The sequence below is a fragment of the Streptococcus infantis genome, from assembly GCF_000963255.1.
GTDB classification, from domain to species: Bacteria; Bacillota; Bacilli; order Lactobacillales; family Streptococcaceae; genus Streptococcus; species Streptococcus nidrosiense.
In genome coordinates, this window is the sequence record NZ_JYOV01000022.1 from 57,672 (window position 1) to 173,014 (window position 115,343).

101 protein-coding genes, 3 tRNA genes and 2 pseudogenes (2 of these 106 cut by a window edge) are annotated in these 115,343 nt (G+C 39.7%); 21 read left to right on the plus strand and 85 right to left on the minus strand.

What is annotated here, in order from left to right:
* From TZ96_RS08820 to TZ96_RS08925, 22 genes are all read right to left on the minus strand, one after another.
* On the minus strand, nucleotides 1–1,025 hold the 5' portion of the coding sequence (locus TZ96_RS08820; protein ID WP_045763758.1) for a restriction endonuclease subunit S. The gene continues 439 nt to the left of window position 1, outside the view; 1,025 of the gene's 1,464 nt are visible here — the first part of the coding sequence; it begins with the start codon at nucleotides 1,023–1,025; its stop codon lies off the left edge, out of view.
* Nucleotides 1,022–2,500: a type I restriction-modification system subunit M gene (locus TZ96_RS08825; protein WP_045763759.1), complete on the minus strand. Its 1,479-nt coding sequence runs from the start codon at nucleotides 2,498–2,500 to the stop codon at nucleotides 1,022–1,024. The genes TZ96_RS08820 and TZ96_RS08825 overlap by 4 nt, the downstream gene beginning before the upstream one ends.
* A gap of 14 nt (nucleotides 2,501–2,514) precedes the next feature.
* Nucleotides 2,515–4,845 carry an EcoAI/FtnUII family type I restriction enzme subunit R gene (gene hsdR, locus TZ96_RS08830; RefSeq protein ID WP_045763760.1) on the minus strand — a complete coding sequence of 777 codons (2,331 nt, stop codon included), beginning with the start codon at nucleotides 4,843–4,845 and terminating at the stop codon, nucleotides 2,515–2,517.
* Between the two features lie 342 nt (nucleotides 4,846–5,187).
* Nucleotides 5,188–6,522 carry a sensor histidine kinase gene (locus TZ96_RS08835; protein WP_045763761.1) on the minus strand — a complete coding sequence of 445 codons (1,335 nt, stop codon included), beginning with the start codon at nucleotides 6,520–6,522 and terminating at the stop codon, nucleotides 5,188–5,190.
* Nucleotides 6,515–7,186: a response regulator transcription factor gene (locus TZ96_RS08840; RefSeq protein ID WP_000590623.1), complete on the minus strand. Its 672-nt coding sequence runs from the start codon at nucleotides 7,184–7,186 to the stop codon at nucleotides 6,515–6,517. The genes TZ96_RS08835 and TZ96_RS08840 overlap by 8 nt, the downstream gene beginning before the upstream one ends.
* A 115-nt stretch (nucleotides 7,187–7,301) precedes the next feature.
* The gene (locus tag TZ96_RS08845; protein WP_045763762.1) at nucleotides 7,302–9,848 is read right to left on the minus strand and encodes a M1 family metallopeptidase; all 2,547 of its coding nucleotides are present in this window, start codon (nucleotides 9,846–9,848) and stop codon (nucleotides 7,302–7,304) included.
* Between the two features lie 122 nt (nucleotides 9,849–9,970).
* Nucleotides 9,971–10,411, minus strand: coding sequence for an ASCH domain-containing protein (locus TZ96_RS08850; protein ID WP_045763763.1), 441 nt, complete (start codon nucleotides 10,409–10,411; stop codon nucleotides 9,971–9,973).
* Nucleotides 10,408–11,256 (minus strand): putative PEP-binding protein, encoded by an 849-nt coding sequence (locus tag TZ96_RS08855; protein WP_075230483.1) that lies wholly within the window; start codon nucleotides 11,254–11,256, stop codon nucleotides 10,408–10,410. Before TZ96_RS08855 ends, TZ96_RS08850 begins: the two co-directional genes overlap by 4 nt.
* The gene (locus tag TZ96_RS08860; RefSeq protein ID WP_045763764.1) at nucleotides 11,234–11,734 is read right to left on the minus strand and encodes an NUDIX hydrolase; all 501 of its coding nucleotides are present in this window, start codon (nucleotides 11,732–11,734) and stop codon (nucleotides 11,234–11,236) included. The genes TZ96_RS08855 and TZ96_RS08860 overlap by 23 nt, the downstream gene beginning before the upstream one ends.
* A 39-nt stretch (nucleotides 11,735–11,773) precedes the next feature.
* Nucleotides 11,774–12,379, minus strand: a complete 606-nt coding sequence (locus tag TZ96_RS08865) for a DUF6707 family protein (RefSeq protein ID WP_045763765.1) — start codon at nucleotides 12,377–12,379, stop codon at nucleotides 11,774–11,776.
* A gap of 49 nt (nucleotides 12,380–12,428) precedes the next feature.
* Entirely contained in the window at nucleotides 12,429–12,800 is a 372-nt protein-coding gene (locus TZ96_RS08870) for an Imm51 family immunity protein (protein ID WP_052696578.1), read from the minus strand.
* A 57-nt stretch (nucleotides 12,801–12,857) separates the two neighbouring features.
* Nucleotides 12,858–13,199 (minus strand): DUF7716 domain-containing protein, encoded by a 342-nt coding sequence (locus TZ96_RS08875; protein ID WP_045763766.1) that lies wholly within the window; start codon nucleotides 13,197–13,199, stop codon nucleotides 12,858–12,860.
* Nucleotides 13,200–13,217: 18 nt separating this feature from the next.
* Entirely contained in the window at nucleotides 13,218–13,637 is a 420-nt protein-coding gene (locus tag TZ96_RS08880) for an SMI1/KNR4 family protein (RefSeq protein WP_045763767.1), read from the minus strand.
* A gap of 19 nt (nucleotides 13,638–13,656) precedes the next feature.
* Nucleotides 13,657–13,992: a hypothetical protein gene (locus tag TZ96_RS08885; RefSeq protein WP_045763768.1), complete on the minus strand. Its 336-nt coding sequence runs from the start codon at nucleotides 13,990–13,992 to the stop codon at nucleotides 13,657–13,659.
* 36 nt (nucleotides 13,993–14,028) lie between these two features.
* Entirely contained in the window at nucleotides 14,029–14,727 is a 699-nt protein-coding gene (locus TZ96_RS08890; RefSeq protein WP_045763769.1) for a 3-oxoacyl-ACP reductase, read from the minus strand.
* Complete coding sequence (locus TZ96_RS08895) at nucleotides 14,720–14,956, minus strand: DUF2829 domain-containing protein (RefSeq protein WP_033584053.1); 237 nt, start codon at nucleotides 14,954–14,956, stop codon at nucleotides 14,720–14,722. The genes TZ96_RS08890 and TZ96_RS08895 overlap by 8 nt, the downstream gene beginning before the upstream one ends.
* Nucleotides 14,957–15,063: 107 nt before the next feature.
* A complete protein-coding gene (locus TZ96_RS08900; protein ID WP_045763770.1) occupies nucleotides 15,064–16,098 on the minus strand; it encodes a DNA/RNA non-specific endonuclease in 1,035 nt (344 codons plus the stop codon).
* A 152-nt stretch (nucleotides 16,099–16,250) separates the two neighbouring features.
* Nucleotides 16,251–17,177 (minus strand): aldo/keto reductase, encoded by a 927-nt coding sequence (locus tag TZ96_RS08905; RefSeq protein ID WP_045763771.1) that lies wholly within the window; start codon nucleotides 17,175–17,177, stop codon nucleotides 16,251–16,253.
* A gap of 102 nt (nucleotides 17,178–17,279) precedes the next feature.
* A complete protein-coding gene (gene metG, locus TZ96_RS08910) occupies nucleotides 17,280–19,277 on the minus strand; it encodes a methionine--tRNA ligase (protein ID WP_045763772.1) in 1,998 nt (665 codons plus the stop codon).
* A 135-nt stretch (nucleotides 19,278–19,412) separates the two neighbouring features.
* Nucleotides 19,413–20,672: an ABC transporter permease gene (locus TZ96_RS08915; RefSeq protein ID WP_045763773.1), complete on the minus strand. Its 1,260-nt coding sequence runs from the start codon at nucleotides 20,670–20,672 to the stop codon at nucleotides 19,413–19,415.
* 1 nt (nucleotide 20,673) lies between these two features.
* The gene (locus TZ96_RS08920) at nucleotides 20,674–21,375 is read right to left on the minus strand and encodes an ABC transporter ATP-binding protein (RefSeq protein ID WP_045763774.1); all 702 of its coding nucleotides are present in this window, start codon (nucleotides 21,373–21,375) and stop codon (nucleotides 20,674–20,676) included.
* Nucleotides 21,359–22,546: an efflux RND transporter periplasmic adaptor subunit gene (locus TZ96_RS08925; RefSeq protein WP_045763775.1), complete on the minus strand. Its 1,188-nt coding sequence runs from the start codon at nucleotides 22,544–22,546 to the stop codon at nucleotides 21,359–21,361. Before TZ96_RS08925 ends, TZ96_RS08920 begins: the two co-directional genes overlap by 17 nt.
* Nucleotides 22,547–22,785: 239 nt before the next feature.
* Between TZ96_RS08925 and gor the strand changes: the two genes are divergently transcribed.
* Nucleotides 22,786–24,132 carry a glutathione-disulfide reductase gene (gor, locus tag TZ96_RS08930; RefSeq protein WP_045763776.1) on the plus strand — a complete coding sequence of 449 codons (1,347 nt, stop codon included), beginning with the start codon at nucleotides 22,786–22,788 and terminating at the stop codon, nucleotides 24,130–24,132.
* Nucleotides 24,133–24,472: 340 nt separating this feature from the next.
* Nucleotides 24,473–25,012, plus strand: coding sequence for a biotin transporter BioY (locus TZ96_RS08935; protein ID WP_045763777.1), 540 nt, complete (start codon nucleotides 24,473–24,475; stop codon nucleotides 25,010–25,012).
* Between the two features lie 51 nt (nucleotides 25,013–25,063).
* Here the strand turns inward: TZ96_RS08935 and TZ96_RS08940 are convergent, their stop codons facing one another.
* Nucleotides 25,064–25,279, minus strand: coding sequence for a YdbC family protein (locus tag TZ96_RS08940; RefSeq protein WP_000807425.1), 216 nt, complete (start codon nucleotides 25,277–25,279; stop codon nucleotides 25,064–25,066).
* A 98-nt stretch (nucleotides 25,280–25,377) separates the two neighbouring features.
* Between TZ96_RS08940 and TZ96_RS08945 the strand changes: the two genes are divergently transcribed.
* Complete coding sequence (locus tag TZ96_RS08945; RefSeq protein ID WP_045763778.1) at nucleotides 25,378–25,698, plus strand: hypothetical protein; 321 nt, start codon at nucleotides 25,378–25,380, stop codon at nucleotides 25,696–25,698.
* Between the two features lie 30 nt (nucleotides 25,699–25,728).
* Here the strand turns inward: TZ96_RS08945 and TZ96_RS08950 are convergent, their stop codons facing one another.
* The 7 genes from TZ96_RS08950 to rpsP all read right to left on the minus strand — a co-directional run bounded on the left by TZ96_RS08950 (nucleotide 25,729) and on the right by rpsP (nucleotide 29,132).
* Nucleotides 25,729–26,067 (minus strand): ATP cone domain-containing protein, encoded by a 339-nt coding sequence (locus tag TZ96_RS08950; protein WP_001196044.1) that lies wholly within the window; start codon nucleotides 26,065–26,067, stop codon nucleotides 25,729–25,731.
* A 12-nt stretch (nucleotides 26,068–26,079) separates the two neighbouring features.
* Nucleotides 26,080–26,799, minus strand: a complete 720-nt coding sequence (gene trmD, locus TZ96_RS08955; protein ID WP_045763779.1) for a tRNA (guanosine(37)-N1)-methyltransferase TrmD — start codon at nucleotides 26,797–26,799, stop codon at nucleotides 26,080–26,082.
* Nucleotides 26,789–27,307: a ribosome maturation factor RimM gene (gene rimM, locus TZ96_RS08960; protein ID WP_045763780.1), complete on the minus strand. Its 519-nt coding sequence runs from the start codon at nucleotides 27,305–27,307 to the stop codon at nucleotides 26,789–26,791. The genes trmD and rimM overlap by 11 nt, the downstream gene beginning before the upstream one ends.
* A 36-nt stretch (nucleotides 27,308–27,343) precedes the next feature.
* Complete coding sequence (locus TZ96_RS08965; protein ID WP_045763781.1) at nucleotides 27,344–28,126, minus strand: alpha/beta fold hydrolase; 783 nt, start codon at nucleotides 28,124–28,126, stop codon at nucleotides 27,344–27,346.
* A 95-nt stretch (nucleotides 28,127–28,221) separates the two neighbouring features.
* Nucleotides 28,222–28,557, minus strand: a complete 336-nt coding sequence (locus tag TZ96_RS08970; protein WP_045763782.1) for a MazG nucleotide pyrophosphohydrolase domain-containing protein — start codon at nucleotides 28,555–28,557, stop codon at nucleotides 28,222–28,224.
* Nucleotides 28,558–28,600: 43 nt separating this feature from the next.
* Entirely contained in the window at nucleotides 28,601–28,840 is a 240-nt protein-coding gene (kphA, locus tag TZ96_RS08975) for an RNA-binding protein KphA (protein WP_000379617.1), read from the minus strand.
* Nucleotides 28,841–28,859: 19 nt separating this feature from the next.
* The gene (gene rpsP / locus TZ96_RS08980; protein WP_000268760.1) at nucleotides 28,860–29,132 is read right to left on the minus strand and encodes a 30S ribosomal protein S16; all 273 of its coding nucleotides are present in this window, start codon (nucleotides 29,130–29,132) and stop codon (nucleotides 28,860–28,862) included.
* Nucleotides 29,133–29,310: 178 nt separating this feature from the next.
* On the opposite strand from rpsP, the gene TZ96_RS10790 reads away from it, so the two are divergent.
* The 5 genes from TZ96_RS10790 to TZ96_RS09005 all read left to right on the plus strand — a co-directional run bounded on the left by TZ96_RS10790 (nucleotide 29,311) and on the right by TZ96_RS09005 (nucleotide 32,673).
* On the plus strand, nucleotides 29,311–29,844 hold the full coding sequence (locus tag TZ96_RS10790) for a hypothetical protein (RefSeq protein ID WP_045763783.1): 534 nt from the start codon (nucleotides 29,311–29,313) through the stop codon (nucleotides 29,842–29,844).
* 113 nt (nucleotides 29,845–29,957) lie between these two features.
* Nucleotides 29,958–30,701, plus strand: a complete 744-nt coding sequence (locus tag TZ96_RS08990) for a DeoR/GlpR family DNA-binding transcription regulator (protein ID WP_045763784.1) — start codon at nucleotides 29,958–29,960, stop codon at nucleotides 30,699–30,701.
* A 13-nt stretch (nucleotides 30,702–30,714) separates the two neighbouring features.
* Nucleotides 30,715–31,527: a Cof-type HAD-IIB family hydrolase gene (locus tag TZ96_RS08995; RefSeq protein ID WP_045763785.1), complete on the plus strand. Its 813-nt coding sequence runs from the start codon at nucleotides 30,715–30,717 to the stop codon at nucleotides 31,525–31,527.
* 71 nt (nucleotides 31,528–31,598) lie between these two features.
* Nucleotides 31,599–32,405 carry a peptidylprolyl isomerase gene (locus TZ96_RS09000; RefSeq protein WP_000717397.1) on the plus strand — a complete coding sequence of 269 codons (807 nt, stop codon included), beginning with the start codon at nucleotides 31,599–31,601 and terminating at the stop codon, nucleotides 32,403–32,405.
* 28 nt (nucleotides 32,406–32,433) lie between these two features.
* Nucleotides 32,434–32,673 carry a zinc-ribbon domain-containing protein gene (locus tag TZ96_RS09005; RefSeq protein ID WP_000600220.1) on the plus strand — a complete coding sequence of 80 codons (240 nt, stop codon included), beginning with the start codon at nucleotides 32,434–32,436 and terminating at the stop codon, nucleotides 32,671–32,673.
* A gap of 61 nt (nucleotides 32,674–32,734) precedes the next feature.
* On the opposite strand, the gene abc-f is transcribed toward TZ96_RS09005, so the two are convergent.
* The 10 genes from abc-f to TZ96_RS09055 all read right to left on the minus strand — a co-directional run bounded on the left by abc-f (nucleotide 32,735) and on the right by TZ96_RS09055 (nucleotide 42,851).
* Nucleotides 32,735–34,276, minus strand: coding sequence for a ribosomal protection-like ABC-F family protein (gene abc-f / locus TZ96_RS09010; RefSeq protein ID WP_045763786.1), 1,542 nt, complete (start codon nucleotides 34,274–34,276; stop codon nucleotides 32,735–32,737).
* Nucleotides 34,273–34,755, minus strand: a complete 483-nt coding sequence (locus TZ96_RS09015) for a VanZ family protein (protein WP_045763787.1) — start codon at nucleotides 34,753–34,755, stop codon at nucleotides 34,273–34,275. The genes abc-f and TZ96_RS09015 overlap by 4 nt, the downstream gene beginning before the upstream one ends.
* Nucleotide 34,756: 1 nt before the next feature.
* A complete protein-coding gene (gene rlmN / locus TZ96_RS09020; protein WP_045763788.1) occupies nucleotides 34,757–35,842 on the minus strand; it encodes a 23S rRNA (adenine(2503)-C(2))-methyltransferase RlmN in 1,086 nt (361 codons plus the stop codon).
* A 16-nt stretch (nucleotides 35,843–35,858) separates the two neighbouring features.
* Nucleotides 35,859–36,392 carry a YutD family protein gene (locus TZ96_RS09025; RefSeq protein ID WP_045763789.1) on the minus strand — a complete coding sequence of 178 codons (534 nt, stop codon included), beginning with the start codon at nucleotides 36,390–36,392 and terminating at the stop codon, nucleotides 35,859–35,861.
* A gap of 165 nt (nucleotides 36,393–36,557) precedes the next feature.
* Complete coding sequence (gla, locus tag TZ96_RS09030) at nucleotides 36,558–37,427, minus strand: aquaglyceroporin Gla (RefSeq protein ID WP_045763790.1); 870 nt, start codon at nucleotides 37,425–37,427, stop codon at nucleotides 36,558–36,560.
* Nucleotides 37,428–37,585: 158 nt separating this feature from the next.
* The gene (locus TZ96_RS09035) at nucleotides 37,586–38,752 is read right to left on the minus strand and encodes an ATP-grasp domain-containing protein (RefSeq protein ID WP_045763791.1); all 1,167 of its coding nucleotides are present in this window, start codon (nucleotides 38,750–38,752) and stop codon (nucleotides 37,586–37,588) included.
* 12 nt (nucleotides 38,753–38,764) lie between these two features.
* Nucleotides 38,765–39,505 carry an esterase family protein gene (locus TZ96_RS09040; protein WP_001019250.1) on the minus strand — a complete coding sequence of 247 codons (741 nt, stop codon included), beginning with the start codon at nucleotides 39,503–39,505 and terminating at the stop codon, nucleotides 38,765–38,767.
* A 21-nt stretch (nucleotides 39,506–39,526) separates the two neighbouring features.
* Nucleotides 39,527–40,351: an alpha/beta hydrolase gene (locus TZ96_RS09045; RefSeq protein ID WP_045763792.1), complete on the minus strand. Its 825-nt coding sequence runs from the start codon at nucleotides 40,349–40,351 to the stop codon at nucleotides 39,527–39,529.
* A 134-nt stretch (nucleotides 40,352–40,485) separates the two neighbouring features.
* Nucleotides 40,486–41,700, minus strand: coding sequence for a tRNA uracil 4-sulfurtransferase ThiI (thiI, locus tag TZ96_RS09050; protein WP_045763793.1), 1,215 nt, complete (start codon nucleotides 41,698–41,700; stop codon nucleotides 40,486–40,488).
* Nucleotides 41,701–41,708: 8 nt separating this feature from the next.
* Complete coding sequence (locus TZ96_RS09055) at nucleotides 41,709–42,851, minus strand: cysteine desulfurase family protein (protein ID WP_045763794.1); 1,143 nt, start codon at nucleotides 42,849–42,851, stop codon at nucleotides 41,709–41,711.
* A gap of 136 nt (nucleotides 42,852–42,987) precedes the next feature.
* Between TZ96_RS09055 and TZ96_RS09060 the strand changes: the two genes are divergently transcribed.
* Nucleotides 42,988–43,404: a DUF6556 family protein gene (locus TZ96_RS09060; RefSeq protein WP_045763795.1), complete on the plus strand. Its 417-nt coding sequence runs from the start codon at nucleotides 42,988–42,990 to the stop codon at nucleotides 43,402–43,404.
* A 280-nt stretch (nucleotides 43,405–43,684) separates the two neighbouring features.
* On the opposite strand, the gene TZ96_RS09070 is transcribed toward TZ96_RS09060, so the two are convergent.
* The 9 genes from TZ96_RS09070 to TZ96_RS09110 form a co-directional block, all read right to left on the minus strand.
* Nucleotides 43,685–44,386: a CPBP family intramembrane glutamic endopeptidase gene (locus tag TZ96_RS09070; RefSeq protein WP_045763796.1), complete on the minus strand. Its 702-nt coding sequence runs from the start codon at nucleotides 44,384–44,386 to the stop codon at nucleotides 43,685–43,687.
* Nucleotides 44,387–44,437: 51 nt separating this feature from the next.
* Entirely contained in the window at nucleotides 44,438–44,602 is a 165-nt protein-coding gene (locus TZ96_RS10795; protein WP_158001793.1) for a hypothetical protein, read from the minus strand.
* A 600-nt stretch (nucleotides 44,603–45,202) separates the two neighbouring features.
* On the minus strand, nucleotides 45,203–53,539 hold the full coding sequence (locus TZ96_RS09075) for an SIALI-17 repeat-containing surface protein (RefSeq protein WP_045763797.1): 8,337 nt from the start codon (nucleotides 53,537–53,539) through the stop codon (nucleotides 45,203–45,205).
* Nucleotides 53,540–53,695: 156 nt separating this feature from the next.
* Complete coding sequence (locus tag TZ96_RS09080) at nucleotides 53,696–60,688, minus strand: SpGH101 family endo-alpha-N-acetylgalactosaminidase (protein WP_080936319.1); 6,993 nt, start codon at nucleotides 60,686–60,688, stop codon at nucleotides 53,696–53,698.
* A 330-nt stretch (nucleotides 60,689–61,018) separates the two neighbouring features.
* A complete protein-coding gene (locus TZ96_RS09085; RefSeq protein WP_075230484.1) occupies nucleotides 61,019–63,349 on the minus strand; it encodes a DNA translocase FtsK in 2,331 nt (776 codons plus the stop codon).
* Between the two features lie 131 nt (nucleotides 63,350–63,480).
* Nucleotides 63,481–64,269, minus strand: a complete 789-nt coding sequence (locus tag TZ96_RS09095; protein ID WP_045763800.1) for a HEAT repeat domain-containing protein — start codon at nucleotides 64,267–64,269, stop codon at nucleotides 63,481–63,483.
* 268 nt (nucleotides 64,270–64,537) lie between these two features.
* Nucleotides 64,538–66,493, minus strand: a complete 1,956-nt coding sequence (locus TZ96_RS09100) for a PTS fructose transporter subunit IIABC (RefSeq protein ID WP_045763801.1) — start codon at nucleotides 66,491–66,493, stop codon at nucleotides 64,538–64,540.
* Nucleotides 66,490–67,401 (minus strand): 1-phosphofructokinase, encoded by a 912-nt coding sequence (gene pfkB, locus TZ96_RS09105; RefSeq protein ID WP_045763802.1) that lies wholly within the window; start codon nucleotides 67,399–67,401, stop codon nucleotides 66,490–66,492. Before pfkB ends, TZ96_RS09100 begins: the two co-directional genes overlap by 4 nt.
* Nucleotides 67,398–68,138, minus strand: a complete 741-nt coding sequence (locus TZ96_RS09110; RefSeq protein WP_045763803.1) for a DeoR/GlpR family DNA-binding transcription regulator — start codon at nucleotides 68,136–68,138, stop codon at nucleotides 67,398–67,400. The genes pfkB and TZ96_RS09110 overlap by 4 nt, the downstream gene beginning before the upstream one ends.
* A gap of 161 nt (nucleotides 68,139–68,299) precedes the next feature.
* On the opposite strand from TZ96_RS09110, the gene TZ96_RS09115 reads away from it, so the two are divergent.
* Nucleotides 68,300–68,387: transfer RNA gene (locus tag TZ96_RS09115), tRNA-Ser, on the plus strand.
* 158 nt (nucleotides 68,388–68,545) lie between these two features.
* Here the strand turns inward: TZ96_RS09115 and TZ96_RS09120 are convergent.
* The 7 genes from TZ96_RS09120 to TZ96_RS09150 form a co-directional block, all read right to left on the minus strand.
* A complete protein-coding gene (locus TZ96_RS09120; RefSeq protein WP_045763804.1) occupies nucleotides 68,546–69,880 on the minus strand; it encodes an Nramp family divalent metal transporter in 1,335 nt (444 codons plus the stop codon).
* 448 nt (nucleotides 69,881–70,328) lie between these two features.
* A complete protein-coding gene (carB, locus tag TZ96_RS09125; RefSeq protein WP_045763805.1) occupies nucleotides 70,329–73,505 on the minus strand; it encodes a carbamoyl-phosphate synthase large subunit in 3,177 nt (1,058 codons plus the stop codon).
* 448 nt (nucleotides 73,506–73,953) lie between these two features.
* Complete coding sequence (locus tag TZ96_RS09130; protein ID WP_045763806.1) at nucleotides 73,954–75,033, minus strand: carbamoyl phosphate synthase small subunit; 1,080 nt, start codon at nucleotides 75,031–75,033, stop codon at nucleotides 73,954–73,956.
* Nucleotides 75,034–75,082: 49 nt separating this feature from the next.
* The gene (locus TZ96_RS09135) at nucleotides 75,083–76,006 is read right to left on the minus strand and encodes an aspartate carbamoyltransferase catalytic subunit (protein WP_045763807.1); all 924 of its coding nucleotides are present in this window, start codon (nucleotides 76,004–76,006) and stop codon (nucleotides 75,083–75,085) included.
* 20 nt (nucleotides 76,007–76,026) lie between these two features.
* Complete coding sequence (gene pyrR / locus TZ96_RS09140; RefSeq protein ID WP_045763808.1) at nucleotides 76,027–76,548, minus strand: bifunctional pyr operon transcriptional regulator/uracil phosphoribosyltransferase PyrR; 522 nt, start codon at nucleotides 76,546–76,548, stop codon at nucleotides 76,027–76,029.
* 208 nt (nucleotides 76,549–76,756) lie between these two features.
* Complete coding sequence (gene nth / locus TZ96_RS09145; protein WP_045763809.1) at nucleotides 76,757–77,386, minus strand: endonuclease III; 630 nt, start codon at nucleotides 77,384–77,386, stop codon at nucleotides 76,757–76,759.
* Nucleotides 77,387–77,929 (minus strand): YceD family protein, encoded by a 543-nt coding sequence (locus TZ96_RS09150; protein ID WP_045763810.1) that lies wholly within the window; start codon nucleotides 77,927–77,929, stop codon nucleotides 77,387–77,389.
* Between the two features lie 678 nt (nucleotides 77,930–78,607).
* Here TZ96_RS09150 and TZ96_RS09155 point away from each other — a divergent pair.
* Both TZ96_RS09155 and TZ96_RS09160 read left to right on the plus strand, forming a co-directional pair.
* A complete protein-coding gene (locus TZ96_RS09155) occupies nucleotides 78,608–78,937 on the plus strand; it encodes a helicase BlpT (protein ID WP_045763811.1) in 330 nt (109 codons plus the stop codon).
* 275 nt (nucleotides 78,938–79,212) lie between these two features.
* On the plus strand, nucleotides 79,213–80,739 hold the full coding sequence (locus TZ96_RS09160; protein ID WP_045763812.1) for an ATP-binding cassette domain-containing protein: 1,527 nt from the start codon (nucleotides 79,213–79,215) through the stop codon (nucleotides 80,737–80,739).
* 44 nt (nucleotides 80,740–80,783) lie between these two features.
* Here TZ96_RS09160 and htpX read toward each other — a convergent pair whose 3' ends face one another.
* Complete coding sequence (gene htpX / locus TZ96_RS09165; RefSeq protein ID WP_045763813.1) at nucleotides 80,784–81,683, minus strand: zinc metalloprotease HtpX; 900 nt, start codon at nucleotides 81,681–81,683, stop codon at nucleotides 80,784–80,786.
* A 1-nt stretch (nucleotide 81,684) separates the two neighbouring features.
* On the minus strand, nucleotides 81,685–82,245 hold the full coding sequence (locus TZ96_RS09170; RefSeq protein WP_045763814.1) for a LemA family protein: 561 nt from the start codon (nucleotides 82,243–82,245) through the stop codon (nucleotides 81,685–81,687).
* A gap of 94 nt (nucleotides 82,246–82,339) precedes the next feature.
* Between TZ96_RS09170 and rsmG the strand changes: the two genes are divergently transcribed.
* The gene (gene rsmG / locus TZ96_RS09175; RefSeq protein WP_045763815.1) at nucleotides 82,340–83,053 is read left to right on the plus strand and encodes a 16S rRNA (guanine(527)-N(7))-methyltransferase RsmG; all 714 of its coding nucleotides are present in this window, start codon (nucleotides 82,340–82,342) and stop codon (nucleotides 83,051–83,053) included.
* Nucleotides 83,054–83,513: 460 nt separating this feature from the next.
* Nucleotides 83,514–84,797, plus strand: a complete 1,284-nt coding sequence (locus tag TZ96_RS09180; protein ID WP_045763816.1) for a uracil-xanthine permease family protein — start codon at nucleotides 83,514–83,516, stop codon at nucleotides 84,795–84,797.
* 131 nt (nucleotides 84,798–84,928) lie between these two features.
* Here TZ96_RS09180 and TZ96_RS11025 read toward each other — a convergent pair.
* From TZ96_RS11025 to TZ96_RS09210, 6 genes and pseudogenes are all read right to left on the minus strand, one after another.
* Nucleotides 84,929–85,671, minus strand: a pseudogene (locus tag TZ96_RS11025) (CPBP family intramembrane glutamic endopeptidase).
* Between the two features lie 34 nt (nucleotides 85,672–85,705).
* A pseudogene (locus tag TZ96_RS09190) lies at nucleotides 85,706–86,618 on the minus strand (DMT family transporter).
* An 8-nt stretch (nucleotides 86,619–86,626) separates the two neighbouring features.
* Entirely contained in the window at nucleotides 86,627–87,559 is a 933-nt protein-coding gene (locus TZ96_RS09195) for a serine hydrolase domain-containing protein (protein WP_045763817.1), read from the minus strand.
* Nucleotides 87,556–88,281, minus strand: coding sequence for a CppA N-terminal domain-containing protein (locus tag TZ96_RS09200; protein WP_045763818.1), 726 nt, complete (start codon nucleotides 88,279–88,281; stop codon nucleotides 87,556–87,558). Before TZ96_RS09200 ends, TZ96_RS09195 begins: the two co-directional genes overlap by 4 nt.
* Before the next feature lie 148 nt (nucleotides 88,282–88,429).
* Nucleotides 88,430–89,248 carry an endonuclease/exonuclease/phosphatase family protein gene (locus TZ96_RS09205; protein ID WP_045763819.1) on the minus strand — a complete coding sequence of 273 codons (819 nt, stop codon included), beginning with the start codon at nucleotides 89,246–89,248 and terminating at the stop codon, nucleotides 88,430–88,432.
* A gap of 52 nt (nucleotides 89,249–89,300) precedes the next feature.
* The gene (locus tag TZ96_RS09210; protein ID WP_142322047.1) at nucleotides 89,301–91,487 is read right to left on the minus strand and encodes a PTS transporter subunit IIBC; all 2,187 of its coding nucleotides are present in this window, start codon (nucleotides 91,485–91,487) and stop codon (nucleotides 89,301–89,303) included.
* Between the two features lie 201 nt (nucleotides 91,488–91,688).
* On the opposite strand from TZ96_RS09210, the gene TZ96_RS09215 reads away from it, so the two are divergent.
* The 5 genes from TZ96_RS09215 (at nucleotide 91,689) to TZ96_RS09235 (ending at nucleotide 96,491) form a co-directional block, all read left to right on the plus strand.
* On the plus strand, nucleotides 91,689–92,636 hold the full coding sequence (locus TZ96_RS09215; RefSeq protein ID WP_045763820.1) for a TIGR01212 family radical SAM protein: 948 nt from the start codon (nucleotides 91,689–91,691) through the stop codon (nucleotides 92,634–92,636).
* Nucleotides 92,620–93,177: a tRNA (mnm(5)s(2)U34)-methyltransferase gene (locus TZ96_RS09220; protein WP_045763821.1), complete on the plus strand. Its 558-nt coding sequence runs from the start codon at nucleotides 92,620–92,622 to the stop codon at nucleotides 93,175–93,177. The genes TZ96_RS09215 and TZ96_RS09220 overlap by 17 nt, the downstream gene beginning before the upstream one ends.
* Nucleotides 93,170–93,424: a hypothetical protein gene (locus TZ96_RS09225; RefSeq protein WP_045763822.1), complete on the plus strand. Its 255-nt coding sequence runs from the start codon at nucleotides 93,170–93,172 to the stop codon at nucleotides 93,422–93,424. The genes TZ96_RS09220 and TZ96_RS09225 overlap by 8 nt, the downstream gene beginning before the upstream one ends.
* An 11-nt stretch (nucleotides 93,425–93,435) precedes the next feature.
* Complete coding sequence (locus TZ96_RS09230; RefSeq protein ID WP_045763823.1) at nucleotides 93,436–95,490, plus strand: cation:proton antiporter; 2,055 nt, start codon at nucleotides 93,436–93,438, stop codon at nucleotides 95,488–95,490.
* A gap of 137 nt (nucleotides 95,491–95,627) precedes the next feature.
* Complete coding sequence (locus TZ96_RS09235) at nucleotides 95,628–96,491, plus strand: YihY/virulence factor BrkB family protein (RefSeq protein WP_045763824.1); 864 nt, start codon at nucleotides 95,628–95,630, stop codon at nucleotides 96,489–96,491.
* A 227-nt stretch (nucleotides 96,492–96,718) separates the two neighbouring features.
* Here TZ96_RS09235 and TZ96_RS09240 read toward each other — a convergent pair whose 3' ends face one another.
* Both TZ96_RS09240 and TZ96_RS09245 read right to left on the minus strand, forming a co-directional pair.
* Nucleotides 96,719–97,660 carry an ATP-grasp domain-containing protein gene (locus TZ96_RS09240; RefSeq protein ID WP_045763825.1) on the minus strand — a complete coding sequence of 314 codons (942 nt, stop codon included), beginning with the start codon at nucleotides 97,658–97,660 and terminating at the stop codon, nucleotides 96,719–96,721.
* Nucleotides 97,661–97,674: 14 nt separating this feature from the next.
* Nucleotides 97,675–98,925 carry a dicarboxylate/amino acid:cation symporter gene (locus tag TZ96_RS09245; RefSeq protein ID WP_045763826.1) on the minus strand — a complete coding sequence of 417 codons (1,251 nt, stop codon included), beginning with the start codon at nucleotides 98,923–98,925 and terminating at the stop codon, nucleotides 97,675–97,677.
* 251 nt (nucleotides 98,926–99,176) lie between these two features.
* Here TZ96_RS09245 and TZ96_RS09250 point away from each other — a divergent pair, with 251 nt between their 5' ends.
* Both TZ96_RS09250 and TZ96_RS09255 read left to right on the plus strand, forming a co-directional pair.
* Nucleotides 99,177–99,530, plus strand: a complete 354-nt coding sequence (locus tag TZ96_RS09250) for a DUF3397 domain-containing protein (protein WP_080936320.1) — start codon at nucleotides 99,177–99,179, stop codon at nucleotides 99,528–99,530.
* A 121-nt stretch (nucleotides 99,531–99,651) separates the two neighbouring features.
* Nucleotides 99,652–101,313, plus strand: coding sequence for an N-acetylmuramoyl-L-alanine amidase (locus TZ96_RS09255; protein ID WP_045763828.1), 1,662 nt, complete (start codon nucleotides 99,652–99,654; stop codon nucleotides 101,311–101,313).
* A 45-nt stretch (nucleotides 101,314–101,358) separates the two neighbouring features.
* Here the strand turns inward: TZ96_RS09255 and TZ96_RS09260 are convergent, their stop codons facing one another.
* From TZ96_RS09260 to TZ96_RS09350, 19 genes are all read right to left on the minus strand, one after another.
* Nucleotides 101,359–101,664 carry a hypothetical protein gene (locus tag TZ96_RS09260; RefSeq protein ID WP_045763829.1) on the minus strand — a complete coding sequence of 102 codons (306 nt, stop codon included), beginning with the start codon at nucleotides 101,662–101,664 and terminating at the stop codon, nucleotides 101,359–101,361.
* A gap of 175 nt (nucleotides 101,665–101,839) precedes the next feature.
* The gene (locus TZ96_RS09265; RefSeq protein ID WP_045763830.1) at nucleotides 101,840–102,703 is read right to left on the minus strand and encodes a DUF6287 domain-containing protein; all 864 of its coding nucleotides are present in this window, start codon (nucleotides 102,701–102,703) and stop codon (nucleotides 101,840–101,842) included.
* A gap of 340 nt (nucleotides 102,704–103,043) precedes the next feature.
* A tRNA-Thr gene (locus TZ96_RS09270) sits at nucleotides 103,044–103,116 on the minus strand.
* A gap of 47 nt (nucleotides 103,117–103,163) precedes the next feature.
* On the minus strand, nucleotides 103,164–103,625 hold the full coding sequence (locus TZ96_RS09275) for a GNAT family N-acetyltransferase (protein WP_045763831.1): 462 nt from the start codon (nucleotides 103,623–103,625) through the stop codon (nucleotides 103,164–103,166).
* Nucleotides 103,626–103,663: 38 nt separating this feature from the next.
* The gene (locus tag TZ96_RS09280) at nucleotides 103,664–104,449 is read right to left on the minus strand and encodes an ABC transporter permease (protein WP_004252460.1); all 786 of its coding nucleotides are present in this window, start codon (nucleotides 104,447–104,449) and stop codon (nucleotides 103,664–103,666) included.
* 1 nt (nucleotide 104,450) lies between these two features.
* Entirely contained in the window at nucleotides 104,451–105,269 is an 819-nt protein-coding gene (locus TZ96_RS09285; RefSeq protein ID WP_045763832.1) for an ABC transporter permease, read from the minus strand.
* A gap of 1 nt (nucleotide 105,270) precedes the next feature.
* Nucleotides 105,271–106,263, minus strand: coding sequence for an ABC transporter ATP-binding protein (locus TZ96_RS09290; RefSeq protein WP_045763833.1), 993 nt, complete (start codon nucleotides 106,261–106,263; stop codon nucleotides 105,271–105,273).
* Nucleotides 106,264–106,644: 381 nt separating this feature from the next.
* Entirely contained in the window at nucleotides 106,645–107,052 is a 408-nt protein-coding gene (locus tag TZ96_RS09295; RefSeq protein ID WP_045763834.1) for a hypothetical protein, read from the minus strand.
* Nucleotides 107,053–107,105: 53 nt separating this feature from the next.
* Entirely contained in the window at nucleotides 107,106–107,504 is a 399-nt protein-coding gene (locus tag TZ96_RS09300) for a hypothetical protein (protein ID WP_045763835.1), read from the minus strand.
* A 37-nt stretch (nucleotides 107,505–107,541) separates the two neighbouring features.
* Nucleotides 107,542–107,889 (minus strand): hypothetical protein, encoded by a 348-nt coding sequence (locus tag TZ96_RS09305; protein WP_045763836.1) that lies wholly within the window; start codon nucleotides 107,887–107,889, stop codon nucleotides 107,542–107,544.
* Between the two features lie 219 nt (nucleotides 107,890–108,108).
* A complete protein-coding gene (locus tag TZ96_RS09310) occupies nucleotides 108,109–108,477 on the minus strand; it encodes an inorganic diphosphatase (RefSeq protein WP_045763869.1) in 369 nt (122 codons plus the stop codon).
* Between the two features lie 87 nt (nucleotides 108,478–108,564).
* Nucleotides 108,565–109,446 carry a class II fructose-bisphosphate aldolase gene (locus TZ96_RS09315; RefSeq protein ID WP_001019005.1) on the minus strand — a complete coding sequence of 294 codons (882 nt, stop codon included), beginning with the start codon at nucleotides 109,444–109,446 and terminating at the stop codon, nucleotides 108,565–108,567.
* Between the two features lie 144 nt (nucleotides 109,447–109,590).
* On the minus strand, nucleotides 109,591–110,913 hold the full coding sequence (gene vncS, locus TZ96_RS09320) for a sensor histidine kinase VncS (protein WP_045763837.1): 1,323 nt from the start codon (nucleotides 110,911–110,913) through the stop codon (nucleotides 109,591–109,593).
* Nucleotides 110,910–111,566, minus strand: coding sequence for a response regulator transcription factor VncR (gene vncR, locus TZ96_RS09325; protein ID WP_045763838.1), 657 nt, complete (start codon nucleotides 111,564–111,566; stop codon nucleotides 110,910–110,912). Before vncR ends, vncS begins: the two co-directional genes overlap by 4 nt.
* A gap of 70 nt (nucleotides 111,567–111,636) precedes the next feature.
* Nucleotides 111,637–113,016, minus strand: a complete 1,380-nt coding sequence (gene vex3, locus TZ96_RS09330; RefSeq protein WP_045763839.1) for an ABC transporter permease subunit Vex3 — start codon at nucleotides 113,014–113,016, stop codon at nucleotides 111,637–111,639.
* A 47-nt stretch (nucleotides 113,017–113,063) separates the two neighbouring features.
* The gene (gene vex2, locus TZ96_RS09335) at nucleotides 113,064–113,711 is read right to left on the minus strand and encodes an ABC transporter ATP-binding subunit Vex2 (RefSeq protein ID WP_004252438.1); all 648 of its coding nucleotides are present in this window, start codon (nucleotides 113,709–113,711) and stop codon (nucleotides 113,064–113,066) included.
* 13 nt (nucleotides 113,712–113,724) lie between these two features.
* A complete protein-coding gene (locus tag TZ96_RS09340) occupies nucleotides 113,725–115,002 on the minus strand; it encodes an ABC transporter permease (protein WP_045763840.1) in 1,278 nt (425 codons plus the stop codon).
* A 133-nt stretch (nucleotides 115,003–115,135) separates the two neighbouring features.
* Nucleotides 115,136–115,221, minus strand: a tRNA-Leu gene (locus tag TZ96_RS09345).
* Nucleotides 115,222–115,302: 81 nt separating this feature from the next.
* Nucleotides 115,303–115,343 carry the 3' end of a cysteine hydrolase family protein gene (locus tag TZ96_RS09350; protein ID WP_045763841.1) on the minus strand. It continues 535 nt past the right edge of the window, so only the last 41 of its 576 coding nucleotides appear in the window; its start codon lies off the right edge, out of view — the gene reads right to left on this strand; its stop codon occupies nucleotides 115,303–115,305.

Consider the following 115,343-nt stretch of genomic DNA (forward strand, 5'->3'; position numbering starts at 1 on the left):
TCAGTATATTTTGGGGTGGAATGTGCTCCATCAGTTAATTTATACAAGATCTCACCCAACCTCACCCATTTCCAGGTCTCAGGTATTTCAAAGGGGATTTCGTCCTCTGTGATTTCAGGAAGGGCCTTTTGTTTCTTGAGTTTCCCTTCCTCAATCAGCTTTTTCTTTTCGTCTTGGATGGCTTCAAAAAGCTCTTGACCTGTGCCTTCTTCTGCTCTTTGCTCGGCTAATTTTCCTTGGATAGCTTGTCCAAGGATAGCCTTTTGCATATCAAGAGGGAACTTCTTGTTGAGTTCTTCTAGTCTATTCCAAGCATTTTCATATCTTTCAACCAGTGGCAACAGCTCTTCGATTTTCTCAACAATCCTCTTTTGCTCATCGAGAGGGGGGAGGGGGATGAGTAAATTAATCATAGTATCAGTTCCTACCCTTGGCATTTTTACACCATAAGTAACAGAATTTATTAAAAAATCAACATACGCCGATTTAAGTACGTAAACTATAAATCTGCTGTCACAATAGCCAATCATATCAAATGGTACTAATTCTGACGAACAAACACCTTTATCTGGTGCTATTAAAATCTTTTTTAAATACGGACGAAGTTTACTATAAAGTATCTGTTCTTTTTTAAAAATGATTTTTTCACCGGAAATTTTCCTATCATTTGTCATAACTCGACGGATGATTTTCCCACTCTCTTTTTCAATATCTTCTAAATCCAAAGACCACGTAGGTGTATCAATCTCAGCCACATTTATTTTCTTTTTAGTTTGACTGTATGTAGAAATCTCTCCCAACCTCACCCACTTCCAAGTCTCAGGTATCTCAAAGGGGATTTCGTCTGCTGTGATTTCAGGGAGGGCTTTTTGTTTCTTGAGCTTGCCTTCTTGGATTAGCTTTTGCTTTTCGCTTTGGATAGCTTTATATAGTTCCTCGCCTGTGCCTTCTTCTGCTCTTTGCTCGACTAGTTTTCCTTGGATAGCCTGCTGCAAGATTGCATTTTTTAACTGTTGGGGCGTCATTGAATCTTACCTCCCAACAGTTTTTCTATCTCTTCTAGGACTCGGTCAATTTCTGCATTGAGGCTGGCTCTCTCTTCTTGGTACTCATGGATCAGGTCGTGTGGTGCTAGGATGACTTCTTCTTCATGTGGGTAGCCACATAGATCGAGATTGTAGCCGTACTTTTCCTCTAGCTCTTCTCTGGTAAATTTCTTAGCCTTGTCAAAACCGTCTACTAGGATTTCTTGTCGTTGATGCCACCAAGAGATAACTGGTTCAAAGTGCTCTAACTTCATGGGTTTTGTTTTCGAGAAGTTCTTGTAGCCTTCTGGTTTATCTAGTCGATAAATCCAAGTCTCCTTTGTAGGACCTGTCTTATCAAAGAAAAGAATATTGGTCGTAATTGAAGTATAGGGACTAAAGACACTAGATGGCAAACGGATAATAGTGTGTAGATTAAACTCATTTAATAGTTTCTTTTTGATATTGAGCTTAGCATTATCAGTACCAAATAAAAATCCATCTGGCAGGATGACAGCTGCTCGTCCTTTTTCTTTTAGACGATACATGATAACCGACATGAAAAGGTCTGCCGTTTCAGAGCTTGCTAAATCTGACGGAAAATGACTTTTGACATCCGCTTTCTCCGAACCACCATAAGGAGGGTTCATCAGGATAACATCAAATTTGTCATCATCTGTATAGTCGAGTACATCTCTCAGTAGCGTATTGTCATGATAGATTTGCGGAACATCCAAATCATGAAGGAGCATATTGGTAACCGCCAGCATATAAGGAAATTGTTTCTTTTCGATTCCATAGATAGAAGAAGAATAAGCTTCTTCATCAGCAACTGTCTCTACCTTTTGATGAAGCTCTTTGAGCCAACTTGTGATAAATCCACCTGTACCGCAAGCCAAGTCCGCCATGGTTTCACCGATCTTCGGCTCTATCATCTTAGCCATAAAGTCCGTTACTGCACGAGGTGTATAGAACTCACCACTAGATCCTGCACTTTGTAGTTCTTTTAGGATAGTTTCATAGATTTCTCCAAAGGCATGGCTTTCATTATAATCTCCAAAGTCAATTTCATCAATGACATTGATAACTTGTCTCAGAAGGACTCCGTCTTTCATGTAGTTATTGGCGTCTTGAAAAACTGTCTGAACAATCGCTTTTTTGATTGGGGTCTCACGAGTGACTGCTAAGTTTTTTAGTGTTGGAAAGAGCGTGTTATTGACAAAATTCAATAAATCATCTCCCGTTAGAGCAATTCCAGTCTTATCATCATGCGCCCAGTTAATCCATCGGCATTCATTGGGAATGATGGAGGTGTAATCGTCCTCGTTCATTTCCCAGTCACTTTCTTTTGCGTCGTATACTTTTAGAAAGAGCATCCACGTGATTTGCTCAATTCTTTGGGCATCTCCATTGATACCTGCATCGTTCCGCATAATATCTCGTAATCGTTTTATAAATCCTGATAGATTACTCATTATTAAATCCTTCCTTAGTTATAAATTGCATTTTGTAGTTCTTCTACAGCATGTTTATAGCCTTCTTTTCCTCCAAAGTAACTAGCAATTTTAGATGGCTTACCTAGTTTCATAAAAGGATCTAATCTCAAAACTTCCGTAGTCGTAATTTCTGTAATTCCTTTATTCATATACTTATCAAGCAGTGCTTCTAACACTTCTTTAGCAACTCCATTATAACGACTAAAGAAATCCCGTTTCTTTACATTTTCTGCTCGTTCTTTTCTAGTCAGTGGTTTTTGATTAAAGGCAATATGGCAGATAAAATCAAAATCATCGACTTCTTCCATAGCCTGTTCTTTTTTGAGCTGTTCGATGTCAATCCCACGCTCCAAAAGTATACTTTGTATCTTGTCTTTTTTGAGGTCTTTTCTCCATTCACGAATAAAGGCATCTAGTGTCGCGTATTCACCTCTAATATTTTCTTTGGTATAATCGACAATACTTTCCTGTCTCAGTAACTTACCATTTGTATCATAGACAGAGACTGTTTTGTGAATGATTTCAACTTTGCAACCATTTCTATCAACAATTGGTTTTATAGCAGGAGGATTCGGCGGTGTACCATCTCCACCTTTCTTTGTTTTACCACCTTTAGGATTGTTTTCAGGGTCAAAGTCATCGTCAATTTCGATTGGACCATCCCAGTCTGGATCAGCAAAAAGTCTTGAAACATTTCTAAAGTCCATCACAACAAAGTGAGTCTTTCCTTCTTTTTCACGAAGTCTGGTACCACGACCAATAATTTGCTTAAACTCTGTCATAGACCCAATCATTTCATCTAAAACAATCAGTTTTGTCATCTTACAGTCTGCACCCGTGGACAGAAGTTTAGATGTTGTGGCAATTACGGGATATTTTGCAGACACAGATATAAAGTAATCTAGCTTACTTTTTCCATAATCATCACTGCCTGTAATACGAACACAGTAGTCTGAGTTTTCTTTTACCATATCAGCATTATGGTTGACTAGGGCAATTCTCATTCTTTCAGCAGCTTCTTCTGTTGGGCAAAAAACAATCGTTTTTGCCATACGGTCTGTCGCCTTTAGATATTTTGTAATTTCACTAGCTACTTGATTGGTTCTATCTTCTATGATGATGTTGTAATCATAGTCTGTATTGTTATATAGTCTATCTTCAATGAGGTTTCCAAATTTATCTTTTTGTCCTTTGACTGGTCTCCAACCATCACCAATATCAGTTGTAATATTGATTACCTTAAATGGTGCTAAAAAGCCATCTTCAATCCCTTTTTTAAGAGAGTAGGTATAAATCGGATCGCCAAAATAATTGATATTCGAAACATATTTGGTTTCCTTTGGTGTTGCTGTCATTCCTATCTGTGTAGCAGAAGAAAAGTATTCTAAAATCTTTCTCCATCTAGATTCTTCCTTAGCAGAACCGCGATGACACTCATCTACGATAATGAGGTCAAAGAAATCTGGTCTAAAAAGCTCAGAAAAATGCTCCTTATCGTCCTCTCCAACTAATTGTTGGTATAGTGAAAAATAGACCTGATGAGAAGTAATCGTGCTAGGGTCATCCTTGGCTACGTTAATTCTATGAATGACTTTTTCAAGAGGAGAAAAATCTTGTTGAATAGACTGATCGACTAAGATATTTCTATCCGCCAAATATAAGATTTTTCTTTTCATCCCACTTTGAAGCAGTCTGTAGACGATTTGAAATGCAGTATAGGTTTTTCCTGTTCCAGTCGCCATCACAAGCAATAATCTATCTTTTCCTGATGCAATTTTCTCAACGGTTCTGTTTACTGCAACTCTTTGATAATATCTAGGAGGGTAAGAGTTCATACTTGAGAAGTAAGGTTGATCAATGATTTTTTCTTCTTGTGAACTTAACCCTTCTCCATTATTCGATTCCGCCTTATATCTATTTATGAGCTCTTCTTCAGTAGGAAACTCATCCAAAGAAAGTTCTCGTTCTTTTCCAGTTAAAAAATCATGCTCAAAAAAACCATCTCCATTGGAACTATATGCAAAAGGAACATCAAGCATTTCAGAATAGGTCATGGCTTGTTGTAAGCCGAACGACATACTATGCTTATTGTCTTTTGCTTCTACAATAGCAATTGGTTTATTAGGATTTAGATACAGTACATAATCTGCTTTCTTTGGTTTTTCTCTAGAAATTAAATTCCCACGGAGATTAATTTTACCATCTGTTATTTTTGTCTCCATGGTAATTTTATCTCTATCCCATTTAGAGACGATAGCAGGGCTAATATAATGAAATTTTATGTCTTCTTCTGTCATTTCTTTCTTTGTTAGAATTGTACTCATTTTATATTTGCTCCTTGCTATTATTTATAGCATCTATTCCGGTGATATCGATAACAGATTATTTGTTTAAGTCATGAATCTATTACCAAATACTTGCCATTATTCATCGCACGTAATTATAATGCTACCTCAAAATTTAAAAGTATCTCATAAACTATCCATCTTATTTTATCATAATTACAGGTTTTTCAAAATACCATATTGAAGTTCCCAATCTATAAAATTAAAAGAAAAGGTTAATCAGTAGACGATTCTACCAATTAACCTTTTTCCTCTTAAAGCATTTTAATTACATTTGATGTCTTTAGACCTTAACTGAACAGTCCTCTGGGACTGTCTTTTTTATTTATTTTTACGCTTGGATGGTGTTTGGATAGCGATTTTTACTTCAAAAATCGTACCATGTGGTTTGTTATCCTTAACACTGATTGTTCCTTTTAAGGCATCGACAATCTGTTTAGCTAAGGACAAACCTAACCCAAAGCCACCTTTTTGGCGAGTACGAGCTTTGTCAACTCGATAAAAGCGATCAAAAATTTTCTTTTTATCTGCTGCAGAAATACCAATTCCATCATCAGCTACTGACAAATAGAGATTACGCTCCGTCGTAGCAATGACAAAATGAATATCTCCTTCTTCTTCTGTGTACTTGACAGCATTGTCAAACAAGATAGTCATCAGCTGCTTAAGAAGCAGCTTATCTGTTATGATGGTCCGATGGATGCGATTTTCAAAATGAAAAGCACGGTTATTTTCAGACGCAATCATTTCGTAGTTGGTAAAGGTTGTGTTAAAGAAGTCTGGCTCTACCTCTCCTAACTCCGGTTTAATACCGTCATCACGACGAGCTAAATTGAGGAGATTCGTCGTTAAAAAGCGCATATTACGAACTTCTTCTAGACTGGAGGCAATACTCTCACTTGACTCCATAATGGTTGCCTCAGGTTTTCTGAAAAGAGTTTCTAGACGATTTTGAAGAACAGCCAGTGGAGTTCGTAACTCATGACTGGCATTTTCCACAAAGCTCTGTTGCTTTTGCATGCTCTCAAGTAAAGGTTTAACACTGACACGCGCAAGATAAAGGCTGGCAAGTATGGATAAAATCCAGAAGCTGGCCATGACTACCACGATTAATTGCTCATGGTTTTGACTGATTTGCTCTATCTGACTGGTATTTATCAAAACTGCTGCATACTTAATATTGGTCGAGACAGAATCGATATTTATTTCAGATAGAATCACTCGGTAAATCTCATCCTGACCGTAACTATTCTGAACATGAAGTTGTCGAATATGATTCAAATCCTTTTTATTAAAAGTAATCTTGTCAAGACCTAAAAAGCGGTTGCCAGTCACTAATTGATTCAAATTTGAATCCAACAAAATCACTTCTGTATTGGAACTGACCGTTGGTTTTTTATCCGTTGATGGAGGAACGGATTGACTATTGAAATCTTTGACTTCATCTGTTGCTCGATTAACAGCCAACTGGATGACATCTTGAGGATTGCCACTGAGAGACAGAAGCTTCTCATCAACCGATGTGTAGAGACTGGAGTGCATAACCTGCAAGATAATCAAGGTCATAGCAGAGAAAATCAGAGTAAATACTCCAAAGTTACGGATAAAGTAGCTAAAATCTTCTGCATACCAATTCTTTTTTAATTTATTAAACATGTTTTAAAATATACCCAACACTACGCAAGGTTTGGAGGTTTTCAGCAAAGACTGATCCCTTTAATTTCTTACGAACTTTTGATACGTAAACCTCTACGACAGAGATAGTTGTATCACTATCGAATCCCCATAAACGGTCAAAAATCTGGGTTTTGGGTAAGATAACATTTTGATTTTGGAGGAAATAAACCAAGAGATCAAATTCTTTACCCAATAATTCAACAGCAGTCTCATTGACTTTAACCTCATTAGTAGAGAGATTGACAGTCAAATCACCATAGGAAAGGGTATTTTCATTGAACTTACCAGAACGTTTAAGCAAGGCCTGGATACGCATCTTGAGTTCTTCTAGATAGAATGGTTTTGTCAGATAATCATCCGCCCCAAGTTCAAATCCATGTCCTTTGTCATCGAGACTTTCCTTGGCTGTCATGATCAGAACAGGAGTCGAAATACCTTTTTCACGCAATTCTTTCAAGACTTGGAATCCATTTTTTTCAGGCAACATCAAGTCCAATAGAATCAAATCATATACGCCACTTTCAGCCTCATAAAGACCTTCTTCTCCATCAAAAACTTGCATGACATCAGCAAAATCATCCAAGAAATCAAAGACTGAATTTGACAGGCCTAGGTCATCTTCCACTAATAGAATTTTGATCATCAAAAATTCCTCCTTATTATACCTATTATAGCAAAAATATCTTAAAAAAAACTCAACTTCCCTTGTTTTTCCAAGAGAAAGTTGAGTTTTTGTCATCTATTTAGACTAGAATCTTTTAAACTTTGCTATATTGAGCTACAACTGCTTCAACTGCTGCTTTTTCACGCTTAATCAATTCAACGCGAGCTGCGATATCCTTAATTCCCATGCGGATATTACGGCTAAGGGCAAGGTCAGAAAGTTGTGGTTCATAGAATGCCTTGTATTCTGCCAAGCGTTGCTCTGTTTTAAAGATATGTGATGGGAAGATGACAAAGCTGTCAAAACTCATATCACCACCAAGAGCTGCCTTAATCCAATCCCAGTTTTCACGTGCCCACACCCATACAGTTTCTTGAGTTGCTTGGTGTCCTAGGAATTGGAGATACCATGCTGAAAGATCCTGTGGTTTCACGACAAATTTGTCCTTCCAAGTTGCAAGCAGTGTTTGGATGTTCTCTGCATCTGTTGCATAAGCAAGGGCTGCTGCCAATTGGCGTTTAAAGGCGGCATCTGTCGCATGAGTATAAAGATCGAGATAAGTTGCGACCAATTCCTTAGTCTCATGGTGTTTCATTTCATTGATGAGAACTTGTGAACGAATAGCTGCTGGAAGTCCTGAAAGATTATCCTTGTGGGCTGCAAAAATTTGGCTAGCAACTTGACTGGCTTCCTCGTCATTTGAACGAATCATCATGGAAATTGTCAATTGACGAACCAATTCATCCTCATCAGATTCACCCTCTTTAGCTTCAAAACCAAGTCGGTCATAGTTGTAACGAGCCAGTTTAGCAATAAGGGCTTTAAAGGCTTTTTCTGCCTCTGTTCCTTCATCAATGAAGCGTTCAAGGGCTGTAATAACTTGAGAAACTGCAGCAACAACTAGGTAAGATTCTTCTTGTGCCAATTGATCCACTACTGGAAGCAAGTCTGCGTATGAAATGTGACCAGCTTCAGCTAGCAAACGACGTTCTTGAACAATTTGAAGTTTACTTGTGTTATCAAGTTCTACTAATTCTGAAAGAACAGCATCAAGCAAGTCGCCTTGATAATCTGTAATATAGTGGGCAGTATTTTCAGTGTTAAGACGAAGGGCTCCTTTGTTTTCAGCAAGAAGAGCTGCATAACCTGGAATTTCGATGCTTTCAGTTTCAAGTGTATCTGGTAATCCTTTCCAGTTGCTGTTAAGTGGCACTACCCAAAGACGGTTCTTGTCTTCATGTTCACCGATGAAGAATTGTTTTTGTGAAATCTTCAACACATCATTTTCAACTGTAGCAGTAAGGACTGGATAACCAGGCTGCTCCAACCAAGAATCCATGAAGGCTGCTACATCACGACCAGATGCCTGTCCGAGTGCATTCCAAAGGTCACGTCCAATAGTATTTCCGTATTGATGTTTTTCAAAGTAAGCATGCAAACCTTTAGCAAAATCAGCATCTCCTAACCAACGGCGAAGCATGTGCATGAGACGGCTTCCTTTGGCATAAACAATAGCACCATCGAAGAGCGTATTGATTTCATCGGGGTGGCTAACTTCAACGTGGACAGATTGAACGCCATCTGTCGCATCACGTTTAAGAGCAGCTGGCACTCCACTTGTTTGGAAATCTTCAAAGATATTCCAACTTGGCTCGATGGCATCCACACAGACGTATTCCATCATATTCGCGAAACTTTCATTGAGCCAGAGGTCATCCCACCACTTCATAGTCACAAGGTTACCAAACCATTGGTGAGCAAGCTCATGGGCAATAACTAGAGCAACTTGTTGACGGCTGGCAAAGGTAGAGTTTTCATCCACAACCAAGTAAACTTCACGGTAAGTTACCAGACCCCAGTTTTCCATAGCACCTGCTGAGAAGTCAGGAAGGGCGATGTGGAGAGATTGAGGAATTGGGTACTTGACTCCGTAGTAATCTTCGTAAAACTCGATTGAACGAACAGCGATATCCAGTGAGAAATCAAGGTTTGAAAGTGGATGCGCCTTAGTTGAGTATACACCTACCAAAGTACCATTTTTTGTCTTAGCAGTTACCCCTTGCAAATCACCAGCAACGAAAGCTAGCAAGTAAGAAGACATACGTGGAGTTGTCTCAAATTTCCAGATACCAGTTTCCTTGCGGTTTTCAACATCAATCTCTGGCATGTTAGACAAGGCCAATTCACCTTCTGCTTGGTCAAAGCGAAGAGCTAGGTCAAAGGTTGCTTTGGCTTCTGGCTCATCCACACATGGGAAGGCTTCACGAGCAAAGTGACTTTCAAACTGAGTTGACAAAACTTCTTTCTTAACACCATCAACTGTATAGTATGATGGATAGATTCCTGTCATGTTGTCTGTGATTTTACCTGAAAATGCTAGAACCAATTCAACTGAACCAGCTTCTGCAAGTTCGATATGAAGAGCTTCGTTTTCATTATCAACTGTAAATGGACGAGCTTGGCCTGCTACTTCAACAGAAGCAATCTCCAAGTCTTTTTGGTGAAGGGAAATACGGTCACTTTTAGCTTGACCAGTAATAGTTACATTTCCTGAAAAAGTCTTGGTCTCACGACTCAAGTCTAAAAACAAATCATAATGTTCAGGAACAAATTTTTCAATATAATGTTCTACTGCTTGCATCATTTTCTCCTATTCTAAATTTCTGAGCAAATGCTCTAGTTCAAACATACCTATTTTATCATATTTTAAGTCAGAAAAAAGCTTTGGACGGTGATTTCCAAAACTTTCTTCCTTCTAGTAGTCTACAGAGGGTAGACCTTGCGAAATTCTTCTAAAACAACCTTGCTGTCAGGTGTAAAAGTCAAACCTGCTTCTCCTAACCAGTCTTTGAAAAAGTCTTCATGAACCTGACGCCAGTAGGCTAAAGATTTGTCTCCCTCACCTTCCTTGTAGGCATGGTCGGCTGAAACCTGATGGAAAGGCTGAACGGAAACCTTTGTAATTTCGACGATGCAAACAGCTTGATCCTTACTGTCTAAAATAACATCAAAAGTTCCTTCTTGTGGAAGAGGTTCGTCCTCTACTGCGTAAAGATCGTAAGCTGAGGCAGTTGCTGTTTTTTCGCCTGTAAACACCAGATCCGCTAAAAGGTCTGGATCCACTCCAAAGGCCCAGGCGTCTATCTCATCTCCGATAGAGGGGTTGATTTGCTTGTAGGCATTCCACATTTCTTGAGGTGTCATAGGTTGCTCCTTTTTATTTTTTTACTTTCTTCTTTTACACGTTTGAGATGATATGGATGGTCAATCTCTAAATTAAAAATCTCTGGAATAGAACTGTAGTGGATCATGCATTTGATATCCATCTGATTCATTCTTTGCATGAAAGAAGCATTCAGATATCCTGCCACGGCGAAATCTATCTTTTTCATCCTTGCTTTATCCTGCATCTGTCTCAGCATTTCTAACATAATGGGACTTTCCATATCATGCCATTGACTGTTCCTCACAGTCGCAAAAACAAAAGAAGTCAAATCATTCATTCCCACTACAATCTTTGAAATACCAGTTTCCAGTATCCTGTCCAAGTCAAAATAAGCTGATGGTAATTCAATCATTGTTCCAACTTTTCCAGTAAAACCATGTTCACGCAATACTCTAATAGCTTGTTTTAACTGTTCAGCATCATTGACAAAAGGAAAAATAACAGACAGATTGAGATTGGTTTGATAAACTTCTGTAACAACATGTGCTTCAGCATGAAATTCATCCAAACACGCCAGTAAACGCCTAATTCCTCTATATCCAAATAAGGGGTGGCGTTCATCAAAATACTCTTTAGTCCCGTCTAGACTATTTGCTTCTGCATTTGTTAACTCTGAAAAGCGATACCAGACTTCTTCATCTGAGTATAAATGGCAAATAGTGTCTAGATAATCTTTTACAAATTGCTGACAACTTTTTAGCAGTATATTTTGACTGATCTCCCTCACCAAATATTCCCCACGAATCATGCCGACGTGGTGCAATAGTTGTGGGTAAACTTTTTCAACAATTCTTTCGCCACTAAGAGCCAGTTGATTTTGCATGTTTTACCTTCCAATTCTTATAGCTTGTCATGTCCAATTCTGGAAATCCTCGTAACTCTGCCTTCACCTTCAATACTAAGGGGGAGGCATTTTCTTCGGTAATCTGCTCAAGAGGAAGCCAAATTGCCTTTGCTGAATCATTGTTTCCGTCAAGAACTTCATGAGGAAGGGATTTTTGAGAGCGTTCTAAATCAAGTACTATATCATAAAAGGCCATGATATGATGTACTGCAAAGTCTTGCCCCTCTTCTTGAACCATTACATCATAAATCCTAGGATTTGAATAACTGCTAAGAGTATAGCCTGTCTCTTCCAAAACTTCTCTCTTGAGGGTTTCTGTCAACCCTTCACCTGCTTCCTGACTACCACCAGGTAAATCAAAACGATGCTGATAAGGCCCTCTCGTTTTCTCAATGCAGAGTAATTTTCCTTTCTCATAGCAAATGCCATAGACACCAAAGTGATTTTTGATTTCCATATTCCACTCTTTCTAAAAGTCAAAGATTTCTAGCTCACCTTATCCCTTAAAAGGAAAGAGGCTATAGATTTCATGTTCCTTGATATACTTCTTCAGTATCTCCATATTCTCTTCTATTTTTGCCTGGATATCTGTCTCTTCACACGTTGACTCAGCAATAAAGAGGTGAATCTTCAATAAATCTGTCAAGTATAGCAGACGACGTTCCATTTCTGATTCAGGACTTGAAGCTTGCTTAATTTTTGCAAGCTTTTGCTCCAAGCTATCACCATTCAAAAATCTCTGATGAACTCTCCTTCTTATTTTTTGAGTGGATTCCTCCCCTTGTTCTAACGGAGACAAAAGGAGTTTTTTATAGGCAGATAGCTTATTTTCTGTTTCTCTTTCCATATAGGCCAATAAAACCAGAGAACTATCAACAAAGGTCCAAGTGTTATAATTCCCTTCAAATGGGACTTGTATGACATTCTCCAATAATTTCTTAGCAATTTCTTCTTGACCATCTAGATAAAGTAGATAGGCCAGATGATTCAGCGATTCGAGATAGCTAGATTGAGTTTTCTTATTCTTTTTTAAAATTTTATCTAAATAGAGATGTAGGTCTGGATGTTTTTCCAGTTGTTCAACTACTTCTGGTAGCTTCATTTGAAATCCTTTCTATTCTTTTTTAAAAATTTAAAGAGATTTTAGTCAACTAATCCAACTCTGCTCGACTGAACAAGTCTTTCATAGTGTTGATATCATCACAAAACTCTTTAAAGCCAAGAGCAAATCTAGCCAAAGCGTCCACCTTGGAAGAATAGGCGCAAAACATACTTCCTTCAGGATCAAAGTCGATAGCTTCGCTTAATTCAGGCATTTTCTCCTCCAAAAATACCAAAGCTAAAGATGTCCAATCGTAGCCATTTCCTTCAAATCCCTCCTCTTCTCGAGTATCAAACACTTCCTGTCTGTATTCTCCATCAGGGTAATAAATGAGCGACCCTCGAACATTTTTAGGATCCTCATCATATACAAGCAGGTTAAAAGGGGCAATTATTTCATTTATGTTTTTGTAATCCATCATTTCTTAACTCCTTATGAAAACGTTTATTGGTAACGGAACTTCATAAATCTAGGAAAGCTAATCAGAATCAAAAAGCATAAAACTATCATGCTGATGGTAATATTTCAAAGCCTCGACCAAGTCTTGGGGACTTGCATCTGGCTTTTCCTCAAGTGCTACGGAAATAACGTCAATCAACTGCTCTCCATAGTAGACTAGCTGGAGATCTTGCTCCGCTACATCCGTCGGATAGACATCAGAGTCTTCCACGACATCCGGATAATTTGATACCCAATAGGACCTAGCTAGTGCTAGTTCTCCATTCTCCTTGCCATAGAGGCAAAAATCATCTGAAGAAGACTCGTTCACGCGCATCTGCTCAATTATCTGCTCTAGTGAAAGTTCTTGGTATTTCTGCATCTCTTCTTCTTTTTAGTCTTATTCTTCAACAAAAGAATTCAAAAATTCTTCAAAAGACGGCCATTGACCATACAACTCGGCTGTTTCTTCTAGAACATAGAAATACACCTTGCCAAAGTCCTCTTCCCTTAGTGAAAGAGCATAATTGCCAGATCCAGGATCATAGGCAAAATGGAGAAGATCTGCGCCCTTAAATCCCTCAGGCACAGCCTCATCGTCAAACCATGTAAGAGACTTCTTCATCTCCTCAAGTGAATTAAAGGAATTGAAAGGAAATAAATGACGGTCATCGTGAACACCCCTTACTTGGGGCTGACCACCGTTGTGCTTGAGATAAAAGCCCAACATAGTTTTTGGCAATTTCTTCCCAAGAATCTCCTCAAATTGTAAAAAATCTTCTTTTGAAATCGGTGAATCTTCATCAAGCATCCTAAACATGATTACTCCCTTCAGTTTTCTACAATTCTTCTTTTAGTACCTTGTCAATAAAGTCATAGACTGTAGTAGCAACTTTTTGCATTTCTAAGGAGCCTAAAGCACCCAGGTCATTTTCATAAATGCAATCATCAGAATTTTTCTTGATAAAGTAAGCCAAATCTCCTTCCTGTCCAATCATAAAGTAATCTGGCTCTACTTCCTCAATCTGATAAGTCTCATTTCGCTCTTGAAGATCCTCCTTAGCATACAAACAGATGCCTGAATCTCCAATTTCATATGGGTCAATCTCTTCCCACTCTGATAAAAACTGATAGTAGAGATTGGGCAAGACAAATCCAAACTCATCTCTTTTCATAGCTTACCTCCACATATTTATAGAATAGCAACTATGCTACTTCAAAGACCAACCACCATCAATAGTGAGAATTTGCCCCTGCATGGCGCTTGCTTTTCCACCTGCTAAAAAGAGGCTGACTTCTGCCACTTCCTCTGGCTCAATCCAGCGTTTGATGGGTGTTTCACTGGCTACCCAGTCTGCCAGACCACCTGGTTCAAAATCAGCTGCGGTCATACCAGTCTTAACTGCACCAGGAGCAATGCCAAAGACCTGAATCCCAGCTTCTGCATAGTCTAGAGCTAATTGTTTGGTAAAGCCTGCCAAGGCATGTTTGGACGAGGTATAGGCGTGACCACCCCCGCCTGCTAGACTTGAGGCAATGGAACACATATTGATAATGATTCCCTTCTTATTCTCTAGCATTTGCGTCAAATAATAACGAGTCAGCTCTACTGGAGTCACATAGTTGATTTCAAAAATCTCTTGGATTTCTTGGGCGGATTGTTCTAGTAAGGGCTTGTAGTCATCCAATACACCTGCCGTATTACATAAAATATCCACCTGAGGGCACCAGTCAAAAATTGGTTCCAAGTCAAGCGTTAAATCACGTTGTAGAAAGTGAAAGTCGCCTTGTAAGGCAGGCTTTTCACCCTGATCCACTCCGAAAACCTGATAACCTTTTTCTAAAAATAGGCGAGCTTGTGCCAGACCAATCCCTGAACTAACGCCCGTAACTAAGACACGTTTAGTCATGGACTTCAACCCAATCCGTCGCTAGGATATCACATGGTGTCGGACTCCACATGGAAAAACCTTCCCCTTCTCCAGATACGTTGATGAGGAAATAGGGTGTCACTTCAAGAGCGACCCCGTTTTGCTCGATAGTGTCAAAAAGTTGGACATAGTTTTCAGCCCCACCCCAGCCAGTACGTACATATTTTTTCTTAGCCTTTAGTCCAGGCAAAATTTCTTCAAATGTCATGTTTTTCTCCTTTGTTATCTATGAATCTTAATTTAATTATAACAAAAAACCGTTTTCCAACGGTTTTTTGACTGTGATTATTCTGATTTATATAGCTTGAAAAACTATCACCATTGCAACCCAGCTTCTATGATTTCCTTTCTAGAGGCATACTTCCCATTTGGTCGGTGCCATCTTCCTTTTCTATCTCTAAAGTAGCCACCTGTATTACTACTTTGTGCTTCTTCTTCTGCTGGTGCTGGTGCTTCAGTTTCCTGCTGTGTCTGTTCTTCTTTAGTCTTCTCTTCAGCTTCTTTTTTTGCTTTTTCTTGTGCTTCTTTTTCTTCAGCTTCTTTCTTGGCCTTTTCCTCGGCTGCCTTAAGCTCTGCAGCGCGTTCTTCAGCTGACTTGACCGTATTCTTTGCAGTACCATCTGCATAATTTATTTCAGCATTGACTGAAACGTTATCCAAGGCGACATGGGTTACGGAATACTTATCAATTTTTTCCTTGCTACTACCTAATTTAATTTCAAGCAAATTCCCATCCTTATCAATTCCTACATACTGTAAGATAATCTGTCTTGGAATCAATTCATTATCCTTATAGACAGCTGTCACCTTATAGTCAAGATAATAGTTTGGATGATTTGCAAGCCACGAATCTAGTCCATTTTCATAATAGAGCATGCTACTTTGATTTTTGTCATCCGTTCCAGTAAAAGCACCTGTATTTAACCAAGCTGTCATAGGAACTAGATTTCGGCCTTCATCGTTGAGTCCGCTAAATTGATAACCAACTAAATGACCGCGATTCATCAGCCAAGCCTCTTTAGAACCATCTCCGTAGTAAAATTTATAGTTATGCCATCCAACTGGATCAAAGGTTAATTTAGCTTCTCTCTTTTCTTGAGGCTCATCACTATCTTTTAGCTGAATGTGAGCATAAGTTGCACGGGATTTTGAATCGAGTTCCCCGAGTTCTAGCTGCTTTTCATTTTTAAAAGTAAGTAAGCCAGCTTCCTTGTATAACTTTGTATTATCCTGCGTAGTCTGTTTAGTCGTTACAGGTTCAGTTACTTTTGCATTTTCCTTATGTTTCGAGCAACCAACTGATGTCAGCAACGAGAGTAAAACAACAGAAGTCAAAACTATTCTTTTCATTCTATATTCTCCTAAATTATTAAAATATTTATTATATTGTTATTTTATGCCATTTTATCATTTATAGTTTGTATTTTCAAACAATTATATAAATTTTTAAAACAAAAAGAGCGAGATAGAATCTCGCTCTTGAATGGATTACATTTTAATTTCTACGGCAAATCATTCCCTGCTGATAGGTAAATCTCATACCATTCTTTTCGAGTTAGATTAACATTACTTGCTTGGCTTGCTTCTATCAAATGTTTAGGGTTAGTTGTTCCTACTACTGCCTGCATCTTAGCTGGATAACGTAACACCCAAGCAATAGCAATAGCTGATTGGCTTACACCGTATTTTAAGGCTAATCGATTTAGGACTTGGTTTAGTTGTTTGAACTTCTCATTGCCGACAAAATTCCCTTTGAAATATCCGAACTGCAAGACTGACCAGGCCTGAATAACCATGTCGTTTAATTTGCAGTATTCAAAGACGCTACCATCACGCAAAGCTGCCTTGTCACCTTCCATATTGACATGGAAACCTGATTCAAATCCTGGCGTGAAAGCTGCGCTTAGTTGTAATTGATTGATAGATAAAGGTTGTTTGACCTCTTTCTTCAGTAATTCCATCATCATAGGATTTTGGTTGGACACACCAAAGTCTCGAACTTTACCTGATTTGTGTAGAATATCAAAGGCTTGAGCTACTTGATCAGCTTCCATCAAGGCATCTGGGCGATGGAGAAGCAAGCTATCTAGGTAATCAACCTGCAATCGTTGTAGAATCCCATCAACTGACTCTAAAATATAATCTTTTGAAAAATCAAAATAGGTAAATTCTTCTATGCGAATGCCACACTTAGACTGAATCCACATCTTTTCTCGCAGGTCAGGACGATTGTTTAACACTTGACCTAGTAATTCTTCGCACCGACCACGACCATAGATATCTGCCAAGTCAAAGGCGTTGATTCCCACAGATAGGGCTGTTTCTACCAGCTCCTCCACTTCTTTGACCGACTTGTCACTGATTCGCATCATTCCTAGAACGATTTCTGATATTTCTTTTTTCTCTTGACCAAATGGAATGTATCTCATGGCAAATTCCTCCGTTTTTCTTCATTATAAAGCAGAATGACACTTTTATCAACTGATATCTCACAAAAGAAAAGAACCAGCTTAAACTGGTCCTTTTAGATCTTATCCAATCACACTTCCGTTTGGTACAGACGGATCTACTGTGAGAAGGGTTAATTTGCCATCATGTTCAGCTGAGAGGATCATACCTTGGCTGACATATTTTTTCATCATTTTACGTGGTTTAAGGTTGGCAACGATTTGGACTTTCTTGCCGACCAATTCTTGTTCGTTTGGATAGTACTTAGCAATACCAGAAAGGATTTGACGGTCTTCACCGTCACCAGCATCCAAGCGGAATTGAAGCAACTTGTCAGAACCTTCTACTTTAGAAACTTCTTTCACTTCAGCAACACGGATTTCAACCTTGTCAAAGTCCTCAAATTTGATTTCTTCCTTGTTGAGTTTGAGTTCAACTTCATCAGGATTCCATTCTTTTTCGACTGCTGGTTTGTTACCTTCCATTTGTTCCTTGATATAGGCGATTTCTTCTTCCATATCGAGACGTGGGAAGATTGGTGTTCCTTTGGCAATTACAGTTACACCTGCAGGTAAATCAGCCAAGCTCAAGTTTTCAAGGCTAGAAACTTCTGCGAGTCCAAGTTGAGTCAAGACTGCACGACTGGTTTCCATCATAAATGGTTCAATCATGTGAGCTACGACACGAAGGCTGGCTGCCAAATGGCTCATAACACTTGCCAATTGGTCACGAAGGGCTTCATCCTTAGCCAAGACCCATGGGGCTGTCTCATCGATGTATTTGTTGGTACGTGAGATAAGAGTCCAGACTGCTTCAAGCGCACGTGGGTAGTCAACTGCTTCCATGTAGGTATGGTAGTCGGCGATTGATTGTTCTGCTACTTGAGCAAGAGCATTGTCAAACTCTGTCACACCTTCTACGTAAGCAGGGATTTGCCCATCAAAGTACTTGTTGATCATAGAAACCGTACGGTTGAGGAGGTTTCCAAGGTCATTTGCCAATTCATAGTTGATACGACCTACATAGTCTTCTGGAGTGAAGGTTCCGTCTGAACCAACTGGAAGGCTACGCATGAGGTAGTAACGAAGTGGATCGAGACCAAAACGCTCTATCAACATTTCAGGATAGACAACGTTCCCTTTAGACTTAGACATCTTGCCGTCTTTCATGACAAACCAGCCATGCCCAATCAAACGTTCTGGCAATTTGATATCCAACATCATGAGAAGGATTGGCCAGTAAATTGAGTGGAAACGAAGGATGTCTTTCCCTACCATGTGGAAGACTGTTCCATTCCAGAACTTGTCAAAGTTAGCGTGTTCTTCTTGATCGTAGCCAAGAGCTGTCACATAATTTAGAAGGGCATCAAACCAAACGTAAACAACGTGTTTTGGATTTGATGGAACTGGCACACCCCATGTAAAGGTTGTACGTGATACTGCCAAGTCTTCCAATCCTGGCTCGATAAAGTTTTTCAACATTTCATTGAGACGACCATCTGGAGTGATGAAGTCAGGATGTGATTTGAAAAATTCAACCAAACGGTCTTGGTATTTGCTGAGACGAAGGAAGTAAGACTCTTCTGAAACCCATTCCACTTCGTGGCCTGATGGAGCGATACCACCAGTTACATTTCCAGATTCGTCACGGAAAACTTCCGCAAGTTGACTTTCTGTAAAGAATTCCTCATCTGAAACTGAATACCAACCAGAGTATTCACCCAAGTAAATATCATCTTGAGCAAGCAAGCGTTCAAAGACTTGAGCTACTACTTTTTCATGGTAGTCATCAGTTGTACGGATAAATTTATCGTATGAGATATCCAATAATTTCCAAAGTTCTTTAACTCCAACTGCCATACCATCAACATAAGCTTGAGGCGTGATGCCAGCTTCTTCTGCTTTTTGCTGAATCTTTTGACCATGCTCATCCAAACCTGTCAAATAAAAGACATCGTAGCCCATCAGGCGTTTGTAGCGAGCTAAGACATCACAAGCGATGGTTGTGTAGGCAGAACCGATATGAAGTTTACCAGATGGATAGTAAATCGGTGTTGTAATATAAAAATTCTTTTCAGACATAATATTTCCTTTCCAGGCAAATGAAACCTGTTTTTCTAACACTTCATTATACCATATTTTTGATGATTTTCGAAAAGGAAATCCATACAAAAACAAGACAGACAAATGTCCATCTTGTTTTTCCTGTTGATTATCTTATTCATAGCGAAGTGCTTCAATCGGATCCAGTTTAGAAGCTTTATTGGCTGGTAAAACACCGAAAATCATACCGATGCCAGCTGAGACCGCTAAACTAAAGAGAGCGATTGGGATGGATACCCCAACTTCGATTCCTGCGATCATATTTTGAAGAAGGACACCTGCAAGCATAGTCACCCCTGCAGCCAGCAGAAGACCGATGACCCCACCTAACATGGTCAAAATCATGGATTCAATCAAAAACTGAACCAGAATATTAGCCCGTGTTGCTCCTAGTGCTTTACGTAGACCAATCTCACGAGTACGCTCTGTCACTGAAACGAGCATGATATTCATAACACCAGTACCACCGACAAAAAGGGAAATCCCTGCAATGGCACTAATAATCGTTGTTATGAAGCCAAAGAGTTGTTGAACTTCTTGGAAGGCTGCAGACGCATCTGCAACTTGATATTCCCCTTGTTGAAGACCTGCAATCTCTGTCATTCTTCTTGCCAACTCTGGTCCCAAAGTCTGGGTTAAGCTAGTATCATTGACACGGAAGACAATATTTGAAATCTCATCTGTGTTAAAATTAGCTGCTAGGGAAATATTGGTCGTGATTGGTAGTCCTCCGACTCCAAAGGCTTTGACTGCCTTGGCTTCTTTACTTGCATAAACACCAATAACACGGTAACTAATTTCGTTTACTTCAATAATCTGATTAAGCGCATCTTTTGCTGAACCAAAAAGGCTATTGGCTAGTTCTTCATCTAGGATGATCACACTTGCGAAATCCTTATAATCTTGCGCTCTAAGGCCACGACCTGCAATGATTTTATTTTCAACCGCATCCATATAGGTGACATTCCCACCCGTCATGTTAGCGTGTTCGACCTTTTTATCCTTATAAGTCAAGGTCACATTGGCTGAGTTGGTCACATAGTAGCTATCCACTCCCTTGAGCTTAGCAGCTTCCTTGACCCATACTTCTTGAGGTTTTGGTGGTTCAACAAAATCTTCTTCTCGACCACCAGACAAGGTCAATGCAGATTGTCTTTGTGTAAAGGAACCGTCCTTACTCTTTGTAGGTGAGAAAAAGACATGGATATCTTTCTGGGACTTGGTCATATTTTTATTGACCTGACGAGACATGGAATCACCTAAGGCCATAATCACGACAACGGAGGATACACCGATGATAATCCCGATCATGGTCAAGAAGGACCGCATCTTGTGGGCCATAATGGATGAAAAGGCAAATTTCAGATTCTGCATCTTAGTTTTCCTCCTTTTCTACGAGACCACTATCAGATGAAATGACGCCATCACGAATGACAATCTGACGCTTAGCGTAAGCAGCGATTTCAGGCTCATGCGTAACCATAATGATGGTTTTTCCTTCTTTGTTTAATTCAACCAAGAGTTGCATGATTTGATTTCCTGTTTTGGTATCAAGTGCCCCAGTCGGTTCGTCTGCCAAGATAATCGAAGGATTATTAACCAATGCACGCGCAATGGCAACCCTTTGCTTCTGACCACCTGACAACTCCGAAGGTAAATGATGGCTACGCTCGGTCAGTTCAACCTTTTCCAGATACTCTTCTGCTAATTTGCGACGTTTTGAAGCTGAAACTCCAGCATAAATCAAGGGCAATTCTACGTTTTGAAGAGCATTGAGCTTGGACAAGAGAAAGAATTGTTGAAAGACGAAGCCGATTTCCTGATTTCGAACCTTGGCTAATTGTTTTTCACCCAAACCAGCTACTTCTTTTCCATCTAGAAAATACTGCCCACTTGTAGGTGTATCTAACATACCGATGGTATTCATGAGGGTGGACTTACCAGAACCTGATGGTCCCATGATTGCTACAAATTCTCCCTCATGAACTTCTAGGTTAATATTCTTGAGGACTAGTAGTTCTTGGTCACCATTACGATAGCTACGACAGATATTTTTGAGGCTAATTAGTTGCTTCATCAGTCTTCACCTCTTTTCCTTCTTGCAAGGAAGCTGTCGGATTACTGATGACTTTTGCTCCATCTGTCAGACCAGATGTGATTTCTTGATTTTCTGCATCTGCATTGCCCAAACCAACTTCAACTTTTTTGGCCTTTTGATTTTCATCAAGGATCCAAACATAGTTTTTCTCTTCTTCCATGACTACGCTGGTGATCGGAACAATCAATGCTTTGCTAGTGCTTTTCACTTCAACACTGACTGTAAAGCCCTGTTTCAAATCACCGATTTCACTAGTTACATCGACTGTATATGGATATTTAGAACCTGTGTTGGAAGCAGCTAAGCTACTACTTGCTTCACTGTTATTTTTTGGATAATTTGAAATATAGCTAATCTTACCATTCCAAGTTTTATCTGGATAAACCTTGGAAGTGAAAGTGACTTCTTGGCCTACAGATAGATTGGCAAGGTTGTACTCAGAAAGCTCTCCCTTGACCTGCAAGTTATCGTTACTTACGATATGAACCAAAACTTGACTATTTCCTGTTGGAGATTTTGAAACATTACGATTCACTTCAACAACTGTTCCCTCTACCGTACTCAATACCGTAGCAGCATTCAACTGGGCTTGAGCTTTTTCGAGTTGCGCTTCTGCATCTGCACGCACATCACGAGCATCGCTGATTTGAGAATCAATAGCAGCTGTGGCAGAACCGGATGACTGAGCTGGCGCTTGTCCAGTTGCTCCCTCTAGACCTGCTTGTGGAAGGCTAGGTGTTGCTGCAGCGGTATTTCGAGACTCATTCAATTCATTGATATGACGGTCAGCCTTAGCCACAGCACGACTGGCAGCATCATAGGCAGCCTGGGCTTCTGTACTACTATACTTGACGAGAGCCTGTCCTTCGCTGACCTGATCTCCAACAGAAACCAAGACCTCGTCTAAGTCACCCTTGCTTGCATCATAATAAATGTATTGTTCATTCTGAGCAGTAACACTCCCCGATAGGAGAACTGAAGATGCTACAGACCCCTCTTTAGCAAGGACAATCTTAGCAGTTTCATCTTTTGCTGCAGCTTGATTTGGTTGTCTTAACAGAAGAACAGCTGCTGCTCCCACTACAAGTACTGACGCCACTCCAATAGCAGTAAATAAAGGCCATTTCTTAGCTTTTGACTTTCTTTTCATAGCAATACCCCTTTTATAAATATATATGTTAAGATTATAGCACATATCCTAAAAATGGACAATTTATTTCTCATTATCCAAAAACATTTGCTGAATCTTTTATTGTTGTATTAGTTATATAATACACTTTCTTTTTTATTTTTGCAAGCATTTTCTTAAAAATTTTAAACGTAGCAGATTTTTGCATTGACCTTCAAAAAAAGATAGAATATGACTAGAAAACAACAAAGGAGCTTTCTATGAGAGAATACGATATTATCGCCATTGGAGGAGGTAGCGGGGGTATTGCTACCATGAATCGTGCTGGTGAACATGGTGCTAAAGCGGCAGTTATTGAGGAAAAGAAATTAGGTGGAACCTGTGTCAATATTGGCTGCGTTCCTAAGAAAATCATGTGGTATGGAGCTCAAATCGCAGAGAGCATCCACAAATATGGACCTGACTATGGTTTTACAAGTACTGGCAATGAATTTGATTATGCAACGCTTCGTAAAAATCGGGAAGCCTATATTGATCGTGCTCGCTCTTCTTATGGTGGAAGCTTTAAGCGTAACGGAGTTGATTTGATTGAAGGACGCGCCGAGTTCGTTGATGCTCATACTGTTAGTGTCAATGGAGAGTTGATCCGTGCTAAGCACATCGTGATTGCAACTGGGGCACATCCTCATATTCCTACCATTTCTGGTGCTGAACTAGGTGGTAGTTCTGATGATGTCTTTGCTTGGGATAAGTTGCCTGAATCTGTAGCCATTCTGGGTGCTGGTTACATTGCTGTCGAATTAGCTGGCGTGCTCCATACCCTTGGTGTGCAGACAGATTTATTCGTCCGTCGTGAGCGTCCACTTCGTGGATTTGACAGCTATATTGTTGAGAGTCTAGTTCAAGAAATGGAGAATACTGGACTAAACCTCCATACCCATAAGGTTCCTGCTAAACTTGAAGAAACTGAACAAGGCATTACCATTCATTTCGAAGATGGTAGTACTCATACTGCCAGTCAAGTTATCTGGGCAACTGGCCGCCGTCCAAACGTTGAAGGACTCCAGCTAGAAAAGGCAGGCGTTACTCTCAATGAACGTGGTTTCATCCAAGTTGACGAATACCAAAACACAGTCGTTGACGGTATCTATGCTCTTGGAGATGTGACAGGTGAAAAAGAACTGACTCCTGTTGCTATCAAAGCTGGACGTACACTCTCTGAAAGACTTTTCAACGGTAAGACCAATGCTAAAATGGACTACACTACTATTCCAACTGTAGTCTTTTCACACCCAGCTATCGGAACTGTCGGTCTGACTGAGGAAGAAGCTATCAAAGAGTATGGACAAGAAAACATTAAAGTTTATACTTCAAAATTTGCTTCTATGTATTCAGCAGTTACCAGCCACCGTCAAGAAGCTCGTTTCAAGCTCGTTACAGCAGGTGCAGATGAAAAGGTCGTTGGTCTTCATGGTATCGGCTACGGTGTTGATGAAATGATTCAAGGATTTGCAGTTGCTATCAAGATGGGAGCTACAAAAGCTGATTTTGACGCTACAGTTGCTATCCATCCAACTGGTTCAGAAGAGTTTGTTACTATGCGTTAATAATTTTAAATGAGATCATCTCGGTCATTCAGATTGAAGAAAAAGTCTATTTTGGACCATTTTCTTCAATCTTTTTCTTTTACTAGAGCAAATTATAAAACACTTAAAAATAGCATCCCATCAGGATTCCTAAGGTATATTCACCATATGGTATCCAAGCTCTATAAGGCTAATCTTTTTATTACGGATAAGATTTATCTGTGTTTTGAAAAATCTCTTGGCCTCCGGCTCTCTCTAAATCGGCCGTTACAATTTTGTAACCTTTGTTTTTAAAATAGGTTGACAATTATGTTTCTTAAAGTATAATAGTTACTATAAATTACAAAAGAGGTTAACTATTATGAAAAAAGCACACATTTATGCTATTCCAGCTATCGGGGCTGCTCTGATTGCAGTATTAGCCCAAATCAGTATCCCAATTGGACCAGTACCATTTACTCTACAAAACTTTGCTATCGGACTCATTGCTACTGTTTTTAGACCAAGGGAAGCCGTTCTTTCTGTTGGTCTCTATCTCTTGCTGGGTGCTATCGGTATTCCTGTCTTTGCCAGTGGGGGAGCTGGTTTTCATGTTTTGGTAGGTCCAAGCGCTGGCTATCTTTGGTTTGACCTTGTCTATGCTGGACTTACGTCCTATCTTATCCATAAGAAAAGTGGCTATATTCGTATCTTTCTTGCAAATCTCTTGGGAGATTCCCTTGTTTTTGTTGGTGGTATTCTCAGCCTCCACTTCCTTGCTGGTATGCCTTTTGATAAAGCACTAGCTGTCGGTGTCATTCCCTTTATCATTCCTGATCTTGCAAAAATCCTTGCCATCAGTTTTATCGGTCGACCACACCTTCAACGTCTCCGTACTCAATCCTATTTTTCAAGCAAATAAAAAGAGGCCGGGTTTTTCCCAGCTTCTTTTGGATTATTCTTACATGATTGCTTATTGATTCTTAAAGGCATCGACCATCACTTGAAACTCCTCGTTTGAGAGGGTGATTCCTTTCCCCATCTTAGTGTGGTCTGGACTCCAAGCACGAATGTCAAACTTTGCTGGTGCACCATTAAAGCTGACACGATTGATTTCCTTGGTCCAACCTTTTTCATTCTCTGAGAGCGTAAGTAAGTGTTCTTCGATTTCAAATGTAAATTCTGCCATTGTATTCTCCTTTTGATTGTCTTCACTTGATTATTCGTAAAATCTTGTAGATTTTTTTAAAATTGTATATAATAATGGTAAAAAGAAGGGAGGCTCCGATGAAAGATTTATTTAAACATATTCAACAAAAATTCCAAGGATTTCTCAACGGACGAGAAGAACCAGATCATTCCAAAGCTGACTCCCTGACAAGTGCCATTAAAGAGGCACTCCTGAAAAAAACTGCTGTCCACATTATTTTTTCAGATACAAGTTTTACAGGGGATATCATCAAATTTGATACGGACCGCCAGCAAATTATCGTTAAAAATTTTGCAAAAAATGTGACCCGCATTATTCGAATCCCAGATATTCAAAAAATAAGTTTTGTTCCCTCAACTGTCCAAACTGCCCAAAAAAATCGATTCAAGAAAGAGTGAGATGTGTTTTCTTCATCTCACTCTTTTCTATTAACGAATTTGTTCAAAATGAAGGTGAACAGCAATGTGTTCTCCGTAACCACTTCTCTCTAAATCCCGTTGCAAACGGTAAGAGATATAGTGTTCAGCGATGGTGATGTAACCTGCACCAAGCAAGCGATGCTCAACCATTGATTGAATCATGCTGATTGTCGCACGCTCCACTTTTGCCTCTTCTAGATCCAAGACAACTTTCTTAGTTACCTGAGCTAGATTTTGACGTAAATCATCTGTCAAAACATAAACCGTTTGAGCAGCTTTGAGAATGGCTTGATAGATTTTATCTGGATCAAAGTCAGCAACTTGTCCATCACGTTTAATGACTTGCATAGGCTTCTCCTTTTAATTTGTATTTTCTTTAATGTCCGCTAATATTTTAGCTTCTTCTGCTGTTAATTCATAATGTTCCAACAAATCTGGTCTACGCTCATAAGTTTTTTTGAGACTCTCATAGAGACGCCATTGGCGAATCTTCTCATGATGCCCACTCATAAGCACTTCTGGAACCACCATACCTCGATAATCATAGGGACGTGTGTACTGAGGATATTCAAGGAGCCCAGATGAAAAGCTATCATCTTGGTGACTGGTTTCTTTCCCAATCACTTCTGGTATCAAGCGAACCGTCGCATCAATCATGGTCATAGCCGCCAATTCTCCTCCAGTTAGCACATAATCACCCAGGGAAATCTCATCTGTTACCAAGGTCTTAATGCGCTCATCATAGCCCTCGTAGTGACCACAGATAAAGATGAGTTCCTCTTCTTGTGCTAAATCTTCAGCATAAGCCTGGTCAAACTGCTTACCAGCAGGATCCAAAAGGATCACGCGCGGATTTTTCTTTTGAATAGTATCAAAGGCATCAAAGATTGGCTGAGCACGCAGCAACATCCCTTGACCACCGCCATATGGTTCATCATCCACATGACGGGCCTTTTCAGCATAGTCACGAAAATTATGATACTGGATATCTAAAAGCCCCTTTTCACGGGCCTTTCCAACGATAGAATGTTCTAGCGGAGAGAACATCTCTGGAAAGAGGGTTAAAATATCAATCTTCATCGTCTAACCCTTCTAAGAGTTCTACATCCACGCGCTTATTAGGAATATCAACATTGAGCACGACCGGTGGGATATATGGTAAAAGCAGATCACGTTTTCCCTTACGCTTAACTACCCAAACATCATTGGCCCCTGGTTGCAAGATTTCCTTAATGGTTCCAATCAAGTTGTCACCCTCGTAGACCTCTAGTCCAATAATCTCGTGATAGTAAAATTCACCCTCATCCAGGTCATTAAGGTTTTCTTCCGCAACCTTCAAACTGTAGCCCTTGTATTTTTCGATATCATTGATGTGATACATATCCTTAAATTTGATGATATCAAAGTTTTTCTGTTTACGGTGGCTAGCGATGGTCACTGTTTTGACAAACTGATCTTTTTCATCAAACAAGGCCAGCTCTGCACCTTTTTTAAAGCGTTCTTCCGAAAAATCCGTCACAGATAAGACTCTCATCTCACCTTGCAAACCTTGTGTATTGACGATTTTTCCAACGTTAAAATAGTTCATTTGATCTCCTGTAATTTCCTTATCTCCATTTTCTTCTTACAATTTTTTAATAATATCTACAATTTTCTCTGATTCGGACCACTGTAAATAATGGTGATTCCCTCCTAAAATAAGTTTAGTATTGGAAGCCCAATATTCTGATTCTCTGTACTCTTTTTCTCTATAAGCCTGACAAAAAATAAATACAGGGATATGAGATTCTATCGACAAATTCTCAAAATCTTCCTCAGTAATTTCTCCAGATATCTGAAATTCTGGATCTTGATTTTCCAACTCTAATCCTTTTTCTTGCATTAATTTCCAGATTTCTTTGTTAGTTTCAGGGTTAAATGTGGATTGAGTTAAGTTCTTAAAATAAAGTTCAGGACCAAATTCTTCAATCAGTCTCATTTGCTCTTCCATTTCTGGATAAGAATTTTCTGAAAAATCAGCAAACATTACTTTTTTAGTGGTCGGTTCAAGCGCTACTAAAGCCTGACACTTAATTGGTTTGTTGAGCAATTTGCAAGCTAAAATTCCACTCAAACTATGTGCACAAAGTATATATTCAGAAATCGCCAATTCTTCAAGTACTTCATAAACTGCATCTGCAAGATTATCCAGATTTTTTCCAGCTTGGTCATGAATCGGACTCCTACCTGTGTTCGGAAAATCAATTGTCAAATAACCAATTGTAGGAGGAAGTTTTTCAAGTATAAGTGAAAAATTTTCATAACTTGGTAGCAAACCTGCGCCATTTAAACAAACAAGCACTTTCTTTTGCTTTTTATAAGTAACAGAGAGACCGCCAATTTTTGTAGTTACTTCAAACCTCTTCATAAAGAAATCCACTCATTCTATAACAATGATTTATTAAAAATCCTTATCCTTTATTTTATCACGTTCCAGGGATTTTCACAAGTTGGAGGAAAAAGCTAGTTCTGATCTTCGGCTTCTAAAAATCCTTCCAAATCTCGTTCATGCTGATATTTGATAGCTGCCTTTTTGTCTTTTTCAAAAATGGTCTTGGTTAGATCAATGTCGTTGATGGCTGCAATTGCAATGGTGTAGTGAATGATATCAGCAAGTTCTTTAGCAAGTTCCTCGTTCGAGTCTTGAACACCCTCTTTTCGACCAGAGCGTCCATTTAAAACTTCAGCTACTTCACCAACTTCTTCTACCAATTTGATAAAAAGACCTTCCTCAGTCCGAGACTGCTGGTAATGTTCGAGTAAGTAGTCTTGTAATTGTCTAAACGTTAAATCCTTCATATTCTGCTCCTTGCAAAAAAGCGAGACTTCCGTCCCGCTTTTCTTATTTTTCGTCAATAACGATTCTTACTTTTTTGTCTTCAGTTGGGACAGAGTAGACAATCGTTCTTATCGCAGAGATAGTGCGACCCTTACGACCAATCACACGACCCACATCGCTTTGGTCAAGATCCAAATGATACTCCAAAAATTCTGGTGTATCTTCAATCTTGATAGTTAAGGCATCTGGTTGTGAAATCAAAGGTTTCACAATTGCAATAATGAGATTTTCAATCGTATCCATCTGTCAACCTACTTTAGAATTATTTAGAGAATTTAGAATCGTGGAATTTTTTCAATACGCCTTCTTTTGAAAGGATGTTGCGTACTGTATCTGAAGGTTGAGCTCCATCAGCCAACCATGCAAGAACGCGGTCTTCTTTCAAAGTTACTTGGTTTTCAGCAACAAGTGGGTTGTAAGTTCCAACTGTTTCGATGAAACGTCCGTCACGTGGTGAACGTGAATCTGCTACGTTAATACGGTAGAAAGGTTTTTTCTTAGAACCCATACGAGTCAAACGGATTTTTACTGCCATTTTTAATATCTCTTTTCTTTTATTTTTTATTTCGGTGAAATAGCTGAGCTATTTAGCACATGTTCTATTATAACAGATTTCTAAGAGGTGTCAAGAAAAAAACTTGACAGACTTTAAAGTTTTTAAATTTTTTAGAAATTTGTTAGACTAGTAGGTATAAATTAGAAAGAGAAACTTTATGAATACTAGTTTAGAGAATATTTACAAAGATCATCAAGTCAAACCTTATATCTCTCCTGATCGTGATATAGAGGCTTGGCTACTAAATCCCAAGCCTGTTCCCAAGCGAAATATGAAATTACTAGAAGACAATCTCCTGGCAGGAGATATCATCCTCCTCTGGCGAATTCAGTTTGGTACCTTTACTACAGAAACTTGGTTTCCAAAATATTTTGAGTATTCTTATGGAATTGACGCACCAAAACATTTAGAAACGCTTGTTGAAAAAGGCTATGCTCTTGTTGAAACTGCTTTTGATTCGCTGGATCATATCAATGCTACAATGAAAAAGAATATCCTTAAAAAGAAGGGTGTTACTGGACTCTCTAAGATGAAGGCTGCAGATCTGGACCAAGCCCTTCATGACCATTTTTCAGAAGAGGAATTAGCTAGTCTCTTTTCGATTCGCGGTTATAAACTAACTCCAAAAGGAGAACAGGCTCTCAAGGACCATCAGGCAATCATTGACCGCCATCCAAAGAAGAATCTTTAATCAACCAAGTCAGGTTGATTTTTTTGTAAATCATTTAAAACACTTATAAAACATTACAATTATTGACAATCACTTACAAAAGAGGTATATTAGTATTAAAAGAGGGAATTCATATGTACCAAGAACAACGATTAGAAGAAATCATTAAACTTTTAGAGGATAGAGGAAGTCTATCAGCAAAAGAAATGGTTGACCATTTCCATGTTTCCAAAGATACCATCCGTAGAGATTTTGCTATTCTCGCAAAGGAAAAACGAGCAAAAAGAACTCATGGAGGTTTATTGCCAATCCAAAAGCAAAGGATTCTTGGTTATAAAGGTCGAGCAGGACAGTCTTCCAAAGAAAAAGAGAAAATTGCTCATTTAGCTACCCAACTTATTTCTGATTCACAATTAATTTTCTATGATGTTTCAACAACTGTACTTGAGTTAGCAAAAATAACAGATAAAAAAGTTACTATTTTCAGCCATTCATTGGATAATGCACTGGTCTTAGGAGAAAATGAAAATGTCGATTTTAACATTATCGGTGGACGATTTCATAAAAAGAATCGTTTCTATTACTCATTAGAAGAATCCGAATCTTTGAATAGAATTAAATTTGACTTAGCATTTTTTGGTGCAGCTAGTCTTTCAGACGGACAAGTTAGTTTTGAAGATCAAGAAGATGTTCTAATGAAAAAAAGAGCATTTAAAACCAGTAAAATTCGCGTCTTGTTAGCTGAAACCAGCAAGATAAACAAACACTCTCATTATATTCTTTCCGAACTTACAGATTTTGATTATTGGATTACAGACAAAGAACCCGACATAGAAATTCAACAATCTTTAGATGGTAAAACAACTATTCTATTTTAAAAAGGAGAAACATATGTCAGTGATAAAGTTAATCATAAGTGATATCGATGGTACCATTTTAGACCAAAATCACCAATTAGACTCTCATTTACTAGAGCTTATGCCACTTTTGAAACAAAGTGAAATTCCTTTTGTTCTAGCTTCTGCTCGCTCTCCTCTTGGTATAGCTCCAATTTCGAAAGAACTTGGAATCACAGATTTTCCAATTGCAAGTTATAATGGTGCTCTCATTAGTACAGGAGATAAAATTCTGAGTCAGCATTCTATTAATAAAAAGGAATTACTCTTACTACATGATTTTTTAACAAAAGAATTTCCGACAGTTTCAATTAATGTTTATTCTGGAAAAGATTGGTACGTAAATACTTTAGATAAATGGGTAGAAATTGAAGCACAGATTACTGGAGAGAGCCCCAAAGTTACTTCACTAGCAGATTTTCTTCAGGAAGAAAAGAATCTTATTCATAAACTTTTACTAATAGATAACGCAGCTACTATCCAGAAACTTAAAGAGACATTAGCAACCATGGATTTCCCTCAAACTGACTTTTACCTCTCGAAGGATAACTATCTTGAAGTCACACATAATCAAGTCTCAAAAAAACAAGCTCTGTTAGAATTAGCCAACTATTATCAACTATCACTTACTGAAATTATGAGTATTGGAGATAATTATAACGATATTCCAATGATTGAGACCGCTGGACTTGGTGTTGCAATGGGAAACGCTCCTACAGATGTTAAAGTCTGTGCAAATAAAGTAACAGATTCTAATGATCAAAATGGTGTAAGCAAGGCTATAAAATTGTATGTACTATCGGAATGATCACAATTGAATATTTGAAATCCACTTTCAATTAGGGTACAATGGTAGAAATGATTTTTGAAAGGATTACCATGAAAAAAATAGCAACACTTCTATTAATCTCAACTTTTGCCCTTGCTGGATGTAGCAGTATCCAACGTAGTCTCCGAGGGGATGACTATGTAGATTCTAGCTTAGCTGCCGAAGAAAGTTCCAAAGCAGCTGCCCAATCTGCCAAGGATCTCAAAGACGCCTTGACAAATGAAAATGCTAACTTCCCACAACTCTCTAAGGAAGTTGCTGAAGACGAAGCTGAAGTCATTCTCCACACCAGTCAAGGAGATATCCGCATCAAACTCTTTCCAAAGCTAGCTCCACTTGCGGTTGAAAATTTCCTAACTCACGCAAAAGAAGGCTACTATAATGGCGTTACCTTCCACCGAGTGATCGATGGCTTCATGGTCCAGACTGGTGATCCAAAAGGGGATGGTACTGGTGGGGAATCCATCTGGCATGATAAGGACAAGACTAAAGACCAGGGAACTGGTTTCAAGAGCGAAATCTCTCCTTACCTCTATAACATTCGTGGTTCTCTCTCTATGGCCAATACTGGTCAACCAAATTCAAATGGTAGCCAGTTCTTCATCAACCAAAATACGACAGATATTTCTGCCAAACTCCCTACAAGTAGCTATCCAAAGAAAATTATCGAAGCCTACAAAGAAGGTGGAAATCCTAGTCTAGACGGTAAACACCCTGTCTTTGGTCAAGTCATCGACGGTATGGATGTTGTTGACAAGATTGCCAAGGCTGAAAAAGACGAAAAAGACAAACCAACTACTGCTATCACTATTGACAGCATTGAAATTGTTAAGGACTACGATTTCAGTAAAAAATAGGATGACCCTAAAATAAGGAGATGTGAAAATGATTTTATTCTGGGGTTCAAAAGGTTACCAAAAGATCTTAGGACATACTCAAACCACTATCGAGTGTGGTCACTGTAACAATACCGACACTTGGGAAATTTCAGAAACTGGACGTAAGTTTACCCTTTACTGGATTCCACTCTTTCCTTACGGAAAAACTTATTTCGTTTCTTGCCCGATTTGTCACTACGGTAAAGAAATCCAAAAATCTGATATTGAAACCTATTTGAATTACTAGCTAAAAAGCCAAGTCACCCAGACTTGGCTTTTTCCTATTCTAGTTTTGCGGGATTCTCTTTTTATGTCAGCTGATTGAAGTCCCAGATTTGGTCCATCCAGCCTTCGTAAAAGTCTGGTTCGTGACAAACCATGAGGATAGAACCCTTGTATTCTTTCAGAGCACGTTTGAGCTCATCCTTAGCATCCACATCCAAGTGATTGGTTGGCTCGTCAAGAACGAGGACATTATTCTCGCGGTTCATCAAGAGACAGAAACGAACCTTGGCTTGTTCACCACCTGATAGAACTTGAATCTGACTTTCGATATGTTTAGTCGTCAGACCACAACGGGCAAGGGCAGCACGAACTTCGGCTTGGTTAAGTGCAGGAAAGGCATTCCACACTGCTTCTAATGGTGTTTGGCGGTTACCACCTTCCACTTCTTGTTCAAAGTATCCGAGTTCTAGATAATCACCACGTTCAACTTCCCCAGCAATAGGAGGAATAATTCCCAAAAGACTCTTCAAGAGGGTTGTTTTCCCGATACCATTGGCACCGATGATAGCAACCTTTTGATTGCGCTCAAAGGTAAGATTTAATGGTTTAGTAAGGGGACGATCGTAGCCAATCTGCAAGTCCTTGGCTTGGAAGATAAAGCGTCCAGGTGTACGAGCTGTTTTGAATTCAAAGGATGGCTTTGGTTTCTCACTTTGAAGTTCGATGATATCCATCTTGTCTAATTTCTTTTGACGAGACATAGCCATGTTACGAGTAGCAACACGCGCCTTATTACGGGCCACGAAATCCTTGAGGTCCGCAATTTCTTTCTGTTGACGTTCATATGCCGCTTCCAGTTGCGATTTCTTCATGGCATAGACTTCTTGGAACTGGTAGTAATCGCCTGAATAACGAGTCAACTGCTGATTTTCTACATGATAGACGATATTGATAACGTCGTTGAGGAAAGGAATATCGTGTGAAATAAGAACAAAGGCATTCTCATAGTTCTGGAGGTAGCGTTTGAGCCAGTCGATATGCTCAGCATCCAAGTAGTTAGTTGGCTCGTCCAGAAGCAAGATATCTGGCTTTTCAAGCAGGAGTTTTGCCAAAAGTACCTTGGTTCTTTGCCCACCTGACAAGGCTGTTACGTCTGTATCCATTCCAAAGTCCATGACACCAAGGGCACGCGCCACTTCATCGATCTTCGCATCCAAGGTATAGAAATCACGACTTTCCAAACGGTCCTGAAGTTCTCCAACTTCTTCCATCAATGCATCAATATCAGCGCCCTCTTCTGCCATTTCCATGTAGAGTTCATTGATACGTGCTTCAGCTTTGAATAATTCGTCAAAAGCTGTTCGGAGAACATCACGCACAGTTTGGCCTTCTTTAAGCACCGCATGCTGATCTAGGTAGCCAGCTGTCACATATTTAGACCATTCCACCTTACCTTCATCAGGTAACATTTTACCAGTCACGATGCTCATAAAGGTTGATTTTCCTTCACCATTGGCACCAACTAAGCCGATATGTTCACCTTTAAGGAGGCGGAAAGATACATCTTCAAAAATCGCACGGTCACCAAAACCGTGACTCAAATTTTTAACTTCTAAGATACTCATTTTAATTCCTTTGTAAGTTTGTTTACATTTAATTTTCTATAAAGAACCCAAGCTAGGTAACCACCTAGTGTGTTGGTCCATAAATCATCAATCTCAAAGACCCGATTAAAGTCAAAGAAAAAGTCTAAAACTAGCTGTATACACTCGATTCCCAAACTCAATAAAAAGCTAAACAAAATCACTTTCTTAGTATTTCTTAGACTAGGAATGAGAAAGAGAAGTTGGAAAATCAGCGGGAAAAGTAAAAGGATATTTAGAGCGTTTTGCAAAAATATCCAGAATAGCTGCAGAAGGCTAGTCACTTCACCCAGTTTCCAAAGGGAGTTAAACGGCGTCAAAAGAAAAACCAGGCGTCCAAAAGTTTGAATACCTGGAGTTTCCACTCCTGTAGGAAGTTGAGGCTGGGGAGTAAAACAAAAACAGACGATACAAAGACTGTATAAAAGCACTCCCAAGCTTAGTAATGTTTTTCGACTCATCTTATGGATTTACTTCAGCTACTGCTTTTTGGCGATCACGCTTCATGGTATTTGAACGCAATTGTCCACAAGCCGCATCGATATCTGTACCATGTTCCTGGCGAACGACACAGTTGACACCTTTTTTCTTGAGTGTATCATAGAAAGCCATGACACGTTCTTTAGGGCTTCGGCTATATTGGTCATGTTCACTAACTGGGTTGTAAGGAATCAAGTTGACATAAGACAATTTCTTGATATTCTTAAGCAATTCTGCCAACTCAAGTGCCTGCTCTACTCCATCGTTAACTTCATTGAGCATGATATACTCAAACGTCACACGGCGATTGGTAGTTTCGATGTAATACTCGATAGCTGCAAAGAGTTTTTCAATTGGGAAGGCACGGTTAATCTTCATGATGCTTGAACGAAGTTCATTGTTTGGGGCATGAAGAGAAACAGCAAGGTTGACCTGAACTCCTTCATTAGCAAATTCACGGATTTTGTGAGCCAAACCAGAAGTTGATACGGTGATATGACGAGCACCGATAGCCATCCCCTTATCATCATTGATGGTACGGATAAAGTTCAAGACATTATTGTAGTTATCAAATGGTTCTCCAATCCCCATTACAACGATATGACTAACACGTTCATCTTGTCCACGTTCGTCAAAATATTTTTGGACTAACATAATCTGCGCAACAATTTCACCGTTATTGAGGTCACGTTGCTTCTTGATCAAGCCTGATGCACAGAAGGTACAACCGATATTGCATCCTACCTGAGTCGTTACACAGACTGACAAACCGTAGTGTTGACGCATCAGCACTGTCTCAATCAACATCCCATCTGGCAACTCAAAAAGATATTTAACTGTCCCGTCAGCTGACTCTTGAACGATGCGTTGTTTCAAAGGGTTAACTACAAATTGATCATTGAGTTTGGCAATCAAATCCTTAGATAAGTTGGTCATTTCTTCAAATGATTGGACACGTTTACGGTAAAGCCACTCCCAGATTTGATCAGCACGGAATTTCTTTTCTCCTTGCTCCAAGACCCACTCTTGCATGCCTTGACGTGTTAAACTATAAATCGACGGTTTCATGTTTTCTCCTTATTCTCTAATCTTTCTTACGGATGACGAAATGACGTTGCCCCTTGTCTTCTTTCTGAGATTTCTGTTCTTTTGAACGGCGTCTATTTTTCTTATCCGTATGATTTTTTTTCTTACTTTGAGAAGTCTTTTTCCCTTTGCGAGAGTCCTTTTCTTCCTCTTTTTTGCGCATCTTTTGGTCAAATGGTGCTCGTTTAGGAGCTTCATTTTCTAGAACAAAATAGGCACAACCATAGCTACAATACTCTAGTAGGTAGTCTTGCAAGCGACTAATTTTTTCTAAAGACTCTTCAGCTCGTTCATTCTTATAAAATCCCCGTAAGCGTAACTGCTCATTACTCCAGTCTCCAACAATATAATCAAACTTGGTTAGTACTTCTGAAAAGCGTTGAGTAAAAGCTGTTGCATCAAAAGCATCCTTGCTATTTTCAACTAGAGTAAAAACAAAATCTTCAGCTTCCACTCTGTTTCCAGTCAGTTGAAATTCGGGACCAGGGAATTTATTGTAATTATATAATTCGGGTGCAATCTCTTTACGCATAATATTCCTTTTTAACGTTTACTTAGTACTCTATTTTACCATATTTTCGCCACATTTTCACCTTTAGTTTTAAAATGAAAAAAGTCTGACGATTTAAGGATTGATTCGTTAAAGATTCTTCCAATTATAAAAAGAAAAAAACTGGGTCTTCCCAGTTTTGAGTGATTATAGGTAAAGTAATTTGAAGAGTGCTACTGCTGCAATACCAGCTGCAATCGGTGCAACTACTGGTACCCAAGCATACCACCATTTTGAATCACCCTTGTGTTGACCAAGGATTGATTTTGGAAGGAAGGCATGAAGGAGACGTGGTCCAAAGTCACGAGCTGGGTTCAAACCAGGTCCTGTAGGTCCGCCAAGTGAAGTAACCAAGGCCATTACCAAGAAACCAAGAGCCAAGTGACCAACAGCAAGTCCTGAAGCTGTATGAGGCGCTACTTGAGCTTTAATTGCCAAATCAGAGAAGTCAACATTTTGACCTGCTTGAGTCGCCATTTGTTTCATGTATTGGAGAACTTCAGCACCAAAAAAGTTCTTTGTCATACCAAGTGCTGCAAAGAAGAGAACGAATGAACCAACAAACTCGTTGATAAAACCGTTAACTGTTGCTGCAAAGCGTGATTCTTTTGTACCGTTGTCAATACTTGAAATTGTTGAGAAAGTTCCCAAGATATTGTTTGCTTTTTCAGTTTGCAAGTAGTAAGGACGGTGAGTTGCAACAACCAAGGCTTGTCCGAAGATTGCTCCCAAGACTTGTGCAACGATGTATGGTGCTACTTGTGCCCAAGGGAAAAGTCCGCTAACTGCTAGACCAAGAGTGAAGGCTGGGTTGATGTGGTTACCAGAAACATTACCAAACATCAAGGCAGGGATCATAACCCCCATACCGTAACCAACAGCGATAACGAGCCAGCCACTTTGGTGACCTTTCGTACCTTTAAGTTCAACGTTGGCAACTGCACCATTTCCTAAGATAATCAAGATGGCTGTTCCCAAAAATTCAGTGGCATATTTGACTGCCCATGTGAAATCCATTGATAGATTCTCCTTAATATTTTTTAGACAATCCCTATTCTATCAATTTTTAAGCCTTTTAGCAACAGATTTTCTAAAAGAATCCTGTGGGAAAACGCTTTTATTTCAAGTCTACAAAAAAGACCTAACAAAGAGAGTTTGTTAAGTCAAAATTTTAATTATTCTTGACGCTGACCAAAGTCCTTAATCATCTGATCCATTTCTTCACGACTTGACGTCGTTAGCATATAGAGAAAGTCTCCTTGCAATTCAGCAAAGGCTGCAGGCATGATTTTCTTGACTTTGAACTGGTGACCATATTTAGCGAGCAAGTCTTCTTCTGAATAAACATAGTTGGCATTGGCACGACGAGATGTTGCCAAACAGTATAGAGGCTCGAATTGAGAAGCTGGGAATGGTTCACCCGCAACGATCGCTGCATAGCCCTTGTACAAATCAAAAGAATGGGCATAGTTATAGACATCAATGGTAAAGCCGCCAGCTGGACGGTTATTGTACTCGATAGCGATATAGTCATCACCCTCACGGAAGAACTCGATATGGAAGAAACGTTCCTTCATGCCAAATTCCTTGACAATAGCCTCACCATACTTGCGTAATTTTGGATCCATCTCCTTGAGAACATAATAAGAATTGTCCATCTTATAAATCATGAGATCGAGAGGTGTGTGTGCGTAGTCAAATGTCGTAGAAAAGACGATATTCCCATCTCTATCTACCAAACCATCGAAGGTACAGATCTCACTAGAGGTGACAAATTTTTCAAAGAAGTAAACAGTTGAATGGTCCCATTCAGTTTTAAAGTGATTGACATCATCTGCTGTTTCAAGTTTGAATGTTGCGGCTGCTCCAACTCCATTGTCAGGTTTAGCAATCATGGGAAGGCCGATCTCTTTAACAGCTTTATCAACATCTGCTTCTGTTTCAATCACCGCACCTGGCACAACTGGAACTCCAGCTTTCTTGAAGAGTTTCTTCATTTCAGACTTGAACTTAGTCTTCTTGAGGTCTTCTGTTTTAGCACCAAAAACATTAAATTGTTCACGAAGGGCAGCATCCAACTCTAGCCAGTATTCATTGTGTGATTCAATGCGGTCAATTGGACCATGTTTATAGAAAAGAAAGGCAACTGCACGTTTAACCTCATCGATATTTTCAAGATTATCAACTCGGAAATACTCAGTCAGGCTATTGCGCAATGGTTCATCTAGTTGTTCGTAGGGTTCTTGCCCAATCCCTAGAACGGTGATTCCTTTATTGGCTAGCTCAATACTAAACTGTTGGAAATTTTGTGGGTAATAGGGTGAAATTACAAGATAATTCATAAGCGACTCCTTTTATAGACTCATGTGACCGAGGAAATAAGGCATTTGTTTGCGCCACCATTCCCAGTCATGGGCGACATCATGTCCCCATTCTGCAAACCAGGCAGGAATTTGTTTTTGGTCGAAGGCTTCTTTGAGCTTGTAGTAAGAAGGAAGGCCATCATGTTCCCAAGCACCTAGTCCCGTACAAACCACAATTTCAGCTTGACGGTATCGGTCGATAAACCAACCATCATTTTGATTCCAGATATAGTCTACTGGTGAATTTTGATAGATGGCATCGTCATTGTAATAATCACCGACAAAGAAACGTGCATCGTAGACACCACTAAGAGCAATGACTTTGGTGAAGACATCCGGATGTTGCAAGAAGAAGTTGAGAGCATGGTAAGCTCCCATAGAGCAACCTGTCGTCATCATGCCATCGAACCAGCCTGTCTTATGCTTGATAAAAGGAATAGCTTCTTCAATAACGTATCGCTCATAAGCACGGTGCATTTCAGCTTGGTCATGACCGTTTTTCCATGTCGCAAGCCAGCTCTCGCTATCGACACTTGAAAGTGTAAAGAACTGAACACGGCCCTCCTCAATAAAAGATGCACATGCATCAATCATGCCAAAATCATAGTATTCATTGTGGCTACCACCTGAGGACGCAAAGACAACAACTGGGATACCTGCGTGTCCGTAACGATTGACGTACATTTCACGATTTAGATGACCACTCCAGTGGCTAAGATGTTCAATATTCATATCCTGTCTCCTTTATACTATTTACCAATTTTCTGCAAAAAAACGTAAACAAGCTGGAAGATTTTCTGACCATGGCACTTCATGGTGAATGGCTCCAGCCTGAACCTTGAGTGAGAGATTTTCCAACTGCACTCCTCCCGCTATCAAATCATGATAATAGCGAAGGGAAGAGTCGATATAGGCCTGCTTAATATTGCCAGCCATGAGGGTCTTGTCTGTATCATCAGCTTCTTCCGTTCCAACATATATAAAGATGCGTTGGTCAGGCAAGAGTTTTTTACGCTCGATATAGCGATCAAAGGATTCTTGGTGGAGCCAGTTAGCTGATGAGAAAACTCCCAAACATCCAATCTGATCTTGATACTCCAAGCCAATAAACTGGGTAATATTGCCACCAAGTGAAGATCCTATCATAGCAGTGTGTTTACGGTCTGATTTTGTCCGATAGTTTTCATCGATAAAGGGCTTAACCACTTCCATGACAAATTCTGCGTACTCGACTCCCTTACCACCAAATTGTTGGCCAGGAATATTAGACTCTTGGAATTTCCAAGCTGCATACTCATTCATCCGTCCAAGACCATCATTGTCAATAGCCACAACAATCATACGGCTGATATCTGGATTTCGCTTGATAGCAGGAATAATCTTCCAGGAATGTCCAACGTAAGATTCCTTACTATAAAAGACATTTTGTCCATCATGGAAATACACCACAGGATAGCTTCTATCCGTGTCTTTTTCATAGTTTTTTGGGAGGAGAACACGTACGCGGCGCTCCTTACCCGTGTAGGGAACCACTAATTTATGCTCTCGCATTTTCAGGTAAAAATATGATTGATTCATTGTCAGAAAACTCTCTATATTCAAAATTTTATCTAATTATATCATAAAAATAGAAAAAAAGTCAGTTTCCGTCCAAATTTAGGACAATAAACTAACTTTTTTACTTATTTCATCTTTTCCTCTGGTTTTTCTGATTAAAGGAGATCATCGATCAACTCATCGACTGCATCCTTCTCAGCTTGAGGCGTAATTTCAGTAATCATAATTCCTGCTACTGCACGTTCAACCAAACCTTCGACATCCATTCGCGCTTCATACTGCTCTGCATTCTTAATCTTTGGATTTGTCTTCGGACGATCAGGTGCAAAAATGGTACAGCAGTCTTCAAATGCCTGGATAGAAATTTCAAAAGTATCAATTTCTTGTGCAATGTCAATGATTTCTAGCTTGTCCATAGTTACAACTGGACGGATGATTGGTGTATTGGTCACCGCATTGATAGCCTGCATACTTTCAAGGGTTTGGCTGGCTACTTGACCAAGGCTTTCCCCATTGATAATGACCAAACCTTTTCTCACTTCACGGATACGGTCTGTAATCCGCATCATAAAGCGACGAGTCAGGGTCATAAGATAAGCTTCCGGAGCCTTAGCCTTGATTTCTTCTTGAATCTCCGTGAAGGGAACCTCGATAAATTGGATATTTCCTCCGAACTTAGTCAATTTACGGGTTAAGTCCTGGGCTTTCTTGAGGGCACCTGGACTTGTGTATGGAGGGCTAGCAAAGTGAACAGCCTCAATATCTACACCACGTTTTAGAGCAAGATAGCCTGCTACAGGAGAGTCAATCCCTCCTGACAACATAAGCATACCTTTACCAGAAGTTCCGACAGGCAAACCACCTGCTCCTCGAATGGTCTCATAAGAAAGATAAGCTGCCTCCTCACGAATTTCCACTTGCAGATTGATATCAGGATTTTTCATTTGTGCTTGCACATTTGGAATAGCTTCAAATACTGCTCCACCAAGTGTCTGATTGAGTTCCCGACTATCTAGCTCAAAGTTGTGGTCGCTACGCTTACTTGAGATTTTAAAGGTCATCCCTTCCTTGTAGATGTCCTTCATAATTTCTTGCACGGCAGACTTAAGAACTTCTACGGATTTTTCAACCTTATATACTGGAGAAAAGTTTTGAATCCCGAAAACTTGCTTGAGTGACTCTGCCACCGGTTCATAATCTGCCCCATTCAGATAAGCATGGGCACGATCGCGGTCTGCTGTCACTTTAACTTGAGGATAGATGGATAAAACGTCTGAGATATTATTACGTAGTTTATTGATGAAACGCATACGGTTTTTACCTTTGGTTGAAAGCTCACCATAGCGAATCATAATTTCTGAATACTGCATGAATGCTCCTATCTTACTTTTTTAGTTTGATTGTAGATTAATTTTAGTTTAGTCAAAAATTGCTCAACTTGACTCATGTCATTTTCTAGGTCTAGGCTTAGACGAACTGCTGACTGGGCCTTATCCTTTTCAATGCCCATGGCAATCAGGGTACCAGCAGGTTTTCCAGCCTTGGACGAGCAAGCTGATGTTGTAGAAATGAAAATATCATAGTCTTCAAATGCGTGCACGATAACTTCCCCACGAACTCCCTTAATCCCAAAGGTCAGAATATGAGGAGCAAAGTCTTCCTCACCTGAGAAGACAAAAATATCTGGATAGTCAAGAAGAGCCTGACGGATGACTTCCTTCATCTGACTTGTTTTACTAGCAAATAAGTCTAATCTCTCCATAGACAAACGTAGGGCCTTGGCTGTTGCTGCAATTCCTGCTACATTCTCAGTTGTGGAACGATAGTCACGCTCCTGGCCACCACCAGTTAAAAGCGGGGTAATCTTCTTACCAGACTTGATATAGACAAAACCAACACCACGAACTCCGTGGAATTTATGGCTAGAAAAGGTCGCAAAATCCACTCGGTCTGTCAAATACTTTTCTGTCGGAATCTTGGCCAAGGCCTGAACAGCATCTACATGGAAAGAAATGGTTGGTTTATCCGCTAAAAGTTCTGAAATAGCTTGGATGGTCTGGATGGAGCCGATTTCATTGTTGACTGCCATAACAGAGACTAGCGTTGTATCAGGACGAAGTAGATTTTCTAAAGCAGTTACATCTACAAATCCTTTTTCATCAACTGGTGCAAAATCCACTTCAAAACCTTGAGTCTTGAGCCAAAGAGCTGACTCCTTGACTGCTGGGTGCTCAATAGCTGACACAATAATGTGTTTACCAAATTGCGCTTTTTCAAATGCAACCCCTTTGATAACCCAGTTATCCCCTTCAGTACCACCAGATGTAAAGAAAATTTCCTCGCTTTTCTTGCCAATCAAATCTGCAATCTGTTGACGAGAAGCTTCTAAAATTCTGGTTGACTGGTCTCCCAAACGATGGAGACTTGAAGGATTTCCAATAATTTTTGCAGACACTTGCATATAGGTTTCAAGTGCTTCTGGATAAGGCTTAGTCGTTGCCGAATTATCAAAGTAAATCATGGTTTCTCACGCTTTCTAAAATCACTCCTTCTATTGTATCACGAAACAGTTCAGGCGACAAGAAAGGCAATTCAGGTTCATTTAAGTTTTTTTTAAAGATTTTCGGTATAATGAATTTTAGTAAAGGAGAGATATTATGTCTAATTATCGTAGAACATCAAAACCCAAAACAGAACACATCAAAAAAGGATTTACTGTTTTTCAAAAAACGATAGCTACTATCGGTAGTATTCTGGGGCTGATTACTGCAAGTATCACCATCATGAATGCTATGAATAATAATAATAACAATAACTCTAAAAAAGAAACTACGACAACCCAGACAACAGTCATAAAAGAGATTCAAAAGGAATCCCCTCAAGAGAATACTACTCCAAACAAGGACAATACTTCTACAAAAGAAAACACACAAGAAGAAACAACAACTCAATCTAGTAGCAGTGCAGAAAGTAAGAAAGAAGATACTAGCAGTAAACAAGAACAACCGACTGTTCCTTCATCTAGCACTCAAACAACAGATACAAAAACATCTACTACTAATGGAGCTTCCTAAAAGAACGATCTAACAGCCAGTGATTGAATCGCTGGTTTTTTATTGCTATCTTCAGCATTTATCAGCAAAAGTTGATCTTTGCAACAGAAAAATGATCAGCCTTTAAACCAATCATTTTTTGAATATATTTTATACTCAATGAAAATCAAAGAGCAAACTAGGAAGCTAGCCGCAGGTTGCTCAAAACACTGTTTTGAGGTTGTGGATAGAACTGACGAAGTCAGTAACAAATATACGGCAAGGCGACGCTGACGTGGTTTGAAGAGATTTTCGAAGAGTATTAGCTAAAAACTAAAAATAGATAGTTTAAAATAGATACCAGTACCAGCACTCCGTTATTTAGCAAATGAACAGCTATGGAATCAAGGATATTCCCTCTACGAGCATAGGCTAAGTAAAATATCACTCCCAGTAAAAAATAAGTTAGAAACTCTATCGGATAAAACATATGCAGGTAGCCAAAAATCGCAGAACTTATTAGCAATTTCAACCACTTTTGATCTTCTTTAAAAAAATAGTGGCTGAAGAATCCTCTAAATACTAATTCTTCCATGATTGGAGCAAATATACCAATTGCAAAATGAAAGGCGATGAAAAACAGAGGAAAAACACGAGTAACCTGCTCGCTTGTAGCCAGCAAGGCAGCATCGTTAGCGGATGTTGGATTTCCAGTAACTACTTGGATCAGGAGGGTACCTACAATCGCTACTAGTCGAGTAGCCACATAAAATAAAAGGGCTATTCCAAAATCCTTCCATGTAAACTTGAAAGCCTTCTGCTGATTCGGAATTTTCTTTTTGTATTGTCGCCAAACAGCAACTAGCAAGAAAGTAGCCAGTACCAAATACCCAATACTAGTCGTCCACTTTAAGGGCAGAGAACTAGAGTCTTCGAGAGCCAACATTCTCATGGGAAATGTATTTACATTTATAATCAGTAAGATCATTCCTACAAATTTTAAACTATTTTTTAACTTTTGCAAACCACTACCTCTTCTTTCCTTAACTCCAGCATCTCCACTTACTAACGATGCTCATCTGTGTTTTCTTTCCTCTTTATAGATTTCTACTCCCTTGATCAGGGATAATAACACAAGGATAACCCCAATATCTAAATTGATCAAACTACCTCCATCAGCGAATAAATACAAACCCAAGCAGGCTTGCGCTAAGGGATAGGCACATTTATTAAATTTCATAGATACTCCCAAAAGCTTTCTACAAATAAATGAATAGAATAACTTCTTAGTCTTGCTCACAAGAGAACATCAAATTTCAGATTTACTTTTTTCTACTAGCTATCTCTAAATCCAATCCAATAATACTCTTCTGATTAACTTGTAAGATCAGCTCTGTTCTTTTAGGGTTGAACCAAACCACCGATCTACTAAATCATGTTTAGGAACAACCATAGTTTAGCATTTATTTCTAGGAAAAGATTGCTCTTTCTTAAATTGTCATCAAAACATCCTAAATGGTAGAAATTGGCTTGTGACTTAACCCAATTGTAAGTTCTTCGTCCCAAGTTAAAAATATTCTGGTCAAAGAACTTCAGTGACCATCAGCTTCCTCATACTCAATGAAAATCAAAGAGCAAACTAGGAAACTAGCCGTAGGCTGTACTTGAGTACGGCAAGGCGACGTTGACGCGGTTTGAATTTGATTTTCGAAGAGTATCACTTTAAGAAAAAGCGAACAAGACCAGCTTCTGTTTATCAGAAAACTAGTTTTGTCCGCTTTTTATATTCGAGATTAGTCTCTTGATCCAATCTCTATGACTTAGATGCTTTTACATCATCTTATTCGTCGTCTTTTTTCTTTCCCATTGCAAAGAGACCAAGAAGTGCACCTACAACACCAACGGCTGCAAGGCCAGCATTTTCTTTAGTACCTGTTTCTGGGAGCTTGTATGGATGACTTGCAGGTGCTTGGTAGGTCTTATCTTGTGACATAGCAAGAGCTACAAGAGACTGCTCATCTGTGTATGCTGGAGTTTCACGTGTAGTTGGGGCTGAACCATTCACACTTCCAGTAAATTCTGGAACTTCGTGAGTAGTTCCTTCTGATCCATTTACGTGACCAGTGAACTCTGGGACTTCATGGACAGCCGCTTCGACACCATTCACCCCACCAGTATATTCTGGGACTTCATGGACAGCTGCTTCTGCTCCATTGACACCGCCTGTAAATTCTGGGACTTCTACTACTGGTGCTGGAATCTTGTCTGCTTCTACCGTAGCTTCAGTATACTCTGGAACTTCATGGATAGCCGCTTCGACACCATTTACGCCGCCTGTGAATTCTGGGACTTCTACTACTGGTGCTGCTTCATCACCTGCTGTGCCCATACCTTCAGTGTATTCTGGAACTTCATGAACAGCTGCTTCATCACCATTTACGCCACCAGTAAATTCTGGGACTTCTACTACTGGTGCTGGCTCATCACCCTTGCTTGTAGTTAAAGCTGGTTTCTCTGGTTCTTCTGGAAGCTCTTGGTGGAAGGTCGTCATTTCGTAAAACTCAGGTTTGCCACCTTCCCAAACAACTTTGACATCTAACAATGGCGCTTTTTCTCTCACTGCAAATGTTTGGAAGCTTGAGGTAATTGCTCCTAGATCTGTCCAAGCTCCGTCTCTATCTGCTTTCAAAGTGCGAGCAAACACACGTGCAGTAACTCCTTGAGGAATACTTGAAACAAGTCGGATATGGTTAGCATCTGTTGGTTCTGACAAGTGGTAAACAAGCTCACCTTGTTCTTTCTCAGCCTTGTAGCTTGTCAAGACTTTACCATCTACAAGATTAGTGTAAAGGTTGCCTTGGCTTTCACCGCTGTTTCCTTCTACAGTTGGGTCATTGATTGGTTTCACGAATTCGCCATCATTGATCACCAACTCAGTGAAGCCTACAAAACGAGCATCATAGTCTGCTGTAAATAGAACACGGAGATAGTTGGCTTTAACTGGGCTTGAAAGTTCACCCTCGATATAGCGATTTCCTGGCATCTTAGAATCATGTGTCCAGCCATCTGTCAAGGAGTCATCACGTGTTTCATTAGCAACACCGTCACCAACTGTCACAACATCTGTCCAAGTCTTGCCATCTTGACTGACTTGAATCTTACCATCACGGAGATAGTTTTGAGTGCCGTCTTGGATGTAAGCTCTAATCTTCTTAATATCACGTTCGCTACCAAGTTTCAAGGTAATATGACCGTCTTTACGAGCATAGTCTGAGAACTCTACAAAGTTATTGTAGACACCGTCAAACAATTGATCCAAGTTCTTGATCTTACGAACGTCGTTTCTACCGTATGTTGGGTGGATTCCCATTGATGTAGAATCAAGTGTGGTTGGCTGAACTTCTTTTGTCTGAACAAGTAGAGAAGTTGCTGTCACTGCTTGTTCTTGGTCAGTCTTATTAACCAGACGAACATAACGTACCAAGGACTTATCAGTCACTTGATTAGCTGGATACCATTCTTGGGCATTTGGAGAGTATTCCAAGTTGAGAGATGGATTTTCTGTACCAAGTGCTTGAATGCTTTCAGCTTGGTGTAGACGATCAAGCTTCATACCCAAGTAGCTATTAGCTGGAAGCTTAGTTCCGCTTGGAATTTGAAGGTCATAACGGCCTAGGCTGTCATAAACTGGAGTTGACTTCAAGCTCTCAACGTTTGTATCAGTCAATTCGCTATTGCCTGCACGTGTTTCAACTGAGAAGTCAGCGATACGCCACCATAGGTTGATGTTCTTAGTATTGCGAACACGAACGTAGCGAGCTGAAATTGGAGTTTCGATTTCTTTTGTTTGTTCACCAGTCAAGCGATCCAACTCTTGCCATGAGCTACCATCTGCAGAGTATTCAAGAACACCTTCTGCCAATTTATCTCCTGATCCTTGAACCAAACGAACCTTGGTCACAGGTTTAACTTCACCCAAGTCAAGTTGTACCCAACCATTTACTGGAGTTGTGTCTGTTCTATCAGCATTTGCAAGCATGGCTTCAGTATTATCACGTCCGTCTGTAATCTGACCAACTGTTGTGTTGTACTTGTACATAAGATTTGGACTGATAGTCACAGTGGCTGACTGTTTAGCACGAGTAACTTCTACAGGGCGGTTAACAGCAATTTCTCGTACAGCAAACCAAGTATTTCCACGATCTGAAGTCGCAATCATACGAACAGCTTTGGCGTTGATGTTGAGGTTTTCAAATTTAAGCAGAGGCTCATTACCAGTGTAGCTTGGTTCTGAAAGGGTTACCCACTCATCATTTTCATTGAGGTATTCAACCTTAGCGTTGTTGAAGGTATCGCGAGGATTTGCTTGAGTTCCCATTGCAAATGTCAAGTTTTGAACTGGAACAGCCTTGTTAAATTTCAAACCAATGTAGTCACCAGTTTGAATGCTGTTTGGTGATTTGATCAAAGCATGTGTTCCTAAATCACCATCAGTCACCTCAGCCAATCCACCTTCGACACCAGTACGGTTCGTGATAAAGGTACTAAGGACTTGGTCAGGATGCAAGGCTTTTTGAACTTCTGTTGCGAGGATTTCACGAAGTCCAAGCAAGAATGGACGGATATGTTGAACACCCAACTCAGCTCTCTCATCATGGTCTACATAATGGAAGGTATAAGTTTGTGATTGTTCGTAGAGTTTCAAGCCCTTATAGTAGCTATCCCAAAGTTTTGCAGAATCGTTCTTTTCGATAGCTTCTGTACCATCAAGAAGAGCACTCAAGGCGTCCATTTGGTCGATGGTATTATCCAACCAGTAGTGGATTTGAGCACGCATCTTTTCATCACCAGATGCTTTATAAAGTTGAGCTGCTGCTTTTAGTTTAGCAAATTCTGCACGCAATCCTTCACGCTCTGCACCGACATCTTGACCAGCTTTTAGCTTAGTCATAAAGGCATCTAATTTCGGTGCTAGTTCAACAGACTCTTCCAATTTCACAACACGACCATCCATGTTTTGGTTGATCATATGTTTACCAAGCTCACGGAAGGCAACTGATGCTTCGCTATCTGTAAACTTACCGTTTTCAACAAAGTTGAAGGCGATGTCATTTACTTTCTTAGCTTCTTCTTCTGATTTCCATTGTTTCCATGCGTATTGAGCTGCAGAGAAGAGGGCAATCTTCGATGGCTCAGATTGTTGCATTGGGTTCAACATGATACCTGAAAGGAGACTAGGGTCTACATTCGGATGAAGGAATTTCTCACCGCCACCCAAAATCAAGTGTTGTTTAGAGTTATCTGTAACAGGCCAGTTTACCCATAGAGAAACTGGACGGTAGGTCTTACCACCTGCAGTCAGGTTGTTCTTAAGGTTAGAAAGGAAGTTTTCTGATACTTCACCCCAAATCTTACCACCAGTAAGGGTCATAGAAGTTGAAGTTGGAAGGTTTTCATTTAGAGATTTCAACTCATCTTCACGTCCATTACCCCAATATTGACCTGGAACGAAAATCATTTCCTTACGAAGACCAACATAAGTTGCTTGTTTTTCAGTCAACCAGTCTGTCATGTCCTTCATCAAGCGGTTGTAGCTATTGTAGCCACCAACTGGACTTGGAGCGTCATCGGCCAAAATACCGAACTCACGAACACCGACATCCATCAATTGAGTGAATTTAGCTTTAATAGTTTCAAGGTCTTTTTGGTAGTCAGCATCGTTACCAAAACGGATACGGTTGTTCATGAATGGGTGGATGGTCCAAACATAACGAGTCTTGTTTTGGTTTCCGACACGTGCCAATTCACGGATTTCAGCTAATTTTTCTTCTGGATAAAGTTCACGCCATTTCTTGTTGTGATATGGATCGTCTTTTGGTGCAAAGAAGTATTGGGTCAACTTCAAGTCACCACCATAACGCATCAACTCAGCACGATCAGCATTGCTCCAAGGGTTACCATAGTATCCTTCGATAAAGCCACGGTTCTTAATTTCAGCAAAGTCTTCAACTGTTACGTTACGCAAGACTGGAGCTTCACTTTCATTAAGCATGTGTTTGAGAGTTGTCAAACCGTAGAAGACAGCATCTGTATCCTTACCGACGATAGAGATTGTATTATTCTTGATAGACAAGGCATAGGCATCAATCTTATCAAAGAGTCCTTGAGAAATACCAGATACTTCTTTTTCAGCCTGTGAATTTTGGCCATGAACACCAAGGTAGATGTTGGTAGCACCTGCCACTGCTGTTTGACTACTTGTGTAAGAGATTTGATGATCTTGTAGGACACTCTTCAAGCGGTTACGAGTATAGATATCTAATTGATCGCCCATGACAAGATTGACTTGTTTATGGAGTTTCGTAACACCTTCATCATAAGTTACTTTTTGTGGTGTTGGGAAGACCTTGTACTCTTTCTTGAGATAATCCTGACTTTGAGCTGCTGCGGCAACTGCTTCGTCACTTGTAGGTTTCGTAGCTACAAAGCTATCAGCAAGTTCAGTTGTACCATCGCCCATTTCCTCAACTTTAGGTTTTTCTGGAGTTTCAGGTTTTTCTGGTGTCACAGGTTTCTCTGGACTAACTGGCTCTTCCATCTTGTTAGAAGAAACTGGTTTAAGAAGTTGAATTTCTGCAGCACTACCAAATCCTGCAGCACCAGCTAGAACTTTAAATTCTACCTTATCGGTTTCAATGGCATCAAAGTTAACTGTTTTCTCTTTGGCATTGTTTTCCCAAGTTCCTGAAGCAACTTTAACCATTTGACCATCTTTTTGAGCATAGATTTCATAAGATGTCACAACACCGTTGCCTCCACCTGGACGTGGAAGATAAGTCAAGCCATTCACTGTTTCAGCTGCTTTCAAGTTCATTGCCACTGTAAATGGAGCCTGATGACCAGACCATTTTGAATGCCAGAAAGTATTTGGATCATTGTCAAAGGCTTTTTCGACTGGACCTTCTGCATTGGTTCCTGGTAATTCTTGACTTGTTGCAGAAACTGTAAAATGGTCATTTGGAATCAAACGTGGGTTTACAAATGCTTCATTTGACAACTCAGCACTATGCAAGATTCCTTTAAAGCCACCGATTGTTTCAAGTGGAAGTACCAAGCTATTATGGGCCAAACGTGGATTAGCTGGATTTGCAATTCGTTCAACCTTTTCACCGTCCACATAAACTTCAGTCACTTGAGGTTTGGTTACAACAGAAATTTGATAACGTTTGTTCTTTTCAAGTTTCTTGTTAAATTGAATATGAAATTGTTCAAAAGTATAGGCAAGGTAGCCATCTTTGTCCGCAAGATAGAGTTGATTGTTTCCACTTGTTGAGAAGGTTTGCTCGCCATCACCAGTCACTGTCACATCCAATTTCAAGACATGACTTGGTCCAGCATCACCAACTAGGCCTTCGATAGTGCTATCTTTTTCGAAATTCAAACCTGCTTCAGTCTTCTGTACTTTCTTAGCAAGATAATCTTTGACAGTATCAGGATTGATCTTGAACAAGTCTTCTTCAGCTACGGTCTTATCTGGGTTAGATTGTGGTGCATAAACACTTGCTGGTTGAACACGTTCTGCATAGGTCTTGGCTGCACGGTCTGAACCCCAAGTGCGTTCTGCAGTTGATTGCATACTCTTGAAGAAGCGTTTAAAGATATCGTAAGAAGTGAGTCCAGTTTCATGGAGGTCAATGTTATCATTCCAGACCGCATGACCACCACCAAGGATATTTGGATTAGAGGCTTCTAGACGTGGTCCTCCACCTGTTGAGAAATCATTTGGTGTCCAGCGATTGTATTGAGTTTCATAGTTTGCATAATCTCCATATCCACCTTGACTATTGCTACCACTTGGAACACTATAGGTTGGAATATCTGTGATATTGATAATCTTAGCACCTTGAGCAATTGCGGCAGCTGGACGTTGCCATCCAATGCTCCAAATATCGACTTCTACATCTTTCCAATCGACCGGCGTAGTTCCTTGTTTGGCACTGAGGGAACCCCAAATACGTGGTGTTAAGCCTTTGCCTTTGATGTACTGGATCATATCATTGACATAGCGACGATAGCTTTCTGGATTTCCATAATATTCATCTGTACCGATATGAACTGTAGATACGCCATGGAGAGGTGCGTCTTCTCCATCTAACAATTTATCATAGACTGATTTGACAAAAGCAAGTGTCTCTTCGTACTTGTTATCCAAATCTAGCATAGCCACGCGCTCTACATTATGCTTGTTAGTGCTTAGTCGTCCCTTATACATAAGGTCAGGTCTAACTTTAACAAATGAAAGGGCGTGACCTGGAGTGTCAATTTCAGGAACAAGGTTGATATGCAAAGCTTTTGCCCACTTGATAATATCTTGCATTTCTTCCTTGGTGTAGTGCTCTTTTGATGTTAATTTTTCACCATTTTTACCTACAACATCAGTCTCTACACGGAAGCCTGTCTTAGCTTTTTTGAGGACATAGTCTAGTTCTTCATCTTGAGAAAGATTTTTACCAGCCAAGTGATCTTTTAAGAAGATATAGTTATCATTCAAGTGCAACTGAAGATCGTTCATCTTGTAGTAAGCCATGTTGAGCATGATATCTACAAGTGTATCATAAGGGATAAACTTACGACCTGTATCTAGCATAAAGCCACGGTGGCTGAAGCTTGGAAAGTCACGGATTTCTCCATTTTGCAAATCATTTTCGCCCATTTGTAGAAGAGTACGAGTTGCGTAAAAGGCTCCTGCGTTGGTTGCAGCTTCTACAGTGATAACACCATCTTTTACAGTGATACCATAGCCTTCTTTACCATAACCCTTATCTTCAACCTTTTTAAATTCAATTCGTTTTTGAGCTGTTTGATCACCTGTAGCGATTTCTAGCCCACGACTTTCAAGGTCAGTCTGATAGAATTTAGCTTCTTGACCAAATCCAGAATCGCCAACTGAAATCACGGTATCAGCTGTAATAGAAGTTTTGCCTTCAGTTCCATACCATTGTTGAACTGCTGGAGCAACTGCTGGCTTAGTGCCAACGCCTTCGTCTGCATGTAAGCCTTTAATAAGGACTTCAAATTCTTTTGTGAAGGTATGAGTATCCTTGACTTGTTGGACCATGACCTTAACAGTTTGATCTGTTAAGGGTTTATAGATTTTGTTATTTAGGTCAACAACACCCTGTTTGTTGCTACCAATCAAGCTGACTTGACCTGGTAATTTAGGTAAAACAAGTGATTTCCCATCTTCAGCAACCGCTAATTCTGTGACTTGGCGAATATCTGTTGGTTTGCTAGCGTCTGGAATGTTTGAGTAGGCACGAATTTCTTGAATCCCAACATTTTTCCAATTCATTGTACCAGCTTGATAGTCTGTAATTTCAAGTTTGAGGTATTTAGCTTGGATAGCTTCTTTCAAGTCAATTTTTTCATCAAGAAGAGGATTCCCTGTTCTTTGATAAGCCAACTTCCATTCTTTAACTCCTGAACCATTCACATCATCCTGGCCAGCGTAATAGAGATTCCATGATTTGATATTTGGATCATTTTGTTCACCACGAACGCGGCGGTCCCAATCAATCTCAACATGCTTAATCACTGTTGTCTTTTCAAGAGTAAATTCGATTGTTGGTTTCTCAACGTTTTGGTCAGTTGCCCAACGAGTATCAGGTTTTCCGTCAATCGCCTTTTCTGCTGTGTATTGTGTGTTGGCTTCATGGTTTGATGCTGTAGCAGAAGCTTTTTCTAAATGATTGACATCTGGCGTATCTACTACGTCTTTAGTCGCAGGAGTTCCAGCTGGTTTCGCCTCAGAAGCTGCTTCCTCTTTAGGATTTGTAGCTGGTTTTGAAGCCACTTCTTCCTTAGGAGCAGGAGTTTCAGTTGGTTTTGGAGTAGTTGTTTCAGCTGCAGTTGCTTCAGTTTCTGACGCTGCAGGTTGTTCATCTACAGTTCCAGCACTTGCTTCTGCTTTTTCAATAGCTGCTGCTATATCTGCTGGCAGTTTATCCAGAGGCTGAGCTTGTGTTACCGTACCTTCTGTCTCTGCAGGTCCTTCTGTTTCAGCAGCCTGAACCGCACCAGCACCAAAAATGCTAGCACCAATCATAACAGAAGCTGCGCCGATTGTAAATTTACGTATACTGTAATGACACCGTTTCTCAAAAAAATGTTTTCCCATTTTTTCCTATTTCCTTTCATACGCTCACAAGTAGTAAGCGCTCTCATTCCCCTTTAGAAAAAGAGAGGACCTAGAGGGTCCTCTCTGGGTTTTCTTTTTCTCCACGACAGTGATTGTGGAGTTTTAAGCTCTCTTTTATTGAAAACTTTTTATTTTTTAATCTTCTTTTCTTTTTGCAAGAAATAGAGCAGACATTGCTAGACTGAGGTTGGCAAGGAAGAAGAGATGATCTGACTTGCTAGTACCAGTTTCTGGAAGTTTATCCTTCGCTTCTTGTTTAGCTGCTACTTCCTTCATTTCTGGTTTAGCAGTATCATCTGATTTCTGATCGAGTTTTTGTACTGCTGCATTTTGTGGTTTATGATCCAGTTTCTCTGTTGATGGAGTCTGTACTTGACCTCTAGGTTCGTCAGTTAATGGAGTTTGTGGTTTATGACCTGGTTCTCCTACTGATGGCGTTTGTGGTTTAGAAACTTGTTTATAAACTACTGCAAAATGTCCTAGCTGACTAGTTGTAAACTCAACTGTACCTTGACCATTTGTAAAGCTTACTGCCTCACCTGATGCAGTGTAGTATACTCCAGCTACTTCACTAGAAACTGGAAGTCGAACAAGCACTACACCCTTCGCTTGAACCTCATGCTGATCTTTATCAACTAAATGAAGAGCATAAGCATCAAATTTCACACCTTGTAGACTTTGGTCTGTTACTTTTTGAACTTTAAGATTAAGATCTGTAGCCAAATCTCTTGCTAGTCCTGCAACTACAACTCCTGTAGTCTTATCTGACAAGACACGAACACCTTCAGTTGGTTTTTCTACAGTAGGTGCGGCTTGATCACCTGCTGTTCCAATCACACCTGTATACTCTGGTACTTCATGGACAGCGGCTTCAGCTCCATTTACACCTCCAGTAAATTCTGGAACTTCGTGGATAGCTACTTCATTTCCTGCGGTTCCCTCAACTTCATTGTATTCTGGAACTTCATGAACAGCGGCTTCAGCTGCATTCACACCTCCAGTAAACTCTGGTACTTCATGGATTGCGGCTTCAACACCATTTACACCACCTGTGAATTCTGGAAGGTCAACAACTGGCGCAGCTTCGTCACCCTTGCTTGAAGTTGGAGTTTCAGGTTTAGGTTCTGGAGTTGGTTCTGGATCTGGAGTTGGAGTAGGTGTTTGGTCTTTCAATTGGTCGAGATAATCTGCAAAGTACTCAAGCATTCTATTTGTCAAGAGATGATTATCTGTTGCAAATTTCATGCTGGCAACAACACTTGCTACTTCCTCTTGATTACTCTTATCAGTCAATTTTTGAGCTTTTGCCAAGGCTGCTTCATAGGCTGTAGTATCAAGACCAGTTTCAGCAACTTGTGGACGAGCAAAGATCAATTCTGCAGCTGATTGATATTGGTTTTCAGTATCACCGTAGGTTCTTGTTCCAGTTAGAACAATCTTTTTAGCCTTGATAGTCTTACCAAAGTCAATATCTTTTGGTTTATTATTGTTAGCCCAATTTGTTGCATTGAAGGTATGTTCCTTACCTGTTTCATCAGTAACCACAAGAGTGACATCTCTCAAGTTACCATTTGATCCTGAACCACGTGGAACGTAACGGAAGCCAGTAATTTCAGTTGGTTCCTTCAAGACCATAGTTGCAGGTTTACCAACATCTCCTCCGCTCCATGATGTATGCCATAGACTTGACACGTTGCTATCAAAGGCATTTTCAAGACCTTCACCAGCCTGAGCAGGAGCTGTAAGACTTGCAAAGTCATCTGCTACAAGAGCTGTTTTCTTCATCACTAAAGCGTCTTTAAGAGCATTGACCTTAGCAATTTCAGACTTAGCTTCTTCTACACTGATATCATCGTCTGCTTGGCTGAGGTTGAAGACAGCTTCTTTCAAAGCATCCATTGTTTCTTTAGTGTAGTTGGTCATAGCAACAGTTGGAAGATAGTTCTTGACAGCATTTTCTGTCATCATCTTACCAGTCAAGACAATTTCTTCGATTTGCAGTCTGTCCATGATGAAGTCATTGTAGCCACGGAAGTTAGCATTACCACCTGAGTCTCCGCGAGTGTTGCTTGCATTGCCTGTAGAGTAGATACCTACCCATGTATCGCCTGTTTCTGCACCTGTTACGAGGAAGGTTGCACGTTTCGCTTTCTTAGAATCTGTCCAAGTATTTGGCAATTCATGCACTTCCATATTACCTGCTTGTCCAGATTGGAATTCTCCCTTACCGACTACAAAGGCGTAAGTATTGTCAGATCCAGCTTCATAGTCAAATGTAATACGGTAGGTCTTGCCTGCTTCAAAGCGGAAGTTTTGTGGAATTGTTTGGTAAACCAAGTTTCGACGACTTACGAGACCATTTGTCTTGAGTGACCAATTTCCTTCGATAACGTCATCAACTTTCTTGCCATTCCAATCACGTTGTGTGTATGGTCCATGTTTTTCAGACAAGTGAGTACGGTTGTCTTCAACACCTTCGATACCACCGATAACAAATGGGAAGATACCTTGACCAACATTTTCAAAGTCTTGTTTGAAGACGCCTGTTGCAGTATCGTGACCGTCACCGTACATATTTGATTCATTTTCAAAGGTACGAATTTCATCGAAGTAAGTTGCTTCATCGCCTGCTTCACGACTCAAGGTCAAGGTTACGTTTGATACATCTGAACCTGTTGTGAAGAAAGCATACATATTTTGGAAGTAACTTGTGTTATCAACTGTTGCATTGCTTCGACGAGTATTGTGAGCATAGGCTTTTACATAGTTAAGTGCTAGTGACTTGTTAGTGTAGTTGGTTACTTCTTTTTCACCAGTATTAACAGTAATACTTGCTTTAGCATTACTACGGTTGTCGACACCGACATAAACTGCGTATTTAGTATTTGGTTTCAAGCCAGTCAATTTTTGAGTGAGACTAACTTTTTCTTTATTGCCTTGGATGCGGAGCATTTGGTTTGCACCTTGAGACTTCACGATTTCAGCCTTAGAAGCATCTCCTGAAATCTTCCAATGATCCAAAGATTCACTGTTAAATCCTTGGTCATAGATGTGCATTCCTTCACTCCATGACATTTCTGGATTTGTTTGTTTAGAACGATAGAGAACATATGGCTGATTTGCAGTGAGATCAAGGGTAATCTTACCGTCTTTCACGGCAACTTCTTTTTCCTCAGTCTTACCTTGGTCAGTTAGTTTATAAAGGTAAACCTTACCATTTGCCCAGTCGCTAGGAAGTGTCCAAGTTGTTGCACCTGCTTCAGTATTGAAGTAGTACATTTTTTCCTTGTCACTTTCAAGCTTGTTACCATTTGCATCCCAGTTCCAAGGTGTCAAATAGGCTGAACCATCTTGAATCACACGATCGTTAAGTGTAACAATTCGTTCACGATATTGTGGACTGTTGACATCATTAGATTTACGAGTTACCACAACCTTGTTATTTGCAGCATCGACCAACTCGACTTTCATTTCTGGAGTCCATTTATAGGTACTACCATTGTCAGTCATGGTTACTGGTTTGCCATCTTCCCATTTGCTGACTGTGAAGTGTTGGAAGTACTTAGTCATAACGTCATGAGCAAACAAGTTTGTTACATAACCGTTATAATCACTACGTCCTTGCCATCCTTCAAAGTCCTTCATGCTATAACCGCCTAGAAGTGGGTAGTCAGCTGCACCACCGTAACTTCTGTAGTCCCCAACCCAAGAATCTTTTTGGTGGTTACGGATAAAGCGAGTAATGGCACTGTTAATACCTTTATTTGTATAGCCACCATAGGTCAAGTCAGCTGCCCAGTGTTGGAAGGTAGAATCATATTCACCACCATGGCCCCACTCAATAGCAAATCGCCAACCTTGTTTGTTAATTTCTTTAGCAATAACATGAGTTGCCCAGGCACCGTTGTCACCTGATTGACCGTTACCCCAAACGTCGACGTAGATGAAGTCTAGACCTTCACCCAACTCTTTCTTCAACTCTTCCCAACGAGCTAGACGCCCATGAGCGAGGTCATAACCAGCATCAATGTTGATACCTTGGTCAAGCCAGTTCCAACCGTAACTGTAGCTACCATCCGCATTTTTACGAAGAATATCTTCATTAAAGTATTTAGACTCTGGATATGTTTCTGAAGCATTAACGTGGATACCGAGGTGGGCACCGTATTTCTTAGCTTTCTCAATAAGAGTCTTAAAGTCTTCAACACCACCGATACGTTTACCGATGTCCGCATAGTTCAAATGTCCAGAGTCATGTCCTTCACTTCCGTATCCCTTAAGCAGTACACCTTGACCAAGACCATCGGTATGGAGGTTAATCTTCTTGATGCCATCCAAGGTCATGAGGAATGGGTTTTGCGCTTGTGAACCAAAGTTCATAGCGATACGGTAAGCTGTGATGTCTTTAACTTTTTCCCAACCTTGAGGGTTGTTCATGATACTACGGTAAGCAATCGCACCATCTTGCCAGTCAACCTTATGGTCAGCATTGGCATCTTCCGTGATGACAACTTTTGCACTTGGAAGTTCTTGAGTGTAGGCTGGGAAGACAACTCCATTGTGGGCTTTTTCCCATTGCCATTCAGAGCTATGAATTTCCACGTAGTTAGCATTGCCAATCGTATTCTTGTAAGCTGTCAAACGTGTCCAGTCGTAAGAACCACCACCATAGCTATTTTGTGAATTACTCCATACACCAGCAGCGAGTTTATCTGTTGAAACAAATCCATACATATAGCCTTTGGCTAATTCTTTCATTGGATTTGTTACTTCTATATGGTCATCACCACTGACGTGAGTATTGTTTGACATGGTTGCCCCATCAAACTTAGCTCCCGCTTGATCGCTTGAAACAGATACCAAGGCATTTCCTAGGAAGCTGATTGAAGAAAGTAATTTACGTTCGTCATCAATCTTTTGTCCTGGTGTAACTTGGTTATGGTTGACAATCTTAGTCACATCAAAGTGAAGTTGATTATCCACCACTTGCAAACGAACGGTCATATCTGCATTGATGAGGTTTTCCTCATCACGGAGTTTCATTTCATACTCGGCAGTCGTTGCATTGACCTTCTTATAGGTAACTTCAGGAGTCACAGCGTGCTTATTAATCACAACTTGATTAATCGGTTGCACTTGACCTGGAAGCTTGTTGCCATTGAGGACGTACTCTTTAATACGTGGGAAGGCTTGGTCGATGACTGCTTTCAATACTGTAGATTCGATAGTGTCGTATTTGACATTGCTATCATCTACTGTATCACCTTTTTCTTTTTCAGCGGCTTCTTGATCGTTTTTCACACCTTCTTGGTTATCAGTTTTGACATTGACAATGGTTCTCTCACTGCTATAGCTTCCAGCCTTAAGAACGATTTTCTTCTCATCTTTGAGCTTGTCATTTACAGCAGATGGTAAGGTAAGTGTGTCAAAAAGTTTGACATCATTGTTTGTTGCGTTAAGTTGTCCATCTGATTTGAGGCTGATCGTCAAGTGGTTGACAGAACCATTTACTGGTGCTGCAACACGTCCACCTTGGTACCAAAGTCCACTTCCATTTGACTTGTATTCCCAGAACCATCCACCTTGGTCATAACCTACAAAAACGTTGTTATCGGTATCTTTGAATTTCATGAAGACACCAAAGCGAGATTTACCAGTTTCAGATTCTTCTTTAAAAGTCAAATCAACTGTGGCATTTCCATTAGCATCGACTGTCAAACCATCTTTTTCAAACAAGGCTGGTTTCTTACCATTGTCATTTTGAGCAGTTGAAGCTAATTGGTTGTAACGAACTCCATTTTCTTCACGGATTGTTACTGTTCCCTGTTGGTCTTTATTTTCAACTGTTTTCCATTCTGGAGAAACTTCTTTTGATTCAGCTGGCTTGTTTTCAGTAGGTTTATTTTCTGCTGGCTTGTTCTCAGCTGGCTTGTTTTCAGCAGGTTTATTTTCTGCTGGTGTTTCTGCTTTTGGCTTATCTTCCTTAGGTTTATCCTCTTTTGGTTTTTCTTCCTTGTCCTCAACTTGTTTATCGAGAGCATCTAGACCAGCTGGTTTCGTTGTTTCAATACCCTTGATGTAGTTTTGAATCCACTCTAGCTGAGCAGGTGAGAAGAGAATACCTCCACTACGTTTACCAGATACACCATTTTGGTGAATACCAATCAGTTTCCCATTTTCATCGAAAATGCCGCCACCACTAGCACCTGGTTCACTTCCTTGATAGCTAATGCCACGAACACCTTCTCCGTGATTGTTAATATCCTCAACAGTTGTATTCAAAATCGGATCAAGTTCGCCTTTTGGATAGCCAAATACATGGACCTTATCTCCTACCTTAGTTGTAGCAGGCTTGTCAGTCACTTCAACAGGTGCATTTGCAAGAGGTGTACGAAGCTTAACGATTGCCAAGTCATTTTTATATCCTTTGAGAAATCCTTCACGATCCCAGTGTTTCACATCATTTTTACTGAATTTGACGTCTGGAGCGCCTTGGTAAGAAATTGTATAAACATCGTCATCACTTTCAACATTATCAGCTACCTTACGATTATTGCCATCTGGAACATCTTTGATAAAGTTATGAGAAACAGACAAAACGAGATTTTCCCCAATAACGATACCACTACCGAGCCCAGCAGAGCTTTTAATTTCGACAGTCGCACCGTAGTTTAATACCCCATTTTTTGTTTTAGCTACTTCTTCTGGAACTAAGCTTTTATCTTCTTTTTCTAGTTCTTCTTTTGAGGCAGTGCGGCCATTTTCTTCAGCCTTATCAAGTTTTCCACGTAGTTCTTCAGGAATAGTATCTGAAGCTGCTGAGCTTGTTGCAGTTGCAGTTTCTTTTGCCAGCAATTCTTCTTCAGTCTTTGGTCCTTCAGTTACTTCAGGAGAACCCTGATCTTCACCAGGTTTTGGTGCTTCAAAGTCATGCCCATCATTCTCTTTAGCATTGGCAAGAGCTGCCGCCAAATCAGCTGGCATATTCGCTGTTGAACCTGTTTGTGCAGAATCTGCGAGAACAGTGCTAGTTCCAAAGAAAGCTGCACCAATCATAACAGAAGCAACCCCCAATGAAAATTTCCGAATACTATATTTGCAACGTTTTTCAAATAATCCTTTATCCATCGATTTTTTTGTTCCTTTCAGTTTACCAAGTAAGCGTTTGCATTTTGTTTTAAAAAAATATCCTCCTCAATTTTTAAACACTTCTAGATAAACATATAATTTTTTCTATACCAACTTAATATATCAAAAACAGTTTAAAAAATCAATACTTTAATAGGTAAAACTAGTAAAAGTAAAATCCAATTAGTTGGCAAGTCTGAAACGATTTTCAGATGGCCTTATTTCTAAAGAAATCGCTATAAAAAAGGAAACTCTATCTAAAAAGTTAGACCATTTTTGACTAACTTTTCAATAAAGTTTCCATGCATTTTTATACTATTTTTTCGTTTTTTATTGTTGTAAAACCTTTCGCGGCTTCGTTCCTTCTGCAGGTCCGATAACTCCAGCCATCTCTAATTCTTCCATCAAGCGAGTTGCTCGGTTAAAACCAACTGACAATCTACGTTGAATCATGGATGCGCTCGCTTTTTGGGTTTCAATAACCAAAGCCTTGGCTTCTTCAAATAGCGGATCTCCTCCCTCATCTCCTGTGCCAGACTCACCTTCTGTCTCAGAAACCTCTCCGGGATCAAAGCTTTCATCATAGTCAGCATCTGCTTGAGCCTTAATAAAGCTAACAATACGCTCAACATCATCATCCGAGATAAAGGAACCTTGCAGACGAACAGGATGGTTTTCATCGATTGGCTTAAAGAGCATGTCCCCTCGACCTAGGAGTTTCTCAGCACCATTTTCATCTAATATAGTTCGAGAATCCGTTCCAGAAGATACAGCAAAGGCCACACGAGACGGTACATTGGCCTTAATCAGACCAGAGATAACATCCACTGAAGGACGCTGCGTCGCAAGAATCATATGAATACCAGCCGCACGCGCCTTCTGTCCAAGACGAATAATAGCATCTTCTACTTCCTTGCTGGCTACCATCATGAGGTCAGCTAACTCATCGACAATCACGACAATCAAAGGAAGAGGTACTTGTTTATACTCAGATTGAGCGTTGAATTCCTCAACCTTGGCATTGAAACCAGCGATATTACGAACCCCAATTTTGGCAAAGAGTTCATAGCGGTTTTCCATCTCATCAACAACCTTTTGCAATGCCTTACTGGCCTTACGAGGATTCGTCACAACTGGAATCAAGAGGTGAGGAATATCATTATAGACTGATAACTCAACCATCTTCGGATCCACCATCATAAACTTGACTTGATCTGGACGTGCCTTCATGAGAATACTTGCAATGATACCATTAACTGCAACAGATTTACCTGAACCAGTAGAACCAGCTACAAGTAAGTGAGGCATTTTAGCAAGGTCGAAACTGCGAGCTGTACCATTGACAGCTTTCCCAAGGGGAATTTCTAGCAGATTTTCAGGTTTAGTTTGCGATTGTTCCCAGAGTTCTCGGAAAGATACGGTCGCAATTTCAGAGTTAGGCACTTCAATCCCCACTAAGGATTTCCCAGGAATTGGAGCTTCGATACGGACATCTTTCGCAGCCAAGGCCAGAGCCAAATCATCTGCTAGATTGGAAATACGATTGACCCGCACACCAACGGCTGGCTTGACTTCGTACTTGGTAACGGATGGACCAATTTCAGCACGTTCAACCGTTACCTTAATACCGAAACTTGCAAAGGTTTCTTCCAAAATCTTGATATTCTCGCGAACGATTTTCTTTTCCTTGGACTGGTCTTTTGGCTTATCGGGTGCAAAGTGTTGCAAGCTTGGAAGTTTGTATTCCAAAGCTTTTTTAGCAGAAAAATCTACCTCAACATCATCTTCCTCTAAGAACTCATCTTCCTCTGGACTGTCAACTTCGCTAGGAACTTCATAGTCTGCTTGAGGGAGAATAATTTCAGGTTCTACCCATTCTTCCTCAGGAAGAGGTGGTAAATCATCAAAGTGAACAGGGGGAGCTTCTAAAATCTCGCCAGTTTCCATATCAACAGGAGGTATGTCCAACAAGGCTTGTTCTGCTTGTTCTTTTTCTAGTCTTTCCTGTTCCTCTGCTTCCTTACGAGCTTTTTCTTCTTCTCGTTTGACGAAGCGTTCTTGTTTCTTCTGCTCACGTCGCTCCATCCAAAGGGCAAAACGTGCTCCAAGAAAATCAGCGACATCATAGACAGACCAGGGACTAACTAGAAGAGCTCCGATCAAGATTAAGATAGCTCCGATAAAGTAAGTACCAATATTTGAAAAGAGAAAGGCGACTGGAATATAAAGGGCAACACCTAGAAGCCCTCCTCCAGCAAAGCTAGTCACACGAAAACCTGTCAAATCTGTCAAAACTTGAGCTAAAGTTCCCTTTAAGACAGCCTGCTCTAAGCCATATTTCCATACTAGATAAGCTTCAAAAATCAACAATAAGCCTGAAAAAATGCAAAGAAAACCTGAGATCAGACCTTCTTGCTTCCGAATCCATTTGAAGAAAAAAAGATAGACTAGAACGACAAAGATAACCAGATAGGCCAGACTTCCTACTAGTAATCGAATAAGATTATAGAGGGTGAGTCCAACTGCTCCTAATCTCAAAGCAGCGAACATTAAGCAAAAAGCTATGACTAAGGAAATTAACATCCGTTGGATAGCTTGCTTTCTTTCTAATTCAGCTTTTGACGGTCTCCGTCTTGTTTTACTTGTATTCTTGTTTGCCATGCTTCTATTATACCATATTTCAGAAACATCTAGAGAAATCAAAAAAATGACTGAATCTACTAGATACAATCATTTTTCGTTGATATTTCTGCACTTTCTTTTCTATATGATTTTTCAACAACCTTGTCTCACTATTTCTTTAAAAATCTAATTGCTGATTTTCTTGCTTTCTCAATCTTTTCGATTTCCAGATTCTCCACAGCAGATGTAGGGATCCATTTTTTCCCAAACAATACCTGGGCTGCTTCTATCATCAGAGCGCAAGCTTGCAAGTCCTTTTCTTCTGTAATTGCTTCACAAAACAAATCCTTCGTTTTTTCCATTAAGATTTCTTTTTTTACTTGATGAAAAGATAATTGCATTAGACTACTGGCAGACCAGGCACGACAAAGAGCATCTTGGTCAGTCAAGAGATGTTGTCCTAAGATTTCTATCTCACCTATTGAACCAATCCAACCTAGGGCAATGATTAGCTTTCTACGATTCGAAGCTTCTGAACTAGGTAAAAGAGATATTAGAACAGGAAGTACTTGCTTGCAAGAAAACGCATAAAAATCTCTATGTCTTGCTTTGGAGAGGATTTTCGCTAGAAGATATACAATCAAAACGCGTTGACTCTCCACTTCCTCTTGATTGAGAGTTTCTAAAAGATAATCGATTCCCGCCTGCCCATGCTGGTCAAAACTCGCTTCAAAATTCAGGTCAGTTCCTTCCTCCCAATCGTTGCAAATGAGCTCAAAATGAAAGGCAATTTCTGCACTCCTACCTAAATCAGCTATAAAATGAATTCGTTTAGAATCAGGAAAATTCTTCTCCACCAAGCTGGCATAGGTCTCTTGCAACTCTTCTTTTGTAAGATTTTGGTGAGAAATCTTTTCTTTCACTAGTTTGTCGATTTCTTCTTTTCTAGAATCATTCATGACACTTATCTCCTCAAAGGTATTTGTAGAACTTTAGCATTCTGTCATTTATACTCTTCGAAAATCTCTTCAAACCACGTCAGCGTCGCCTTACCGTACTCAAGTACAGCTTGCGGCTAGCTTCCTAGTTTGCTCTTTGATTTTCATTGAGTATTAAATTCTCTACGATTTACCTCTATTATATCACTTTAAAGACCGGTCTCCCTAACTCCATTATCAAAAAAATGACTGCCCACTTTCGTGTTCAGTCATTTGAATGTATTTGTAATTATTTTTCTAAAGGTTTACGAAGGTAACCATAAACTACACCACTAACAAGTGCTCCAATCAAGACAAAGACAAGGTAAAGAAGGGCATTTGTTGTAAGGGCGATAACGAAGATTCCTCCGTGAGGTGCCATCAGTTTGATACCTGCAAGACCAACAAGTCCACCTGCCACTGCTGAACCAAGGATAAAGCTTGGGATAGCACGAGCTGGGTCAGCCGCACCAAATGGAATCGCTCCTTCAGTGATGAATGACAAGCCCATAACGATGTTAGTCAAACCTGAGTTGCGTTCTTCTTTTGTGAATTTATCTTTAAAGAGAAGAGTTGCGACGAAGATCGCAAGTGGTGGAACCATTCCTCCAGCCATAACTGCTGCCATGGCTACTGAACCACCTGTTGACACTGTTGCTGCAAGAGTACCAGTACCAAAGACATAAGCTGCTTTATTGACAGGTCCACCCATATCGACAGCCATCATACCTCCAAGAACGATACCAAGAAGGACAGCTGAACCGCCTCCAAGACCGCCAAGGAAGTCGTTCATAGCAGTGTTGATTGCTGCCATTGGGATGTTAACAGCAAGCATGACAAATCCTGTCAAGACTGTTCCAAGAAGTGGCAAGAGAAGGATTGATTTAGCACCTTCAAGTGAACGTGGAACCTTCACGTATTTCTTAACCAAGAGTACCAAAGCACCAGCGATAAATCCACCAACAAGGGCTCCTAGGAAACCTGATGATACACCTGCAAGGGCTGAAGTTGCTTCACCACCTTGAGCGTATGGGATTTTACCAAAGGCAAAACCTTCTTTGGCAATAGCTCCAGCTACGAAACCTGCTACCAAACCTGGTTTTTCAGCGATTGAGTAAGCAACATATCCTGCAAATACCGGCAACATCAAACCAAAGGCTGCACCACCGATTTTCATGAACATAGAAGCGAGTTCATGGTAAGATCCAAGATTCCCGAGGCTATCATTTGGCACACCCATAGCACCATCAATCAAGAAGGCAAGGGCAATCATGATACCACCACCGATAACGAATGGCAACATTTGAGATACACCACTCATCAAGTGTTTGTAGAAGGCACCACCGATACTTTGTTTTTCATTAGATGCTGTTGTTGCTTTTGCTCCATTAGCAGCATGGTAAACTTCAGCATTCCCAGAAAGAGCCAAATTAATTAACTCTTCTGTCTTACGAATACCGTCTGCAACTGGACGATTCACCAATGGTTTACCATCGAAACGATCCATTTCAACCGCTTTATCTGCAGCAATGATGACTGCTTTAGCCTTACGAATATCCTCTGCTGTCAATCGGTTACCAACACCGCTGGCACCATTTGTTTCAACCTTGATACCAACACCCATTTCAGCAGCCACTTTTTGAAGGGCTTCTTGAGCCATGTAAGTGTGAGCAATCCCTGTTGTACAAGCTGTAACTGCTACGATGAAGTCATCAGAGTCGTTTGCAGGAGCTTGAGCTGGTTCCTCAGCTCTTTCTGAAGCTTGATCAAAGAGTTCGATGACTTGATCAGCTGATGTCGCTTGACGAAGTTTGTCAGCAAAACCATCTTTCATCAAGTATTGAGACAATTCTGCCAAGGCAGCCAGGTGAGTATCATTTGCACCTTCTGGAGCAGCAATCATAAAGAAGAGGTCAGTTGGTTGTCCATCTAAACTTTCGTAGTCAACACCCTTGTTTGACTTAGCAAAGAGAACAGTTGCTTCTTTAACAGCAGCATTTTTGCTGTGTGGCATAGCGATACCATCACCCAAACCTGTAGAAGTCAAAGCTTCACGCGCCAAGATTCCTTCTTTAAAAGTTTCAAAATCTGTCACGTATCCGTGTTCTACCAAGCTATGAATCATTTCTTCGATAGCTGCTATTTTTTCAGTTGCTTGCAAATCAAGCAACATGACATCTTTTCTCAATAAATCCTGAATTTTCATCTTTTTTCTACCTCAACTTTTTCATAAATTTCTTTAATAAATACTGCAGTCGCCAAGTCATCAGAGAAGGTAGTTGCTGTTCCACAAGCCACACCCCATTTAAAGGCTTCTACTGCGTCTTTTGATTTGACAAACTCACCAGTAAATCCAGCAACCATAGAGTCACCAGCACCAACTGAGTTTTTCACTGTTCCCTTGATTGGTTTAGCAAAGTAGGCTCCTTCTGATGTTACCAGAAGGGCACCGTCACCAGCCATAGAGATGATAACGTTTTGAGCACCTTTAGCCAGCAATTCTCGAGCGTATTTTTCAATCTCATCTAAGCTTTCGAGCTTGATTCCAAAGATAGCTCCCAGTTCATGATTGTTTGGTTTGACCAAAAGCGGTTGATAATCCAAACTATCGATTAAGGTCTGACCTTCAAAGTCACAGACTACTTGAGCACCCGTTTGACGAGTCAAGGCAATCAAATCCTTATAGATGACATTGCCTAAGTTTTTAGCACTTGAACCAGCAAATACCACTGTATCTTCTGCTGTTAGACTTGAAAGAATAGCTTTTAGCTCTTCCAATTGCTCAGGCTCAACTGTAGGACCAGTTCCGTTGATTTCGGTTTCTTGATCTGCTTTAATCTTAACGTTGATACGCGTATCTTCTGCCACTTGGACAAATCGTGTTTCAATTTGCTCTTCAGCTAAAGTATCTGTGATAAATTTACCAGTAAAACCTCCGATAAATCCAGTCGCTGTATTTGGAATATCCAAGCGTTTCAAGACACGGCTAACATTGATTCCCTTACCACCAGCAAACTTATCATCACTATCCATACGATTAACACTACCAACTTCCACTTTATCCAGACGGACAATGTAGTCAATAGATGGATTGAGTGTGACTGTATAAATCATACTTCGATAACCTCCGTTTTTTCTTTGATAGCTGGCAAGAGTTCGTGACCCTTGCTTGTAATAACAATTGCTCGTTTTATAGGCGCAACCTTAGTGAAACAAGACTGACCTATCTTGGATGAATCCGCCAAAATATAGGTTTGTTTGGCATTTTCTAAAATAGCTCGCTTAACCGCTCCCTCCTCCATATCTGGAGTTGTATAATAACCATCATCCACACCGTTCATTCCTATAAAGGCACGGTCAAAGTGTAGTTGGTTAATCTGGTTAAGAGCCACTCCTCCGATACTGGCATCCGTTGTCATCTTGACTCCACCACCGATAATCACAGTTGGGATTTGCTTATCCACTAATTGGACCGCATGGTGAATGGAGTTGGTTACAACAGTAATGTCTTTTCGCTCCAATTCCTTAATGAGAAAGGCTGTTGTACTTCCTGCATCCACAAAGATAACATCTTTTTCTTTGATGAGGGAAGCTGCTTTCTGCGCAATCAATTTTTTCTCTTGAAGGTTTTTGACAGATTTTTCTTGAATGGTTTCTTCTTCTTGCAAGGAGTGAGGCAACTCTGCTCCTCCATGAACTCGGCGAAGTTTATTTTCCGATTCCAATTCATCTAAATCTCGTCTAACTGTTGATTCTGACGTGTCTAACAAACCTACTAATTTCTCTAGAGAAACGACTTTATGTTTGCCCAGCTCCTCTAAAATCAATTTTTTTCTCTCGGTTTTTAGCACTTACTCACCTCCTGTTAACGATTACAATAATCATTCTACCACAAAAAAAATCAAAGTCAAGCACTTTTTGTCACTTTCTTTCATTTTCTATCATTTTGCCAATTGTTTGAATTTTATTTGCAAGATAATTCCCTTTATGATAAACTATTTTAGTAAGTATTGGAAGATTACTCAAGAGGCTTAAGAGGCCGTGTTGGAAACGCGGTAGGCGTGTGAAAGCGTGCGTGGGTTCGAATCCCATGTCTTCCGTTGCTATAGTGTAGCTGCATCTTCATGCAGCTTTTTATAATGGATTTTCGTCTAAGATTAGGATTGAAAAAAATCACCCAGACTTTAACTCTTGGGTGATTTTTTTCTTCAATTTTAATCATCAAAATGATATTTTTTCTACTTCATGTTAAAAGGTCTTAAAAAATATCAAACAGCAATTTCACATTGAGAACAGTTAAGATAATGGAAACAATATAACCAAGGATAGTATTCCACTTGGCATTGGTAAATTCGCCCATCAGTGATTTCTTAGAAGTTAGATAAATCAAAGGGAAGATTGAAAATGGAAGAGCGATTGAAAGAAAGACCTGCGAATAAACCAATAACTGATCCAAGGTTTTTTCCTGATGACCAAAAACAACCGCTACAATCATGACAGGCAACAAGGCAAAGAGACGAGTTGCCAAACGAATGAACCATTGAGGCAATCTCATATGCAAGAAACCTTCCATAACGATTTGTCCTGTCAAGGTACCTGTGATAGTCGAATTCTGACCACTGGCTAATAGGGCCAAGGCAAACAAGGTTGATAAGGTTGAGCTAGCTATAGCTCCCGCAATGGTAGAATCCTGCAGGGCGTTATACATTTGAGAAAAGGCAGAAATCTCAGATGCATGTCCGAAAAAGAGAGCCGCCCCTAAGATTAAAAGAAGGGAGTTAACCACAAAGGCCAAGGATAATTGGAGATTAGAATCCCAGGTCATAAAGCGCACGGCTTTTCGAACATCATTCTTGTCCTTGTGATTGATTTTCCGAGTCTGAGACAAGGAAGAATGCAAATAGAGGTTGTGGGGCATCACTGTCGCACCCACGATCCCTAACGCCAAGGTTAATTGACTTTCATGCCCTGGCAAGGGACTTTCAAATAAGGTTGCATTCGGTAGATAACCCTCAACGATTCCTTGGAAGCTTGGATGTGACAGAGCTACCAGATAGGTAAAAATTGCTAGAATGGTTAAAATCAGTGTTGTCACAATAGCTTCAATCTTCTTAAAGCCAAATTTCATCAGAAGCAATAAGAGAAAAACATCCAACACGGTCAAGAGAATTGCTATCATAATCGGAATCTTAAAGAGAAGATTGAGAGCAATCGCTGAACCTAGAACTTCTGCCAGATCTGTCGCCATCAAGGCTAATTCTAAAATCACCCATAGACTATAACGAAGCCATTTAGGTGAATGATGAGCCGTTGCTTGAGCCAGGTCCATCTGGGTTACAATACCAAGCTTTCCTGCCATCTGCTGAAGTTGCATGGCAATGAGAGATGAAATCAAGATAACAAACAAGAGACTATACTTATAGGAAGCACCACCGACTACACTGGTAATCCAGTTTCCTGGATCCATATAACCAACTGCGACAAGAGCACCCGGACCTAAAAAGGCCTTTAAATTTTGCCAGAAATGATTGTTATTTGGAGTATCGATAGATTGATTAATCTCAGAGAGTGACACTTTTTTATGAGAAGACATAGATACTTACCTCTTTCTAAACCTACTTTTTCATTATTTTCTATTAGAGAAAAATAAGATTGACTTTAAACTATTAAAACAATGAAAACTATATGAAAAACATTTAGTTTTTTCATTATTTTTCTTAAGGCACCTTAATATTTTTCTTAAGGCACCTTAATTATAACACAAAAAATGAAAACTATATGAAAAACATTTAGTTTTTTCATTATTTTTCTTAAGGCACCTTAATTATAAAAAATATGATAAAAACTTAAGAAAATTCAACAAAATTTTAGGGAAAGTCAGAATAAGTCTACTCATTAACGATAATGATAAATCTATTGATAAACTTTGACATTTAATGGTGAACTGTAACTATTTTTTCTAACTCGATTTCTCTATAAAAGAGGAAAAACCAGCGTCTTTTGACGCTGGATAAAAGCTACTTAGATCATTTAACAAGAAACTAAATTGCTTCTGTAACGAAGCTACGGCTTTCAAGTACCTTAAGCATAGCATCCGCTGTATCTAGGGCTGTAAAGAGTGGTACACCATGTTCGATAGCTGAACGGCGGATTTGTTCACCATCTTCATCAGCAGTTCGCTTAGTACCAACTGTGTTGATGATAGCTTGGATTTTCCCTTTACGAACATAGCTTGGGATATCATGTTCATCATCACCAATCTTACCAACGAGTTGAGCCTTCAAGCCATGACTTTCAAAGAAAGCTGCTGTTCCTTGAGTCGCAAGGATACCATAACCAATATTTTGGAAACGACGAGCCAAATCCAAAGCTTCTTCCTTGGCATCATCAGCGATAGTAAAGACAACATTTCCAAAGGTTGGCAAGTGAAGATAAGAAGCTTCAAAGGCCTTGTAGAGAGCTTTTTCAAGAGTCGTATCAGAACCCATAACCTCCCCTGTTGACTTCATTTCAGGACCAAGCAAGCTATCTACTTTCGCTAGCTTGGTAAATGAGAAGACTGGTGCTTTAATATGAACACGACTACTTTCTGGGTAAAGTCCATCTTGGTAACCAAGTTCTTCAAGACTTTGACCAAGAATTAACTTAGTTGCAACCTGAGCCATCGGGATATTGGTTACTTTTGATAGGAATGGAACAGTACGGCTGGCACGTGGATTGACCTCAATAACGTAGACTTTCTCATCCTTGATGACAAACTGAATGTTCATCATACCAAGACAGTTAAGGCCGATTGCTAGGCGTTTTGTGTAGTCTGCGATTGTTTCTTGAACCTTTTGAGACAAGGTTTGTGGAGGATAAACAGCCATGGAGTCACCTGAGTGGACGCCTGCGCGTTCGATATGCTCCATGATACCTGGGATGAGGACATTTTGTCCGTCTGAGATGGCATCAACTTCACACTCTTGCCCAACGATATAAGAGTCAACAAGAACTGGGTGGTCTGGACTAGCCTTAACAGCAGTTCGCATGTAAGAACGGAGATCTTCTTCGTTTTCAACGATTTCCATAGCACGACCACCCAAGACATAAGAAGGGCGAACGAGAACTGGGAAACCGATTTTGCGTGCAGCAAGTACTGCTTCTTCTTCATTTGTTGCTGTTTGTCCAGGAGGTTGTGGAATCTCCAAGTCTTTGAGGGCTTGTTCGAAGAGGTCACGGTCTTCGGCACGGTCTAGGTCAGCAACCTGCGTACCAAGGATAGTCACACCTGCTTTTGCTAAGGGCTCCGCAAGGTTGATAGCTGTTTGACCACCAAACTGAACGATAACACCTTTTGGTTTCTCCAAATCGATGACATTCATAACATCTTCGAACGTTAATGGTTCAAAGTAGAGTTTATCAGATACAGAGAAGTCGGTTGAAACTGTCTCTGGGTTTGAATTCATAATGATGGCTTCGTAGCCAGCAGCTTGAATTGCCTTAACAGAGTGGACTGTCGCGTAGTCAAACTCAACTCCTTGACCGATACGGATTGGACCAGAACCTAGGACCAGTACAGATTCCTTGTCAGACTTAATAGATTCATTTTCCCAACCATAGGTTGAATAAAAATATGGAGTTTCTGACTCAAACTCTGCCGCACAAGTATCTACCATCTTGTAAACTGGGACAATCTTGTTTTCTAAACGAAGTTGGCGAACTTGATCAGCTGTCGTTTCCCAAAGTTCTGCGATTTTACGATCTGAGAAACCATTCAATTTTGCAGTTTTCAAAACTTCAAGATCTTGTGGATGTGAGCCCAATTCTTGCTCAATTTCAAAGATATGCAAGAGTTTATCAAGATAGAAGATATCGATTTTTGTAAGCTCAGCAATTTCTTCTGGTGTATAACCACGACGAATGGCTTCTGATACGTAGAAGAGACGGTCATCTTGAGCCTTAACAACCTTTTCAATCAAGGCATCATCTGAAACATCTGCAAGCTCAGGCATTTCATTGTGGTGAACCCCAATTTCAAGTGAGCGACAAGCTTTAAGAAGTGACTCCTCGATGTTACGACCGATGGCCATAACTTCTCCAGTCGCCTTCATCTGAGTACCAAGACGGCGTTCTCCCTTTTCAAACTTGTCAAATGGGAAACGTGGAATCTTAGCTACCACATAGTCAAGGGCTGGTTCAAACATGGCATAAGTTGAACCTGTAACTGGGTTGATGACCTCATCCAAGGTCAAACCGACTGCAATCTTAGCAGCCAATTTAGCAATTGGGTAACCTGTCGCCTTAGAAGCAAGAGCTGACGAACGAGATACACGAGGGTTTACTTCGATGACATAGTACTTAAAGCTATGTGGATCAAGAGCCAACTGAACGTTACATCCACCTTCAATCTTTAGAGCGCGGATAATGCTCAAACTTGCATCACGAAGCATTTGGTTTTCATAATCTGACATAGTTTGCGCTGGGGCAAATACGATGGAATCCCCTGTATGAATCCCGACTGGGTCAAAGTTTTCCATGTTACATACAACAAGAGCATTGTCAGCTGAGTCACGCATCACTTCGTACTCGATTTCCTTGAAACCTGCAATAGAACGCTCAATCAAACATTGGGTAACAGGTGACAACTTCAAACCATTTTCAGCAATTTCACGCAATTCTTCCTCGTTGGCACACATACCACCGCCAGTACCACCAAGTGTGAAGGCTGGACGGACGATCACTGGGTAACCAATTGTTGCTGCGAAAGCTACGGCTTCTTCCACTGTATTAACAATTTCTGATTCAGGAATTGGTTGGTTCAGCTCTTCCATCAATTGTTTAAAAAGATCGCGGTCCTCCGCTTGGTCGATGGCAGACAATTTAGTCCCGAGAAGTTCTACTCCCAATTCATCAAGAATGCCATTTTTAGACAATTCCATGGCCATGTTAAGCCCTGTTTGCCCACCAAGAGTTGGAAGCAAGGCATCTGGACGTTCTTTACGGAGAATACGAGTTACAAACTCAAGTGTGATTGGCTCAATGTAAACCTTGTCTGCAATTTCCTTATCAGTCATGATAGTTGCAGGGTTTGAGTTCACCAAAACAACCTCATAACCTTCCTCTTTCAAAGACAAGCAAGCCTGAGTCCCAGCATAGTCAAACTCAGCAGCTTGACCAATAATAATCGGACCAGAACCAATCACCATAATTTTTTGAATATCAGTACGTTTAGGCATTTATAAGATATTAAGGGCGTCAAGCGGACAAAGCTAAAATAGGAGTTATGACGAAGAACTGTCAGTTTTAGGAATAACTATCTTTTTAGCACCGTCCGTAGCCCGTATTCAGTTCATCAAATACGGCTCACCCTTCTCCTTTCTATTCGTCGCCTCACTGAGCGACATTAAATAAATTCTCCGACGATTTTTTAACGAAACGATACTTTTCGGTAAAAAATCTAGTGCAGGGAGTTTTTAGTTCGCCTGATAGCGACTAAAAGAAACGACCTGTCTTTCTATTCGGCAACTCTCAGGTTGCCATTAAATAAGATACAAAGGACGAATAGAAAGCGATTGAATTTTAGGAAACCAAGGAAGGATTGACAATCCGAGTTGGGTTCTCTAAATTCCGAGCTTTCCGTCCGTGTTCAGTTGCATAAATTCTCCGACGATTTCTCACTCGTCTTTAATTTGTTTGTTTAAAGGCTTCCATCATCTCGATGAACTCGTCAAATAGATAACTTGCATCGTGCGGACCTGGTGCAGCATCTGGGTGGAATTGCACAGAGAAACCTGGTTGGTATCTGTGACGTACACCTTCAACTGACTTGTCATTGATTTCTTCATGAGTAATCATCAAATGGTCTGGAAAATCTTCACGACTCACTGCATATCCATGGTTTTGACTCGTGAAGTCCACGCGCCCTGTTGCAATTTCACGTACAGCGTGGTTAAATCCACGGTGACCAAATTTCATCTTATAGGTCTTGGCACCATTTGCCATCGCAAAGAGCTGATGCCCCATACAAATACCAAAGATTGGAATTTTCCCGAGAATACCACGAATCATATCGAGTGCTTCTGGTACATCTTCTGGATTTCCCGGTCCATTTGACAACATAACTCCGTCTGGATTTAAGTGAAGGATTTCCTCTGCTGTTGTAGTATAAGGAACGACCGTTACATTACAATCTCTCTTAGACAATTCTCTTAAGATTGAATGCTTGAGACCAAAGTCTACAAGTACCACACTTAAGCCTACTCCTGGAGCTGGGTAAGCAGTTTTTGTAGAAACCTGTTTGATATTATCTATTGGTAGAACAGTTGCTTGAAGCTGATCTGTGATGTGGTCGATACTATCTCCCACATGTGTCAGAGTCGCTCTCATAGTCCCATGTTTGCGAATGATTTTTGTCAAAGCACGTGTATCAATACCTGAAATACCAGGGATTTTCTTAGATTTCAAAAATTCATCCAGCGTCATCTGGTTACGCCAGTTACTGGCTCTACGAGCTTCTTCAAATACCACTACACCTTTACAGGTTGGACTGATAGACTCGTAGTCATCACGGTTAATTCCATAATTTCCAACCAAGGGATAGGTAAAAGTTAGGATTTGCCCATTGTAAGACTGATCCGTAATTGATTCTTGATAACCAGTCATCCCGGTATTAAAGACAATTTCACCAGTTACATCGATGTCAGCCCCAAAGGCTTTTCCTTCAAAAATTGTTCCATCTTCTAAAACTAGAAGTCGTTTAGTCATAAATTCACCTCTCGTGGATGCTCTCAGGCATCTTTTAACGTTTTGTGTCTTATTTTGCGTTTCTGTAAGTCAATACAGATTCTAAAATTGCCATTCTGACAAAGACACCATTGGTCATTTGTTGAACAATACGTGATTTTGGTGCTTCGACCAAGTGATCAGCAATTTCAACATCGCGATTTACAGGAGCAGGATGCATCAGAATAGCTTTATCTTTCAAGCGATCATAACGTTCTTGAGTCAAACCATGCTGTGCATGATAACCCTCTTTTGAAAAGACTGTTCCACTTTCATGACGCTCATGCTGAACACGGAGAAACATCATCACATCAACTTGGTCAATAATTTCATCAATGCTTACAAACTGTCCATAGTCTGCAAACTCTTGACTTCTCCATTCCTCAGGGCCAGCAAAGTAGAGTTCTGCTCCTAAGCGTTTTAAGATTTGCATATTGGATTTAGCCACACGCGAATGGTCAAGGTCACCAGCAATGGCTACCTTGAGTCCTTCGAAGTGTCCAAATTCTTCATAAATCGTCATCAAATCAAGCAAGCTTTGGCTTGGGTGTTGGCCCGAACCATCCCCACCATTGATAATCGAAGTCGTAATCGTCGGACTATCGATCAACTCTCTGTAGTAATCCACCTCTGGGTGTCGGATGACACAGGCATCTACTCCCAAGGCTGACAAGGTTAAAATTGTATCGTAGAGTGTTTCACCCTTATTGACTGAACTTGTCTTCACATCGAAGTCCAGTAGGTGAAGTCCCAGTTTAATCTCTGCTACTTCAAAAGATTTGTGGGTACGAGTCGAACTCTCAAAGAAGAGATTAGAGACAATGTGTTGGTCCTCGTAAGACGCTTTTGCTCCATTTTTAAACTCAATTCCTCGTTTAATCAATTTCATGACTTGTTCTACAGTAAGGTCTTCCATTGAGACTACATGTTGAATGGCTTGTTGATTTTCTGACATGGCTAACTCCTTTTAGCTATCTAGGCTTCTTCGGTAATAAGAACACGATCTTGTCCATCTAGTTCAGTCATCTCTACGATGATTTCTTCTGAACGACTGGTTGGGATATTTTTCCCTACATAGTCTGGACGAATTGGCAATTCTCTATGTCCACGGTCAACTAAAACAGCTAAACTCACACGAGAAGGACGGCCATGGGTAACGATGTTATCAATAGCTGCTCGGATGGTCCGACCTGTGTAAAGCACATCGTCCACCAAGATTACCTCACGTTCTGTCACATCAACAGAGATTATAGAAGTATCTTCACCGCTTTTGACATCGTCGCGGAAAGGTTTGGTATCTAATTCTACAACGGGGACAGAGATATTTTCTAATTGTTCCAAACGCTCTTGGATACGGTGAGCAATGAAGACACCTCGTGTTTTTATCCCAGCCAATACAATCTTGTTTAAATCTTTATTTCGCTCGATAATCTCGTAGGTAATCCGAGTAATCGCTCGCTTGACGGTCAATTCGTCTACAACTTCTTTTGTCTTCATGACAAACCTCCAAAAAGAAAAGTCTCCTTTTTCAAGGAGACTTGAGAATGTATAACTAAGCGAGCCTTACTGTAAACAGTATAGACTTACCCTTCTACTTAATCGAGCTCCTTGCCTGCCTCACGGGACAGGATTAAAGGAATATTTGATTGCTACTACTATATCACAAAGTAGTAATCGATGCAAGAAAAAACACAAGAAATCAATTTTATAATGAACTAAAATCGTATAACTGTGGATAGTGATTGCATTCTGGATTTTTCGGATGACAGATAGCACGACCAAAGTAAATCATAGCCTGATGGGCTGCCAACCATTCTTCTGGTGGCAAGACATCCATAACACGTTTTTCGACCTCAAGGGGTGTAGCTGATTTTTTTACAATATCGTGGTGTTTACAGATTCGCTCTACGTGAGTATCAACTGCAAAGGCCGGAATACCGAATCCCACGCTCAAAACTACGTTAGCTGTTTTACGACCAACTCCTGCTAAACTCTCTAATTCTTCTCTAGTCTGAGGGACTTGACCATCAAAATCATCCAGTAGTTGCTGGGCACATTTTTTGAGAAATTTAGCCTTATTGCGATAAAGGCCTAGGCGAGAAATATACGAGGCAATCTCACTCTCACTTGCATCTGCCATGGTTTGTGGGGTTGGAAAAGCTGCAAAAAGGCCAGGAGTAGCCTTGTTGACTGCCGCATCTGTCGTCTGAGCAGACAGCATAACAGCAACCAGAAGTTCAAAATGATTACGAAAATCTAGACTTGGTTTTGCATTTGGAAAAAGAGCAATGATTTCCTCAATGACATGACGGGCACGTTTCTTGGATAAAACCATCTATTCGTCTCCATCAAACAGTCCTTGCAAACCTGCAAAAGGACTATTTTCTTCTTTCTTGACTGCCTGTTGGGCTTGATACTCTTCCTCAGACATGATTTGCCAGTCATTTCCAGAAACAAATCCCTGACCAGCTTCTTCCTCAGCTGTTAGGACTTTGATAGGAATATTGAGCAAGATATTATCTGAGACACTTTCAGCCAGGTCGATTTCCCCATTTTCAATCGGTAAAACCAAGTCATCATCTAGAACTTCTTGATCCAGTTGATTGGTAGCACCTTCCATAAAGACTTCCGTTACTGGATAAGACTCTTTTAATTCTACAGGTTCCATGCTACGGCTAGAGGCTAAAACGATTGTATAAGACAATTGATAGTCTAGGAAAAACATAAGGTCTTCGTACTGAACTTTTCCAATAACGACAATATCTTTTACATCTAAAATTTCTTGATTACGGGCACGCAAGTCAGCTGCTAAGTCTAAAGTTTGCTCAAAGTGCAAGCCTTCCGGCAACTTACGAATTTCTTGAATATTTAATTTCATACTTCCTCCATAAAGATTTACTATCTTGATTATACCATGAAAATGCTAGAAGTAAGCCTTCCAAACTTTGAATTTAAAAGTCAGAGTTTTCCATTCCGAATGTCGGTGTTCTTATATAATAGAAACTATAATAGAAACAAAATTGGCAGACAGAAAATTTAAAAATGATTCGGAGAACTAGTAGGAATATGAACTTCCTAACTCTACTTTTAGCTATAAATAATTGAATTCCGATATTCAAAAGACAATAATGAAGACAGGAAAGATAAAGTAGAAAGGAGTATACTGTAGCCAGCTCTGCAGTATGATTAACAGTCATTAAATAGAAAACAGTCACCCTTATACAGTGTATCTTATCCCCCCTAGTTCCCTATCTAGCGAAAGGATTGTGTGGCATGAATAATAGTTTGGTCGATGGCACCACTTTCCTTATTTTCCTAATACTCCTTACCATTTCATTTTGGTTCAGCATCTGGAAATTAGAAAAACTGATTGCTGATTAACAATCGAAGTTCAAAACCTTAAAAATCTATTGCTTCTAAGGGTTTAGTTCTGTTATTGATAGAGCTAAATCCTTTTTGTTTTATATGATTGATTTTTTGATATATTTACTATGACATTTTTTGTTTTTGGTGCTATACTATAGACATCAATACATGAGCAAAGGAGGACGCTCATATGGAAGACAAAGAACTAATCTTAAAAGCACATCAACTCATTTCCGAGTTAAATAAAGCTTACCAAACTTGCAAACAAGGATTTCCTGATGATATACGCTTGCAACAAAATATTGACGAGCTACTCAAACAACTTAAAAAGACAGAGAAACTAGATAACTCTATCTTAGTTGATCTTGAGAAATTTTACCAACATACCAGTCTCTTGATTGGACTTGGCACCCTTAAACTCAATGAAGAAGCTCGCACAGCTTGGCGAAACTATGACAAGTTCCACTACGATCAAGTCAAACACGTACTGACTCTCTATGGACCTGTTTTTGGTTTCTAGAAAGATTTGAATTTCTCATTTCTTTTGACAAAGTGTTCTAAAAGGTATAAAATAAACATAATAATTTTCGGAGGTAAGGGAGACATGAACAACTAAGTCTATCAAATAAAGAACCTTTATTTAGTAGATCTTGTTTCTGTCTCTTTTTGTGTGCTCTTTTTTCTGCTGCTTTTTGCAGCCCTTTTAAAAGAGGATTTTTTGACATAGACAATTGGCTCTACTAGGTAAAGTAGAGCTTTTATTATGTATTATCCAAATTTAGAAAGGGAAACATGATGATAAAAATCAACCAGCTAACCATCACTCAAAACAAAGACCTACGAGACCTTATTTTCGATTTAAATATTACTATCCAAGACGGAGACAAGGTCGCTATTATCGGCGAAGAAGGAAATGGAAAATCAACCTTACTTAAAACTTTAATGGGAGAAAGATTAGAGGATTTCACTATCAGGGGCGACATTCAATCTGACCTTCAGTCCTTGGCCTACATTCCCCAACATCTCCCTGAAGAATTGAAGAAAAAATCTCTACAGGACTACTTCTTTTTAGAGTCTGCTGATTTGGACTTCAGCATTCTCTACCGTTTAGCTGAGGAATTGCACTTTGATAGCAGTCGTTTTGCTAGTGACCAAGAGATTGGTAGCCTCTCGGGTGGCGAAGCTTTGAAAATTCAGCTTATCCATGAATTATCCAAACCCTTTGAGATTCTATTTTTAGATGAACCTTCAAATGACCTGGACCTTGAGACAGTTGATTGGCTAAAAAGTAAGATTCAGAAGATCAGGCAGACCGTTATTTTCATTTCTCATGATGAAGACTTCCTCTCTCAAACTGCAGACACCATTATCCACTTGCGACTAGTCAAGCATCGAAAGGAAGCTGAAACCCTAGTCGAGCACTTAGACTATGATTGCTATAGTGAACAGAGAAAGGCTAACTTTGCCAGACAAAGCCATCAAGCTGCTAACGATCAGAGAGCCTATGACAAAACCATGGAAAAACATCGCCGAGCTAAGCAAAATGTAGAAAATGCACTTCGAGCTACCAAAGACAGTACTGCAGGTCGCCTATTGGCTAAAAAGATGAAAAATGTTCTCTCTCAAGAAAAACGCTACGAAAAAGCAGCTCAGTCCATGACCCAAAAGCCACTTGAAGAGGAACAAATCCAACTCTTCTTTTCAGATATAGAGCCATTAGCTGCTTCAAAAGTCTTGGTTCGACTGGAAAAGGAAAATTTGTCCATTGGTGAGCGTGTTTTGGCTCAGGAGTTACAACTAACTGTCCGTGGTCAAGAAAAAATCGGCATTATCGGTCCCAATGGCGTTGGCAAATCCACTCTGTTAGCCAAGTTGCAGCAAGTACTAAGCGACAAAAGAGAGATTTCGCTTGGATTTATGCCACAAGATTACCAAGAAACATTGAATTTGGATCTATCTCCAGTAGAATTTCTTAGCCAAACTGGACACAAAGAGGAATTACAGAAAATCCAATCTCACTTAGCTAGTCTCAACTTCAGCTATCCAGAGATGCATCACCATATCCGCTCCTTATCTGGTGGTCAACAAGGTAAACTCCTTCTTTTGAATTTAGTTCTGCGAAAACCAAACTTTCTCCTTCTGGATGAACCCACACGAAATTTTTCTCCAACTTCTCAACCAGAAATCAGAAAACTCTTTGCCAATTATCCCGGTGGTCTGGTTACTGTTTCGCATGATCGACGTTTCTTAAAAGAAGTCTGTACGAATATCTATCGTTTGACAGAACATGGTTTGGAAGTCGTTGATTTACAAGATTTATAAATGTAGAAAATCTCAAAAATCCAGAGGAAAATCTCTGGATTCTTTTACATATGTTGTAAACGCTCAATCCGTTCTGAGATTGGCGGATGAGTATAGAAGAGTTTTTGCAAACCACCTCGCTTTTGAGGATCATTGATGTAAAGTGCACTGCTAGCATCATCTACATGACGGTTCATTGGTTTACTATTGTCCAACTTACGCAGAGCATTAATCATCCCTTGAGGATTACGAGTCAACTCCACACTTGAAGCATCTGCTAAAAATTCTCGTTGACGAGAGATGGCTAGTTGTACCAAAGTTGCTGCTAGGGGAGCCAAAACAATTGCTAGGAGGGAAACAACTAGCATAATAATTTCAAGTCCACCACTATCACGGTCATCACTTCTACGACCACGGCCTGCACCACCCCACCACATCATGCGTCCAGCCATACTTGATAAAAGTGTAATGGCACTGGCAAGGGCAACCGCAATAGTAGAAATCCGAATATCATAGTTACGAATGTGACTGACTTCATGGCCTATAACCGCTTCTAACTCTTCACGATTCATAACCGCTAAGAGTCCCGAAGTTGCGGCTACAGCTGCATTTTGAGGATTTGAGCCTGTTGCAAAGGCATTTAAGCTGGCATCATCGATGATGAAGACACGTGGCATAGGAATTTGCGCCACCATAGCCATATCTTCAACAACATGATAAAGAGTTGGTGCGGTCTGCTCATTCACCTCACGCGCACCATTCATGCTCATGACTATCTCTGTTGATTGAAAAATCATGGACAAGGCATAGATAAAGCCGATAATCAGAGCGATAACTAAGCCACCAAGACCAGACCGCATAAAGAGGTAACCAACTGCATATCCAACCAAAGCCAAAAGTAAAAAGAATACTAGTAGTAAAATCCAAGTTCTTCGCTTATTACTCGCGATTTGATCATACAACATCCTAGTCACCTAAACCACTAAAATCGACTTTAGGTACTGCCTTTTCCTCTTCAGGAGTTTGAAGGAAATCAGCCACTTTAAAACCAAAAAGTCCTGCAACTAGGTTGCTTGGGAAAGTCTCCAATTTAACATTATAGTTGCTAACAACACTATTGTAGAGTTGGCGAGAGTAAGAAATTTTATTTTCAGTATTGGTCAGCTCTTCTTGCAATTGTGCAAAGTTGCCACTCGCTTTTAGATCTGGATAATTTTCTGCAACGGCAAAAATTCCTGAAACCTGGCGTGAAAGGGCATCACTAGCCTTCATAGCTTCTGCTGGTGAAGTTGCAGCAGCTACTTGATTACGAAGTTCTGCAACTTTTTCAAGCGTTGAACCTTCATACTTTGCATATCCCTTCACGGTCTCAATCAAGTTTGGCAAGAGATCGTTACGACGTTTCAACTGAACATCAATCTGACTCCATGCCTCCTTAGTTTGCATACGATTTTTAACTAAACCGTTATAACTAACAATTACGAAAATAACAATAAGAGCAAGAACTCCAAGAATAATCCAAGTCATCATATAATACCTTTCTTCTTTTAGATTAGTACCAGTATATCAAATTTCCATCTTTTTGTGGTAAAATAAGATGATACTAAAGAAGGAAACTACTATGAAACCAGAAACATTTTATCAACTGCTAGCTGAACAAAATATCCATCTTTCTGACCAGCAAAAAGTTCAATTTGAGCGTTATTTTGAACTCTTAGTCGAGTGGAACGAAAAAATCAACCTGACTGCTATTACAGAAAAAGAAGAAGTCTATCTCAAACACTTCTATGATTCCATCGCTCCTATTTTACAGGGATTGATTGAAAACCAGCCCATTAAACTCTTAGATATCGGTGCTGGAGCAGGTTTTCCTAGCCTTCCCATGAAAATTCTCTATCCTCAACTAGAGGTTACTATTATTGATTCTCTAAATAAACGTATCAACTTTTTGAATCTATTAGCCCAAGAACTAGGTTTAGAAAATGTTCACTTCTATCATGGACGTGCCGAAGACTTCGCCCAAGATAAGAACTTCCGTGCTCAGTTTGATATCGTTACAGCTCGTGCAGTTGCCCGTATGCAGGTCTTGTCCGAGTTGACTATCCCCTACTTAAAAGTTGGTGGAAAATTGCTTGCACTAAAGGCTAGCAATGCACCTGAGGAGTTAACTGAAGCTAAAAATGCCCTCAATCTTCTCTTTAGTAAGGTTGAAGAAAACCTCAGTTACACTCTTCCTAACGGAGACCCTCGCTACATTACTATTGTTGAGAAGAAAAAGGAAACTCCAAACAAATATCCACGTAAGGCTGGCATGCCTAACAAACGTCCGCTTTAGAAAGATTAAAAAATCTGCAAACTCATACCTCGCTCTCTCATTTCAAGGCTCGGGAAAAAATGATTTACAAAATCATACCTCGCTTTCCCATTTCAAGGCTCAGGAAAAAATGATTTACAAAATCATACCTCGCTTTCCCATTTCAAGGCTCAGGAAAAAATGATTTACAAAATCATACCTCGCTTTCCCATTTCAAGGTTCAGGAAAAAATGATTTACAAAATCATACCTCGCTATCTCATTTCAAGGCTCAGGAAAAAATGATTTACAAAATCATTTTTTTCTGCTATACTATCCTAAGCAAAGGTTTTTAATGTCATCCCGTGAGGTGACGAAGGCGCAGATCTATATAAAACTCTTTAAAACTTGATGAAGGAGTCTTGTTTTAGAGAGGTCTTACTCTGGGAGCCTATTGCTATAAAATAATGGGCTCTTTTTTGATGCCCAAAAGTGAGGTTAATATGAAACAGGAATCAACTGTTGATTTGCTTTTAGACGTTGACCAACGTCCTTCAGCTGGAAAGGGAATTCTTCTTAGCTTCCAGCACGTATTCGCCATGTTTGGTGCTACTATCTTGGTACCTTTAATCTTGGGAATGCCTGTATCTGTTGCACTTTTTGCATCAGGTGTAGGAACACTCATTTACATGGTTTGTACTGGCTTTAAAGTTCCAGTTTATCTGGGTTCTTCTTTCGCCTTTATCACAGCCATGTCACTTGCTATGAAAGAAATGGGTGGCGATGTATCTGCCGCTCAAACTGGGGTTATTCTTACAGGTTTTGTCTATGTCCTTGTTGCTGCAAGTGTTCGCTTTGCAGGTACAAAGTGGATCGACAAACTCTTACCTCCAATCATTATCGGTCCTATGATTATCGTTATCGGTCTTGGACTTGCTAGTTCAGCTGTTACCAACGCTGGTCTTGTAGCGGACGGAAATTGGAAAAACGCTCTTGTAGCCGTTGTTACTTTCTTGATTGCTGCCTTTATCAATACAAAAGGAAAAGGCTTCCTACGAATCATCCCATTCCTATTTGCCATTATCGGTGGTTACCTCTTTGCCCTAGCTCTCGGATTGGTTGATTTCACTCCTGTTCTTGAAGCAAACTGGTTTGAAATCCCTGGTTTCTATCTACCGTTCAATACAGGTGGTGCCTTCAAACAATACGACCTTTACTTCGGTCCTGAAACAATTGCCATCTTACCAATCGCAATCGTAACCATTTCAGAACATATCGGAGACCACACTGTTCTAGGTCAAATCTGTGGACGCCAATTCTTGAAAGAACCAGGTCTTCACCGTACTCTTCTTGGTGACGGTATCGCAACTTCTGTTTCTGCCTTCCTTGGTGGACCAGCCAATACAACTTACGGAGAAAATACAGGGGTTATCGGTATGACTCGTATCGCTTCTGTCTCAGTTATCCGTAATGCTGCCTTTATTGCAATTGCCCTTAGCTTCCTTGGTAAATTTACTGCTTTGATTTCAACAATTCCAAATGCTGTACTCGGTGGTATGTCTATCCTTCTTTACGGGGTTATCGCAAGTAACGGTTTGAAAGTCTTGATCAAAGAGCGTGTTGACTTCGGACAAATGCGTAACCTTATCATCGCTAGTGCTATGTTGGTGCTTGGACTTGGTGGAGCAATCCTTAAACTTGGTCCAGTTACCCTTTCAGGTACTGCCCTATCAGCTATGACAGGTATCATCCTAAACTTGATCTTGCCATACGAAAACAAAGACTAATCCATATAGAATCAACAAGAGGTCGGGACCAAAATCCCGACCTCAATTTTTATTCACAAGAAGACTTTGATACAGTGACTCATTGGACTGTTGTCAAAAAATTTGATTTCTCAATTTCCTGTCCTAAATTCCTAATTTCCCCAAGCAATTAAGAAATACAAGAGACTTGAACCAAACATATCTGCAAGAGCATGCATGATAAAGAATGGGAGTAAATTCTTGACCACATACTTGTACAAGAAATAATAAAAGAGACCATAAACAAGCTCAATAACCAAGGCCCAGAGTAAGCCTTGATAGGTATGGAAAGAAATTCGTATAATTACAGAATATACTAGAACCAGCTACTGATGCTTTTCTTTTACTGAAGTCAGCAATCCCAAGAAGAAAAATTCTTCATAAAAACCATTTAGAAGAGCATAACCAATGGCCATTGGCGTCAAAACCATAAATTTTCGAATGATTTCATGGGATCAATAAAAGGGATCAACTGAGGTTTAAATCATTGTACTCACCACTAAGGGTTGTTGCAATATCACCAAATATCCCAACTACAGCAAAGATAAGGGGTACCCAAATTAAAACAGACCAGCTCCAGCGTATAGGTCTTGTTTAAAATCATAATTTCGAATCAAGAGATAAAGGAAAGTAATCCCTAACATCATCAATTGAAAAGTAAAATTACTAGAATAAGCTGCCCTATCACTACTACATTTGTCCTAGTTTCAGCAAAGTTAGTAAGAGTTGAAGATGATAAACTTGCCATAAATTGTTGGGTAGAACGAATGATAAACTCTCCAAACATTAAAACAGTCACGATAAAAATATCAAACCATTTTAAGGGGCTTAAAGACTTAGAGCGATGTAAACACAAAAAACAGTCCTTGTAAAAAGACTGTTCTAGTAAATTACACTGAGTGCTGTTTCTTTTCTAGCATTAAATCCTTTAATGAAATAATGGTTACAGCTAATAAAATCATAGCCATTCCAATAAAGTCTATAGGATAGAAAATATCTCCCATAATCATGAAGGCAAAAAAAACTGCTGAAATAGGCTCAATAGAGGCCAAGAGGCTAGACTTGACTGGGCCAATCATACTAGCTCCCTTAAGAAAGGCTGTATAGGCAAAGACCGTTCCGATAAGGATGATTCCTGCAAATGCAAGAAAGATATCAAAAGAAAAGGGAATACTAGCTCCAATAATCCCCGTAAAAGGTACTGCTAGTATACCTGAGATGGTCATTCCAACACCAATAACCAACATGCTCCCCCATTTTTGAATCAATTTTATGGGTAAAATGATATAAAGAGCATAGGTCAGGGCTGAGAACAAGCCACAGAAGAGACCCGCTGGTGTCATAGAAAGCTGATCCAACTGTCCATGAGTCGCGATGAGAAAGGTACCACCTATAGCTAAAAACATAGAGATGATTTCCGAAAGCGTCGGAGTAACCTTATCCTTGATACAAGTGTAAGCAAGAATTCCAACTGGACAGACATACTGGAGGACTGTCGCTGTCCCAGCATTTGTCTCCTGAATAGCCGATAGATAAGCTAATTGATTCAGAAAAAGACCAAATAAAGAAAATAACAAGAGAGAAAACAGACTTGATTTATCCTTCAGAAAGGCCATAAATTTATCCCTCGATTTAGTATAGTCCAGAAGAAGCAAGAGTAATCCAGCAATTATCAAACGGATATTTGGTCAGGACAAGAGCAGAAATCCCATGAGCCATCAAGTACTGACCACTGGTGCCAGACAAGCCCCAGGCAATACCTGCAATCACTGTAAAAAGAGTTCCTTTTAAAGCTTTTGACATACTTCCCCCTAGTCTCTATCTCGAATCAAGTCCATGACCTGATTACGATCTAATATCCACTGAGCACGCTCATCTTTTTCATAGGTTCGGTTAGATAGAAAAATTGCCGCCTCTTGCTTCTTACGATTCCACATGATAAAGGTCCCAGTATAGCCTGTATGGTCCAGCCAGTCACCTTCAAGATTCCAGGCCAATGAGCGTTCTCTATCATCTAGGTCTGAAAAATTCTGTGTTAACTCTTCTGCAAATGAATCTTTTAAATAGTGCTCCAAAAAGATCTTCAAATCATGAACTGTTGAAAACAAACCTGCACTACCTGCATGTTTCCCAAGCAAACGAGCCTTGGGATCATGAACGACTCCTGCTTTCTGTCCACGAATCGTTGGAACAGCACTGGGAACTGGTCCAAATCGAGTTTCTCCCATCTTCCATGGATCCAAAACTTGCTCCTGTAAAATCTGATCCAAGTCCTTTTCAAAATAAGATTCTAAAAGAAAACCTAGTAAGAGAAAGTGCACATCTGAGTATAGAAAGGCTCTCTTCTCTCGGCGATTCAGATGAAACATAGCTTCTCTTAACTGATCTGCTGAAAGCTGATCTCTATTAGGAATAAAAGGATCTAAATCCGTTGCATGCGTTAGGAGTTGTCGAATGGTGATGTCTGGGTAATCCACTTCTGGAAGATAGTCTCTTATGGAGTTATCAAGCTCAATCTTACCTTCCTTCCACAAAAAGGTTAAGACCGTTCCTACTCCAACGACCTTGCTCACACTTGCCAAATCATAGACCAAGCCCTCACGAGTCTGCTCACCAGTTTCTGGATTTGCTTCTCCTAGATACCAGTCAGACCAAACGCCATCCTGATAATACGCAAAAGAGGCACCAGGATAAATCCCTGCCTCAATTTGTTGCTCTATTTTTTGAATGATTTTTTGTTTCATACTGCTTCAAACCACAATTCAATATTGTTGGTATCCTTAGTTAGGAAAAACTTCTCAGATTTTGGAATAAAGTAACCAACTTCTTCAAATCTCTGACGCAATACAGGCAAATCCAAATTCTCTACTTGAAATTTTAACATGGACAAGTCCCATGTTATATTATTTTCAACCAGTAAATCGCTCCCTTGAGCTTGATTAAAAGCTAGTCGATTTTCGATTTCTTTTTTATCAAGTAGGCTTGATGTCTCATCTGGTAAGTTAATTTCCACCGAGATTTCAAAGGCTGTCAAATATCTCAGTTTCTCATCTTTTGAAAAAGTGACTTCTTCCTCAACTTTTTTCAAATCCTTGATATCATCTTCGGCATGAATAAGAATACAATCCCCTTCTGGAGAAAGAACCTCAAAAGCATATCCCTTAGCTCCCTTATAGAGTTGAGGGATTTTTTCCATTCTAGCTAGTAGCGCTTCAATCTCAGATGGCTTCTCTACCTTTACAAGTAACCTAGCTAATTTTTTAATCCCTTCAACCTTACGGCTCCTCATACTTGGTGACTCTTCTAAAACTAACTTTTCAATGCCTGACTGGTCTCCAAGTGATAGGAATGCAGACTCTTCAAGCAAGGGTTTCATCCCCAAAGTCTCAATATAAAACAACTCATTTAAATTTCTATTATTTACCTTTAGCGTCGGGATCATACGCTTTATTTGATTTACAATCATAAATTCCTCCAACACTTTTTATTTTAAAGGATTTTATCTTTTTTTACAAGTTATTCAATAAAAAACTTTAACTATATTAACTCTTTAAATTAAATTCCCCCTTCTGTTTGTAGAAGGGGGCTTGATTGTTTTTACTAAAATACCTGATTTAGTCTTTCCAAGATAGTGTTGCTTGTAGACCGTAATGATCACTAACTTGTGGACTGTTTTTACCATCAAAGACTACGTGAAGTTTTTCTACCTGCACATCCTCTGTTGTAAAGATATAATCAATTCGAAGAGGTTCGCTGTTCCCCTTCCAACCATCAATTTCAGGCGGAACAGTGTAACTACCACTTCTTTCTTTTGCAACTTCAAATGCATCTTGTAAGTTTAGTGGACTAGCTAAAATAGCTTGGTAACCCTCTTGGCCTGCAGGATTATTAAAATCACCTGCTAGCAAGAGTGGCTTGTTCAATTCTTTCAGAACTGCTTCAAAGCGCGCCCATTCCTCTTGGAAGCCTTTATCCCACCAAGAGAGATGGACACTCGCAACTGCAAGTTCTTTACCTTCAACTACTGTCTCTGCTAGAGCAACTCGACGAGTGTGGTAATCTGTCGGATCATCTACATCTGAAACCAAAATTTCACGCGCTTCAATTGGTGTTTTAGATAGAATTGCAACACCTTCATGGTAACGATCATAACCGATATGGTTATAGGCCCAAGTCCAATAATAGTTTTGACCTTGCTCAGCCAACTTCTCTACCAAAAGTCGCACATAGTGGTCTTGATGAATCGGCTCAGCAGATGGTAATGGCTGATAAAGTACACCAGCTTCTACTTGCGCTGAAGTAATTTCCTGGTTAATTTCTTGAAAACAAATCAAATCATAACCATTTTCAAGTATATCTTGAAGTAAAAGTTGAAACTTTTGTTCAGGATCTTTTTCCATCCAACTATGGGTATTGAGTGTTAAAAACTTCATGCTTTTCTCCTATTAAACAAGAGGTTGGAAACAGCTTCCAACCTCCTAAATATTACAATTCTACTTTTGCAACTGCTGTTTTAGCAGCAAGAGAACCTGTTTGTTCTAATTTAACTGATTTGATCGCATCACCATTTGTGAAGACAACTACAGTTGTGGTTTCACGACCAGCTTCACGGATAGCACCCAAGTCAGCTGTGACAAGAAGATCACCAGCTGCAACCTGTTGTCCTTCAGTAACACGAACTGTAAATGGTTTACCTTCAAGACTGACTGTGTCTAAACCAATGTGAACAAGTACTTCAAGGCCTGCTTCAGTCACAAGACCAAGAGCGTGTTTAGTTGGGAAGATGCTTGATACAGTACCTGATACTGGAGATACAATGTTTCCGTTTGCTGGTTCCACTGCAAATCCATCACCCATCATTTTTTGTGCGAATACAGGATCCTTAACTTGATCCAATTCAATCACTTGACCGTCAGCAACTGAGTATACTTCTTCAGTCACACCTTTGTATACAACAGCATCTTGTTGAGCTGCTGCCATTTGACTTGGAAGAGTTTCAGGAATCACTTCACCTGAGTCAAGAAGGTCTTGGATATCTGATTTCAAAACGTCAGCTTTAGGTCCGTAGATAGCTTGGACACCTTGTCCTTTCATGACAAGTCCCATAGCTCCTTCAGCTTTCCATTGTTCCTCTGTTCCAACTTTTTCAGCGTCTTTTACAGTAACACGAAGGCGAGTCATACATGCGTCCACATCAACGATGTTAGCACGTCCACCAAGAAGGTTAATGATGTTAACAGCTTGAGAAGCTTCTGCAACTTTTGACTCACCAGAAGCAGCAGATTCTGATGAACCTTCAGCAGTTTCGTAGTTTCCGTTACGTCCTGGAGTAGCATAGTTGAATTTTTGAATCATGAAGTTGGCGATAAAGTACATGATAACTGCAAATAGTGCTGTTACCCAGATAAAGTTAATGATATCCATACCAAGACCAGCATTGATAGCTAGTGGAGTACGAGTCAAGAACTCAATTGAACCGAATGAGTGCACACGAAGGTGAACAATATCAGCCATAGCAAAGGCAGCACCTTGAACAACAGAGTAGACAAGGTAAAGAGGTGTTGCAACGAACATGAACATATATTCAATTGGCTCAGTAACACCAGTCAAGAAAGTTGCAAGAGCTGTCGCAATCATCATACCTTTGTATTGGTGTTTCTTGTCTGCTTCAACATTACGGTAAATAGCAGCAGCCACACCCATCAAAATACCGAATGAACCAATCATTTGTCCAACTTTGAAACGAGCTGGATGAACTGTATCTAGCAATGTTTGGTATTGACTAGCATCAGTACCTTTAAGGTTTACAAGGTCTGTTACCCATGCAAGCCAAAGTGGATCTTGTCCAAATACTTGAGTGCCTTTTGCTGCACCAGTTAAAATATCGTAAGTACCACCAAGAGCTGTATAGTTCATTGGGATAGTCAACATATGGTGAAGACCAAATGGCAAGAGCAAGCGTTCCAAAGTACCATACAAGAATGGTGCAAGAACTGGTGCTGTTTCTTGTGAATTAGCAATCCAGATACCGAAGTTGTTGATACCTGTTTGAACAACTGGCCAGAAAGCTGAAAGAAGAATTGCAGCGATTGCTGAGCGAAGAATAACTACAAATGGTACAAAACGTTTCCCGTTAAAGAATGAAAGGGCATCAGGAAGTTTACGGAAATTATAGTATTTGTTAAATGCAGTCGCTCCAACAAAACCGGAGATAATCCCTACAAATACCCCCATGTTAAGGGCTGGTGACTCAAGTACACTAATGAAGTAATCAGCAACCTTGATAGATCCACCAAAGATTGTTGAAACCATAGCGTTAGGATCTTTCAACATATCCCCTGATACACCGAAGATTGTACCAGTGATACGGTTAATAAGGATAAATGCAAGACCTGCCGCAAAAGCACCACCAGCACGTTCTTTAGCCCAACTTCCTCCAATAGCGAGGGCAAACAAAATATGAAGGTTACCGATAACTCCCCAACCAATTTGCTCTAGTACGCCACCAGTAATAACTAGGGGAGCAAGGTTTGGGTCAATCATTGCAAGTGACTTACCGATTGAAATCATCAATCCAGCCGCTGGCATAACAGCGATAACCACCATTAGAGCCTTACCGAATTTCTGCCAAAATTCGAAAGACAAGACATTTTTGAATGTATCTTTCATCATTCAAATCTCCTTTATATTTATTCGGCAAACGTTTTACGAAAACGTTTGCGCTTGTTTATGATTTAATTCTACCACTTTTTATTTTTTTGTAAAGGCTTTTATAAAAAAATTTTGACTTTTTCTTTCGTTTCACTTTCTAGGCACGCTCTCTCTTACTGACCTTTTTTGAGTTTGTAGGGCTTTTCTGATATAATATTAGCTATGAAATCCTATAATACCTTGAATGATTACTATCGAAATTTATTCGGAGAAAAAACTTTTAAAGTTCCTATTGATGCTGGCTTTGACTGTCCAAACCGTGATGGAACTGTAGCACATGGGGGCTGTACTTTTTGTACGGTTTCTGGTTCTGGAGATGCAATCGTTGCACCTGATGCTCCTATCCGTGAGCAATTCTATAAAGAAATTGACTTTATGCATCGTAAATGGCCTGAAGTTAAAAAATATTTGGTTTACTTCCAAAATTTTACCAATACCCATGAAAAACTTGAAGTGATTCGCGAACGCTATGAACAAGCTATCAACGAACCTGGGGTTGTCGGTATCAATATCGGTACTCGACCAGATTGCCTTCCTGATGAAACAATTGAATACTTGGCAGAATTATCAGAGCGAATGCATGTTACCGTAGAGTTAGGCTTACAAACAACATATGAAGCCACTTCTGAATTGATTAACCGTGCTCACTCCTATGAACTCTATGTGGAGACAGTTAAACGCTTGAGGAAATATCCCAAGATTGAAATTGTTGCCCATTTGATTAATGGCTTGCCAGGGGAAACTCATGACATGATGGTGGAAAATGTTCGTCGCTGTGTGACGGATAATGATATTCAAGGGATTAAACTTCACCTACTTCACCTCATGACCAATACTCGGATGCAACGTGATTATCATGAAGGTCGTTTGCAGCTTATGAGTCAGGATGAATATGTCAAGGTCATCTGTGATCAGCTAGAAATCATTCCCAAACATATCGTTATCCATCGGATTACGGGTGATGCACCTAGAGATATGCTGATTGGTCCTATGTGGAGTCTCAATAAATGGGAAGTTCTAAATAGCATTGAGGCTGAAATGAGACGTCGAGGTAGTGTTCAAGGATGCAAGGCTGTAAAACAGGAGTTTATGAATGAAAAAACCACTTGAAATGGCACATGATTTTCTTGCCCAAGTCATCACAAAAGATGATGTTGTTGTAGATGCAACAATGGGAAATGGACATGATACACTTTTCCTTGCCAAATTAGCTAAAAAAGTCTACGCTTTTGATATACAAGAACAAGCTCTTGAAAAAACAAGTCAACGTCTACAAGAAGTCGGTTTGACCAATGTCGAGTTACTTCTACAAGGTCATGAAACCGTAGATCAGTTTGTAACAGAGGTGAAAGCAGCTATCTTTAACCTAGGTTATCTTCCTTCTGCTGATAAGTCTATCATTACGAAGCCTCAAACAACCATCGAGGCACTTGAAAAGCTCTGTCAGATGCTCGTTAAAGGTGGGCGAATAGCCATTATGATTTATTACGGGCATGAAGGCGGAGATATCGAACGGGATGCAGTCATGGATTTTGTCAGTCACTTACCACAACAAGAATATACTGCTACGATCTATCGCACTCTCAACCAGATCAACAATCCACCATTTTTAGTCATGATTGAAAAATTAGAAAGGTATCGACATGGATAAACAATACCTACGAGACAAAATAGAAGCTCTTCGCCACAACTTTGTCGAATCAACCCAACATGAACGGGCAGTTGGTATGTTAGATGAAGTTCATATGAGTAAGAAGATGTTGAAAATCAAGAAAAAAATGATTTCACTTGAAATGGAGCGTTGTCAGAAGAAAATCGAGCATAAGGACTGCTCGAAGATTGATCAAAAAATCCAAGAACAAAAGGAACTTTTTGAAGCTTGTCGCAAACAAAAATAAGGAGGTAGAAGATGGATTTACTTTTTTATCTCTTAGTATTTTTACTAGTTCTTATTGTTTCTAGCACGACCAATAAACTTCTTCCCTTTTTACCCATGCCCCTGATTCAAATTTTGTTAGGGATTGGAATTGGACTTTGTTTACCCAACAACCAATATCATTTAGATACTGAGTTATTCCTAGCTTTAGTCATTGGCCCGCTACTATTCCGAGAGGCTCAAGAAGCAGACATTACTTCTATCCTAAAACACTGGCGGATTGTCCTCTTTTTGATTTTTCCAGTTATCTTTATCTCAGCTCTGAGCATGGGAGGAGTCGCCCATGTCCTTTGGGCTAGCCTTCCATTGGCCGCCTGCGTAGCAGTTGGTGCTGCTTTAGGTCCTACTGACCTAGTCGCCTTCGCATCTCTTTCTCAACGTTTTTCCTTTCCGAAACGGGTTTCTAATATCCTAAAGGGGGAAGGTCTTCTGAATGATGCTTCTGGACTAGTAGCCTTTCGTATGGCTCTCATCGCTTGGACAACAGGAACATTTTCGCTCACCCAAGCCGGAACCTCATTAGCCATTTCCATCGTTGGAGGATTTGCAGTCGGCTTTATAACAGCCCTAATCAATCGCTTCCTCCATACTTTTCTACTCAGTGTCCGTGCAACAGATATCGCAAGTGAGCTCTTATTGGAACTTAGTTTACCTCTCTTGACTTTTTTCATAGCTGAAGAGATTCATGTTTCTGGAATTATTGCGGTCGTTGTCGCTGGTATTTTAAAAGCTAGTCGTTTCAAGAAAATAAATCTGCTTGAAGCCCAAGTTGATACTGTTACAGAGACTGTATGGCACACAGTAACCTTTATGCTTAATGGTTCTGTCTTTGTTATTTTGGGAATGGAACTGGAAATGATTGCGGAGCCAATTCTGAAGAGTGCTTTTTATAACAATGTGCTCCTTCTCATCACTATCTTCCTCTTAACCTTCCTACTCTTTGTCATCCGCTTTCTCATGATTTACGGCTTTTACGCGTTTCGAATAAAGAAACTTAAAAAAAGCCTCCATAAATATGTCAAAGATATGCTTCTCTTGACATTTTCTGGAGTTAAAGGAACTGTTTCTATTGCTACCATCCTCTTGATACCTTCTAATCTGGAGCAGGAATATCCGCTCCTTCTCTTCCTCGTAGCCGGTGTAACCTTGGTCAGTTTCCTTACTGGATTATTGGTCTTGCCACACCTTTCTGAAGAGCAAGAACCATCTAAGGATCATCTCATGCACATCGCTATCCTAAACGATGTTGCCATGGAATTAGAGAAAGATTTGGAACATACTAAAAACAAGGTTCCCCTCTATGCTGCTATCGATAATTATCACGGACGGATTGAAAATCTCATCCTCAGCCAAGAAAACAAAGAAATCCAAGAAGACTGGGAAGCTCTTAAACTTTTGATTCTCAGTATCGAGAACGATGGTTTGGAACAGGCCTATGAAGAAGGCAAAATCGGTGAAAGAGGTTATCGTGTTTATCAACGGTACTTGAAAAGCATGGAGAAAAATATTAAGCGAAACTTTGCTTCTCGCCTAACCTACTACTTCCTTGTTTCTATACGGATTGTGCGTTTTCTCCTTCATGAGTTGCTCACATTTGGAAAAAGCTTTCGTTCTTGGAGAGACAAGGAAAATCAAAGACTTCTTGCCATCGATTATGACCAGATTGCAGAGCTCTATCTAGCCAACACTGAAATCATCATCGAAAGTTTGGAAAACCTCAAAGGGATTTATAAGAGTTCTCTGATCAGCTTCATGCAGGAATCGCGTCTCCGTGAAACCAGTCATATTACCAGTGGTGCCTTTGTGGAACGGGTTATCAATCGGATCAAACCCAATAATATCGACGAAATGTTGAGAGGCTACTATCTAGAACGTAAGTCCATCTTTGAATACGAGAAACAAAAACTCATTTCAGCCCAGTATGCTAAAAAACTGCGACAAAATGTGAACAACCTAGAAACTTATTCTCTAAAAGAATCAGCCAACACATTACCTTATGATATGATGGAATTAGTTCGCAGAAATTAAGATTTATACTCTTCGAAAATCAAATTCAAACCGCGTCAACGTCGCCTTGCCGTACTCAAGTATAGCCTGCGGCTAGTTTCCTAGTTTGCTCTTTGATTTTCATTGAGTATTAGGTTATTATTGTGGAGGATTATGCAATGAAAAAGTTGTGGAAACAACTAACCAATAGGCCTTTATTAAAAGCTTTTTTACACTACTATCATGTTTCAGATATTGAATTAACCAGTGTAGCTGTGGCTTATTATTGGTTGATTTCACTCTTCCCTTTACTTATGATAGCCGTCAATATCTTGCCTTATTTTCAAATTCCAATCTCTAATTTTTTACTAACCTTAAAAGAACTTTTACCAGATACAATCTATGACGTAGTAGCAAAGATTGCTCGTGAAGTGCTGACACAACCATCTGCTGGACTATTGAGTTTTGCTGTGATATCAGCTCTTTGGACATTTTCAAAATCCATGAATTTTCTTCAAAAGGCTTTTAATAAAGCCTATGGAATCGCAAAAAATAGAGGAATTATCTCACATCAGCTGATGAGCCTCTTAGTTAGCTTTGGACTTCAAATTCTTTTTGCGCTTGCTTTATTCCTCAGTATGTTTGGCCATATGCTATTGGGTTTTCTTAAAAACTACTGGAAATCCGAGAGTGCTCTGTTTTCTTATCTACAAGATTTTACAGGACCGCTGATTTATGCCTTTCTTTTTGCAATCGTAATCATGCTCTATTATTTCCTACCAAATGTTAAAGTAAGTAAGATTCGCTATGTCATACCTGGAAGTCTCTTTGTACTAGTTACAACGATTGCTTTATTAAACATCTTTTCAGCTTATTTCAACAATTATGTTAACTATCTAGTCGACGTTCGATTTTTCAGTTCCATCATCGTTGTTGTCATGATGTTTTGGTTTATTATCATTGCCAAGATATTGATTATCGGTGCAGTGTTCAATGCCAGTGTTCAAAGCCTTAAGGATCCAGACTTTAAAGCAAAGCAATAATTTTTTATCGATTAATACTCAATGAAAATCAAAGAGCAAACTAGGAAGCGAGCCACAGGTTGCTCAAAACACCGTTTTGAGGTTGTGGATAGAACTGACGAAGGCAGCTCAAAATACTATTTTGAGGTTGCAGATGGAAGCTGACGTGGTTTGAAGAGATTTTCGAAGAGTATAAACAAATCAATCCCCCAGTCATTTAATACTGGGGGATTTTTGAATTTCCTACTTTATTGTCCACTCGTTAGGGCTTGCAATTCTGTTTTTAGATAGTGAGCCAAATGTTGGTGAGCGAAAATATTGGCATTTTTTTCTGCGGTAGGATTGTAGTTTGTGTTGGTATTTACATCATAAACATAAATATCACCACTCTCTGATTGAACCCATTCAATCGCCGCAACATCAATCTGAGCATTTTTAAGGAAGTTTTCATAAGCTTCTCTTCGGTCATCTGGTAAAGGTTCAGTAATCTGAAATTTCTCAGACGTTTCCAACTGCTCTGGCCTCTTGCCGATTTGGCAACCATCTGCTGGGCACAATTGGAAACCATCTGAAGAATCGATTGAAACAGTATAAAGGAACTTCTGGTTGATAAACTCTGAACGACGGATGCGTCCATCACTTGGTTTGATGTAGGCTTGTAATAAGGTGATCCCGTCCACTGATGGTTCAAAGAGAGGGCTATTGACGTAAGCTTCCAGTTCTTCTTCATTTTGGAAGAGTTGGACCCCTAATCCCTTACCTGCTCGATTGTGCTTGGTAATCAAAGGATAGATATTCAATTTTCTGGCTGCTTCAATGATATTTTCTTGACCCAAAACTGCGACTGTCGCAGGAGTCTCAATGCCCGACTCATTTAACTTCAGATATTGTTTGACTTTACTGATTTCAAGGTTGATAGCACCAGTACCATTCACAACCTTGCGTCCATGTGCCTCCAACCATGTAATCACCTGCTCTGTAAATTCTGGTGCATAGCGATGTCCTCTGGTGTGAGAGGATGCAGACATACGATTGTAAAAGATACCTTGTGGCGGTGGGCTTTGTAGATCCAAAATTCCACTAGACAAATCCCACAGTTCATATGGAACTTCTAACTCTTCCAACCATTTGACCAAATGCTGAGTCCATTCAAGATTCTCATGAATTACATAAACTTTTGCTTCACTCATTACTTATAAACTCCTTAAGAAAAGCTGACTGATAATTGGCTTTCCTTTTCTTCTTCTAAAATATATCCTTCTGTTTTTTCAATAACACTGACTGTTAAGATTTGACCCAAAACATTGATCATGGTACGGCCAGCATTGACAAAGAAATCAACTGCAAAGATCAAGGCTACTCCCTCAACTGGCAAGCCCAGTTGAGGTGCTGCAGCTAGTAGAACCACGATAGCTCCTGATGGTACGGTTGCCGCAGTTTTTCCAATCAAGGTCAAGAGTAAAACAGTAAACAAGAGACTTGATAAAGAAAATTGAATGCCGTAGGCATGGGCGATAAAGATTGTCGCTACTGAGAAGTAAACCGCTGCTCCTTCTAAGTTAAAAGTGTATCCTAAAGGAACAACTAAATCAATTGTATGCTCGTCATGCCCCTGTTTTTTCAAATCTTTAAGAAGTGATGGCAAGACAACACTAGAACTACCCGTAACAAAGGCCAGTGTCAAGAGACTCCAATTTTCACGAAAGGCTGACAAATACGGAACTTTAAAGAAGACGGCAATCAAAGGGAAAATAAGAAGAACCAAAACAGCATAAGCCAAATAAGTTCCAATTACAAATTGACCAAGTCCAATCAATTTATCAAGGCCAGTAGTGGCAACATCTTTGGCGATAAATCCAAAAATTCCAATCGGTGATAATTTGATAATTACTGCAACAATTTTGTAGATGGCTTCAATCCAGATTTGGAAACCTTGGATAATTTTCTGAGATTTCTCTGATTTAAGATTACCGATTCCGTAACCAAGAAAGATGGCAAACACGATAATTGGCAAGAGGGCACCTTCTGAAAGAGACTTGACGATATTTGATGGAATAAAACCAAGCAAAAATTCGCTAAATTTTACATTATTGGCAATTCCATCAAGGTTACCACCAGTTTGACCGATATTCACTCCTTGACCAAATCCTAAATAGTAACTAGCAAATACAAACAAAAGAGTAATAGCAGTTGTTACTACGAAAAAGTAAACCAAACTCTTGGTCAAGATTTTCCCAAAAGATTTTTTCCCGATAACACCAGCTACCGCAACAACGATAGTTGGGAAGATTAAAGGAATGATAACCATATTGATCAATTTAATAAAGGCTTGACCTAAAAATTGATAAAAGCCTGCAAATTGTGGCCAGATGACTGCAGCAATCACACCCAAGACCAAAGCCACCAATAATTGGATACCAAGTGAGAGTTTTGACCATAAAGTAACTAATTTCATAAGAAACTCCTTTGTTTTATTTGCTACTCATTCTACTACTATTCTTCACTTCTGACTAATATATATTTTCTATGGTGAACATAAAAAAGATTTATATTGAGGATACAAACTACCATTGTATCGAACACATGATTTATTCTGATCAAGCAGGAATTATAAAATCTGTTTCTTATCAATGATTTTTTGCTAAAACAGTGATAAATCAAGGAATTTACTTTTCTATTCTCAAAATTTTATGATACAATAATGGTATGATTTTAATGAAACTTGCTTCCATCTTGCTTTTGGTACTAACCTTAGCTCTGGCGATTATTTTAAGCAGACTCTTTAAGTTAAAGAAAAGGGGCATCAATGCTGCTGATTTAGCTTTTCCTTTTCTAATTTTTGAATACTATTTGATTACGGCTAAGATGTTTACACACAATCAACTTCCAGTATTGGGAACGGCCTTATCAATACTAGCAATTGTGCTAGTCTTTTTCTTCTTAAACAAAAGACGTAGCTTTTATTATCCCAAATTTATTAAATTCTTTTGGCGAGCTGGATTTTTACTAACACTGCTCATCTATATCATTATGATTGTTCAAATTTTCATGATGAAATAGTCAACTATTACAATATAGCTCACCAGCACCTCGATCTTGGTCACTAAATGTTCCGTCTGAGGCGCTTTTCTAATGAGATTTTTAAAAAAAGATTATAAAAAATGTATAGGAGATAAATCAAGTGAAAAAAACGCTCTTGGCAAGTGCCATTACTCTTTCAGTTTTTGGTCTAACCACCAATCTTAGCTATGCTGAGGAAAACAAAGCACAGTCTACCCCAGTAGAAACAACACACAGTGAAACCGCTACTGACAAATTGGAGAAAAACAGTCTCCCAGCCAAGGAAACTGAAGCTTCAACTGAAGCAAATGCCAATCAAACGACAAATCCATCTAAGAAAGAGGAAGACAAGGCTCCTGAAGTCCAAAAAGAAGGTTGGGTATTAGAGGGAAATATCTGGCGTTTCTATGAAAACAATGCCCCTGTTCTAAACTGGAAAAAAATCTACGGAAAATGGTACTACTTCAACAAAGATGGCATCATGCTGAGTGATACTATTTTTGATGGATATATCCTAACTAGTAGCGGGGCTATGGTCGATTCTGGTTGGAGTAAACTCCAAGATAAATGGTATTACGCTAACGCTTATGGAAAAATTTCTCAACAAAAATGGGAAAAAATCGGTGGTGTCTGGTACTATTTTGATCAAGACGGAGTCATGCTCAGCAACACAATTTTTGACGACTATCTGTTTACCAATAGTGGTGCCATGGCTGAGAGTTCTTGGGTAAAACAAGATGGACAATGGTACTATGCCCTTGCTTCTGGTAAATTAATCAAAAATAAGTGGGATAAAATCAGTGGTACCTGGTACTACTTTAACAAAGATGCTACTATGGCAAGTAACCAATGGCAAGGTAGCTACTACCTAAAAGCTAGCGGGGCTATGGCTGAAAAAGAATGGATTTTCGATAAAAACTATGATAGCTGGTTCTACTTGAAATCTGATGGTGCTTACGCAGCGCGTGAATGGATTGGTTCTTACTACCTCAAGGCAGGCGGCTACATGGCTAAGAGCGAATGGATTGACGACAGCTACTATAAAGCCCGCTACTATGTGGATGAAAATGGAGTCTATGTTACAGGGACCCATAAAATCGATGGACAAACTCATCAATTCCAAAGCAATGGGAAATGGATTGGTGAAACTTCTGTAAGTCGTGGTTTTGAAAAGGGGAAATATAACAATATTATCTTCCTAGATCCAGGCCATGGTGGTAAAGATCCCGGTGCATCTTATTATAACATCACCGAAAAAGAACTGAATATGCAAGTTTACCAAAAGCTTCGCAAGGAGCTTGAAGGCCTCGGCTATACTGTTCTTTCTTCAAGAGACAGTGATGTCTTTGTAGACTTTGTCACCGAACGTTCAAGAATGGTTAATAAGACTGACTCAGATATCTTTATTAGTATTCACTTCAATGCTAGTGGTAATCCAGCATCAAACAGAGCTGGAATTCAGACTTATTCTTATGAAGAAGCTGCTGGTTATCCTTCTAAGATCAATCCTTACTGGCATAACCACCCTGACAGAATCAGTGAAAGCAATCGACTTGCGGCAGATATCCACTCTTCACTATTAGCTGAAACTGGTGCTAAGGATGCAGGTCGTCTACGAAGTAGTTTTGCTGTCCTTCGAGAAACTAATAAACCAGCCGTTCTATTGGAATTGGGATATATTGACAATTTCAATGAGAATCAACAAGTCCGCAGTGATGCCTACCAAAACAGATTGGTTGCAGGTATTGTAAAAGGGATTCAAAAATATTACGCAGGTCAATAAAGAAAAAGTCTCGAGGAATACTCGAGATTTTTTGTATTATTCTTCTTACTTGTTGGCTTCAGGAAAGAGAAAACCAATCCCAACACAAGCCAAGACTCCAGCACCGATAACCAAACCGCTTGAAAGTGGCAAGATATCAAGAATGGCATTGGCTATGATAAAGGCAATCATCAAGCTCATGAGACTGGCCTTGTAATCTTTTTTCACCAAATTCTCAAGTGTAAAAAATAGGAATAAACCTACTGGAAAGAGGGCCCATATATTGACATCCAAACTTGGCCATCCAACAAAACCAAAATACAAAACTGCTACTGCAACGACTAAAAATCCGATACCTACTACTTTTTTCATGATACGACCTCATTTTCTATTTTGTTAGGAAGTTTTATCTCCCTTTAACAATTACAACTATAACAGAAATAAAAATCGCAAACAATAGCTTTTGTCTATGTGGCAGACATGATAGACTATGTGGTCAGAATTTTTCTAAAAAAGAAGCCATTGCTGGCTTCTTTTCATTCATTTTTTATTTTTCTTTAGACTCTAAAGCTGATTTGATGGCATCACGATCAACTTTCAATTTCGTTAAATTTTTCTCTTCAGATTCTAATTGACTCGTATCTGGTTTAACACGATAGTAAACATTTTCTGGATGCATCAACATTCCTTCATATTGTTGTCCTGCAAAGAGTCTATCTTCAGTGTGATTGGAATTGTCTGTTATTTTACCATCACCACCAGGTTCCATGACAACACCACTTGGTACAACGACTACCACAAACCCTCCCGCCTGAGAACCTTTTGCCCAAGCACCAAGGGCTACTGTTTCTGGGTTGCGATCATTCTGACTTTTTGATACTTTTAATTCAACAATAGACTCATGCTTTTGATCATTGTATATCCAAGAAGATTGGACTTCCCCTGAATCATTAATGATATATTCATTACCAGACTGTGTCCGCCAAGTACCCTCTAAACTTGATAAATCATTATTTCTGAGGGCTTCAATATCTAATTTGGGAACAGAAGCTTCTTTTTTTAATTGACTAACATGCTGCTCCGCTTCTGAGATCTTGGTATCCAAATCAGCCAATTGCTCCTTTAGCTTTTGAATTTCCTCTTCCTTTACCTTATCCTTATCGTCCTCTTTCCCCTGACTTTTTGTCGTCTCTTCAGTCTTAGATGAGGAAGAAGTTTGATTTGCTTCTTGCTTGAGATTAGGTGAATTTAAAAAGATGCTAGCAACAATGATTATAACTAGAGCTGTTATGGCAAGACCGATATACATTTTTATATTATTAATTGTAGAAAGGGTTTCTGCCAATCTAGATGAAGTTGCTTTTCGACCATGGGTCTTCTCAACATGTTTTATCCGTTCTTTCTTGTTCATGATACTCCCCCTCTTTTTAATATATTGATAATTCTAATCAGCTATTGGAGTTTTACTCTTTCTGATGCCAATCTATAATATTTGTATAAAGGTAATCTATCACATAGATTATACCACTCTTCAAATACAGATAAAAAATTTTATAGAAACTTTTTTGAATATTACTAAAGAGTAAATCAATCTAATCTACTTTATTCAATCTTCCCTTTTTGGTCAAAATTCGGTCAAGTTTTGGTCAAAAAAACTAAAAATACTATCCTATTTTAAAAAACTAAATTGTGATGATTGCCTGTAAATAAACACATTAAATATTCTCTATGTTTTTTTACATTACTAAAAATGCCGATTGCAGGGATCGAACCTGTGACCTTCGCGTTACGAATGCGGTGCTCTACCAACTGAGCTAAATCGGCGATTCCACTTATAGTATAGCACTATAAGAAAGGATGTCAAGGGATTCTTAACCCATCTTTTTAATCAAAATCTGACAAGGATTTTGAGGCCCCCAAAGTTGTGGAAAAATCTCTAATTTTTTAAAGCCAAGACTGCGGTAAAAGACATTTGTTCGATCATAATCTTTATTAGAGCCTTCTGCTACTGTTTTCACTTGTAAATAATCAACGTTTTTGCGTGCTTCACTCTCTAAAGCAGCAAGCAATTGACTCCCAATTCCTCTACCTTGATGAGCTTTTTTTACACCGAGACAATCAATCTCAGCACAATCTTCACTAGAATAGGACAAGCTTACAAAGCCAAGCAAATCACTCTCCTGATAGGCTGCCCAAACTTGTAAGTCCTTGGCTCCTTCAATGTAGGTTTGTGTGCTTTCTGCTATTCCAAACCATTCTGACAAATCCTTTAAAATCTCAGCGACAACTGCCATTTTTTGATCTTCATCCTTAACTTCTTTAATTACAAACATCATAAGTTCCTTTCTTGATTTTAGTCCTACTTTACCTCTTAGGATCCCGCACTTTCGTAGGCATCCAATCCCCTGTCCCAAAGTTTGAGGGAAATAACAAAGAAAACAAGGGAAATCAAAATCAAACCACCAATATTAAAGAAGACATCCTTGTCCTGCAAGAAATAGCTGGCAGGATAGTAGGCCGTAAAGGCGAAAGGTACAATAAAGCTAATTAACCAACGAAGGAGCGAATTGTAAATAGAAATAGGATACTTGGCAAAATCATTAAACATATAAAAAATGTAAATCATGGCACCTGACTGCTTGGTCCAAAAAGCGATGCTAGCTGTTGCAATTTTCAAGGAAGTATAAATCAAGGTCGCAAAAGGAATACAAACTAGAAAAATCAGGAATTTGGGAAGAGTCCAAGCAATGCTAGTCGCCGTTGTCGCTAGTAAAATTCCACCGACCAAAAGTTCACCCAAGGCATCAATCTGAAAGGTCTCAACGAGGATGTGAAAGAGAGGATTGATAGGACGAGTCAGATACTTGTCAAACTCCCCTTTTCGAACTAGTCGTTGACCTAAAGCCCAGAGATTGTCAAAAAAGAGATGATCTAATCCCTTTGGAATTAAGGAAAATCCATAGATAAAGGCAATCTCTTGAAAGGTCCAACCCTCTAGCGAGGGGATGTGTTGAAAGATGACATTGAGAAACAAGAGGTTTAGTCCTTGAGTCAGAAAGACTCCCAACACGCCAACCACAAAATCCACCTTGTATTCCATGATTTGCTTGATGTATTGTCTGATAAAAATCAGATGCATGCGTTGATATTTTTTCATACTAACCTCCCTGAATGGTGATAAATGACTGGACTCGTTTCCAAATCAACTGAGACAAGCCCACCATCACTATAAGCCAGAAAAGCTGAAGCAAAAGTGCTTGAAGAATCTGACTGGCATCGTATTTCCCAACAATAATCATGACCGGAGTGTAAATTAAGGATGAAAATGGCAATAAGGAGAGAATATCTGAAACGATTTTCGGAAAGAAAGCCAAGGGAATTAAACTGCCAGACATAAAGGCCACTATTGAAGTCTTGAGTAGATTGGAACCCCATAAATTTTTAAATACAAAGGCTGAAAATCCAAAGCAGATATTAAAGAAAAAGTTAATCAGATAAGCCAGGGTTAAGCTAAAGAGATAAAGGACAGTTAATCCCAGCACTTCTACAATACCTTGCCCAGACAAGATTTTCATCAAAACAATGACACTTAAAAATGGCAGTCCAACAGAGATAAAAATCAACCACTTGGAACCAAGCTCCGTAAAGAGGTAAGAAGCCGTAAAATGCACTGGTCGCAACAAGCGCATGATAATGGAACCATCCTTGACCTCATCACCAATCATAAAGGAAGAATCCGACCTAGTCAGAAGATTAGTCACAAAACTCATGATGATGTAGAGGGTGATATCTGCCATACTGAAGCCCTGAATCAAAGGCTCCTGGGAGGAATCAAAGACAGCCTTCCAGAGATAAAAAGCCACAAAAGCCCCCATGACATCGCCTATCCGATAAAGTAGAAAGTTGACTCGATAGCTAATCAACTCCTGAACTCCTGCATTGATAAAGGGTTTATAACGTCTCCACAATTTGACCATCTTAGAGCTCCTTTCGATAGAAGCGACGGATAATATCTTCAATATCCGTATCTACCATCTTCAAATCACGGACTTCAAAATCAGACAAGGTTTGCTTGATAATATCGGCCGACTGGTAGCGGGAACTATCGAATTCAATGTTGAGACTATTTCCTTGTCTATCAATTGTCATATCCGAAAAGCCTTCATAGTGAGAAACGATATGACTTTGATCTGGTAGCAGTTCAAAGGAGAGAGTTTTCATCTTTCCAAAGGTCTCCTTGAGCTGGCTAACCGTTCCATCAAAAATCTCTTGCCCCTTGTCAATCATAAAAATCCGATCACAGAGTTGCTCAATATCGCTCAGGTCGTGAGTGGTCAAGAGAATGGTTGTTTCTTCCTCTTGATTGATCTGAGTAATGGCTCGACGAATGTTATCCTTGACCGAAACGTCCAAGCCAATGGTCGGCTCATCTAAAAAGAGAACCTTGGGATTGTGAAGCAAGGAAGCCGCAATATCCGCCCGCATCCGTTGACCCAGTGAAAGAGTCCGCACAGGATCCTTGATAAATTCCTTCAAATCCAAAACTTCATTCAAAAAGTCCATACGCTTATGGAAGAGCGAGTCTGGCACATCATAAATCTCTTTTAAAACCGTGTAGGTCTCTTGCAGGGCCAGATCCCACCATAGCTGGGTGCGTTGTCCGAAAACGACTCCAATATCCTTGACATAATCTTGGCGATTGTCCTGCGGAATCTTGCCATTAATCCGACAATAGCCAGATGTCGGCTTTAAAATCCCTGTCAGCATTTTGATAGTTGTCGACTTCCCAGCACCATTTGCCCCGATAAATCCTAAAATCTGCCCTTTTGGAACTTCAAAAGTCAAATCCTTGACCGCTTCAAAGGTCTGCTTTTCAGGATGAATAAAGGAGCGCAAGGCTCCCTTCAAGCCCGGTTCCTTAACAGCCTTCACAAAATTTTTCTGAAGATGTTCCACTTCTATCATTGCCATATCTATCTCCCTATCGTAAGAAACAACATTGTATTTTTGACTACAAATATTCTAAATCCTTACTTTCTACACCTTCTCAATATTATTACAGAAGGATTTATACCAACCTATTATAGTCCAATAAAAAAAGGAATGCAAGCGTTTGCTTATGGATTATGAATTTAGAGATTTCTCTCTTATAATAATGCTTTTGAAACAGAAATTCTGGTTTAATAGTTTCCTTAAGACACACAAAAACCTGCCTTCTTTTTCAACATAAGGAAAGAAAGCCCTAATAACACCCTATTATAGTGCAAATGTCTACGGAAAATAAGTGTTAATTTATATCGAAGATTTTTATCCCTAAGAAAAGATAAAAAGGTGATGCTGCATCACCTCCCTCTACCAAGTTAAGTCTTCAATCATGCTTCTTACTTGTGAATCAAGGGTCTTATCCTTCTTCAGTTCTCCAACTAAAGTCTGAATCTGCCGGACTAGATTTGGATCATTGTCATTATAGCATCGATGAAGCATCCAGATGTTATGCACAGTTGGACTTTTTAGAACTGACTCCATCAATAATTCCTCATAGCCTTGATGATAAAATCTCTCTACAAAGTGAACCAACTCACCTGGAGCTCCAAAATCTACTTCTGGATGCTTGGAAATAAAGTCTAAAATGGGGGCAACCAAATCAAAGGGTTGATCATAAAGCTCCATAGCATCCATAATCTCATCTGCCAACTCAAATTCTTGGTCTTCAGTAATTGCATCATGCAAAGCAACTAACATATCATCTTTAGTAAGCATCTGATTCTCCTTTTCAACTTTTCCATATCATTATTCGTTTTCGAACTTCTTCTTCACTCATCAAACCTTGTTCGTAAGTAGTTTTCAAACTCCTTTTGGGATAAATCACTAGGAAGTTCAAACACATACTCATATCCTTCATCACAAAAGGAAGCTTTCTCTTCAGGTGGAAACCATTTCCAAAGCCAGATGATATAGGAGGCATAATCTTGTAACCTGTTCGTTGAATCAAAGTAATCAATCACAAAAACATTTTTCTTGCTACTCAAAGAACTTTCCAAGGTAAGCTGAGGACTTTGATAATCCCAAGAAAGCGAATAAGCTTTTTCAGGATTCGTCCTTTCTCTGATCAAAATACCTGGGAATTTTTCTCTCAAAGCAGTACAAAAGGCTTGTAAATCTAGGAATATGGGGTCTTTACTCTCAATAAAGACAAAATCAGCAGTACTCATCAGTCTCTCTCCTTCTTTTTAAAACTGAAAACAGACCTTAACCATCAATGGCAAAATTCTCCAGACTCTCAAATGCCTGACCCTGATAGTCAAAAGAAAAGATATGAATATCATCAAAAGTTTGATCGCAGAAAGTAACGGTTTGTCTTTCTGGCTCGATGATGGGTTTACCCAACTTTTCAGTAGCTTCTTCATTTGTCAAATACCCGTAAAATTCTTGTAAATGAGGCAGTATAAATGCAAGAATACGGTAAAGATTTTTATGGTAATTGGCTGCAAGCAACTGAGCTTCCATCTCAAAATTTCCACTTGGTTTTTCTTCCCAAGCTACAAGAACATCATCTACTTCATGGACGTAGGCTTGCAAGGACTGATCGAATATCATGGCTATCTTTCCTTTCAAAAGTACTGTAACGTTCTCACACCTAAACACCGAAAAACCTATGTTCGCTAGCAATCCAATGCCAACAAGTTTTTCAAATGAACCTAGTGTAGCTAAAACTGCAATTAAAGAGTCATCAATATATGCTCCGGAGGTTTCATGAATTCCAAACAACTTTGCAAATCAGTTAGAATTTCTGCCGTAAGAAAAGATTTTTCATTCTTATTTATAACCTCCCTTACTTGAATCATTATTCTCCTCCACCATTTCAATCCAAGAATCAAAATACTGCTCCATAAAATAGGTCTGCTCTGCTATCAAATCTTTATTAACCTTCTCATCCAAGGGCGCTAAAACCCACTTGTCTTCTATATCATCACGACGTCGAATGATAGCAACCAACTTTCCAGTAAAGACTTCCAGAGGCTGTTGCTGATCATGGGAAACAATATAAACATCTTGCTCTTCGCCATCTCCCCCCATCAGTTCAGGTATGTAGCCATAGTTAATCGGATAGACATTCCCAAAAGAATCTTCAAACCCCACCGGCCGATCAATGACACCACTAAATATTCTCTCTTTGAATTTCATCTTTTCATTGCCTCCGTATGACATTTTTCCTAGATTCATTATACAAGAAAAATCCCGCCGCAGCGAGATTTTCTATCTATAGCCTAATTAAGCTTTACCTTCTGAACCGAATACGTCGATACGTTCTTCAACTGAAGCTTGGATAGCTTTTACACCGTCAGCCAAGAATTTACGTGGGTCGAAGAGTTTTTTCTTGTCGTATTCTGCTTCGTTTGCTTCGTAGTCACGAGCAAATTTACGTGTTGCGTTAGCGAATGCGATTTGGCATTCAGTGTTAACGTTAACTTTAGCAACACCAAGTTTGATAGCTGCTTGGATTTGGTCATCAGGAATACCTGAACCACCGTGCAATACGATTGGGAATCCTGGTACAGCTTCAGTCAATTTTTGCAAGTGATCAAGGTGAAGACCTTTCCAGTTTGCTGGGTAAGGACCGTGGATGTTACCAATACCAGCTGCCAAGAAGTCGATACCAGTTGCAACCATTGCTTTAGCATCTTCGATTGGAGCCAATTCACCATCACCGATGATTCCGTCTTCTTCACCACCGATAGTTCCAACTTCAGCTTCTACTGATACACCATTTGCGTGAGCAAATTCTACAACTTTACGAGCTTTTTCAAGGTTTTCTTCAACTGGAAGGTGTGAACCGTCAAACATAACTGAAGTATAACCAACTTGAATACACTCAAGTGCATCTTCGTAGTGACCGTGGTCAAGGTGGATAGCTACTGGTACAGTGATACCCATTGATTCAACAAGGTTAGCGATCAAGTTGCGAGCAACTTTGTAACCACCCATGTATTTAGCAGCACCCATTGAAGTTTGGATCAAAACTGGAGCTTTTTTAGCTTCTGCTGCGCGCAAGATAGCTTGAGTCCACTCAAGGTTGTTTGTGTTAAATCCACCAACTGCATAACCGTTGTCACGAGCTGCTTGGACAAATTTTTCTGCTGAAACGATTGCCATTTTATCAGGCCTCCTGTATATTTTTATGGGACATCCCATTTACATTGTTCATTTTATCACTTTTTAGCAAAAAAAGCTAGTTTTTCCCATACTTTAGATTGAATTTCTTCTATTTTCAGATATGTAAACCTTTTCCCACTTGGTCTAATCCTTGTTCTGAGGCAGGTTCATGTAAAATACCAAGTGGTCGTTATATCTTTCGAAACGATAGTCGATTTCTTCATTTTCTAATAAACTTTTAACTACGAAGAGTCCCAAGCCAGCTCCCTTACTTTGTCGACTAGAAGCCGTAAAGGATTGTTCAAATTTATCTTGTTCCTCAAGTGTACAACTGTTCTCAATAAATATCCAGCCATCCTTATCACCGATTTTGAGATAGCCACCTTGGATAGAATGCTTCACCGCATTACTGATCAGATTTGAAAGAATCAGCTTGAGTACTGAAGGATTTAGATAGACTTTCTGGTTATTGACTTGATTCTCTACAGTGATTTCTCTCTCTTTGGCTAACAAATCATAATCCTTCAATAGAATATTTGTCATATCCAGAAGGCTGATTTCCTCCTTTTTATCCCGTAATTCCTGCACGGAGGAAAGGGATAAAATTTGTTGCACATGGTGACTTAAATCATCCACGATCCCCAAAGAAACTCCCAGGTAATAGTCACGGTCTTTGTAGCGCCCAATGTTTGCTTGCATATTTTCCAGAAGGATTTTCAGACTAGCAAGAGGTGTTTTCAGTTCATGGGAGGCTCCTCGCAAAAACTCGACCTTCATCTTTTCTAACTGGAGGATGGCCTCATTTTTCTCATGCAAGTCTGCAATAACGGTCAAGAGATGCTGATAAAGGCTATTGATTTGCTCTTTTAAATCACCAATTTCATCCTTAGAATCCACGCGCAAGCGAACTTCTGCATCCAAATCCATCATCCGTCGAGTCACTCGTTTGATTTCCAAAATAGGAGCAACAATGGTTCTAGCATAGATAAAGGCAATGAGGAGCGAAATGATGAAAGACGCTAATAAAGTATAAGGCAGAAATTGAAGACTGATGTCTTCTGCTTCTTTCTGCAAATCCATAGAAGCTAAAAACTGTAAGGTCATCGTCTGACCATCCTTAGTTTGAACTTCTCTTTCCTCAATAACCAAGGAGGCCGTTTGTCGTTCTTTATCAATGGGAAGATTGTCCTTGACCTCCAACTTATCCTGGGTCATTTCTCCCTTGATGGCTCCCTTAATATCGCTACTTTGAGAATAAAGTTCAAGGACTTCCTGAATAGCTTGACTATCTTTGCCTTGGAGAGACTGGGCAATTTCTGTAGCCTTTTGCCCGATGCTTTCCTGACGGTGACTGAGATAGGTCGGAGGAAAGAGGAAATAGATGGCCAAATGCAAACAAATGACCAAGGTAGAAAATACCGAGAAGGTATAGATAAAAATTTTTTTAAATAAACCTGAACGTCTCATTTTCTCTCCAATTTATAACCAACATTGCGCACGGTCAGAATACAATCTAAATCCAATTTTTTCCGTAGTTCCTTGATATAGACATCGATCACTCTGTCAAAAGGGACCTCATCTGTCACCTTCCATACAGCATCGATAATCTGCGACCGTGTTAAGGCTCGACCTTCATTTTTAACCAGATAGTCTAAAATTTCCAGTTCTTTTGCATTCACTGCGACCTCTTGACCAGCCACTTTGGCGCTATAGCTGTCAAAGTCTACCTCGGTGTCTCTATAGGTAAAAATACGACCAGTATCATAATAACGTTTAAAGATGGCATCCACTCGTACTTTTAACAAAGATAGAGAAAAAGGCTTTTCCAAATAACCATCTGCTAATGCAGCAAAGGCACTCATCTTATACTCCTCGTCTTGAAAAGCTGTCAACATCAAAACAGGAACTTGACTGGTCTTGCGGATTTCTGATAAGACCTCTAAACCATTGAGTTTAGGCATTTGAATATCTAAAAGAACCAGGGCAACTTGGTGATTTGAAAATTGTTCCAGAGCTTCTTGACCATCTGCTGCCTGAATGGTTTCATAGCCACAATCCGCCAAGTAATCACTAATTCCCTCACGGATCATGTCTTCATCTTCTACAATTAGAATTTTCATATAAATCCTTTTCTATCAAAAATGCTACCTATATTATATCTCATTTGAAAGAGAATAGGTAGCACGATTCTTATTCACTGTCTATCAAAAGTTCTTTTGGTTGCTTAAAGAGAAGATTACTTGAAGCAAGTGCCATAACAAGTACTACTAGAACCAATCCAAAAACAAAAACGATAGCAAAGTCTGATGGTTGAATGGAAATATCAAGACTAGAAAGTGTTTTGCTAAAGCCGTCAACTTCTGCACCACCACCAAGATTAGAGGCTTGTGCAGCCTTACTTGCCTGCTTAGCCACATCTGATGTGACATTGGCTAGTACTGTATTTCCAATAGCACGAGCTGTATAGTTAGCTAAGAAGTAAGCTGAAATTAGTGCTGGAATTGCAATCATAACTGCTTCTGTGATAAATTGTCCTAGAATACTTGCTTGTTTTAGACCAATTGAAAGGAGAATTCCAACTTCTTTACGACGGGCGTTAATCCATAGTGTCAGTAAGAGAGCCAGTAGAAGAACAGAGAAGCTCAAGCTCCCCCAGAAGAGAAGATTAGCCATCTTGTACATGCCTGAAATAGATTGTTCAAGGGCAGGATAGTTAGATGAACTCTTAATCAAGCTATACATCTTCCAGTTGATACCGTTGATAGACCCTAATTCTTGCATGACAGTATCTAGATTCTTATCTCCAGCCACAAAGAAGGTAGCATCGCCATAGATAGCTGTATCTTCAGTATAACCATAGAGCTGAGCAGCTGTGTGAATATCTGTGATAGCTGTATTCTCATAAAGTTCTTGTGAGTAGGTCACAGCAGATTTGTTATGTCCATCAAAGAGTCCTTTGATCGTTACTTCTACTGTTTCCTTGGCTCCTTTTTCATTATCGGCATCGTAGATATTGGAATTGAGTGTGACCTTGTCTCCCACCTTCCAACCGTGTTTAGCAGCCAAGTCTTTGTGCATGAGAATCTGGTATTTGTCATCGTTTGTTAAATGTTCTCCTTCGACCAGTTTGTAAGATCCTGACACAAACTTGTCTTCTTTAGAAGAGTCATTTACTCCTGTTATCATCAAGCTACTTCCAAAACGTTGAGCTCGATCTGGAGTTAGATTTTTTTTGGTTTCAGGCGTTTCAATCAGTTCATAGCCTGTTAAATCACCGATAGCATTGATCCGTTTGATGTAGGATTCGATGGCCTTATTCTCGGTAATTTTTTTGATATCCTCACCCTTGATATTTCCTGCACCACGTGGAGTTCCTTGGTTAACCCTGCGGTTAATTTGCATGGAGAAACTATTGGTGATATTTTTAAAGGTTTCTTGAGAAGCCTTGGCTGTAGCTCCCTTGATAGACAAGCCGACCAAACTCAAGCTAGCCATCAAGAGAATGATAAGAAAGATCACAATAGACTTAAAAAATTTTCTTGTGACGTAGGCAAATGCGTTGTGTAACATAAGATTCCTTTCTAGATTTACTTCAGTTTTTAATATGTTTAAAAGTTTTAGTTACTATTTTTTCTTGTTTCAGTCAGTTTCTTATCCTTCAATTCAAGTGTAATATCTGACGCCTGTGCTACTTCCTTGCTGTGGGTCACAACGATTACACACTTGCCTGTTTTCTCAGCGAGAGATTTGAGCAGGTCAATTATATCTCCAGCAGTCTTAGGATCCAAGTTTCCTGTTGGTTCATCCGCTAAAATCACTGGCGCCTCAGATACAAGACTACGAGCAATGGCAACACGTTGTTGCTGCCCTCCTGATAATTGGAGAACATTCCGCTTGATTTGACTTTCATCTAAACCAAGTTCAAGAAGGGTATCCTTGCTAGCTTTTTTATTAACCAAGCGGATATTTTCCAATGGAGAAAGATAATCAATCAAGTTATAGTTTTGGAAAACCAGCGAGATATGGTGCATTCGGTGATAAGAATATCCTTGTTCACGAATATCCTTGCCTTCGAATAGGATAGCACCTTCGACTGGGCTATCAAGTCCTGCTAATAGAGATAAGAGTGTGGATTTCCCAGCTCCTGATTCTCCGATAATACTATAAAACTTACCAGGTTCAAAATCGTAATTGATTTTATATAATACAGCTTCTGCAGTGTTTTTGTAACGATAAGTAAGATCTTGTAATTGTAGTAAAGTCATGATTTCTCCTTTATTAACTGATGGATGATAAAATTTCTTTCGGTGATTTTCTAAATAAAAATAGGAAACAAAGTGCAACTGACAAGCAGCTGATGATAATTAGGAAAATATAAGATTCTCCAAATGATAAAAGACTTGTTGAAAGATTCGTTGCTTTTGCCAGAGTATCTTGTAGTGCAGCTTGGTCGCTGCTTGCTAGTACAGTCTTCAAGAGATAGGAAGTAATGACATTTCCAGCCACAAATGCAGGCAGAATAGCTGCCAATGAAACCAGGATGACTTCTAGGCAGAATTGGCTAAAGATTGCAATTTTTCCTTTCCCTAGAGCCAATAAAATACCAACCTCGTAGACTCTCTCGCGTAACCAGAGGGACAATACCAAGACCAGCGCTCCTACACCTGCAATCATCATGCCATAGAGGAAAATTTGGAGGAAAGTTTGGAAGGTCGAAACCGAATCCTTGATTTGTTCAAAGGCCTTATTTTCCTTTTCAACTTGATAACCTTTCGTTTCCAGAGATAACTTTTCAACCTCTTGAATGATACTATCCATATCTTTTGGATTTTCTAGATAGAAACGAGCGGCAGTAACTTGAGCTTCCTTATTTTCAAGAAGAGTTTGGCTACTTTCGTAGTCTGTATAGACCGTATTTTCACTAAAATCTGAGCTAAGACCAGTGAATTTTTCTTGCTTCTGACCTGAGAAAATACCTACGATTTCATAGTCTAGCCTTTGTCCACTATTTCCTTCTACTGGAACAGGATTTAAGCTAATCTTATCTCCTACTTTTAAGTTGTTTTTCTTGGCTAAATCTTCGTGGATTAAGATTTTTTTACGATCCCCTTTTTGGATATGCCTTCCTTCTTTAAGGGTAAAGGCGGAACTTGTAAAAGAAACATCCTTGGAAGAATCTTCCAAAGCAATCAAACTGATAAGATTTTTTTCAGCCTCTGTCAAATCATCCCTTTGGATACTTTGTTCTCCAGTAACGACTTCTTTGTCAGTTAACTTAGCTATTGTTTCTAGCTCAGGTGAAATCTTCTCAAGACCCTTTATCTTTTTAAGGTCATCTAGTTGAGACAGTTGAAAAGTCTGATCTGCTTCTATTTTTTTAATAGAAAAAGATGTATTCAGTGAGCGATAGAGATTATTTTCTACCGTTTTGTTGGACTTCATGAGCGTCAAACAAGCCGATATTCCTGCCAATAAAACAAATAGAATCAAGAATAATATGAGACTTCTCAGCCTTTTTTTGCTGACGTAAGCCCATGCTCTTTGAATGGAATTCATATAGCACCTCCATATTTGTAAAACCATTATAATATTCAAATATGAAATGTTTATGAAATCACAAAAAAAGAGCAAAATCTTTGCCCTTGTTTATATAAAAATAAAGAGCTAGCTGAAGCTAACTCTTTTCCTATGCGGAGAGAGGGACTTGAACCCTCACGACCTAAAGCGGTCACAGGATCCTTAGTCCTGCGCGTCTGCCAATTCCGCCATCCCCGCGTCGATTACTTTACTAGTATATCAACTTTCACAAACTTTGTCAACACTTTTTTCAGATTTTTTTCATTTTTTTTGAATACATTATTCTTTGATTTCAACTAGATTTTCATCAAGGAGTTTCG

Coding starts and splice junctions, on each gene's coding strand:
- TZ96_RS09280 (WP_004252460.1), bottom strand. CDS start 104,449: ATGAAAAAATATCAACGCATGCATCTGATTTTTATCAGACAATACATC.
- TZ96_RS08850 (WP_045763763.1), bottom strand. CDS start 10,411: ATGACACCTCAAGAAATGTGGAATGCCTACAAGCAAATCAACCCCTCT.
- TZ96_RS08875 (WP_045763766.1), bottom strand. CDS start 13,199: ATGCAGAAATACCAAGAACTTTCACTAGAGCAGATAATTGAGCAGATG.
- TZ96_RS08855 (WP_075230483.1), bottom strand. CDS start 11,256: ATGCAAAATCAACTGGCTCTTAGTGGCGAAAGAATTGTTGAAAAAGTT.
- TZ96_RS08965 (WP_045763781.1), bottom strand. CDS start 28,126: ATGAAGAGGTTTGAAGTAACTACAAAAATTGGCGGTCTCTCTGTTACT.
- TZ96_RS09205 (WP_045763819.1), bottom strand. CDS start 89,248: ATGAAGTTTTTAACACTCAATACCCATAGTTGGATGGAAAAAGATCCT.
- TZ96_RS08845 (WP_045763762.1), bottom strand. CDS start 9,848: ATGCAAGCAGTAGAACATTATATTGAAAAATTTGTTCCTGAACATTAT.
- TZ96_RS08945 (WP_045763778.1), top strand. CDS start 25,378: ATGAAAGATTTATTTAAACATATTCAACAAAAATTCCAAGGATTTCTC.
- TZ96_RS09340 (WP_045763840.1), bottom strand. CDS start 115,002: ATGAATTCCATTCAAAGAGCATGGGCTTACGTCAGCAAAAAAAGGCTG.
- nth (WP_045763809.1), bottom strand. CDS start 77,386: ATGGTTTTATCCAAGAAACGTGCCCGTCATGTCATTGAGGAAATCATT.
- TZ96_RS08990 (WP_045763784.1), top strand. CDS start 29,958: ATGTACCAAGAACAACGATTAGAAGAAATCATTAAACTTTTAGAGGAT.
- TZ96_RS09135 (WP_045763807.1), bottom strand. CDS start 76,006: ATGTCAGAAAATCAACAAGCCATTCAACATGTAGTCTCAATGGAAGAC.
- TZ96_RS08825 (WP_045763759.1), bottom strand. CDS start 2,500: ATGAGTAATCTATCAGGATTTATAAAACGATTACGAGATATTATGCGG.
- gor (WP_045763776.1), top strand. CDS start 22,786: ATGAGAGAATACGATATTATCGCCATTGGAGGAGGTAGCGGGGGTATT.
- TZ96_RS09295 (WP_045763834.1), bottom strand. CDS start 107,052: ATGCTTACTAAAGATGATATGTTAGTTGCTTTGCATGATGCAATTACT.
- TZ96_RS09150 (WP_045763810.1), bottom strand. CDS start 77,929: ATGAAATTAAATATTCAAGAAATTCGTAAGTTGCCGGAAGGCTTGCAC.
- TZ96_RS09075 (WP_045763797.1), bottom strand. CDS start 53,539: ATGGGAAAACATTTTTTTGAGAAACGGTGTCATTACAGTATACGTAAA.
- TZ96_RS08885 (WP_045763768.1), bottom strand. CDS start 13,992: ATGAAAAGAGATGAGTTTGGATTTGTCTTGCCCAATCTCTACTATCAG.
- TZ96_RS09040 (WP_001019250.1), bottom strand. CDS start 39,505: ATGAATATTGAACATCTTAGCCACTGGAGTGGTCATCTAAATCGTGAA.
- TZ96_RS08950 (WP_001196044.1), bottom strand. CDS start 26,067: ATGCAAGTCATTAAACGTGATGGACAAGTTGCTGACTTTGATCCAGAT.
- TZ96_RS09285 (WP_045763832.1), bottom strand. CDS start 105,269: ATGGTCAAATTGTGGAGACGTTATAAACCCTTTATCAATGCAGGAGTT.
- TZ96_RS08900 (WP_045763770.1), bottom strand. CDS start 16,098: ATGAAAAGAATAGTTTTGACTTCTGTTGTTTTACTCTCGTTGCTGACA.
- metG (WP_045763772.1), bottom strand. CDS start 19,277: ATGTCTGAAAAGAATTTTTATATTACAACACCGATTTACTATCCATCT.
- TZ96_RS09035 (WP_045763791.1), bottom strand. CDS start 38,752: ATGAATTATCTTGTAATTTCACCCTATTACCCACAAAATTTCCAACAG.
- TZ96_RS09290 (WP_045763833.1), bottom strand. CDS start 106,263: ATGGCAATGATAGAAGTGGAACATCTTCAGAAAAATTTTGTGAAGGCT.
- TZ96_RS09210 (WP_142322047.1), bottom strand. CDS start 91,487: ATGATGAAAGATACATTCAAAAATGTCTTGTCTTTCGAATTTTGGCAG.
- thiI (WP_045763793.1), bottom strand. CDS start 41,700: ATGCAGTATTCAGAAATTATGATTCGCTATGGTGAGCTTTCAACCAAA.
- TZ96_RS09245 (WP_045763826.1), bottom strand. CDS start 98,925: ATGAAATTAGTTACTTTATGGTCAAAACTCTCACTTGGTATCCAATTA.
- TZ96_RS09005 (WP_000600220.1), top strand. CDS start 32,434: ATGATTTTATTCTGGGGTTCAAAAGGTTACCAAAAGATCTTAGGACAT.
- TZ96_RS09300 (WP_045763835.1), bottom strand. CDS start 107,504: ATGAGTACTGCTGATTTTGTCTTTATTGAGAGTAAAGACCCCATATTC.
- TZ96_RS09180 (WP_045763816.1), top strand. CDS start 83,514: ATGAAACAGGAATCAACTGTTGATTTGCTTTTAGACGTTGACCAACGT.
- TZ96_RS10795 (WP_158001793.1), bottom strand. CDS start 44,602: ATGAAATTTAATAAATGTGCCTATCCCTTAGCGCAAGCCTGCTTGGGT.
- TZ96_RS08925 (WP_045763775.1), bottom strand. CDS start 22,546: ATGAAAAGAAAGTCAAAAGCTAAGAAATGGCCTTTATTTACTGCTATT.
- TZ96_RS09000 (WP_000717397.1), top strand. CDS start 31,599: ATGAAAAAAATAGCAACACTTCTATTAATCTCAACTTTTGCCCTTGCT.
- rimM (WP_045763780.1), bottom strand. CDS start 27,307: ATGAACTATTTTAACGTTGGAAAAATCGTCAATACACAAGGTTTGCAA.
- vex3 (WP_045763839.1), bottom strand. CDS start 113,016: ATGTTACACAACGCATTTGCCTACGTCACAAGAAAATTTTTTAAGTCT.
- TZ96_RS08865 (WP_045763765.1), bottom strand. CDS start 12,379: ATGAAGCTACCAGAAGTAGTTGAACAACTGGAAAAACATCCAGACCTA.
- kphA (WP_000379617.1), bottom strand. CDS start 28,840: ATGGATACGATTGAAAATCTCATTATTGCAATTGTGAAACCTTTGATT.
- TZ96_RS09275 (WP_045763831.1), bottom strand. CDS start 103,625: ATGTTTGTAATTAAAGAAGTTAAGGATGAAGATCAAAAAATGGCAGTT.
- vncS (WP_045763837.1), bottom strand. CDS start 110,913: ATGAGACGTTCAGGTTTATTTAAAAAAATTTTTATCTATACCTTCTCG.
- TZ96_RS08840 (WP_000590623.1), bottom strand. CDS start 7,186: ATGATCAAAATTCTATTAGTGGAAGATGACCTAGGCCTGTCAAATTCA.
- TZ96_RS08860 (WP_045763764.1), bottom strand. CDS start 11,734: ATGGAAATCAAAAATCACTTTGGTGTCTATGGCATTTGCTATGAGAAA.
- TZ96_RS09015 (WP_045763787.1), bottom strand. CDS start 34,755: ATGAGTCGAAAAACATTACTAAGCTTGGGAGTGCTTTTATACAGTCTT.
- TZ96_RS08940 (WP_000807425.1), bottom strand. CDS start 25,279: ATGGCAGAATTTACATTTGAAATCGAAGAACACTTACTTACGCTCTCA.
- TZ96_RS08905 (WP_045763771.1), bottom strand. CDS start 17,177: ATGAGATACATTCCATTTGGTCAAGAGAAAAAAGAAATATCAGAAATC.
- TZ96_RS09170 (WP_045763814.1), bottom strand. CDS start 82,245: ATGACTTGGATTATTCTTGGAGTTCTTGCTCTTATTGTTATTTTCGTA.
- abc-f (WP_045763786.1), bottom strand. CDS start 34,276: ATGAGTATCTTAGAAGTTAAAAATTTGAGTCACGGTTTTGGTGACCGT.
- TZ96_RS08970 (WP_045763782.1), bottom strand. CDS start 28,557: ATGAAGGATTTAACGTTTAGACAATTACAAGACTACTTACTCGAACAT.
- TZ96_RS09080 (WP_080936319.1), bottom strand. CDS start 60,688: ATGGATAAAGGATTATTTGAAAAACGTTGCAAATATAGTATTCGGAAA.
- hsdR (WP_045763760.1), bottom strand. CDS start 4,845: ATGAGTACAATTCTAACAAAGAAAGAAATGACAGAAGAAGACATAAAA.
- TZ96_RS09235 (WP_045763824.1), top strand. CDS start 95,628: ATGAAAAAGTTGTGGAAACAACTAACCAATAGGCCTTTATTAAAAGCT.
- TZ96_RS09120 (WP_045763804.1), bottom strand. CDS start 69,880: ATGTCTTCTCATAAAAAAGTGTCACTCTCTGAGATTAATCAATCTATC.
- trmD (WP_045763779.1), bottom strand. CDS start 26,799: ATGAAGATTGATATTTTAACCCTCTTTCCAGAGATGTTCTCTCCGCTA.
- TZ96_RS09130 (WP_045763806.1), bottom strand. CDS start 75,033: ATGACTAAACGACTTCTAGTTTTAGAAGATGGAACAATTTTTGAAGGA.
- htpX (WP_045763813.1), bottom strand. CDS start 81,683: ATGTTGTATGATCAAATCGCGAGTAATAAGCGAAGAACTTGGATTTTA.
- TZ96_RS09240 (WP_045763825.1), bottom strand. CDS start 97,660: ATGAGTGAAGCAAAAGTTTATGTAATTCATGAGAATCTTGAATGGACT.
- TZ96_RS09045 (WP_045763792.1), bottom strand. CDS start 40,351: ATGAATCAATCATATTTTTACCTGAAAATGCGAGAGCATAAATTAGTG.
- TZ96_RS08835 (WP_045763761.1), bottom strand. CDS start 6,522: ATGTTTAATAAATTAAAAAAGAATTGGTATGCAGAAGATTTTAGCTAC.
- carB (WP_045763805.1), bottom strand. CDS start 73,505: ATGCCTAAACGTACTGATATTCAAAAAATTATGGTGATTGGTTCTGGT.
- pfkB (WP_045763802.1), bottom strand. CDS start 67,401: ATGATTTATACAGTCACACTCAATCCATCTATTGACTACATTGTCCGT.
- TZ96_RS09230 (WP_045763823.1), top strand. CDS start 93,436: ATGGATTTACTTTTTTATCTCTTAGTATTTTTACTAGTTCTTATTGTT.
- TZ96_RS08915 (WP_045763773.1), bottom strand. CDS start 20,672: ATGCAGAATCTGAAATTTGCCTTTTCATCCATTATGGCCCACAAGATG.
- TZ96_RS09155 (WP_045763811.1), top strand. CDS start 78,608: ATGGAAGACAAAGAACTAATCTTAAAAGCACATCAACTCATTTCCGAG.
- TZ96_RS10790 (WP_045763783.1), top strand. CDS start 29,311: ATGAATACTAGTTTAGAGAATATTTACAAAGATCATCAAGTCAAACCT.
- TZ96_RS09095 (WP_045763800.1), bottom strand. CDS start 64,269: ATGAATGATTCTAGAAAAGAAGAAATCGACAAACTAGTGAAAGAAAAG.
- TZ96_RS09100 (WP_045763801.1), bottom strand. CDS start 66,493: ATGAAAATTCAGGATTTATTGAGAAAAGATGTCATGTTGCTTGATTTG.
- TZ96_RS09260 (WP_045763829.1), bottom strand. CDS start 101,664: ATGAAAAAAGTAGTAGGTATCGGATTTTTAGTCGTTGCAGTAGCAGTT.
- TZ96_RS08880 (WP_045763767.1), bottom strand. CDS start 13,637: ATGTTTAGGATGCTTGATGAAGATTCACCGATTTCAAAAGAAGATTTT.
- TZ96_RS09315 (WP_001019005.1), bottom strand. CDS start 109,446: ATGGCAATCGTTTCAGCAGAAAAATTTGTCCAAGCAGCTCGTGACAAC.
- TZ96_RS09160 (WP_045763812.1), top strand. CDS start 79,213: ATGATAAAAATCAACCAGCTAACCATCACTCAAAACAAAGACCTACGA.
- TZ96_RS09085 (WP_075230484.1), bottom strand. CDS start 63,349: ATGGCAAACAAGAATACAAGTAAAACAAGACGGAGACCGTCAAAAGCT.
- TZ96_RS09060 (WP_045763795.1), top strand. CDS start 42,988: ATGTCTAATTATCGTAGAACATCAAAACCCAAAACAGAACACATCAAA.
- TZ96_RS09305 (WP_045763836.1), bottom strand. CDS start 107,889: ATGATATTCGATCAGTCCTTGCAAGCCTACGTCCATGAAGTAGATGAT.
- TZ96_RS08890 (WP_045763769.1), bottom strand. CDS start 14,727: ATGACTAAACGTGTCTTAGTTACGGGCGTTAGTTCAGGGATTGGTCTG.
- TZ96_RS09265 (WP_045763830.1), bottom strand. CDS start 102,703: ATGAACAAGAAAGAACGGATAAAACATGTTGAGAAGACCCATGGTCGA.
- TZ96_RS08995 (WP_045763785.1), top strand. CDS start 30,715: ATGTCAGTGATAAAGTTAATCATAAGTGATATCGATGGTACCATTTTA.
- TZ96_RS09310 (WP_045763869.1), bottom strand. CDS start 108,477: ATGAAATTCAAAGAGAGAATATTTAGTGGTGTCATTGATCGGCCGGTG.
- vex2 (WP_004252438.1), bottom strand. CDS start 113,711: ATGACTTTACTACAATTACAAGATCTTACTTATCGTTACAAAAACACT.
- TZ96_RS09195 (WP_045763817.1), bottom strand. CDS start 87,559: ATGAAACAAAAAATCATTCAAAAAATAGAGCAACAAATTGAGGCAGGG.
- rsmG (WP_045763815.1), top strand. CDS start 82,340: ATGAAACCAGAAACATTTTATCAACTGCTAGCTGAACAAAATATCCAT.
- TZ96_RS09225 (WP_045763822.1), top strand. CDS start 93,170: ATGGATAAACAATACCTACGAGACAAAATAGAAGCTCTTCGCCACAAC.
- gla (WP_045763790.1), bottom strand. CDS start 37,427: ATGGATTTCACATGGGCAGTCAAATATGCCACTGAATTTTTGGGAACA.
- TZ96_RS09215 (WP_045763820.1), top strand. CDS start 91,689: ATGAAATCCTATAATACCTTGAATGATTACTATCGAAATTTATTCGGA.
- TZ96_RS09025 (WP_045763789.1), bottom strand. CDS start 36,392: ATGCGTAAAGAGATTGCACCCGAATTATATAATTACAATAAATTCCCT.
- TZ96_RS08920 (WP_045763774.1), bottom strand. CDS start 21,375: ATGAAGCAACTAATTAGCCTCAAAAATATCTGTCGTAGCTATCGTAAT.
- TZ96_RS09220 (WP_045763821.1), top strand. CDS start 92,620: ATGAAAAAACCACTTGAAATGGCACATGATTTTCTTGCCCAAGTCATC.
- TZ96_RS08870 (WP_052696578.1), bottom strand. CDS start 12,800: ATGATGGATTACAAAAACATAAATGAAATAATTGCCCCTTTTAACCTG.
- TZ96_RS09200 (WP_045763818.1), bottom strand. CDS start 88,281: ATGATTGTAAATCAAATAAAGCGTATGATCCCGACGCTAAAGGTAAAT.
- vncR (WP_045763838.1), bottom strand. CDS start 111,566: ATGAAAATTCTAATTGTAGAAGATGAAGACATGATCCGTGAGGGAATT.
- pyrR (WP_045763808.1), bottom strand. CDS start 76,548: ATGAAGACAAAAGAAGTTGTAGACGAATTGACCGTCAAGCGAGCGATT.
- rpsP (WP_000268760.1), bottom strand. CDS start 29,132: ATGGCAGTAAAAATCCGTTTGACTCGTATGGGTTCTAAGAAAAAACCT.
- rlmN (WP_045763788.1), bottom strand. CDS start 35,842: ATGAAACCGTCGATTTATAGTTTAACACGTCAAGGCATGCAAGAGTGG.
- TZ96_RS08935 (WP_045763777.1), top strand. CDS start 24,473: ATGAAAAAAGCACACATTTATGCTATTCCAGCTATCGGGGCTGCTCTG.
- TZ96_RS08895 (WP_033584053.1), bottom strand. CDS start 14,956: ATGACATTTGAAGAAATTTTGCCTGGACTAAAGGCTAAGAAAAAATAT.
- TZ96_RS09250 (WP_080936320.1), top strand. CDS start 99,177: ATGATTTTAATGAAACTTGCTTCCATCTTGCTTTTGGTACTAACCTTA.
- TZ96_RS09055 (WP_045763794.1), bottom strand. CDS start 42,851: ATGATTTACTTTGATAATTCGGCAACGACTAAGCCTTATCCAGAAGCA.